Annotated in this window: 111 protein-coding genes, 4 tRNA genes, 1 pseudogene and 1 riboswitch (1 of these 117 cut by a window edge); of the genes and pseudogenes, 24 read left to right on the top strand and 92 right to left on the bottom strand. The window is 60.2% G+C overall.

Annotated elements, in window-relative coordinates; all coding sequences use genetic code 11:
• A protein-coding gene (locus LK493_RS00580; protein WP_227789767.1) for a transglycosylase domain-containing protein crosses the window boundary here: on the top strand, window positions 1-864 show its final stretch. 1,335 nt of this gene lie to the left of the window's left edge; the window shows 864 of its 2,199 coding nt (coding positions 1,336-2,199); the start codon falls outside the window, past its left edge; the stop codon is at window positions 862-864.
• A 189-nt stretch (window positions 865-1,053) separates the two neighbouring features.
• Here LK493_RS00580 and LK493_RS00575 read toward each other — a convergent pair whose 3' ends face one another.
• The 23 genes from LK493_RS00575 to yqeB form a co-directional block, all read right to left on the bottom strand.
• Window positions 1,054-1,491 carry an arginine repressor gene (locus LK493_RS00575; RefSeq protein ID WP_006235280.1) on the bottom strand — a complete coding sequence of 146 codons (438 nt, stop codon included), beginning with the start codon at window positions 1,489-1,491 and terminating at the stop codon, window positions 1,054-1,056.
• 132 nt (window positions 1,492-1,623) lie between these two features.
• Window positions 1,624-2,622, bottom strand: coding sequence for a glycosyltransferase family 2 protein (locus LK493_RS00570; protein ID WP_227789766.1), 999 nt, complete (start codon window positions 2,620-2,622; stop codon window positions 1,624-1,626).
• 203 nt (window positions 2,623-2,825) lie between these two features.
• Complete coding sequence (gene truA / locus LK493_RS00565) at window positions 2,826-3,650, bottom strand: tRNA pseudouridine(38-40) synthase TruA (protein ID WP_055287449.1); 825 nt, start codon at window positions 3,648-3,650, stop codon at window positions 2,826-2,828.
• 92 nt (window positions 3,651-3,742) lie between these two features.
• Window positions 3,743-4,210 carry a 50S ribosomal protein L17 gene (gene rplQ, locus LK493_RS00560; protein WP_055287451.1) on the bottom strand — a complete coding sequence of 156 codons (468 nt, stop codon included), beginning with the start codon at window positions 4,208-4,210 and terminating at the stop codon, window positions 3,743-3,745.
• Between the two features lie 30 nt (window positions 4,211-4,240).
• On the bottom strand, window positions 4,241-5,182 hold the full coding sequence (locus tag LK493_RS00555) for a DNA-directed RNA polymerase subunit alpha (protein ID WP_006235276.1): 942 nt from the start codon (window positions 5,180-5,182) through the stop codon (window positions 4,241-4,243).
• Window positions 5,183-5,214: 32 nt separating this feature from the next.
• Window positions 5,215-5,811 carry a 30S ribosomal protein S4 gene (gene rpsD / locus LK493_RS00550; protein ID WP_006235275.1) on the bottom strand — a complete coding sequence of 199 codons (597 nt, stop codon included), beginning with the start codon at window positions 5,809-5,811 and terminating at the stop codon, window positions 5,215-5,217.
• 19 nt (window positions 5,812-5,830) lie between these two features.
• On the bottom strand, window positions 5,831-6,235 hold the full coding sequence (gene rpsK / locus LK493_RS00545) for a 30S ribosomal protein S11 (protein WP_006235274.1): 405 nt from the start codon (window positions 6,233-6,235) through the stop codon (window positions 5,831-5,833).
• Between the two features lie 14 nt (window positions 6,236-6,249).
• A complete protein-coding gene (gene rpsM, locus LK493_RS00540) occupies window positions 6,250-6,624 on the bottom strand; it encodes a 30S ribosomal protein S13 (protein ID WP_022094275.1) in 375 nt (124 codons plus the stop codon).
• A 14-nt stretch (window positions 6,625-6,638) separates the two neighbouring features.
• Entirely contained in the window at window positions 6,639-6,752 is a 114-nt protein-coding gene (gene rpmJ, locus LK493_RS00535) for a 50S ribosomal protein L36 (protein WP_006363204.1), read from the bottom strand.
• 150 nt (window positions 6,753-6,902) lie between these two features.
• Complete coding sequence (gene infA, locus LK493_RS00530) at window positions 6,903-7,121, bottom strand: translation initiation factor IF-1 (RefSeq protein ID WP_035137443.1); 219 nt, start codon at window positions 7,119-7,121, stop codon at window positions 6,903-6,905.
• 104 nt (window positions 7,122-7,225) lie between these two features.
• A complete protein-coding gene (gene map, locus LK493_RS00525; RefSeq protein WP_006235270.1) occupies window positions 7,226-8,014 on the bottom strand; it encodes a type I methionyl aminopeptidase in 789 nt (262 codons plus the stop codon).
• Complete coding sequence (locus LK493_RS00520) at window positions 8,011-8,637, bottom strand: adenylate kinase (protein ID WP_227789765.1); 627 nt, start codon at window positions 8,635-8,637, stop codon at window positions 8,011-8,013. The genes map and LK493_RS00520 overlap by 4 nt, the downstream gene beginning before the upstream one ends.
• A gap of 18 nt (window positions 8,638-8,655) precedes the next feature.
• Window positions 8,656-9,942 (bottom strand): preprotein translocase subunit SecY, encoded by a 1,287-nt coding sequence (secY, locus tag LK493_RS00515; RefSeq protein ID WP_035137447.1) that lies wholly within the window; start codon window positions 9,940-9,942, stop codon window positions 8,656-8,658.
• Window positions 9,936-10,385, bottom strand: a complete 450-nt coding sequence (rplO, locus tag LK493_RS00510) for a 50S ribosomal protein L15 (RefSeq protein ID WP_006235267.1) — start codon at window positions 10,383-10,385, stop codon at window positions 9,936-9,938. Before rplO ends, secY begins: the two co-directional genes overlap by 7 nt.
• 3 nt (window positions 10,386-10,388) lie before the next feature.
• Window positions 10,389-10,571: a 50S ribosomal protein L30 gene (rpmD, locus tag LK493_RS00505; RefSeq protein ID WP_006235266.1), complete on the bottom strand. Its 183-nt coding sequence runs from the start codon at window positions 10,569-10,571 to the stop codon at window positions 10,389-10,391.
• 2 nt (window positions 10,572-10,573) lie between these two features.
• A complete protein-coding gene (rpsE, locus tag LK493_RS00500) occupies window positions 10,574-11,098 on the bottom strand; it encodes a 30S ribosomal protein S5 (RefSeq protein ID WP_006235265.1) in 525 nt (174 codons plus the stop codon).
• A 14-nt stretch (window positions 11,099-11,112) separates the two neighbouring features.
• On the bottom strand, window positions 11,113-11,481 hold the full coding sequence (gene rplR / locus LK493_RS00495; protein WP_006235264.1) for a 50S ribosomal protein L18: 369 nt from the start codon (window positions 11,479-11,481) through the stop codon (window positions 11,113-11,115).
• A gap of 75 nt (window positions 11,482-11,556) precedes the next feature.
• Window positions 11,557-12,093, bottom strand: coding sequence for a 50S ribosomal protein L6 (gene rplF / locus LK493_RS00490; protein WP_006235263.1), 537 nt, complete (start codon window positions 12,091-12,093; stop codon window positions 11,557-11,559).
• A 33-nt stretch (window positions 12,094-12,126) separates the two neighbouring features.
• On the bottom strand, window positions 12,127-12,525 hold the full coding sequence (gene rpsH / locus LK493_RS00485) for a 30S ribosomal protein S8 (RefSeq protein WP_006235262.1): 399 nt from the start codon (window positions 12,523-12,525) through the stop codon (window positions 12,127-12,129).
• A 119-nt stretch (window positions 12,526-12,644) separates the two neighbouring features.
• Window positions 12,645-12,830: a type Z 30S ribosomal protein S14 gene (locus LK493_RS00480; protein WP_022094280.1), complete on the bottom strand. Its 186-nt coding sequence runs from the start codon at window positions 12,828-12,830 to the stop codon at window positions 12,645-12,647.
• Window positions 12,831-12,909: 79 nt separating this feature from the next.
• Window positions 12,910-13,467, bottom strand: a complete 558-nt coding sequence (gene rplE, locus LK493_RS00475; protein WP_006235260.1) for a 50S ribosomal protein L5 — start codon at window positions 13,465-13,467, stop codon at window positions 12,910-12,912.
• Between the two features lie 311 nt (window positions 13,468-13,778).
• The gene (locus tag LK493_RS00470; protein WP_227789764.1) at window positions 13,779-14,822 is read right to left on the bottom strand and encodes an XdhC family protein; all 1,044 of its coding nucleotides are present in this window, start codon (window positions 14,820-14,822) and stop codon (window positions 13,779-13,781) included.
• Between the two features lie 9 nt (window positions 14,823-14,831).
• Entirely contained in the window at window positions 14,832-15,626 is a 795-nt protein-coding gene (yqeB, locus tag LK493_RS00465; RefSeq protein ID WP_227789763.1) for a selenium-dependent molybdenum cofactor biosynthesis protein YqeB, read from the bottom strand.
• Window positions 15,627-15,728: 102 nt separating this feature from the next.
• Here yqeB and yqeC point away from each other — a divergent pair, with 102 nt between their 5' ends.
• Window positions 15,729-16,466 (top strand): selenium cofactor biosynthesis protein YqeC, encoded by a 738-nt coding sequence (gene yqeC, locus LK493_RS00460; protein WP_227789762.1) that lies wholly within the window; start codon window positions 15,729-15,731, stop codon window positions 16,464-16,466.
• A gap of 113 nt (window positions 16,467-16,579) precedes the next feature.
• Here yqeC and hydA read toward each other — a convergent pair whose 3' ends face one another.
• The 6 genes from hydA to dpaL all read right to left on the bottom strand — a co-directional run bounded on the left by hydA (window position 16,580) and on the right by dpaL (window position 23,958).
• Window positions 16,580-17,947 (bottom strand): dihydropyrimidinase, encoded by a 1,368-nt coding sequence (gene hydA, locus LK493_RS00455; protein ID WP_227789761.1) that lies wholly within the window; start codon window positions 17,945-17,947, stop codon window positions 16,580-16,582.
• Between the two features lie 9 nt (window positions 17,948-17,956).
• Window positions 17,957-18,571 (bottom strand): nucleotidyltransferase family protein, encoded by a 615-nt coding sequence (locus tag LK493_RS00450; protein WP_227789760.1) that lies wholly within the window; start codon window positions 18,569-18,571, stop codon window positions 17,957-17,959.
• 177 nt (window positions 18,572-18,748) lie between these two features.
• A complete protein-coding gene (arcC, locus tag LK493_RS00445) occupies window positions 18,749-19,699 on the bottom strand; it encodes a carbamate kinase (RefSeq protein ID WP_227789759.1) in 951 nt (316 codons plus the stop codon).
• A 14-nt stretch (window positions 19,700-19,713) separates the two neighbouring features.
• On the bottom strand, window positions 19,714-20,916 hold the full coding sequence (ygeW, locus tag LK493_RS00440) for a knotted carbamoyltransferase YgeW (protein ID WP_055252229.1): 1,203 nt from the start codon (window positions 20,914-20,916) through the stop codon (window positions 19,714-19,716).
• A 201-nt stretch (window positions 20,917-21,117) separates the two neighbouring features.
• A complete protein-coding gene (locus tag LK493_RS00435) occupies window positions 21,118-22,503 on the bottom strand; it encodes a YgeY family selenium metabolism-linked hydrolase (RefSeq protein ID WP_227789758.1) in 1,386 nt (461 codons plus the stop codon).
• Window positions 22,504-22,743: 240 nt separating this feature from the next.
• Complete coding sequence (gene dpaL, locus LK493_RS00430) at window positions 22,744-23,958, bottom strand: diaminopropionate ammonia-lyase (RefSeq protein ID WP_227789757.1); 1,215 nt, start codon at window positions 23,956-23,958, stop codon at window positions 22,744-22,746.
• Between the two features lie 277 nt (window positions 23,959-24,235).
• Between dpaL and LK493_RS00425 the strand changes: the two genes are divergently transcribed.
• From LK493_RS00425 to LK493_RS00415, 3 genes are all read left to right on the top strand, one after another.
• Entirely contained in the window at window positions 24,236-24,889 is a 654-nt protein-coding gene (locus LK493_RS00425; RefSeq protein WP_227789756.1) for a helix-turn-helix transcriptional regulator, read from the top strand.
• Between the two features lie 121 nt (window positions 24,890-25,010).
• Complete coding sequence (locus LK493_RS00420) at window positions 25,011-26,000, top strand: hypothetical protein (RefSeq protein ID WP_227789755.1); 990 nt, start codon at window positions 25,011-25,013, stop codon at window positions 25,998-26,000.
• Between the two features lie 266 nt (window positions 26,001-26,266).
• Window positions 26,267-26,357: riboswitch (SAM riboswitch) on the top strand.
• Between the two features lie 8 nt (window positions 26,358-26,365).
• Window positions 26,366-26,788, top strand: a complete 423-nt coding sequence (locus LK493_RS00415) for a hypothetical protein (protein WP_227789754.1) — start codon at window positions 26,366-26,368, stop codon at window positions 26,786-26,788.
• Here the strand turns inward: LK493_RS00415 and LK493_RS00410 are convergent.
• From LK493_RS00410 to LK493_RS00380, 7 genes are all read right to left on the bottom strand, one after another.
• Window positions 26,785-27,114 (bottom strand): DUF4143 domain-containing protein, encoded by a 330-nt coding sequence (locus tag LK493_RS00410; protein WP_055252223.1) that lies wholly within the window; start codon window positions 27,112-27,114, stop codon window positions 26,785-26,787. The genes LK493_RS00415 and LK493_RS00410 overlap by 4 nt on opposite strands.
• A gap of 308 nt (window positions 27,115-27,422) precedes the next feature.
• Entirely contained in the window at window positions 27,423-28,814 is a 1,392-nt protein-coding gene (locus LK493_RS00405; RefSeq protein ID WP_227789753.1) for an AAA family ATPase, read from the bottom strand.
• Window positions 28,815-29,156: 342 nt separating this feature from the next.
• Window positions 29,157-31,934 (bottom strand): selenium-dependent xanthine dehydrogenase, encoded by a 2,778-nt coding sequence (gene xdh / locus LK493_RS00400; RefSeq protein ID WP_055285179.1) that lies wholly within the window; start codon window positions 31,932-31,934, stop codon window positions 29,157-29,159.
• 12 nt (window positions 31,935-31,946) lie between these two features.
• Window positions 31,947-32,426, bottom strand: a complete 480-nt coding sequence (locus tag LK493_RS00395) for a 4Fe-4S binding protein (protein WP_055285180.1) — start codon at window positions 32,424-32,426, stop codon at window positions 31,947-31,949.
• Between the two features lie 11 nt (window positions 32,427-32,437).
• Entirely contained in the window at window positions 32,438-35,437 is a 3,000-nt protein-coding gene (ygfK, locus tag LK493_RS00390) for a putative selenate reductase subunit YgfK (protein WP_227789752.1), read from the bottom strand.
• Window positions 35,438-35,585: 148 nt separating this feature from the next.
• Complete coding sequence (gene ssnA / locus LK493_RS00385; RefSeq protein WP_227789751.1) at window positions 35,586-36,941, bottom strand: putative aminohydrolase SsnA; 1,356 nt, start codon at window positions 36,939-36,941, stop codon at window positions 35,586-35,588.
• A gap of 196 nt (window positions 36,942-37,137) precedes the next feature.
• Window positions 37,138-38,532, bottom strand: coding sequence for a uracil-xanthine permease family protein (locus tag LK493_RS00380; protein ID WP_035137475.1), 1,395 nt, complete (start codon window positions 38,530-38,532; stop codon window positions 37,138-37,140).
• A gap of 352 nt (window positions 38,533-38,884) precedes the next feature.
• Between LK493_RS00380 and LK493_RS00375 the strand changes: the two genes are divergently transcribed.
• Window positions 38,885-39,541, top strand: coding sequence for a helix-turn-helix transcriptional regulator (locus LK493_RS00375; protein ID WP_227789750.1), 657 nt, complete (start codon window positions 38,885-38,887; stop codon window positions 39,539-39,541).
• Between the two features lie 108 nt (window positions 39,542-39,649).
• On the opposite strand, the gene LK493_RS00370 is transcribed toward LK493_RS00375, so the two are convergent.
• Entirely contained in the window at window positions 39,650-40,027 is a 378-nt protein-coding gene (locus LK493_RS00370) for a RidA family protein (protein WP_089572469.1), read from the bottom strand.
• A 378-nt stretch (window positions 40,028-40,405) separates the two neighbouring features.
• Here LK493_RS00370 and LK493_RS00365 point away from each other — a divergent pair, with 378 nt between their 5' ends.
• Together LK493_RS00365 and LK493_RS00360 are read left to right on the top strand one after the other, a co-directional pair.
• Window positions 40,406-42,898 carry a U32 family peptidase gene (locus tag LK493_RS00365; RefSeq protein WP_161144904.1) on the top strand — a complete coding sequence of 831 codons (2,493 nt, stop codon included), beginning with the start codon at window positions 40,406-40,408 and terminating at the stop codon, window positions 42,896-42,898.
• A gap of 15 nt (window positions 42,899-42,913) precedes the next feature.
• The gene (locus tag LK493_RS00360; protein ID WP_227789749.1) at window positions 42,914-43,573 is read left to right on the top strand and encodes an RluA family pseudouridine synthase; all 660 of its coding nucleotides are present in this window, start codon (window positions 42,914-42,916) and stop codon (window positions 43,571-43,573) included.
• A 60-nt stretch (window positions 43,574-43,633) separates the two neighbouring features.
• On the opposite strand, the gene LK493_RS00355 is transcribed toward LK493_RS00360, so the two are convergent.
• The 27 genes and pseudogenes from LK493_RS00355 to LK493_RS00225 form a co-directional block, all read right to left on the bottom strand.
• Complete coding sequence (locus LK493_RS00355; protein WP_196022160.1) at window positions 43,634-44,380, bottom strand: DeoR/GlpR family DNA-binding transcription regulator; 747 nt, start codon at window positions 44,378-44,380, stop codon at window positions 43,634-43,636.
• Between the two features lie 3 nt (window positions 44,381-44,383).
• Window positions 44,384-45,463 carry a Gfo/Idh/MocA family protein gene (locus tag LK493_RS00350; RefSeq protein ID WP_196022161.1) on the bottom strand — a complete coding sequence of 360 codons (1,080 nt, stop codon included), beginning with the start codon at window positions 45,461-45,463 and terminating at the stop codon, window positions 44,384-44,386.
• Window positions 45,464-45,947: 484 nt separating this feature from the next.
• Window positions 45,948-46,253 (bottom strand): 50S ribosomal protein L24, encoded by a 306-nt coding sequence (gene rplX, locus LK493_RS00345; protein ID WP_006235043.1) that lies wholly within the window; start codon window positions 46,251-46,253, stop codon window positions 45,948-45,950.
• 13 nt (window positions 46,254-46,266) lie between these two features.
• Window positions 46,267-46,635, bottom strand: coding sequence for a 50S ribosomal protein L14 (gene rplN, locus LK493_RS00340; protein ID WP_006235041.1), 369 nt, complete (start codon window positions 46,633-46,635; stop codon window positions 46,267-46,269).
• 118 nt (window positions 46,636-46,753) lie between these two features.
• Complete coding sequence (gene rpsQ, locus LK493_RS00335; RefSeq protein ID WP_006235040.1) at window positions 46,754-47,014, bottom strand: 30S ribosomal protein S17; 261 nt, start codon at window positions 47,012-47,014, stop codon at window positions 46,754-46,756.
• Between the two features lie 16 nt (window positions 47,015-47,030).
• The gene (gene rpmC, locus LK493_RS00330) at window positions 47,031-47,246 is read right to left on the bottom strand and encodes a 50S ribosomal protein L29 (RefSeq protein WP_006235039.1); all 216 of its coding nucleotides are present in this window, start codon (window positions 47,244-47,246) and stop codon (window positions 47,031-47,033) included.
• 86 nt (window positions 47,247-47,332) lie between these two features.
• A pseudogene (gene rplP, locus LK493_RS00325) lies at window positions 47,333-47,749 on the bottom strand (50S ribosomal protein L16); the annotation flags it as partial.
• Entirely contained in the window at window positions 47,749-48,459 is a 711-nt protein-coding gene (gene rpsC / locus LK493_RS00320) for a 30S ribosomal protein S3 (protein WP_006235037.1), read from the bottom strand. The pseudogene rplP and the gene rpsC, both read right to left, overlap by 1 nt.
• Before the next feature lie 6 nt (window positions 48,460-48,465).
• Window positions 48,466-48,837 (bottom strand): 50S ribosomal protein L22, encoded by a 372-nt coding sequence (gene rplV, locus LK493_RS00315; RefSeq protein ID WP_006235036.1) that lies wholly within the window; start codon window positions 48,835-48,837, stop codon window positions 48,466-48,468.
• A gap of 14 nt (window positions 48,838-48,851) precedes the next feature.
• A complete protein-coding gene (rpsS, locus tag LK493_RS00310) occupies window positions 48,852-49,112 on the bottom strand; it encodes a 30S ribosomal protein S19 (RefSeq protein WP_006235035.1) in 261 nt (86 codons plus the stop codon).
• Window positions 49,113-49,144: 32 nt separating this feature from the next.
• Window positions 49,145-49,975: a 50S ribosomal protein L2 gene (gene rplB, locus LK493_RS00305; protein WP_022094198.1), complete on the bottom strand. Its 831-nt coding sequence runs from the start codon at window positions 49,973-49,975 to the stop codon at window positions 49,145-49,147.
• A gap of 179 nt (window positions 49,976-50,154) precedes the next feature.
• Window positions 50,155-50,442: a 50S ribosomal protein L23 gene (rplW, locus tag LK493_RS00300; RefSeq protein WP_022094197.1), complete on the bottom strand. Its 288-nt coding sequence runs from the start codon at window positions 50,440-50,442 to the stop codon at window positions 50,155-50,157.
• Window positions 50,443-51,069, bottom strand: a complete 627-nt coding sequence (rplD, locus tag LK493_RS00295; RefSeq protein WP_006235032.1) for a 50S ribosomal protein L4 — start codon at window positions 51,067-51,069, stop codon at window positions 50,443-50,445.
• A 46-nt stretch (window positions 51,070-51,115) separates the two neighbouring features.
• On the bottom strand, window positions 51,116-51,736 hold the full coding sequence (rplC, locus tag LK493_RS00290) for a 50S ribosomal protein L3 (protein WP_035137484.1): 621 nt from the start codon (window positions 51,734-51,736) through the stop codon (window positions 51,116-51,118).
• Between the two features lie 449 nt (window positions 51,737-52,185).
• A complete protein-coding gene (locus LK493_RS00285) occupies window positions 52,186-52,812 on the bottom strand; it encodes a histidine phosphatase family protein (protein ID WP_227789748.1) in 627 nt (208 codons plus the stop codon).
• Between the two features lie 39 nt (window positions 52,813-52,851).
• A complete protein-coding gene (locus tag LK493_RS00280) occupies window positions 52,852-54,006 on the bottom strand; it encodes a cation diffusion facilitator family transporter (RefSeq protein WP_227789883.1) in 1,155 nt (384 codons plus the stop codon).
• 152 nt (window positions 54,007-54,158) lie between these two features.
• Window positions 54,159-55,373, bottom strand: a complete 1,215-nt coding sequence (locus tag LK493_RS00275; RefSeq protein WP_227789747.1) for a hypothetical protein — start codon at window positions 55,371-55,373, stop codon at window positions 54,159-54,161.
• Window positions 55,374-55,413: 40 nt separating this feature from the next.
• The gene (accD, locus tag LK493_RS00270) at window positions 55,414-57,132 is read right to left on the bottom strand and encodes an acetyl-CoA carboxylase, carboxyltransferase subunit beta (RefSeq protein ID WP_227789746.1); all 1,719 of its coding nucleotides are present in this window, start codon (window positions 57,130-57,132) and stop codon (window positions 55,414-55,416) included.
• A complete protein-coding gene (locus LK493_RS00265) occupies window positions 57,125-58,468 on the bottom strand; it encodes an acetyl-CoA carboxylase biotin carboxylase subunit (RefSeq protein WP_195232309.1) in 1,344 nt (447 codons plus the stop codon). The genes accD and LK493_RS00265 overlap by 8 nt, the downstream gene beginning before the upstream one ends.
• A 10-nt stretch (window positions 58,469-58,478) precedes the next feature.
• On the bottom strand, window positions 58,479-58,901 hold the full coding sequence (gene fabZ / locus LK493_RS00260) for a 3-hydroxyacyl-ACP dehydratase FabZ (protein ID WP_099432064.1): 423 nt from the start codon (window positions 58,899-58,901) through the stop codon (window positions 58,479-58,481).
• A gap of 9 nt (window positions 58,902-58,910) precedes the next feature.
• On the bottom strand, window positions 58,911-59,387 hold the full coding sequence (gene accB / locus LK493_RS00255) for an acetyl-CoA carboxylase biotin carboxyl carrier protein (RefSeq protein WP_227789745.1): 477 nt from the start codon (window positions 59,385-59,387) through the stop codon (window positions 58,911-58,913).
• A 3-nt stretch (window positions 59,388-59,390) separates the two neighbouring features.
• The gene (gene fabF, locus LK493_RS00250) at window positions 59,391-60,638 is read right to left on the bottom strand and encodes a beta-ketoacyl-ACP synthase II (RefSeq protein WP_227789744.1); all 1,248 of its coding nucleotides are present in this window, start codon (window positions 60,636-60,638) and stop codon (window positions 59,391-59,393) included.
• Window positions 60,639-60,677: 39 nt separating this feature from the next.
• On the bottom strand, window positions 60,678-61,451 hold the full coding sequence (fabG, locus tag LK493_RS00245) for a 3-oxoacyl-[acyl-carrier-protein] reductase (RefSeq protein ID WP_227789743.1): 774 nt from the start codon (window positions 61,449-61,451) through the stop codon (window positions 60,678-60,680).
• Between the two features lie 30 nt (window positions 61,452-61,481).
• Window positions 61,482-62,408, bottom strand: a complete 927-nt coding sequence (locus LK493_RS00240; RefSeq protein WP_138113093.1) for an ACP S-malonyltransferase — start codon at window positions 62,406-62,408, stop codon at window positions 61,482-61,484.
• On the bottom strand, window positions 62,396-63,340 hold the full coding sequence (gene fabK / locus LK493_RS00235; protein ID WP_006235020.1) for an enoyl-[acyl-carrier-protein] reductase FabK: 945 nt from the start codon (window positions 63,338-63,340) through the stop codon (window positions 62,396-62,398). The genes LK493_RS00240 and fabK overlap by 13 nt, the downstream gene beginning before the upstream one ends.
• A 2-nt stretch (window positions 63,341-63,342) precedes the next feature.
• A complete protein-coding gene (locus LK493_RS00230; protein ID WP_006235019.1) occupies window positions 63,343-63,579 on the bottom strand; it encodes an acyl carrier protein in 237 nt (78 codons plus the stop codon).
• A gap of 49 nt (window positions 63,580-63,628) precedes the next feature.
• Window positions 63,629-64,588, bottom strand: coding sequence for a 3-oxoacyl-ACP synthase III family protein (locus tag LK493_RS00225; RefSeq protein WP_227789742.1), 960 nt, complete (start codon window positions 64,586-64,588; stop codon window positions 63,629-63,631).
• Window positions 64,589-64,764: 176 nt separating this feature from the next.
• Between LK493_RS00225 and LK493_RS00220 the strand changes: the two genes are divergently transcribed.
• Window positions 64,765-65,541 (top strand): biotin--[acetyl-CoA-carboxylase] ligase, encoded by a 777-nt coding sequence (locus LK493_RS00220; RefSeq protein WP_227789741.1) that lies wholly within the window; start codon window positions 64,765-64,767, stop codon window positions 65,539-65,541.
• 116 nt (window positions 65,542-65,657) lie between these two features.
• On the opposite strand, the gene rpsJ is transcribed toward LK493_RS00220, so the two are convergent.
• The 12 genes from rpsJ to LK493_RS00160 all read right to left on the bottom strand — a co-directional run bounded on the left by rpsJ (window position 65,658) and on the right by LK493_RS00160 (window position 83,566).
• Entirely contained in the window at window positions 65,658-65,966 is a 309-nt protein-coding gene (gene rpsJ / locus LK493_RS00215; protein WP_022094184.1) for a 30S ribosomal protein S10, read from the bottom strand.
• Between the two features lie 60 nt (window positions 65,967-66,026).
• Window positions 66,027-68,126 (bottom strand): elongation factor G, encoded by a 2,100-nt coding sequence (fusA, locus tag LK493_RS00210; protein ID WP_022094183.1) that lies wholly within the window; start codon window positions 68,124-68,126, stop codon window positions 66,027-66,029.
• Between the two features lie 19 nt (window positions 68,127-68,145).
• Window positions 68,146-68,619, bottom strand: coding sequence for a 30S ribosomal protein S7 (gene rpsG / locus LK493_RS00205; protein ID WP_006235013.1), 474 nt, complete (start codon window positions 68,617-68,619; stop codon window positions 68,146-68,148).
• 72 nt (window positions 68,620-68,691) lie between these two features.
• Window positions 68,692-69,069, bottom strand: a complete 378-nt coding sequence (gene rpsL, locus LK493_RS00200; protein WP_006235012.1) for a 30S ribosomal protein S12 — start codon at window positions 69,067-69,069, stop codon at window positions 68,692-68,694.
• A 680-nt stretch (window positions 69,070-69,749) separates the two neighbouring features.
• The gene (locus tag LK493_RS00195) at window positions 69,750-70,826 is read right to left on the bottom strand and encodes a DUF4179 domain-containing protein (protein WP_195569127.1); all 1,077 of its coding nucleotides are present in this window, start codon (window positions 70,824-70,826) and stop codon (window positions 69,750-69,752) included.
• Window positions 70,777-71,295, bottom strand: a complete 519-nt coding sequence (locus LK493_RS00190) for an RNA polymerase sigma factor (RefSeq protein WP_195364297.1) — start codon at window positions 71,293-71,295, stop codon at window positions 70,777-70,779. Before LK493_RS00190 ends, LK493_RS00195 begins: the two co-directional genes overlap by 50 nt.
• A gap of 248 nt (window positions 71,296-71,543) precedes the next feature.
• Window positions 71,544-76,022, bottom strand: coding sequence for a DNA-directed RNA polymerase subunit beta' (locus tag LK493_RS00185; protein WP_227789740.1), 4,479 nt, complete (start codon window positions 76,020-76,022; stop codon window positions 71,544-71,546).
• A gap of 6 nt (window positions 76,023-76,028) precedes the next feature.
• Entirely contained in the window at window positions 76,029-79,520 is a 3,492-nt protein-coding gene (gene rpoB, locus LK493_RS00180) for a DNA-directed RNA polymerase subunit beta (protein WP_227789739.1), read from the bottom strand.
• A gap of 287 nt (window positions 79,521-79,807) precedes the next feature.
• Window positions 79,808-80,716: a UTP--glucose-1-phosphate uridylyltransferase gene (locus LK493_RS00175; RefSeq protein ID WP_117775861.1), complete on the bottom strand. Its 909-nt coding sequence runs from the start codon at window positions 80,714-80,716 to the stop codon at window positions 79,808-79,810.
• Between the two features lie 314 nt (window positions 80,717-81,030).
• Window positions 81,031-81,408 carry a 50S ribosomal protein L7/L12 gene (rplL, locus tag LK493_RS00170; RefSeq protein ID WP_006235005.1) on the bottom strand — a complete coding sequence of 126 codons (378 nt, stop codon included), beginning with the start codon at window positions 81,406-81,408 and terminating at the stop codon, window positions 81,031-81,033.
• Between the two features lie 102 nt (window positions 81,409-81,510).
• Window positions 81,511-82,032: a 50S ribosomal protein L10 gene (gene rplJ / locus LK493_RS00165; RefSeq protein WP_055250258.1), complete on the bottom strand. Its 522-nt coding sequence runs from the start codon at window positions 82,030-82,032 to the stop codon at window positions 81,511-81,513.
• 397 nt (window positions 82,033-82,429) lie between these two features.
• Window positions 82,430-83,566 (bottom strand): pyridoxal phosphate-dependent aminotransferase, encoded by a 1,137-nt coding sequence (locus LK493_RS00160; protein ID WP_227789738.1) that lies wholly within the window; start codon window positions 83,564-83,566, stop codon window positions 82,430-82,432.
• Window positions 83,567-83,659: 93 nt separating this feature from the next.
• Between LK493_RS00160 and LK493_RS00155 the strand changes: the two genes are divergently transcribed.
• A complete protein-coding gene (locus LK493_RS00155) occupies window positions 83,660-84,322 on the top strand; it encodes a hypothetical protein (protein WP_195232349.1) in 663 nt (220 codons plus the stop codon).
• Window position 84,323: 1 nt separating this feature from the next.
• Here the strand turns inward: LK493_RS00155 and LK493_RS00150 are convergent, their stop codons facing one another.
• The 5 genes from LK493_RS00150 to LK493_RS00130 all read right to left on the bottom strand — a co-directional run bounded on the left by LK493_RS00150 (window position 84,324) and on the right by LK493_RS00130 (window position 91,366).
• Window positions 84,324-84,887: a uracil-DNA glycosylase family protein gene (locus tag LK493_RS00150; protein ID WP_195232351.1), complete on the bottom strand. Its 564-nt coding sequence runs from the start codon at window positions 84,885-84,887 to the stop codon at window positions 84,324-84,326.
• Window positions 84,888-84,890: 3 nt separating this feature from the next.
• Window positions 84,891-86,267 carry an alpha-amylase family glycosyl hydrolase gene (locus LK493_RS00145; protein ID WP_161144888.1) on the bottom strand — a complete coding sequence of 459 codons (1,377 nt, stop codon included), beginning with the start codon at window positions 86,265-86,267 and terminating at the stop codon, window positions 84,891-84,893.
• A gap of 153 nt (window positions 86,268-86,420) precedes the next feature.
• Window positions 86,421-87,617 carry an MFS transporter gene (locus LK493_RS00140; protein ID WP_227789737.1) on the bottom strand — a complete coding sequence of 399 codons (1,197 nt, stop codon included), beginning with the start codon at window positions 87,615-87,617 and terminating at the stop codon, window positions 86,421-86,423.
• A 121-nt stretch (window positions 87,618-87,738) separates the two neighbouring features.
• Window positions 87,739-90,099, bottom strand: a complete 2,361-nt coding sequence (gene feoB / locus LK493_RS00135; RefSeq protein WP_227789736.1) for a ferrous iron transport protein B — start codon at window positions 90,097-90,099, stop codon at window positions 87,739-87,741.
• Between the two features lie 364 nt (window positions 90,100-90,463).
• Complete coding sequence (locus tag LK493_RS00130; RefSeq protein WP_227789735.1) at window positions 90,464-91,366, bottom strand: alpha/beta hydrolase; 903 nt, start codon at window positions 91,364-91,366, stop codon at window positions 90,464-90,466.
• Window positions 91,367-91,609: 243 nt separating this feature from the next.
• Here LK493_RS00130 and LK493_RS00125 point away from each other — a divergent pair, with 243 nt between their 5' ends.
• From LK493_RS00125 to LK493_RS00080, 10 genes are all read left to right on the top strand, one after another.
• The gene (locus tag LK493_RS00125) at window positions 91,610-92,173 is read left to right on the top strand and encodes a PTS sugar transporter subunit IIA (protein ID WP_040359007.1); all 564 of its coding nucleotides are present in this window, start codon (window positions 91,610-91,612) and stop codon (window positions 92,171-92,173) included.
• Window positions 92,174-92,354: 181 nt separating this feature from the next.
• On the top strand, window positions 92,355-93,758 hold the full coding sequence (gene asnS, locus LK493_RS00120; RefSeq protein WP_227789734.1) for an asparagine--tRNA ligase: 1,404 nt from the start codon (window positions 92,355-92,357) through the stop codon (window positions 93,756-93,758).
• Window positions 93,759-94,016: 258 nt separating this feature from the next.
• Complete coding sequence (locus tag LK493_RS00115) at window positions 94,017-94,802, top strand: hypothetical protein (protein ID WP_227789733.1); 786 nt, start codon at window positions 94,017-94,019, stop codon at window positions 94,800-94,802.
• A gap of 160 nt (window positions 94,803-94,962) precedes the next feature.
• On the top strand, window positions 94,963-95,943 hold the full coding sequence (locus LK493_RS00110) for an ABC transporter substrate-binding protein (protein ID WP_227789732.1): 981 nt from the start codon (window positions 94,963-94,965) through the stop codon (window positions 95,941-95,943).
• A gap of 203 nt (window positions 95,944-96,146) precedes the next feature.
• Window positions 96,147-97,070, top strand: coding sequence for an ABC transporter permease (locus LK493_RS00105; protein ID WP_006234992.1), 924 nt, complete (start codon window positions 96,147-96,149; stop codon window positions 97,068-97,070).
• Window positions 97,063-97,857, top strand: a complete 795-nt coding sequence (locus LK493_RS00100; RefSeq protein ID WP_055250279.1) for an ABC transporter ATP-binding protein — start codon at window positions 97,063-97,065, stop codon at window positions 97,855-97,857. Before LK493_RS00105 ends, LK493_RS00100 begins: the two co-directional genes overlap by 8 nt.
• Before the next feature lie 158 nt (window positions 97,858-98,015).
• The gene (locus LK493_RS00095) at window positions 98,016-100,040 is read left to right on the top strand and encodes a bifunctional metallophosphatase/5'-nucleotidase (protein ID WP_227789731.1); all 2,025 of its coding nucleotides are present in this window, start codon (window positions 98,016-98,018) and stop codon (window positions 100,038-100,040) included.
• Between the two features lie 129 nt (window positions 100,041-100,169).
• Window positions 100,170-100,937 (top strand): mechanosensitive ion channel family protein, encoded by a 768-nt coding sequence (locus tag LK493_RS00090; protein ID WP_138374754.1) that lies wholly within the window; start codon window positions 100,170-100,172, stop codon window positions 100,935-100,937.
• Window positions 100,938-101,029: 92 nt separating this feature from the next.
• Entirely contained in the window at window positions 101,030-102,946 is a 1,917-nt protein-coding gene (locus LK493_RS00085; RefSeq protein ID WP_227789730.1) for a BMP family ABC transporter substrate-binding protein, read from the top strand.
• Window positions 102,943-103,653, top strand: coding sequence for a metallophosphoesterase family protein (locus LK493_RS00080; protein ID WP_117799696.1), 711 nt, complete (start codon window positions 102,943-102,945; stop codon window positions 103,651-103,653). The genes LK493_RS00085 and LK493_RS00080 overlap by 4 nt, the downstream gene beginning before the upstream one ends.
• A gap of 125 nt (window positions 103,654-103,778) precedes the next feature.
• Here LK493_RS00080 and rplA read toward each other — a convergent pair whose 3' ends face one another.
• From rplA to LK493_RS00025, 11 genes are all read right to left on the bottom strand, one after another.
• Window positions 103,779-104,486, bottom strand: a complete 708-nt coding sequence (gene rplA / locus LK493_RS00075) for a 50S ribosomal protein L1 (RefSeq protein ID WP_022093892.1) — start codon at window positions 104,484-104,486, stop codon at window positions 103,779-103,781.
• A gap of 117 nt (window positions 104,487-104,603) precedes the next feature.
• Complete coding sequence (gene rplK / locus LK493_RS00070; RefSeq protein ID WP_022093893.1) at window positions 104,604-105,032, bottom strand: 50S ribosomal protein L11; 429 nt, start codon at window positions 105,030-105,032, stop codon at window positions 104,604-104,606.
• A gap of 120 nt (window positions 105,033-105,152) precedes the next feature.
• Window positions 105,153-105,689, bottom strand: coding sequence for a transcription termination/antitermination protein NusG (nusG, locus tag LK493_RS00065; RefSeq protein ID WP_099432095.1), 537 nt, complete (start codon window positions 105,687-105,689; stop codon window positions 105,153-105,155).
• Window positions 105,690-105,692: 3 nt separating this feature from the next.
• On the bottom strand, window positions 105,693-106,031 hold the full coding sequence (secE, locus tag LK493_RS00060; protein ID WP_035137537.1) for a preprotein translocase subunit SecE: 339 nt from the start codon (window positions 106,029-106,031) through the stop codon (window positions 105,693-105,695).
• A 76-nt stretch (window positions 106,032-106,107) separates the two neighbouring features.
• Window positions 106,108-106,183: transfer RNA gene (locus tag LK493_RS00055), tRNA-Trp, on the bottom strand.
• A gap of 13 nt (window positions 106,184-106,196) precedes the next feature.
• Window positions 106,197-106,346 (bottom strand): 50S ribosomal protein L33, encoded by a 150-nt coding sequence (gene rpmG / locus LK493_RS00050; protein WP_022093895.1) that lies wholly within the window; start codon window positions 106,344-106,346, stop codon window positions 106,197-106,199.
• 279 nt (window positions 106,347-106,625) lie between these two features.
• Window positions 106,626-107,816 carry an elongation factor Tu gene (gene tuf, locus LK493_RS00045; protein ID WP_035137538.1) on the bottom strand — a complete coding sequence of 397 codons (1,191 nt, stop codon included), beginning with the start codon at window positions 107,814-107,816 and terminating at the stop codon, window positions 106,626-106,628.
• Between the two features lie 96 nt (window positions 107,817-107,912).
• Window positions 107,913-107,989, bottom strand: a tRNA-Met gene (locus LK493_RS00040).
• A gap of 3 nt (window positions 107,990-107,992) precedes the next feature.
• Window positions 107,993-108,068, bottom strand: a tRNA-Thr gene (locus LK493_RS00035).
• A 10-nt stretch (window positions 108,069-108,078) separates the two neighbouring features.
• Window positions 108,079-108,160 (bottom strand) — tRNA-Tyr (locus tag LK493_RS00030).
• A gap of 403 nt (window positions 108,161-108,563) precedes the next feature.
• Window positions 108,564-109,397 (bottom strand): MurR/RpiR family transcriptional regulator, encoded by an 834-nt coding sequence (locus tag LK493_RS00025; RefSeq protein ID WP_070100711.1) that lies wholly within the window; start codon window positions 109,395-109,397, stop codon window positions 108,564-108,566.
• 151 nt (window positions 109,398-109,548) lie between these two features.
• On the opposite strand from LK493_RS00025, the gene LK493_RS00020 reads away from it, so the two are divergent.
• The 4 genes from LK493_RS00020 to LK493_RS00005 all read left to right on the top strand — a co-directional run bounded on the left by LK493_RS00020 (window position 109,549) and on the right by LK493_RS00005 (window position 114,752).
• Window positions 109,549-110,967, top strand: coding sequence for a glycoside hydrolase family 1 protein (locus LK493_RS00020; protein ID WP_227789729.1), 1,419 nt, complete (start codon window positions 109,549-109,551; stop codon window positions 110,965-110,967).
• Window positions 110,968-110,976: 9 nt separating this feature from the next.
• The gene (locus LK493_RS00015; protein WP_227789728.1) at window positions 110,977-112,377 is read left to right on the top strand and encodes a PTS transporter subunit EIIC; all 1,401 of its coding nucleotides are present in this window, start codon (window positions 110,977-110,979) and stop codon (window positions 112,375-112,377) included.
• A 730-nt stretch (window positions 112,378-113,107) separates the two neighbouring features.
• Window positions 113,108-114,307, top strand: a complete 1,200-nt coding sequence (locus tag LK493_RS00010) for a tyrosine-type recombinase/integrase (RefSeq protein ID WP_227789727.1) — start codon at window positions 113,108-113,110, stop codon at window positions 114,305-114,307.
• Between the two features lie 202 nt (window positions 114,308-114,509).
• Window positions 114,510-114,752 (top strand): helix-turn-helix domain-containing protein, encoded by a 243-nt coding sequence (locus LK493_RS00005; RefSeq protein ID WP_227789726.1) that lies wholly within the window; start codon window positions 114,510-114,512, stop codon window positions 114,750-114,752.
• Window positions 114,753-114,928: the final 176 nt, after the last annotated feature.

Genomic DNA, 114,928 nt, shown 5'->3' with positions numbered 1-114,928 from the left:
GCCGTCGGCAATAGCAAGATCATCTCACTCGTCAAAAAGCTCGGCATCGATCCCGCCAAGGACAACATCGAGGACGTTCCCGTCATGACCCTCGGCACCGGCTCGATCTCGCCGCTCGAGATGGCCGCCGCCTACGCGACGTTTGCCAACGGCGGCTACTATCGCCAGCCGATCGCCATCACCGAGATTGACTCTCGTACCGGTTCGGTGCTGTACCAGCACACCGACAATCCCTCACAGGTGCTTACCGAGGGCGAGGCCGCCGCGGTCACCGATGTTCTGTCCGGCGTCATGCAGGGCGGCGGTACGGGTGCTGCCGGTGCCCTGAGCGTCAACCAGCCCTATGCCGGCAAGACGGGCACCACCGACAACACCACCAACCTGTGGTTCTGCGGCTATACCCCGCAGCTGGCGTGCGCCCTGTGGACCGGCTATTCCGCGGGCGAGATCCCCATCCAAAAATACGGCACAGACCTGCTGGGCGACAGCACCAACCTGCCTGTCTTTAAGCGGTTTATGAACACCGTTCTGACCGGTACCGAGCGCGAGGAGTTTGCGACCGGAACGGCGCCCACCTACAAGAACAACAGCGTCTGGAAGTTCTACGGCACCAACAACACCAAGAAGACGGAGAACGACGACAAGGACGAGAACGAGGACGAAGAGGAAACCACCACAACGACTACCACGACGACCACGACCACCGAGACCACGGGCGGCGACACCACCGGCGGCACCGGTACGACCGGTGGCTCGACGGGCGGCTCCACTGGTGGTTCGACCGGCGGCGATGGCGGCACGCCTACGCCTACGCCTACACCCACTCCCGACCCCTCGCCCACGCCTGACGATACGGTTGGCTAGAAATTCATCCGGCCATTAGCAACAAGGCCCCCGAGCAGCTTATTAAAGTGCTCGGGGGCCTTTTAGTTTAAAGCGACCTGGTGGACGGCCTTTATACCGGCAAACAATATAGGGGGTACCGACCAACGTCGATACCCCCTTACAAGCCACCATGTCACGCACACAGTGCCGAGCGCACGACCCGCACGCCTACTTGCGAGAATTGCTCAGCTTATTGATCAGCGCCTCGAGACGCTCGCCGTCCTCGGCCGTCTGGGCAATAACCAAAATCGTATCGTTGCCGGCAAGCGAGCCAAGCACATCGGGCAACTCTGCCGCATCAACGGCGGCGGCGATGCCGGAAGCCGTACCAGGCTGAGCCTTGATCATAACCAGATTATCGGTGCGCAGAACGCCCGTTACGAGCTCGGAAACCATACGCTGCAGGTGCAGGTCCTCTGCCAGAACATAGATACCCTCGGGGAGCTTACGCAGCCCCATATCGGCAATATCGCGAGAGACAGTCGCCTGCGTGCAATCAAAGCCCATAGCGCGGAGCTCATCGACCAGCACGCGCTGCGTGCGGACGTCCTTATTGCGCACAATATCTCTAATGGCATCCTGGCGCCCATTGCGTTTTTTAGCCATACAAACCCTCTCTCCAAAAGATGGCGGAGACAATCAATCAGTGACTGAATAGTTTAACGCTATTTGAAGGCTTTTGTGTATAAGAACGCATTTCGAAACAATTCTATGCAAATTTGTTTCGAAATGAGCCGTTTAGGCGGTTTTTGCGCCCGTCCGGTTAAGAAAAGCTGCCAGATGCGTACACATCACGCAGCGCGCGGGCTTGGCGCTGGCGATCGGCCCAAACAACAAACCGAGTCCCCGATGGTTATCCTTGAGCGCGGCGACCATCTGACGGGTTCGAGGCGCCTCGAGCATATCACGCATGCGGGCGGAACGCTCGATTGACGACACTCCATGCGGGCTAAGACACAAATTCTCGATGCAGGCGACCAGTCCGGCAAAGTAGAACTTTTGGCTTGCCAGCTTGAGCCGACCACCGCTATCTGCTTCCGAGAGTGAGTCCGCAAGCTCGTCGAGCGCTCGAGTGTCATCGGATATCCTGGCATACATGGTGGGATCAAAGGCATCTGTAAGCTTAGGTGCCACCGCGTGGAAACAAGCGTCGCCGCAGCCGGACACGAATCGTGCCTGCGAGAGCGCATAAGCCATAAACTCAACCGTACGGTACGCCTTGCCGCGCGACAGGCGTGCCTCAAACAGCGGACGGCTATACATCACGCCAGAGGTCTGAGCGACTAGGCCGCCCAAAATCAACTGGGGCAGCCCAGTCACCATAGAAGACTCGTCTTCTATGGCAATAGAGGCAGCATCCAAGACGCGCGAATGGCGTTCTCGATGTGCATCATAGCGGTCGAGCGACACCGTGGGGAACACTATGTCTGCCGCAGTATCGCACGCGATATCGACCATCTTGGAAAGGGACTGCGGAGCAAACCACTCATCGGCGTTCATAGCGATGATTTGAGAGCCGCGCGAGACAGCAAAACCGGCACGAAGGCAAGCGCCGCGCTTCGCGTCCTCGACGTCAATCAAATCAATATGGATGTCCCTGTCGGCAGCAACTTGAAGCGAATGGCGCACACCGGGCGCAGCATCGCGGCAAACAACGACAATCTGCAAATCGTAGAGGTCTTGGTTCTGGATACTCTCGAGCGCACGCATCGCATAGCTGGGCGAACCTTCTACCACAAGGATCACCGAAAGTCGCGGATGCGAGCCACGTCGAACCAAGTTATCCGTCCTCTCGACAGCAATGAATCAAACCGTGGTTCATGGTACACCCCGGCAATAAAAGCAATGAGACACCGGTTGTATTGCACGCCAAGAACAGATGTTGCACACGCGCAGCCCACAGATAATGGGTGTCGACGCACGACGCGTCGAGCCCTCCCCTAGTCGAGCACGACGAGCTCGGCGGGATCGTAATCCACGCCCATAAACGTAAGGCCGCAGGCAGGAGCCGTGGGGCCCGCAGCGGTACGGTCGCAAGCATCGATGACCTCGCGCATCCACTCGGGTTCACGGCGATGCATGCCAATCGCGACAAGCGTGCCAACGATCGTACGGACCATCGAATGCAGAAACGCATTGCCCTCGATGGTAAACGTCAGGATGTCCTCGCCAAACGCAACCTCATGGCCAAACTCGGCGCGCATTACGCAGCGGTGCGTAGGTTTGCCCACGGCAGAAGCAACCTTGCAAAAGCTTTTAAAGTCCTGCTCGCCCAGCAGCGCGGGGCAGGCAGCAGACATAGCCTCAACATCCAAGGGATAGCGATGCCACCACACCGCACCGCGGGACAGCACGGGGCGCGCATCTCGATCGGCAATACGGTACGTATACGTACGGGAACGCGCGTCAAAACGTGCAGAAAAGCCTTTACGGGCCTTGTAGACCTCGTTGATGGCGATATCTTTGGGCAGCAGGGCATCCATAGCCCGCAGCCACCTACGGCGCGTTAGGGCGAGCTCAGCGTCCGTTACGGGCACGCTGATGTACTGAGCCACGGCATGCACGCCGGCATCGGTGCGACCCGCGCACGTCAGATCGATCGGACGGCGAAGCAGCGTCTCGATGGCTCGACGCAGCTCACCCGCAACCGTCGTCTGTCCCGGCTGCTCGGCAAAGCCGCTATAGGACGAGCCATCGTATGCCACGCGGAAAACGAGCGTGGCATCGAGCTCTGGAATCGAATTGAAATCAGACGGCGCGGTCATGGGCGCTCCCAACAAACAGGCAATGGCATTTCGACAAAAAAAGAGGGGTACGCGAACGTACCCCTCGAATATAGCCTATGCAGACGGATTGTCTACTCAGCGGTCTCCTCAGCAGGAGCCTCCTCGGCAGCCTCGACCTTCTTGGGAGCAGCGGCCTTCTTGGGGGCCGGAGCAGCCTTCTTGGCCTTAGGCGTGCAAGGCTCGGTGACGAGCTCCATGATAACGATGGGAGCGTTGTCGCCCTTGCGGTTACCGAGCTTCATGATGCGGGTATAACCGCCGTTGCGATCCTGCCACATACCCTGGGCAGCCTTGTCGAAGATCTCGGCAACGAGCTGCTTATCGCCGAGCTTGGCGATAGCCAGACGACGAGAGTGCAGGTCGCCCTTCTTGGCCCAAGTGATGATCGGATCGACGACCGAACGCAGCGCCTTAGCGCGGGTCTCGGTGGTCTTGATGCGGTCGTTCTCGAAGAGGGCCTTAGCAAGGCTCTTCTTCATGGCCTTGGTGTGGCTCGCATCGGTGCCGAGCTTCAGGCCCTTCTTAACGTTGTGACGCATGGTCTAGTTTCTCCTCAAATATGCGAAGCATTAAGCCTTCAGGCTCAGGCCCATGGACTCAAGCTTGTCCTTCACTTCCTCGATCGACTTAACACCGAAGTTACGGATGTTGAGCAGATCGTTCTCCGAGAACTCAACGAGCTGACGGACCGAGTGAATGCTGGCGCGCTTAAGGCAGTTGTAGGAACGGACGGAAAGGTCCAGATCCTCGATCTGCTTGTCCAGCTCGGCGTTGTCGTTGGTGACCTCGGGAGCGAAGATCGAAGCCTCCTCCTCGACCTCGGGGGTCTCGGCAAGGTTCATAAAGGCGGCCATATGCTGGTTGATGATATTGGCAGCCTGGACCACGGCGTCGCGCGGGGCGATGGAGCCGTTGGTCTCGATCTCGAGGACAAGGCGGTCGTAGTCGGTGTGCTGACCGACACGGCAAGCCTCAACGAGCTTGGCGCAACGGGAAACCGGCGAGTACAGCGAGTCGACGTGGATCACACCGATGGGATCGTTGTCGCGCTTGTTGGCCTCGCCAGAAACATAGCCGCGGCCATAGCCGATGCGCATGCTCATGGTGAGATGGCCACCCTCGGTGAGCGTAGCAATGTGCTGCTCGGGGTTGACCAGCTCAAACTCGGACGGAATAAAGAAGTCCGCACCGGTGACCTCGCAGGGGCCGTCAACCGAGATGGTGGCGGTCGCCTCGTCGGTCGTGCCGAGAGCCCTGAAGACAAGACCCTTGACATTCAGGACGATGTCGGTGACATCCTCGACCATGTTAGGGATGGTCATGAACTCGTGCTGCGCACCATCGATCTGAATAGCCTCGACGGCGGCACCCTCGAGCGAGGACAGAAGAACGCGACGAAGGGAGTTACCCAGCGTATCGCCGTAACCACGCTCGAGCGGCTCGACGGAGACACGAGCAGACGTCTCGTTGATCTCTTCGACCTGAACCTGAGGCCTAATGAATTCTGACATGTATTACCTCCAGCCTCAGCAGCCCGGATGGACTACTTAGAGTAGAGCTCGACGATGAGCTGCTCGTTGATATCACCGCTGATCTGCTCACGCGTCGGCAGAGCGAGCACGTTACCAGACAGCTTCTCGATATCGACCTCGAGCCAGCCAGGGACCTCAAAGCGCTCGGAGGAAATCAGGGCCTCCTTGATGGGGAGGAGGTCACGGAACTTCTCGCCGACAGCGACGACGTCGCCGGCCTTGACGCGGTAGGACGGGATGTCCACGCGCTTGCCGTTCACGGTGAAGTGACCGTGACGGACGGACTGACGAGCCTCTTTGCGGGTGCGGGCGAAGCCAAGACGGAAGACGACGTTGTCGAGGCGAGACTCAAGAATGATCATGAGGTTCTCACCGGTGACGCCGTTCATCTTACGGGCCTTGTTGAAGTAGCCGTGGAACTGCTTCTCCAGAACGCCATAGATGAACTTGACCTTCTGCTTCTCGCGCAGCTGCATGCCGTACTCAGATTCCTTGCGACGGCGCTTGGGCTGACGGATAGATTCCTTCTTGCTGCTGTAACCGAGCTCAGCGGGATCGATCCCGAGCTGACGGCAGCGCTTAAGAACAGGAGTCCTGTCGATTGCCATATTGATACGATCCTTTCAGTTACACGCGGCGACGCTTCTTGGGGCGGCAGCCGTTGTGCGGAATGGGGGTCTTGTCCTGGATGCTCGAGACCTCGAGGCCAGCAGCCTGGAGGGAGCGGATGGCGGTCTCACGACCGGAGCCGGGGCCCTTGACGAAGACGGAAACCTTCTTCATACCGTGCTCCATGGCCTGCTTGGCAGCAGCCTCGGCAGCCATCTGGGCAGCGAACGGCGTGGACTTACGGGAGCCCTTGAAGCCCACCTGGCCAGCCGACTTCCAGGAAATGACGTTGCCCTGGGGATCGGTGATCGAAACGATCGTGTTGTTGAACGTAGAACGAATGTGAGCCTGGCCCACGGAAATGTTCTTACGGTCCGCGCGCTTCAGACGGGCAGCGCGAACGTTCTTCTTAGCAGTAGCCATCTATCTAGCGCTCCTTATTTCTTCTTCTTAGCACCGATCTGACGCTTCGGGCCCTTGCGGGTACGAGCGTTAGTGTGGGTGCGCTGGCCGCGGACCGGGAGGCCCTTGCGGTGACGAAGGCCGCGGTTGCAGCCGATGTCCATAAGGCGCTTGACGTTCTGGTTGCGCTCACGGCGGAGGTCGCCCTCAACCATGATCTGGTTCTTATCGATATAATCGCGGATGGCGTTAACCTCATCCTCGGTGAGGTCCTTAACGCGCGTATCCACGTTAACGTTGCACTCGACGCAAATCTTCGTCGCAGTGGTGCGGCCGATGCCGTAAATGTAGGTCAGACCGATCTCAACGCGCTTCTCACGCGGGAGGTCGACACCATTAATACGGGCCAACGTAGTCTCCTCTCTTAACCCTGACGCTGCTTATGACGGGGGTTCTCGCAAATGACGAGGACCTTGCCATGGCGCCTAATGATTTTGCACTTATCGCACATCTTCTTGACCGAAGGACGTACCTTCATCGTTCTTCCTTTCGGTAGCGCTCAAACTACTTCCCTACTATCTACTCGCCCAGCCGCAGGCGTTTAAAACTATGGCTGGTCTTCACACACAATCCGACCGTAGGTTGAGCTAAGCCTGCAGTCGGAAATGGAGTGCGTGTATGCGTGCCGCTATTTGTAGCGATAGGTGATGCGGCCGCGGGTCAGGTCGTACGGGGAAAGCTCCACGACAACCCTGTCACCGGGGAGAATACGGATGTAATTCATTCGGATCTTGCCAGAAATGTTGCACAGAACCGAATGACCGTTCTCGAGCTCGACCTTAAACATGGCGTTGGGCAACGGTTCCTTTACCGTACCCTCGAGCTCAATTGCGTCTTCCTTCTTCACAAGCAATCATCTTTCTCTAGAAAACGACAGCGATTGAGTATTCTACAACACGTATGCACGCATCGTAATAACTTCGTAATGGCTCCACAACTAAGTGGAACTTGTTACATTTCTCCGCCTTGGAGCGAACACCAAGCACCTTGCGCATCCGTGGTGAGAATCACCGGGCCGTCATTGGTAATGGCGACGGTGTTCTCGTAGTGCGCGGCGGGCAGGTGGTCGTTGGTCGTGACGATCCAACCGTCGGAACCCGTGCTCACATGGTTGGAACCCATCGTAACCATCGGCTCAATGGCAATGACCATGCCGGCCTGGAGGCGAACGCCCCTCCCCTTCTTTCCATAGTTAGGAACGTTGGGGTCCTCGTGCATCACGCGGCCAATGCCATGGCCCACATAATCACGAAGCACGCCGTAACCGTGAGACTCGGCGAGGGACTGAACGGCATAACCGACGTCCCCGATATGGTTACCGGGAACAGCCTGCTCGATGGCAGCCTTAAGGCAATCGCGCGTGACCTCGCACAAAGCCTTGGCTTCGGGCGTGGGGGTGCCGACGAAAAACGTCCAAGCGTTATCGCCGACCCAACCGTCGACAACGGCTCCCGTATCAATGGAGATGATATCGCCATCGCGCAGGATCATGTCGGGGTTGGGAATACCGTGAACCACGGCATCGTTGATCGATGCGCAGATGGTTCCCGGGAACCCGCCGTAGCCCTTAAAGGCCGGGGTGCCGCCATGCATGCGGATAATCTGCTCCGCGAGCTGATCGAGCTCAAAAGTCGAAACGCCGGGGCGCACCATGGCTCCAACGTGGCGGAGCGCCATCTTAGATAGCGCTCCTGCCTTCTTCATCTGCTCGATTTGCGTTGCAGACTTAATCTTGATCATAGACCGAGAGCCTCTTTGACATCCCCGTACACGGTCTCGCGAGCCTGGTTACCGTTGACCGACTTGAGCAGACCCTGGCCACGATAGTAGTCAACGAGCGGGCTCGTGGACTTCTCGTAGACGTCGAGACGGTTCTTGATGGTCTCGGGCTTGTCGTCGTCGCGCTGATACATCTCGCCACCGCACTTGGGGCAGGTGGCATCGGCAGCGGTGCCGGTGTAACCGCAGGCGCGGCAGGTGCGACGCGAAGACAGACGATCGATAATGACCTCGGGGGCCACATCGACCAGAAGGGCGCAATCGATCTCGCGACCCATGGCGGAGAGCTCGGAATCGAGCGTCACAGCCTGGGCGGTGTTGCGCGGGAAGCCGTCGAGGATGAAGCCCTGCTGGGCGTCATCGGCGGCAAGGCGCTCCTTGACAAGGTCGATCACGAGCTGGTCGGGAACGAGCTCGCCAGCGTCCATGTACTTCTTAGCCTGAATACCAAGCTCGGTGCCACCCTTGACGGCAGCACGCAGCAGGTCGCCCGTGGAAATATGGGCGACGCCAAACTCGGCGACGAGCTCCTGTGCGACGGTGCCCTTACCGGCACCCGGAGCTCCGAGCAATACGAGGTTCATGAGCAATCCTCCTCTAGCCTATTTAAAGAATCCATCGTAATCATACATCTTGATCTGGCCTTCGAGCTTATCGACCGTGTCGAGCACGACGCCGACCATGATGAGGATGGACGTGCCGCCAAATGCCTGGATCAGATGGTTACCCGTGAAGGAGAAGATGATCGAAGGCACGATGGCGATGAGCGCCAAAAAGACAGCGCTGGGAAGCGTGATCTTGTTGAGCGCGTTCTTGATGTAGGCCGCGGTAGCCCTACCCGGACGGACGCCCGGAATAAAGCCGCCCTGCTTCTTAAGGTTATCGGCCGTGTCATCGGGGTTGAACACCATGGAGGTGTAGAAGTACGCGAAGAACACGATGAGGACAACGTTAAGCACCCAGTTGAGCCAACCGGTCGAAAGCGCGGAGGCAACTGCCTGAATCCAGCCGATGCCGGGGAAGAACACGGCAATCTGAGCCGGGAAGTACAGCAGCGCCGAAGCGAAGATGATCGGCACGACACCCGCGGTGTTGACCTTGATGGGCAGGTAGGTGGTCTGGCCACCCATCATGCGACGGCCCACGACGCGCTTAGCGTAGGAGACCGGGATGCGGCGCTGGCCGCGCTCAAGGAAAACAATCAGCGGGATAACCAGCAGGATGATGGCGCAGATGATCACCATGGTGATGATGCCACCGGCGTTGCCCTCGGTGCTGGAGAAGATAGCCTGCGGCAGACCGGCCATGATGTTCGCGAAGATGATCAGCGACATGCCATTGCCGATACCGCGCTGGGTGATGAGCTCACCAATCCACATGATCAGCATGGCGCCCGCGGTGAGCGTACCGACGATCATGAGGTCGAAGATGATCTCGGGAGCGCCGGCGCCATTGAAGCTGATGCCGAAGCTCTTAAAGAGGAAGAGGTAACCCACGGAGTTGAGGATTGCCAGAGCCAGGGTGAGGTAACGCGAATACTGCGTAATCTTGGTCTGACCGACCTCGCCCTCGCGGGCAAGCTCATGCAGGGAAGGCACGACGGCCTGGAGCATCTGGAGGATGATCGAGCTGGTGATGTAAGGCATGATGCCCAGCGAAAACACCGACACATAGCTCAACGCGCCGCCAGAGAAAAGATTCAGGAGGGCCATAGCACCTGCGGCGACCGAATTGTTATCGGTCGAGAAAAGGCCCAGCATCCCCTGGAAGGGAATGCCGGGCACAGGAACGTGCGCACCAATGCGGTACACGACGAGCATAGCTATGGTAAAAAGAATCTTTTCGCGCAATTCTTTGATGCGGAAAGCATTCTTAAGACCATTTAGCACGGCAGCTCGACCTTTCCGCCGGCGGCCTCGATCTTGGCCTGCGCAGAAGCGCTGACCTTGTCGACCTTGACCGTGAACTTCTTGGTGAGCTCACCATTGCCGAGCACCTTGACGGGCTCGAACTCGCTCTTGGTGATGCGAGCGGCCTTAAGAGCGGCACCGTCGATCACAGCGCCGTCCTCGAACTTACGCTCGAGACGCTCAACGTTAACGGCGGTGTACTCGATACGACGGGGGTTGCGGAAGCCCGGAAGCTTGGGCAGGCGCATGGCCAGCGGAGTCTGGCCACCCTCGAAGCCGGCACCCTTGGTGCCGCCAGAGCGGGAACCCTGGCCCTTCTGGCCGCGGCCAGAAGTGGTGCCGTGACCCGAAGAATTGCCACGGCCGACGCGCTTGCGGTTCTTGGTGGAACCGGGCGCGGGAGTAAGATCGTGAAGCTGCATTTGCTACTCCTCTACAATCTCGACAAGGTGCTTGACCTTGAAGATCATGCCGCGGACGGACTCGTTGTCAGCAATCTCGCGAACCTCGCGGATCCTGTGGAGACCGAGGGCACGGACAGTACGGACCTGGTCCTGCTTGCAACCGTTGGTGCTGCGGACCTGCTTGATCTTGATGGTGTCAGCCATGCTTAGTTCTCCTTACCGACGAACATCTCGGAGACCGTCAGGCCACGGCGAGCCGCGACGTCCTCAGGGCTGGAGAGCTCCTTGAGGCCCTCGACGGCAGCCTTGATGATGTTGAGGCCGTTATCGGTACCGAGGGACTTGGACAGGACGTTCTTGATGCCAGCAAGCTCGAAGAGGGGACGCACAGCGCCGCCGGCGATAACGCCGGTACCCTCGACAGCGGGCTTGATGATGATGCGGCCGGCACCAAAGTGGCCGAGAACCTCGTGCGGGATGGTGCCCTGCTCGGTCACCGGCACGTGGAACATGTTCTTCTTGGCATCGAGAGATGCCTTGGAGATGGCCATGGGCACCTCAGCGGACTTGCCCATGCCAACGCCGACGTTGCCCTTGCCGTCGCCAACGACGACGAGAGCGACGAGGCTCATGCGACGACCACCCTTGACGGTCTTCGACACGCGGTTGATGTAAACGACGCGCTCCTCGAACTCGGAGGCCTCGCGCTGCTGCTTCTGATTACGAGCCATGTGCTACATACCTCCTAGAACTCGAGACCGGCGGCACGAGCACCGTCGGCGAGGGCCTTGACGCGGCCATGGTAGATACGGCCACCGCGATCGAAGGCGACCTTGGTGATGCCGGCCTCGATGGCGCGCTTGCCAACGAGCTGACCGACCTTCTCCGCAGCCTCCTTGTTCGAGGTGTGGGTGCCCTTGAACTCGGCCTCGAGGGTCGAGGCAGAGACGAGCGTCAGGCTGGAGCCCTTGCTGTCGTCGATGATCTGGGCATAGATGTTGGCGTTAGTACGGGTCACGCGAAGACGCGGACGCTCGGAGGTACCCGAGACCTTGCCGCGAACACGACGCTGACGACGCTTGAGGCCTTCCAGCTTCGCCTTATGCTTGTTCATACGTAAACTCCTAAAAAGGTTGATCTTGCCAGCACCTGACGGGGTGCTGGTCTTATGCGAGTGAGTCGGTTACGACTACTTGGCGGCCTTACCCAGCTTGCGGCGGATGTGCTCGCCAACGTAGTGGATACCCTTGCCCTTGTAAGGCTCGGGAGGACGATGGCCGCGGATCTCAGCGGCAATCTGACCGACCTGCTGCTTGTTGATACCCTTGACGTTCACGTGGGTGTTGTCGGGAACCTCGAAGGTGATGCCCTCGGGAGCCTCGACGATCACGGGGTGCGAGAAGCCCAGGGAGAACTCGAGGTTCTTGCCCTTCTGCTGCACGCGGTAACCGACGCCGGCGAGCTCGAGCTTCTTCTCGAAGCCCTCGGAAACGCCAACAACCATGTTGTGGATGAGGGCGCGGGTGAGGCCGTGGCGGGCACGGGTCTCACGCTCGTCGTCGGGACGGGAAACGGTGAGGACGTTGTCCTCGACGTTGATAGCGAGCTTCTCAAAGACATCGAGCTCGAGCTGGCCCTTGGGGCCCTTGACGACAACGTTGTTGCCGTTGACTGCCACTTCGACTCCGGCGGGAATCTGGACAGGCTTATTACCGATACGAGACACGGTGATCTCCTTTCCTTCTACCTACCGAGCGAATTACCAGACGTAAGCGATGATCTCGCCGCCGACGTTGTGCTTGCGAGCATCGCGGTCGGTCATGACGCCATGGCTGGTGGAAATAATGGCGGTACCAAGGCCACCGCGGACGCGGGGCATGTCGGCAACGCCGGTGTACTTACGCAGGCCCGGCTTGGAAATGCGGCGGATGCCGTTGATGACCTTAGCCTTCTTGGGACCATACTTAAGCGTGATGTGCAGAGTCTTCTGGGGAACGGTGTCCTCGACATCGTAGCCCTCGATGTAGCCCTCCTCGTGCAGAACACGAGCGATCTCGACGAGCTTCTTGCTGCTCGGCATGGAGACCGTGGCCTTGTTCACAGAGTTAGCGTTACGGATGCGCGTAAGCATATCTGCGATCGGGTCTGTAAGGTTCATACAGATTCTCCTTCGTTCTTGATGAACACGTGCTCTTGGTTCTTCGCCGCCCTTAACGGCAAAGCCTTTTTAGCGCGTTTTCCCTGTTCCAAACTGATGCTTGAAACGCTGGTAGTGACTTACCAGCTGGCCTTCTTAACGCCGGGAAGCTCGCCCTTGAGTGCAAGCTCGCGGAAGCAGACACGGCACAGGCCGAACTTGCGGTACACAGAGTGCGGACGGCCGCAGCGCTGGCAGCGCGTGTACTCACGAGTAGAGAACTTCTGCTTGCGATTGCACTTGACGATCATCGATGTCTTAGCCACTTATATCCTCCTCACATAGAGTATTGTTCGCCCCAAGCGCCGCCCCCTTGTGGGAACGGCGCTTATAGGGCAGGTGAACCTATTTCTTGAACGGGAAACCGAAGGCGTCCAGAAGGGCCTTGGCCTCCTCATCGGTGTTGGCGGTGGTCACGAAAGTGATGTCCATACCACGCTGGTGATCGACGGAATCGAAGTCGATCTCGGGGAAGATGAGCTGCTCGGTGACGCCCATGGAGAAGTTACCACGGCCGTCGAAGCTCTTGGCGGAAATGCCGCGGAAGTCGCGGATACGGGGGATCGCGACGGAGGTCAGACGATCGAAGAACTCCCACATACGGTCGCCACGCAGGGTAACCTTGCAGCCGATCGGCATACCAGCGCGCAGGCGGAAGGTAGCGATGGACTTACGGGCACGGGTGATCATCGGCTGCTGTCCGGTGATGGCGCGCAGGTCGCGCACGGCACCGTCGATGGCCTTGGAATCGGTAGCGGCCTCGCCGACACCCATGTTCACGACGATCTTCTCAAACTTGGGGATCATCATGACGTTCTCGTACTGGAACTTGTCCTGAAGCTGCTGCTTGACCTCGTTGTTGTACTTGGTCTTCAGACGCGGCACATACTTCTCTTCTGCCATTGTTCACTCCTTCTTGGGGTTTTAAGCACGGGGCGTGGCCACGATGGGTTGTCCTCGTGCCTCCTGGCTGCATCCGCGCCGCTCATGGCATTTTGCGGTTTGGACTCGACGCAGCAGGAGCCGACAAAACAATCGGTACTATACGCGCATCGTGAGCGTATTTCCAGAAAAACCTCGTCTGCCTGCACAACTCCACAACTCCCCCGCACAAATGGGTCCCAACAAGCAGTTGCGGTGAAATAGGGACTGTTGGGCGGCCTAACAGGCTTAAACAATCCGTATTTCACCGCAACTTATTGGTGGGGATGCGATTAGCGCTTGCGGGGGACGAGTTTGGTGCGTCGCAGGTGGATCATCTCGGCGGCGATGGAGATGGCGATCTCCTCGGGGTCCTCGGCCTCGATGGCGACGCCGATCGGAAGGTGCAGCTCGTCGATCTGGTCCTGCGTAAAGCCTTCCTGCTCCAGGCGGGCACGCACAAAGGCCGTCTTGCGGCGCGAACCCAGACAGCCCAGGTAGGCAGGCTTGGCGCGCATGGCCTGAATCACCACGTCGATATCGGACTTGTGACCCGCCGTGGCGACGACCACCAGGTCGCGCGGGCCGATGGGGCACTGCTTGCTCAGGCTCTTGTAGTCGACCAGACGACGGTCGTAGACACCGGGCACCCAATCGGGGGTCAGCGTTCCGGGGCGGTCGTCGCACGCCACGACGGCAAAGCCCGCCGCCATGAGCACCCGCGCCGTCGCGGCGCCCACGTGGCCGCAGCCAAAGATATAGGTCAGGCCCTCGGGGCAGAGCGTCTCGATGTGCGCGGGAGGAATCTCGGAGGCGGCGTTAGTGTAGGTGACGTTACTCCCCTCCTCCACCAGTGAAAGCCCGGGGCAGCCCGCAATGGTATGGCGCGATGCCTCGCCATGGTACTCGGCCACATCGCCCTCGAGCGCGCTCGCGATAAACGGCTCAAAGTCGATGACGAAGTCGCCGATGCGCCGATAGACCAAGACGTCGGCAATTTCCTGGAACAACGGTGCCTGGGTCGCATCCAGATGCAGATAGCACAGGCAGATGGCTCCGCCGCAGATCATGCCGGTATCGGAGTTCTCGCCGCCCATGGTGTAGCGGACCAGACGCGACTGTCCCGCGCTCAGGAGTTCGCGCGCCTCATCCAGCGCAAAGAGCTCAATCTTGCCGCCGCCGATAGTGCCCGCCTGGCTGCCGTCGGCAAAGACGGCCATCCAGGCGCCCACGCCGCGCGGCGACGACCCCGCCGTGCCGGCCACGACCACGAGCTCGCACGTCTCGCCAGCACGCAGGGCGGCAAGCGCCGCATTCACAACATCGAGCTTTTCCATTGCCGCCTTCTATCCTCTAAAGATATCGGTGAGCATAGCGAGTGCCTCGAGCACGCCGCCGCCGACCGACGCCGCCTTGTCCGAAATGTAGTTGATATAGCTGGCATCGCCGCGCGGATCGACATCGGCGCATTTAAAGCCCTCAGTCACCTGCACGCCGTTCGCCAAAAGGCCGCGCAAGCAGCCGTCAATCTGCGTGATCATGGGCGTATCGTCCGCGTAGCCAATCACGTCTCCGGCGCTCACGATGTCGCCGATTGCGCGGTCGGACCGAAACACGCCGGCGGCGGGGCTGTGGATAACACGCTCCTTGCCGTATCCGCCGATCATGCCTGGCACACCCGTGTTGGGCTGGGGGGAGCCCTGGGTAATCACGCGGCCCAAAAAATGCCCGCGCATGGTCTCGACCACGGCGTCGCAATCGACCGGCGCGGTAAAGCCCGGCCCCACGGCGATGACGACAGGCGCCATATCGCGCGTGGTGCCCAAGTTGCGCTTGGCCAAAATCGCATCGACCACGGCAGCGGGTTTCAGTTCGTCGAGCATCCTGGCCCGGGGGTCCACCACCACGGCGACGTCTCCGGCCTCGGTAATTGCAAGCGCCTCTGCCGGCGTCTGCGCCAAGCGAGCGCGGATGCCCTCGACCTGGACCTCGCCCAAGCGAATGGCCTCGCAAAAACTGATTGTGCGACGGATGCACGTGGGAACCGCGATATCGGCCATGACAACCGACACGCCGGCGCGCACCAAGCGAGCGGCGACGCCCGTGGCGATATCGCCGGCGCCGCGAACATAAACGAGCATTCCCGGGACACCTCCCTGTGCTACGGTTTGAGCAGAGCAAAAGCGGTTCGACCGCTACTCTGATGATTATTTATTATCACAGTATTATACGGCGGTGAACAGATGGAAACGGTTAGCGGCAATCTTGCCTCGGCGCTCAGGATCGAGCCGGGCATTACCGCGATTATCGGCAGCGGTGGCAAGTCGACCTTGCTAAAGACGCTCGGCCTTGAGCTTATGCGCGCTGGCGGCCGCGTGCTCCTCTGCACCACCACGCGCATGCTCCCCGTCGCCGGCGTGCCATGGGACGGGTCGAGCCGTCGCCTGGACGCCGCGCCCTGGAAGCCAGGTGCCCCACACGCCCCAGGCTGCACCTGCGAGGCCTGCGCGGGGCTTGTGCGGGGAAGCATCTGCCAGGCAGGCGTCTTGGACCCCCAGACGGGCAAGCTCTCCTCCCCTGCCGAGCCGCTCGACCAGCTGGCGCAGCGCTTTGACTACGTCCTGGCCGAGGCGGACGGCAGCAAGCGGCTCCCGCTCAAGGCCCACGCCGCCTGGGAGCCGGTGATTCCCTCTGGCACGGCCAACATCGTCTGGATCGTCGGCGCCTCAGGGCTCGGCAAGCCCATCCACGAAGCCGTCCACCGCCCCGAGCTCTTTTGCGAGCGTTGCGGCTGCGAGCTCACCGACATCGCCACGCCCGAGCGCGTCGCACAGGTGCTCAATGCCGAGATACGGGTGATGGAACTCAGCACCGCACGCGTCATGCTCAACCAAGTCGACACGCTCAGCGACCCCACGATGGCCGACCGCTTCGAGGCAGCCCTCGGCCGCCCCCTCATCGCCACCAGCCTCAAGGGGTAGCTAATTTGGGACGGGGCTCTTTTAGCTACCCCATGTTGAGAGAAAAATCATCAGGCAGGCAAGGGTAGCTAAAAGAGCCCCGTCCCAAATTAGCTACCCTGGCGGCCTTCCTGTTAGCGGGGGACGTAGCGGCCGGGTTGGGCTCCGGTGGGCTCGCCGTCGCACGCGGCCAGCACGCCGTTCACAAACACTGCCTTGGCGCGGCCGTGCGCCTCAAAGCCCTCGAGCGGCGTGTAGTCCACGGCCTGATGCTGCGTCGCGGCGCTGATCGTCCAGCGCGCCTTGGGATCCCACACGCACACATCGGCATCGGAGCCCTCGGCAAGACATCCCTTGCGCGGATACATGCCAAAGACGCGCGCCGGGTTCTCGCTCATCAAGCGGCACAGATCCTCGGGACCCAGCTGTCCCTCAAAGCTCGTAGCGATCGCGACGGGGCGATGCTCCACACCGGGCCCGCCGTTGGGAATCGCGCGGAAGTCGTCGCGCCCGCGGTCCTTTTGCCCGTGCAGGTTAAAGCTGCAGTGGTCGGTCGCGATCGTATCGATCTCGCCGGCCACAAGCGCCTCGCGCAGTGCCGCACGGTCGCCCGCATGGCGCAGCGGCGGGCTCATCACATATTTGGCGCCCGCAAAGCCGTCCTCGCCCTGCTCCAAATAGCACGTATCGTCGAGCATCAGATACTGAGGGCAGGTCTCGACATAGATATTCTTCTGCCCGCGCGCCTTGGCGGCACGGATGGCCTCGAGCCCCAGCTTGGTCGAAAGGTGAACCACGTTGACCGGTACGTCGCCGGCCAGGTGCGCCAGATATAGCAGGCGGCTCACTGCCTCGGCCTCGCACACGTCCGGACGGCTGAGCGCGTGGCCCTCGGGCCCGTGGATACCTTGCTCAAACACGCGCTTCTGCAGCTTGTTCACCAGCGTGCCGTTCTCGCAGTGCACGCACAGGATGCCACCCACGCGCTTGAGCTCCTCAAGCACCTCGAGCGTCTCGGCATCGTCCAAGCGCAGGTGATCATAGGCAAAGTAGGTCTTGAACGACGACACGCCCGCCTCGCGCATGGCCGAAAGGTCGGCACGGTTGCGGTCGTTCCACTCGGCAAGCGCCATATGAAAGGCGTAGTTGGACGTGCAGGTTCCGTCGGCGCGATGATGCCACTCGGCCAAGGCATCGGGCATGGTCACACCGCGGTCGGCCGTCGCATAATCCACGATTGTCGTGGTACCGCCACAGGCAGCCGCACGTGTGCCGGTCTCAAAGCTATCAGCCGTCCAATCCATACCGGTCCAGCACTGCATATGGGTATGTCCATCGATAAAGCCGGGGAATACCCAGCAGCCCGTGGCATCCTGCACGGTGTCGTCCTCGCCCGGCTTAATCTCCGCGGCAATCCGCACGATTTTGTCGCCATCCATGGCAAGGTCGGCGCGACGAAGCCCCTGGGGCGTCACGAGTGCGCCGTTTTTGATGATGATCATAATTGCTCCTTATTGATTGATGCAGTTGGCCACGCGATCAAAATACGAGCAGGCGGCGATGTGCTCCGTTATACGACGCTGCCCCTTTGCAGTATCGACATCCCAAAGCTCGTAGGCACGCGCCTCGACCAGCGCAATGTCGGTGCGACCCCCGAGAATCGAGCCTCCGCCGTCTTTGCCTTCGAGAAGCATAAGCGCGTCGAACAGCTGCGCCGGAAAGAGCACCGGACTCGAGGGCTCGCCATTGCACGCCAAGCGCACCGGATGTTTGCAGTCGCGCTCGTCAAATGCACGAACCATGGCCTTAAAAGAATCCGAGCTCACGAGTGGCTGGTCGCCCGGCAAAAAGAGGCAGCCTTTCCAGTTGCGCCCGGCTCCCCAGGAAAGACCCGCACGAATGCTCTCGCTCCTGAGCGAACCGTCATGCAGCACGCACGGGCAATGCTTGTCCTCGCAAATCTGAGCGACCTCGGGCCAACGCGTCGAAACCACGACGTCAAAGCCTCTGGGAACCGAGTCGATGGTCCAGGCAATCAGCGGCTTGCCATAGATATCGGCGAGCATCTTGTTGGAACCAAACCGCTTGCCCTCGCCCGAGGCCATAATCACGCAACCGAGCTTCATCTCCGCAAACCTCCCCTGGCCGCCTTGGACACCATAGTTGCTATACCCACCATTCCAAGCTCACACTCCGTCGGAACAGGCACGCGCCAGTTTTCCAGCAAGCGCTCCCCAGCTCTCCATAGCACAAAGGAGGGCACCCCGCGACGCAGGGCACCCTCCTCAATGGTGCAGATATGCCTACTCAGCGTCGCCGGTAAACGTGGTACCGGTCTTGCCGGCAAGACCGTCACGCGCCTTCTCGAGCAGCGTGATGAGCGCCGTACGGCCCGGCTTGCTCTCGGCAAACGTCGAGGCAGCCTGAACCTTGGGCAGCATGGAGCCGCGACCGAACTCGTTGGCCTCGGACAGACGCTTTACGTCAGCCGCGGTCAGCGTGTCGAGCCACTGCTCGTGGTCGGTGCCAAAGCCAATGGCAACCTTCTCCACGGCCGTCAGGATAATCAGGGCATCGGCATCGAGCTGCTCGGCGAGCTTCTCGGCCGCAAAGTCCTTATCGATGACGGCGGCAGCGCCCTTAAGGTGGTTGCCCTGGGCCTTGGTGACGGGGATACCGCCACCGCCGCAGGAGATCACCACGTGGTTGGTCTCGACGAGCGACTTGATGGTGTCGAGCTCGACAATGTTCACGGGCTTGGGCGAGGCCACCACGCGACGGAAGCCCTGCTTCTCGTCGTGGATGAACTGGTAGCCGCGGTCGGCTTCCAGCTCCTTGGCCTCGGCCTCGCTCATCCACGGGCCAATCGGCTTAACGGGATCGGCGAAGGCCGGGTCGTCCGCCGCAACCTCGACCTGGGTGAGCACGGTGGCGACACCCTTGTCGATATTGCGGTCGAGCATTTCCTCGCGCAGGCCGTTCTGCAGGTCATAGCCAATGTAGCCCTGGCTCATGGCACCGCAGACGGACAGCGGGCAGGGAATGTACTTCTCGGGGTTAGAGCGCGTGAGCTCGGCCATCGCGTTGGCGATCATACCCACCTGGGGACCGTTGCCATGCACGATGACGACCTCGTTGCCCTCCTCGATCAGGTCGACGATGGCCTTGGAAGTCGTCTTGACGGCCTCCATCTGCTCGGGAAGGTTGGCACCGAGGGCGTTTCCGCCCAGGGCGACAACGATACGCTTAGCCATTTCTCAGCCCAGCTTTAGGCCTGGAACCAACGGGCGGTGTTGCGCTCGTCGAGGGCCTTGAGGGTAGCGGCCGGATCGGCAACCTTCTGCAGGAACATCATGGCTGCGATGGCGTACGGCTTGTAGCTGGCCTCCTTGTACATGCCCACGCGGTGCATGTCGAAGACGTCGGCGTTGACCTCGCCGTGCTCGCAGGAGACACCGGAGATGTCGGCGGGCAGCGGGTGCATAAAGATGGTGTCCTGGCCGTTGGCGGTCTTCTCCATGAGCTCGGTCGTGGAGCACCAATCCTGATGCGTAGCGTTCTGAGCGAGCAGTTCCTTCTCGAGCGCAGCGATGCCGGCGTCGTCGCCCTCGGCGTACAGGTTGGTGCGCTTCTCCATGGCGGCAAACGGAGCCCAGCTCTTGGGGATCACGATGTCGGCGCCCTCGAAGGCCTCGGCCATGGTGTTGACCTGCTTAAAGGTGGTGCCGGACTCGGCGGCGTAGCCCTTGGCGCGCTCGACGACCTCGGGCATGAGGTCGTAGCCCTCGGGGTGAGCCAGGGTGACGTCCATGCCAAAGCGGGGCAGCAGGCTGATCAGCGACTGCGGGCAGGACAGCGGCTTGCCGTAAGAGGGCGAATAGGCCCAGGTAACAGCGACCTTCTTGCCCTTGAGGTTCTCAAGGCCGCCAAACTCGTTGATGAGGTAGAGCATGTCGGCAGAGGACTGCGTGGGGTGATCGGAGTCGGACTGCAGGGAGATGAGCGTGGGACGGTGATCCAGAACGCCGTCCTCGTAGGCCTGCTGGACAGACTCGGAGACCTCGGCCATGTAGGCGTCGCCCTTGCCGATGTACATGTCGTCACGGATGCCGATGACGTCGGCCATGAAGGAGATCATGGTAGCGGTCTCGCGGACGGTCTCGCCGTGGGCGATCTGGGACTTCTTCTCGTCCAGGTCCTGCAGCTCAAGGCCGAGCAGGTTGGCGGCCTTAGAGAAGGAGAAGCGCGTACGGGTGGAGTTGTCACGGAACAGGGAGACGGCCAGACCCGAATCGAAGATCTTGGACGAGACGTTGTTCTCGCGCAGCTCGCGCAGGGCGTCGGCGACGATGTAGAGCGCCTTGAGCTCATCGGTGGTCTTATCCCAGGTGTGCAGGAAGTCGCTGCCGTACATGCCCTTAAAATCGAGGCCGTTCAGCTGCTCGACGAGCTCGGTAAACTTGGCGTCCATGTAAATATCCTTTCGAAAGATGAAACGATCGCAATGAGTAGATGCGCTCCGGCATGCGCGTGCGGCTAGAACATGCCGAGCACCATGACGAGGACCCGCCACCGTCGAGGAAGCATGGGAGATAACGGCCGCGGGCCCCAAGTCAACAGGGGATGCCGGGGGCACGAGCGGCCCCCGGCTCAACAAGATCAAGGAATGGGACTAGTCGATCTTGTTGTTGGTCAGACCGGCGCGGAACACGGTGGCATCGCCATCGGCCTGGCTCGGATCGTAGAGGTTCAGGGCAGCCACATACATAGCGGCAGCGGTGACCAGGTCGTCCTTGTAGGTGACCTCGTTGGGAGCGTGAGCCTGAGACTCGGCACCCGGGCCAAAGCCCACGCAGGGGATGCCGTAGCGGCCCTGGATGGAGACGCAGTTCGTGGAGAAGGTCCACTTATCGCACAGCGGACGACCGATGCGCTTGTCCATGCTGGGCTCGCAGCCGATGCGCTCGTCACCGAACATGGCCTTGTGGGCGTCGACGAGGGCCTTGACGTGCGGAGCGGTCTCCTTGTTGATCCACGTGGGGAAGTAAGCCTCGGTCTCGTAGACCTCGCCGGTCCAGGACGGACGGTCGTACATGTACATGGAGACCTTCACGTCGTCGCCGTACTTCTTGGCGGCCGGCAGGTTGCGGATCTCGTCCAGGCAGGACTCCCAGGTCTCACCGGCGGTCATGCGACGGTCGATGGAGATGGCGCAGGAGTCAGCGACAGCGCAGCGGCTGGGGCTGGTGTAGAAGATCTGGCTGACGGTGCAGGTGCCGCGGCCCAGGAAGCGGGCATCCTCGAAGTGCTCGGGGTTGTACTTGGGGTCGAGCATCTTGACGAGACCCTTGATGTCGGTCGACTCGTCGCAGCCGTTGTTGTTGAGGGCGCGGACGTCGGCGATGATGTCGGCCATCTTGTAGATGGCGTTGTCGCCGCGGTCGGGAGCGGAGCCGTGGCAGGAGGTGCCGTGAACGTCGACGCGGATCTCCATGCGGCCGCGGTGACCGCGATAGATGCCGCCGTCGGTGGGCTCGGTGGAAATGACGAACTCGGGCTTAATGCCGTCCTTGTTGTAGATGTACTGCCAGCACATGCCGTCGCAGTCCTCTTCCTGGACGGTGCCGACGACCATGATCTTGTAGCCCTCGGGGATGAGGCCCATGTCCTTCATCATCTTGGCAGCGTAGGTAGCGGAAGCCATGCCACCCTCCTGGTCAGAGCCGCCGCGACCGTAGATGATCTCGTCGGTCTCGTAGCCCTCGTAGGGATCGGCATCCCAGTTCTCGATGTTGCCGATGCCGACGGTGTCGATGTGGGAGTCGATGGCGATGATCTTGTCGCCCTCGCCCATAAAGCCCATGACGTTGCCCAGGCCGTCGACCTTGACCTCGTCATAGCCAAGGCTCTCCATCTCGGCCTTGATGCAAGCGACAACCTCACCCTCCTCGCAGGACTCAGAGGGGTGCGAGATCATGGCGCGCAGGAAGCGAGTCATGTCAGCACGGTGAGACTCAGCAGCAGCCTTAATGGCATCAAAATCGAGTTCTTTAGTCATAACAGTCAACCTTTCTACAAGGGTTTACCTACAGGTGAATTTCTTTCAGATAGATCACTTGTGCCAAGCAGCGTGAGGTCGAGCACCCGGCAAGCAAGTTAACGTAGGGCAGTGGAGCATATGTTTGCTCCGTCGCGAGTTCCGCACGAGCCGGAGAGCACTTAATGTGCTCTCCGTGCGAGCAGGACTGTCCGAGCAGGGAGCAAACATATGCTCCACTGCCCGGCCAGGTTAGACCTGCTAGCAGGTCGGGTACTCGCCCTCCCAGACGATGCGACGGTACTGATCCGGATCGGTATCTCCCTCGGTGGAGAAGCAGAGCACGGAGCTCGTCTTGTCCAGGCCGATGAGCTCCTTGAGCTCGGCGTACTCGGGATCGAGCATGAGGGTCTCGACCAGGCCGGTGGTCACCGCGCCGGACTCGCCGGAGATGACGCGCGAGTCGCCCTTCTCGGGAGCGCCCAGGGTGCGCATGCCGCGAGCGGTGACCCAGTCGGGGCAGGACACGAAGGCGGTGGTGTGGTTGCGCAGGATATCCCAGCCCAGGATGTTGGGCTCGCCGCAGCACAGACCAGCCATGATGGAGGGCATGTCGCCGTCCACGATGCGCGGGTCGCCGTCGCCGGCGGCAGCGCCCTTGTACAGGCAGGCGGCAGGAGCGCACTCAACCACGACAAAGGTGGGCGGGTTATCGGGATACAGGTTGGTAAAGTAACCCACCACGGCGCCGGCGAGCGAACCCACGCCAGCCTGGACAAAGACGTGCGTCGGGCGGTTGATGGCCATCTCGCGCAGCTGCTCGGCAGCCTCGGAAGCCATGGTGCCATAGCCCTCCATGATCCAAGACGGGATCTTCTCGTAGCCCTCCCAAGCGGTGTCCTGAACGATGACGCCGCGCTCGCAGGCGTCGGCCTCGGCGGCGGCCATGCGCACGCACTCGTCGTAGTTGACCTCTTCGATGGTCACCGTGGCGCCCTCGGCGGCGATGTTATCAAAGCGGGGCTTGGTGGAACCCTTGGGCATGTGCACGACGGCCTTCTGGCCCAGCTTGTTGGCAGCCCATGCCACGCCGCGGCCGTGATTGCCGTCGGTGGCGGTAAAGAAGGTAGCCTGGCCAAAGTCCTCGGCCAGCTGATCGGAGGTCAGGTAATCGAAGGTGCAGTCGGCAACGTCCTTGCCGGTCTCGTCGGCAATGTAGTTGGCCATGGCAAACGAGCCGCCCAGAACCTTAAAGGCGTTGAGGCCAAAGCGATAGCTCTCGTCCTTAACGCACAGGTTGGACAGGCCCAGGCGCGCGGCCTGGCCGTCCAGGCGGGCAAGCGGAGTGACGGTGTACTGGGGGAACGACTGGTGGAAGGCGCGGGCCTTCTTCACGTGGTCGAGACTCATGATTCCCAAGTGCTTGTCATCGCTCTTGGGCATCGTGTTGCTCGCCCACTGGATCTTATCGGCCATACGGTGAACTCCTTAAGTCCTCTCTTGCCGGCCCCCGCATACGCGTTCCAGCCCATTCCCATTCATGCGGCTGAACTTTTATGTGGATGCCAAACAAAAAGTTTGTTAGCACTGTTCTATCACACTTTTTGATTGGAAAATCTAACAAATTGTTTGTTGTCGTAATCGGTACCTTTTCGCCGCCGAACGGTCACATAACGCAGCGACGCTTTCGCTATTTGCGAACAAGTGGGGTTTATGGCAAAGTGTGCCCAAACTAATTTTTAGGAAGGCACCCATGACCCCCGCACAGATTGAGTTTTACAAGCGCCTCGCACACGGTTTGGCGCTGCAATTTGGCCCCAACTGCGAAGTTGTCGTCCACGACCTGGAGACCGAGGACGTTGACCACTCCATCGTAGTGATCGAAAACGGCCACGTAAGCGGGCGCAAGCTGGGCGACGGTCCCAGCCACATTGTGTTTGAGTCCATGCACGAGGGTGCCACCGACGTACGCGACCGCGAGCCGTACCTCACCAAAACCACCGACGGCAAGCTGCTCAAGTCCTCGACGATCTTTATCCGCAACGACGAGGGCAAGCCCGTCGGCATTTTGGGCATCAACTTTGACATTACGCTCATGAAGGCATTTGAGCGCTCGCTCGATGCCTTTACCGGCACTGGCGGCTCGGGCTACACCGAGCCCGAGCCCATTACCAAAAACATCGGCGACCTGCTCGAAGACCTGCTGCGCGAGTGCGAACAGTTTGTGGGCAAGCCCGCGGCGCTCATGACCAAAGACGAGCGCATCCGCGCCATTGGCTACCTCGACCGTCGCGGCGCCTTCCTCATCTCCAAGTCGAGCGAGCGCGCCTGCGAGTTCTTTGGCATCTCCAAATACAGCTTCTACAGCTACCTCAACGAGGCAAAGGCTGCCGCCGGCGACAAATAGTCAGCGCGCCTGCGCCCCTCCCCTTTTGGGCGCGAGTTCTGGAATGCACGAATCCAAGACCGAGCAGCTTGGGAAGTTCCATATAATCGATGTCATTAGTATTTCGAAAGGATGGAACAGAATGGCGTTGAGCAAGGCATCATGCACCGGTCGCGGATTGATTCCGGCAATTGGTGGACATGTGCACCGCATGTTCGATGAGGGTGAAGACGACCTGTTTTCACTGAGCCTTGACGATGTGATGGATGATCGCCCGTGGACCGCCGACGAACTCATGGGCGGCGGCGGGGCTCGCCCGTCAAGCCCCAATCCCGCACTTGCGCCTAAGTCCGCACCTGCGCCGACTCCTGCGCAGTCGCCTGTTTCGACGCCCGCGCCTACGCCCGCACCCACTTCGGCGCCCACGACCGCTCCCCGCCCCGCAAGCGACCCGTCCGAGACCGCGGCATTTCTCGCTGCAGCGACGCAGGGCAAATCGGCCGACAGCACCGTTATGTACAGCGCCCAGCAGTTGCCTGTTCCTGCGGCACGCAAGCCTCCGATCGCAAGGCTCGACGAGCCCGTTGCCCATCAGGTTGCCTACGATTCCTGGGCTGCAACCGATCTGGATGAGACCTCTACCGGCATGCCGGCGCTCGACGTTCCAGTTAACCCGCTTTTTGCCGCCAACACGAGCGCCGTGGACTATGAGGGCGGTGCAGCATATTCCGATTATTCCGATGACTATGCTGGCAATGGTCGCATCGAGACCGAGGGTTATGGCACCGCATCGAGCGATTATCTCAACGATCCGTACGCTGCCACGCCTGCACCGGAATATGACCCGGAGGCCGCGTCCGCGCCGGCGTATACCAAAAGCACGGGCGAAGAGCGCTTCGCCGATTATTACGCCAAGGAAAAGGCGCTGCGTTTCTCGGAATTTCCGCAGGCAGTCAAGGTTGCCTTTATCGCCATTGTCATTGCCCTGCTCGGTGTCATTGCGTTTGAGGGATTCCAGCTGTTCCGCGGCCCCACCCAAGCGGAGTCGGAAACCCAGCAAAAAGAGGACGATAACCAGTACCTGGACATCAACACCCTCAAGGGCGACCCCAACGACGAGGACGACGAGTAGCGAGGGCTGAAGGCGACCACAGGATCCCGCATCCAGCACCGGCTTCTAAGTGCTGTTTTGGCATCCAGCTACACTTTTCCGGATAATTTGCCTATCGAATTTGACACTTTTCCGAAGTTTTAAGGTGCCTATTTCGACACTTTTCCGGATGAAAGCCGAATAATCACTTGGGAAACTAACGCCGTTCACGCGTCATTTCGCAGGCGGCGTTTGATTTCCGTCCGTACACGCTGATAGACTTCCTCTTGCCCGCAAGCAGCGGGCGCGTTTTATCCAGAGTCGGGGTAGAGAGTTGGCTCCACGATCCCGACGCCAACCGGCCAAGAGGCACGGTGGCCCTGCCAACATCGATGAAAGGAGTCCGTATGGACAATTTCTCCGTGCGCAGTGAGCGCAACTTCCACAACCTGGCAGCCAAGCCAAAACGAATGCATCTTCTGGACGAGCCGAGCGGCTATGCCTCGGCCATGGTCAAGAACAGCCTCTCCCACCAGATGCGCTTTACCGTGCAGGTGCTCGAGGAAGAGCTCTGCGCCGCCGGCGACCCGCACGTGCTGCAGATCAAGCTGCTCGGAGATGACCCTCGTGAGCCGTCCAGATGGATGCTCTTCGCCGACAGCGTGTGCGTTGCGGACGGATCCGGCGCCTTTGCCCGCGAGTGCTTCTGCGAGGGCGCCGAGGTGTTTTTGGATCTGTGCCACGACGCCGTCGAGGCTGCCGAGCTGCGCCAGTGGAGTCAAAGGGAGTACGAGCTGCTGAGTGCCGTGCGCGGGATTGCAATGATTTAGAAACAGAGCGGTGGCGTTATCGAACTGTCGACGCCGCCGCCTCCCCAACGCCCGTCGTGCTCAACGATCAGATCGACCTCAAGGCCCTTCTCATCTCGGAAATAATGAACACTGTTGTCGACACCGCCGTAGGTGGAAAGGAACACGCGCACGTCGCGCAGGATGAGATTCTCAAAGAGCATCCCCAGCGTTTGCATATCGCCAAGCAGCCGCTCAGGGGTAGCCCCCAGCAACGCCGCCGCAAGTGACGGGTCACAGAAGTAGCGCTTGGGGCGCACGCGAACGCGGGCCTTCGAGCGCACATACTGGCCTGCTCTCTCGCGCAAGCTCGTCCGAAAACCCAAGGTTTGCAGGTCACCGCTCCTGCAGCACCAGCGGGCGACGTCATCCTGCGAAATTACGCCATTCTCAATGCAGTTTTTACGCCGTTTTCATTGTAGGTTTTACGCTCGGCATCCTTGGCGCGGCGCTTGCTCAACCACCGGACCAGCGAATTGCCCGGATTCTGGGACGTGCTTTCCGCTCCAGGCCTCTACCGGAAAATGCGTCCCACTCTGAGGCCGAAATCTGGGACGCGCTTTCCGCCAAAGGGAAAGCGCGTCCCATTCCGAGCATCACATCAGAGCGCGCTTGGTTATCTCCGCTCGCACATCTCGGCAAACGAGATCAGCTTGACGTCTCCCCTGCTCTCCGCGGCATCCCGACATCCCTGCGTAAAGCCGCTTTTTGAGAATAGTGCATAGCTTTTTCGTTGCCGTCTAAAGAGCTCGCTTCGGTGCACGAGCTTTTGCAGCACGTCTTCGCCCACCGGTTCATTGCGCCATTTGCACTCCGCAAACAGAGCAGTGCCCTCGCCATCGTCAACAATTAAGTCGATTTCTTCCTGCGTATGCGTGCGATTATCCGTCCCCCACCAGCGCCCGACGCTCGCCGGAACCACGTCGAGCCGGCCCGCGCGCGCGAGTTCGTACACGTATTGTCTGCATATAAGCTCAAAGACCGTACCCATGTAATCCGATACGTGCGGCTCAATGCGCTTATACGCCATCTCGGCCATGTCGTTTTGAATCAGCCCGATGTTCTGCGGAACAAACTTGTACCAGAACCTAAACATCTGGTCGCTCAGCAGATACACGGCTCGCTTATTGCTCGTCTCGTTTAGGGGCAGCTCGCGCTCGACAATCCCAAGCGACGCCAGCTTATCCACATAGCTCTTTACGTTGCTCGCAGGGATTCCCGTAGAGCTCGCAATCTCCGAGATCCTCGAGCGCCCCTGAGCAATTGCTTGCACAATCGCATCATATTGCTCGGGATTGCGGCACTCTTGCAACAGCAGGTTACTCGGCTCCTCAAAGAGATAGCCCGTAGGAGTAAGAAAAAGACGTTTGATGTTGTCCTTGAGCGATACGGCAGGATCGACTTTCTCGATATATGCAGGAATGCCGCCCGTCATGCCATAGCAAACTGCAGCGTCTTCGCGACCCATGCTCTGCCACAACCCGAGGGTCGTCGTAAAATCGAGCGGCATAATCTTAAACTGGGCCGTACGCCTACCGTATAGTGGGCTCTCGTAGCCCAACACCTGTTCCTCCATAAACGAAAGAGACGAGCCGCATAGGATCAGCATTAGCCTGGTCTCTTTGTATAAGTGGTCGATCTTGTCTTGCAGCAACGAGCTGATTTCGGAATTCGATTGGGCGAGATAGGGATACTCGTCAATCACGACAACCAAACGTTCCGTGCGAGCCATGGTGGCCAATGCATCGAACGCTTCGTCAAAACTACGAAACGACACGCCTGCAGCACCAACCGAGCCTGCAAGTATCGCCTGGCTAAAGCCGTGCAGGTTTGCCTCCGCATTGGTACGACGAGCTTGAAAGTAAATAGCCTTCTTGCCTTGGATGAACTCTGTGATAAGGCGCGTTTTACCCACACGACGGCGGCCGTAAATCACAGGCATCTCAAAGGAGTCCGTGCCATACAGTCGATTGAGCTCGGACATTTCCGCTGTTCTTCCGACAAACATAGACCATCCTTCCTTTACGTTATAGCTAGCTATATTATACCTTCCTATAATATAGCTAGCTATAACTTAATTCGACAAGCGGAGCACGAAAAGGGGCGGTACACCCCCGCACGTGGACCGTTCCGGAAACTGTATCCCGTTCTGGAGCCAAAAACTGGGCCGTAGTTTCCGCCAAGCATGCCATCCGGAAAGCACGTCCCATTCCGAGTGGCAATTCCGGGTCACAGTTTCCGCTCCAAACAAAAGGCTCCGGCTCGCGATGGGGCCGGGGCCAAAGGCGCAGCATATACAGTTGATGTTGAGCGCGAACAGCCCATCAGCAATGGTCGTCCGCGCCCCACCCTACCCGCGGTTGCGAACGCGGCTGTAGGGCGTATCCACCATGGGCAGATCGGGACGCAGCTTGCCGTCAAATGCGCGATAGGCGTTCTGTACGGCGGGCGCCGTGGGAATCGTTGCGATCTCGCCGATGCCCTTGCCGCCGTATGCCACGGGCAGCAGCTCGTCCTTCTCCACGTAGATGGCATGGATATCCGGGATCTCGGGTGCACGGAACAACCCGAGCGTACCGTACCTTGCCTGGGGCACGCAGTCCTTGAGCGGCCAGTCCTCAGTAAGCGCATAGCCCATACCCATGAGCACGCCGCCTTCGATCTGACCCTGGATGGAGATGGGGTTGACCACCTTGCCGGAATCGTGCGCGGCATAGACCTCGCTCACGCGGCCGTCATCATCCAAAATGACCACATGCGTGGCAAAGCCGTAGCAGATGTGGCTCTTGGGGTTGGGAACATCCGCACCCAGCTTGTCGGTCGGCTCCAGGTACACGTAGCCAAACTCGCATCCCTCGAGTGCCTTGATGGCGGCCGCGGGATCCTGAGGATGCATACCCTGGCCGGCGACGAGTTCCTGTGTACGCAGCTGATAGGCGTGACCGTCGTCGTACTCGATCTTGACGCCGTCGCCATGCGCACTCACGGGAGCATCGGGCGCGGGCTTGCCGGCCTCGATGTCAAGCATGGCATCGCGCAGCAGGAAGGCGGCGCCGCGCACGGCCTCGCCGGTCACGACCGTCTGACGCGAACCAGACGTGGTGCCGGAGTCGGGAGCGTTCTCGGTGGAGCACTCGCCGTTGGCGATGCAGCTCAGCGGCAGGCCGCATGCCTCGGCAACGTCCTGCAAAAAGACGGTGTTGCAGCCCTGGCCGATGTCGGACGTGGCGGCATAGACCACGGCCACGCCGTTCTCGATGCGGATCTTGCAGCGGCCGGCATCGGGCAGGCCCACGCCCACGCCGGCGTTCTTCATGGCGCAGGCGATACCGGCGTGTCCGGGATGCGCATAGTAGGCATCCTTGACCTCGAGCAGCGTCTCCTTCAGCGCCGTGGAGCAATCGGCGATCTGGCCGTTGGGCAAAACCTCACCCGGCTCGATGGCATTACGGTAACGAATCTCCCACGGATCCAGGCCGACCTTCTCTGCCAGCAGGTCGATCAGGCTCTCGAGCGCAAACTCGGACTGGCAAACGCCAAAGCCGCGGTACGCGCCGGCGGGCGGGTTGTTGGTGTAGTAGCCAAAACCGCGAATGTCGGTGTTCTGGTACTTGTAGGGGCCGACGGCATGCGTGCAGGCGCGCTCGAGCACCGGGCCGCACAGCGACGCGTAGGCGCCGGTGTCAAAGTTGATCTCGCAGTCCAGACCGGTAAAGTTGCCCTCGGCGTCGCAGCCCAGCGTAAAGGTGCCGTCCATGGCGTGGCGCTTGGGATGGAACGCGAGCGACTCGGCACGTGTGAGCTTGCACTTAACAGGACGCTGGAGCTTATAGGCAGCAAGCGCGGCCAGGTGCTGGATCGAAACGTCCTCCTTGCCGCCAAAACCGCCGCCCACAAGCATGGTCTCGACAACCACACGCTCGGGCTCGTTGTCCCAGCCAAACATGTGGGCGCACTCTTTGCGCGTATCGTAGGCACCCTGGTCGGTCGACTGCACCTTGACGCCGTTCTTGTACGGGAAGGCGACGGCGCACTCGGGCTCCAAGAAGGCATGCTCGGTAAAGGGCGTGGTAAAGCGCTGCGTCACGGTGAACGCGCTCTCCGCTAGCGCCTTGGCGGCGTCGCCGCGCGTCACGTGACGGCTCTGGCACACGTTGTCCTTGAGTTCCACCGTGTTGCCAAAGGCAAAGAAACTGTCATGCAGGCGCGGGGCGTCGGCAGCCCTAGCCTCGACAATGTTGCGCACGGGCTCCAGCGGCTCGTAATCAATCTTTACGAGCTTCTTAGCCTTCTCGAGCGTCGCCTCGTCCTCGGCAACCACCAGCACGATGGCGTCACCCACGCAGCGGGTGATATCGCCCTGGGCGATCATGACATCCCAGTCCTGGATAAGGTGGCCGACCTGGTTGACCGGCACGTCCTCGGCGCGCAGGATGCCCACCACACCGGGCAGGGCCTCGGCCTTGGAGGTATCAATGGAGAGCACGCGGGCGCGCGGATACTTGGAGCGCACGGCGCTAGCATAGGTCAGGCCCGGCTGATCGAGCTCGTCGATGTCGTCGGGATACTTGCCCTCGCCGAGCACCTTCTTGCGCACGTCGATGCGGAAGGCGCGCTTGCCCACACCGTAGTCGTCGCCGCGCTCCAGGTCCTCGTCGATCTGCTTTTCGCCGCGGAGCACCGCAGCTGCCAGCGAAATGCCCTCGATGATCTTCTTGTAGCCGGTGCAGCGGCAGACGTTACCGCGAATGGCGTACTTGATCTGCTCCTCGGTGGGCTCGGGGTCCTCAGCGATGAGCGCCGCGCCCGCCATGACCATGCCGGGGATGCAAAAACCGCACTGCACGGCGCCCACGGCACCAAAGGCGTACACAAAGGCCTCGCGCACGTCCTCGGGCAGGCCCTCGACGGTCACGATGTTGCGACCGGCGGCAAGAGCGGTGGTCAGTACGCACGCCTTGACGGCCGCACCGTCCACATGGATGGTGCAGGTGCCGCAAGCGCCTTCGGAGCAGCCATCCTTGGCGGAATGGATATGCAGGTCGTCGCGCAGGTAGCGCAGCAGCGGTTTATTCTCCGTCGTCGTGCGCTCGACGCCGTTAACGGTAAAAGTGAATTCCTGTGCCATGGTGATTCCCTTCTACACGCCGGCGGCGATGCCGGTGCGGTCGTGGATGGCGCCATGCGGGCAGACGACGGCGCACATGCCGCACGACAGGCAGTCCACGCCGTCGATATGGGCGCAGTTGTCCTCGATGCGGATAGCGCCGGCAGGGCACTTTTTAGCGCACATGCCGCAACCGATGCAGCTCGTGTCGCAGATCTTGCGAGCGATGGCGCCCTTATCGGTGTTGTTGCAGCGCACCAGAATGTTCTGGTAGCCGGGAACGAAGGCAATCACGCGCTGCGGGCACGCCATGCCGCACAGGCCACAGCCCGTGCACTTGGAGCGATCCACGCGGGCGATGCCATCGACCAGCGCAATGGCGCCGTAGGGGCAGGCCGTGACGCAGGCGCCACAGCCAATGCAGCCTTCGCTGCAGCGGGCGTCGCCGCCTGCGGAAGCGCAACCACTTCCGCAGGCAACGTAGGCCACGTTATGTTGAATGGATTTGGCCATAAGAGACTCGCCTATTTCTTAAGAAGGTACGAATAGTTGTCGCGCACGGCCCTGATGGTCAGGCGGACGGCCTCGGGAAGACCGGTGTTGACGGCATCGACCGAGACGGTGCGGACCGTGCCGGCGACGCGAACCTTAAAGTGGTCCTCGTCCACGGCCAGGAAGCCCTCGTTCTCGGAGTTCTCCATGTCCTGCTCGCTCCAGAACAGGGTGAGCTTGTCCTTGTAGGGACGACCCTCCTGGTAGGGGCAGAACACGGCGCAGTTACCGCATTCGTTGCACATGCCGTCGACATGGACGACCTGATGCTTGGCCAGGCCCGGCACCTTAATTGCCACGTTGGCGCGGTTGGGGCACACATCGCAGCAGACCTCGCACACCGAGCCGCAGCCCAGGCAGCGGGTCTTGGTGCAGTTGCGCTTGTCGCGGCACAGCGACCCCTTGCGCTCGTAGCAGGTGTCCTCGCGGCCGGCCTGCTCGTTGCAGTCGGCGTACTTGTTAAAGTCCACGCCGGCGATGGCGCGGGCGACCTCGGCGGCGTCGGCGATAGCCTCGACCACGGTGGCCGGACCGCGACGGCAGTCACCGGCAGCCCAAACGCCCTCGACGCCGGTGGAGGTGGCGGCAAGGCGGCCGCGACGGTCGTGCTCGACGCCCGCGGCGTCGTACAGGCTGGCATCGATGCCCTCGCCCACGGCGCAGATCACCGTGGTGGCGGGAAGCTCGACGGTCTCGCCCGTGGCGACGGGGCTGCGGCGGCCGCTTGCATCCGGCTCGCCAAGCCCCATAACGTCGCAGGTCAGCACGGCGCCGTTGAGTGCCTTGGGCGCCAGCAGCTCGCAGAACTCAACGCCGTCGGCAAGAGCAAGATCAAGCTCTTCCTCGTCGGCGGGCATCTGCTTCTTGGTGCGACGATACACCAGACGCACGTTCTTCACACCAGCCAGGCGCTTGGCCACGCGAGCCGCATCCATAGCGGTGTTACCGGCACCAATGACTACGACATCCTCGCCCAGCTCGAGCTTCTCGCCCTTCTTGGCGGCCTCGAGGAACTCCAGCACGTCGAGCTCGGCACCCTCGCCCAAGCCCGCAGAGCCGGGCATCCAGGCACCGGTGGCCACGACCACGTTGGTAAAGCCCTGGGCCTTGAGCTCTTCAATGGAATCCACGCGAGCATTGAGCTGTACCTTGGCGCCAAAGGCCAAGCAGAGCTCGGCATCGTGAGAGATATCGTCACTGGCGATACGGAACTCGGGGATCACGTGACGGACCACGCCGCCGAGCGAATCGCGGGCCTCGAAGATGGTGACGGGCACGCCGGCACGCGTCAGGAAGAACGCCGTCGCCAGGCCGGCCGGGCCGCCGCCGATAACGGCAACGCTGCGCTCGCCGTCGTTGGCGATGGCCTGGGCGCGCAGCTTGGGCAGCACGGCCGTCATGGCCTCGCGGGCGGCCTTGAGCTTGCTGGCGCGGATCTGGGCGCCCTCGGGCTCGTAGAACGCACGCTCGCAGGCACGGCCGCAGGGATGCGGGCAGATGGTACCGGTGATGAACGGCAGGGCGTTGCGCTCGATGATGATGTTGAGTGCGTCCTCGTAGCGGCCCTCGTCAACAGCCGCCAGATAGGCGGGAATATCCTGCTGGATGGGGCAGCTCGTGCGGCACGGCGTGGTAAAGCAGTCGGAAAGCGGGCTCTTGCCGGCGACCTTGCGGTCGGGCAGCGGGCGCAGCGGCTTCTTGTAGAGCGGGTTGGTGAGCGAGTCGGTCTGGATCGCAGTCACGGCCTCGAGAGAGACGCCCGCGAACGGCTTGCCATCCAGGTCGGTAAACTCGCCAGCCATCTGGCTAAAGCGCTCGTAGCCACCAGGCTTGAGTACGTCGGTCGCCAGGGTGACGGGCCAAATGCCGGCATCGTACAGGGCGCGGATGTTGTAGACCGTAGCACCGCCAGAGTAGCTAATGCGCAGCTTGCCATCGAACTGCTCGGTAATGCGACGGGCGGCCTCGATGGTCAGCGAGAACAGCGAACGGCCGGACATGTACATCTCGGTGGAGGGCAGCTCGTTCCTCGTCACGTCGACGGGGAACGTGTTGGTCAGCTTGACGCCAAACTCCAGGCCGCGCTCGGCACACAGGGCAATCAGACGCTCAAACATGGGCACAGCGTCGACCCACTGCAGATCCTCGCGGAAGTGCGTGTCATCGAAGACGATGTAGTCGAAGCCCAGCTCGTTGAGGCGCTGGCGAGCAAACTCATAGCCCAGCAGCGTGGGGTTGCACTTGATGTAGGTGTTGAGACCCTTCTCGGTAATCAGATAGGTCGCGATGCGCTCGATCTCCGCCGGCGGGCAGCCATGCAGCGTGGACTCGGTAATGGAGTTGGAGACGCGCGCCGGGATGGACTCGACAAACGCGGCATCGACATTCTCAAACTTGTCCAGGTTAGCGAGCGCCCACGTGCGGCACTCGTTCCAAACCTCGGAGCCGCTGGCGTCCTTCATGCCCTCAATGTATGCATCGACCTTGGGGCTCTTGATGCCCTCGAGGTCATAACCCACGGACATGTTGAAGACAAAGCCGTCCGGGCTGCCCAGGCCGTACTCGCGAGCGATCAGGTGGCAGGCAAACCATGCCTTCACGTACTCGGCAAAGGCCTGCGGAACCTCGAGCTCGGTCGACCACTCGCAGTTGTAGCACTCGTCCTGCGCCACGATGCAGGGCTTGTTCACACACTTGGAGAGCTCCTCGCCGTCCATAACCTGAACGGTCTTAAGCTCAAAGAAGCGGGAACCGGCCACATAAGAGGCCACGATGTTCTGGGCAAGCTGCGTGTTGGGACCGGCGGCCGGGCCAAACGGAGTCTCGATGCGCTCGTCAAAAATGGGAAGCGCGCCCTCCTGGTTGGTCGTGACCATCTTACGCACGCCAAAGATGGCGTCCTGGGACTTGTGCTCCTCGATGATCCAGTTCATCAGCTGCGAAAACGGGATCGGCCTCATGATGTCGCTCATAGTGAGCTCCTCTCTGTAACGCCCGGCGAGACCGCGCGACGGGCGCAAATACGGTGTAGCGCTAGCACAGCGCCGGCGACCCCGCGGAGGCCGCCTATGCGCGCGCCGGATGCGGCGAAACATCCGACGCGCGTGAATCTACTTGTAATTAGTAGGCGCGATCGTTGAGCGTGCTCCAGAGCTTCTTGGACTCAGCCATGGTCCACGCGTTGATCTTTTCCTCATCAATGCCAACGAACTCGCGATCCTTGTACAGGACGCGGCCGTTGATGATGGTGGTGCGGCAGTTTTTGCCCATCATGCCAAAGAGCATGTGGCCGTCGATGTTCTCCTCGCTCAGCGGCGTAAAGGGCTTGTAGTCCATGACGATGACGTCGGCGGCAGCGCCGGCCTCGAGCACACCGAGCTTGCGATCGAAGTACTTGCTCGCCATCTTGGCGTTGTTCTCGAACAGCATCGTCATGGCCTCGCACCAGCCCACGTTGGGCATGGCGGCGTTGTGACGCTGAATGATCAGGAAGACCTTGAGGCTCTCGAGCATATCGTGGGTGTAGGCGTCGGTGCCCATGCACACGGGAATGCCGCGGCGGAAGAACTCGAGCACGGGGGCGCAGCCTACGGCGTTGCCCATATTGGATTCGGGGTTGTTGACGAGCCAGGTGCCGGACTCCTTGACGATATCCATCTCGGCAGGCGTCACGTGGATGCAGTGGCCCAGCATGGTGTCGGGACCCAGCAGGTTGTGCTGCAGCAGGCGCTCGACGGGACTGATGCCGCCGCGGTTGAGGCGGGAATCCCACACGTCGTTCATGCCCTCGCACACATGGATGTGGAAGCCGGTCAGGCCGTTGTTGGCCTCGGCCATCTTGTCCATGGTCTCGTCCGACAGCGTAAAGGTGGCGTGACCGCCAAACATGGCGGCGATCATATGGTTGTCGTTATCGCGACGCTCCTTGGCGGCCCACTGGGCAAACTCAGCGTTCTCGGCAATGGCCTGGTCGCACTTTTCCCGGCCGCGGCGATCGGAGACCTCGTAGCACAGGCACGAACGCATGCCCAGCTCCTGAGCTGCGTCCTTAATGGTAAAGAGGCTACCCGGGATCTCACAGAAGCTCGCATGGTGATCGAAGATCGTGGTGACGCCATCGCGAATGGAGTCCAAAATCGTGGCATAGGCGCTTGCCTTGGTGCCGTCGAGCGTCAGGTTGTCGTCGATCTTCCACCACTGCTGCTCAAGATTCTCCAGGAAGTTGGTGGGATTGCAGCCCTTAATGGCAAGGCCGCGCGCCAGACCCGAGTAGATGTGGGTGTGGCAGTTGATAAGTCCGGGCATGATGAGGTTGCCCTGGGCGTCGACGTACTCGGCATCCGGGTACTTGGCCTTGAGCTCGCACTCGGGGCCCACTTCGACGATCGTATCTCCGTCAATGGCGACCGCACCGTTGGGAATAAACGGAGTCTGAGCGTTGCGGGTAAAGACGGAACCGTTAGCGACCAGAAGCATAAATGCTCCCTTCAACATCAGGGGCGGGGTTTGACACCTCTGACATGGCGGAAGTGCGAAGCGCCGGCCTACACCGGAAACGGGCCCTCTCCCGTCAACGCTTCACCAAAGGGACAAACCCTTTGAAGTGCGGCTTGGCGCCGCATGGCGCCGGCGGACGAGGCGATGCGTCCGCCAGCGAATAGCACCGAATTGGTTACTTCTTGCTCTCGGGCAGGACCAGATCCACAGCGGCATCCTTGGCGGCATCGATGTGCTGAGCCACGACCGGCGTCTGCGGAAGGATCAGGTTAAGGACAATGGCCATGATGGCGGTGGGGGTCACGGCGTTGGAGCCGATGACGGTGGACACCCAGGTGGGCATACCCTCGCCGGCGAGGCAGCCGCTGGCCATCCAAATACCCAGGCCAAAGACGACCGAGGTGCCGACGATGGTGGTGGTGCGCTGCGTGAGGCCCTCGCGGGTGAACATGCGCACACCGTTCATGGTGATGGTGCCAAAGACGCCGACGGTCGCGCCGCCGATGACGGGCTGCGGGATAGCGGAAAGGACGGCAGAGAGCTGCGGGAACAGACCGGCGATGGCAAAGACGGCCGCAATGATCACAAAGACCCACTTGTTGACGACCTTGTTGGAGCAGATGATGCCCACGTTCTGGCCAAGGGCGCTGGTGGGAAGACCGCCCAGCAGACCGCCGACCATAGAGGTGAGGCCCTGGGACACGATAGCGCCGGAGAGCTCGCGCTCGGTGGGCATACGGTCGATGGAGCCCAGGCAGGCGGCGGAGACGTCACCGATAACCTGGATGGCAACCATGGGGAACACGACGGCGAGGGTAATGCAGACCTCGGGATCAAACTCGAGCGCGTAGGGCATGAGCTTGGGAAGGGCGAAGACCTGAGCGGTGGCGACGCTGGAGAAGTCGATCATGCCAAAGGGGATGGAGACGATCATGCCAACGATCATGCCAAAGAACACGGATCCCAGCTTGAGCGTGCCCTTGCCAAAGTTGGCGAGCGCAAAGACCACGGCGAAGGTGATAAGAGCGACGCACCAGGCCTGCGGGGTGCCCCACAGCGGCGTACCCATACCGCCGGCCATATACTTGACGGCCGTGGGATACAGCGAAACGCCGATGGAGAAGATGACCGTACCGGTCACGACGGGCGGGAACAGCCACTTGATCTTGCTGTAGGCCAGACCAAAGAGGACCGCGACGGCGCCGCCGACGATCTCGCCACCCAGCAGCGCACCAAAGCTAAAGCCCGAGGCACCCATGGCCTGCAGGGCCGGCAGGAACGCGAACGAAACGCCCATGACGATGGGCAGGCCGCCGCCGATGCGACGGAAGGGAGCGAAGGCCTGAAGGGCCGTGTCGATCGCCGAAAGAATGAGCGCGACCTGGATGATGTCGGTACTCTGCTGGCTATTAAAGCCGTAGACGCCGGCCATGATGACCGCCGGGGTAATGATGCCGGCAAACGATGCCAGTACGTGCTGAAGGGCACACGGGATCATTTCCTTAACGGGAGGCATGCCTTCGCGAGTGAACAGGGCTTCAGTGCCGTTCGTAACCGTCTCCTGGGTCATTTGACCACCAATCCTCGAAGTAGTTGTTTTCGCATCTAACGCTCTATTGTGACGCAGTGCGGGGTTGAGGTTGTGCCTTCATTGCATATCGTATTAAAGATGATTCTCATTCTCAATAATAATTTTTTGTTATCAGACTATTCTTCAGCTGAAATAACGCATTTCCGCAGGTCAGGAAAGTGTCTGGTCAAAATAACATCTAACTTTTCTTTTGGTCAACCGTTTACCGCTAAATTCCTACCGTTCGTCTGCATTACGCAATGTACCTGCGGATATACGAGATGATGGGCAGCGTGTTACCATGAGAAAAAATTGTTATGAACATTTCCGATTTCACCCAAAGGAGTTGCCCGTGAACGAGACCGTACGTCGCTTTTTGCCGATGGTCGATTTCCTGGAGCAGATACTCGGCAAAAACAGCGAAATCGTGCTGCACGATTTCTCGGATCCCGACCACGCCATCGTCGATATTCGCAACGGCATCGTGAGCGGTCGCAAGGTCGGCGGTCCCGCCACCGACCTGGCGCTCAAGATCATGCACGACGCCAAGTATCGCGACCTGCCGTTTATTACGGGCTACGAGGGCCGCGGTGCCGGTGGCAAGACGCTGGAGTCGGCGACGTACTTTATCCGTGAGGGTGACGAGATCGTCGGTATGCTCTGCGTCAACACCGACCTCTCGACCGTGCGCTCCATCAACGCCATGGCACAGCAGCTCATGGCGTGCTTCGACGCGGCGCCGACGCGCACGGAGCCCGCCTCTATCGAGGTCGAAAGCCTTTCGGAGTCCACACAGGAGCTCATCGACCGCAGCATTGCCGAGCTGCTGAGCGCTCGCGGGCTGGATGTGGCGTCGCTTGGTCAAAGCGACCGCGTGGACGTCATTCGCCACCTCAACGGCAACGGAGTGTTCATGCTCAAGGGCGCCGTAGCCTGCGCCGCCACCGCGCTGGGCATCTCGGAGCCCAGCGTCTACCGCTACCTGCAAAAAGTCCGCAAGGAGGGCTAACGAGCAAAATGGAGCGCGGCTCCACAAGCGATCCGTCACTTAACAAAAGACCCTGCAGCTCGCACTGCAGGGTCTTTTTGCATGTCATGTTTAGTTGTTGCCAACGCCTTAGAGAGCGGCGACGACCTCGATCTCAACCAGACCGCCGGCCGGAAGGGCGGCAACCTGGAAAGCGCTGCGCGCGGGGAACGGGGCCTCGAACTTGGAGGCGTAGATCTCGTTCACGGCAGCGAAGTCGGCGATGTCGGCCAGGTAGACCGTGGTCTTGACGACATCGGCAAAGGTGGCGCCGGCAGCGGTCAGCAGAGCCTCGACGTTAGCAAGGGACTGCTTGGCCTGGGCCTCGACGCCCTCGGGCAGCTTGCCGGTTGCGGGGTCGATGCCCAGCTGGCCGGACAGGAACACCATGTTGCCGGTCTGGATACCGGGGGAATACGGGCCGATGGCTGCGGGTGCGTTATCGGAAGACACGACGGTCTTGCTCATGTTTTTCTCCTTACGATCAGATAGAGAGCGTGAGCGCGGCGTTCGCACCGGGAGGCACAATTCGGTCTGAACACCGCGCTTGATTTGGGATAGTACTCAAGGTTTCCGCGCGATGCAAGATTATTATCACGTTGCGAGAATAATTTATCGCCCAACGGCACCTGTCGGCCGCTGAACGGCACGACCGGACGGTGAAGCTCAAAATGATCCGTTTCCCTCCGTCCCCATCGGATCAGGTAATCCATAGGGGACGGAGGGAAACGGGTCATTTTTGCTGCAAGGACTGCTGAAGACTTTATCCCGCTTGGAGCACGGGCATCGCCCGCCGCAACAGCACCACTATACTTTTGAGTATCTGAGCATTTTGAAAGGCAGGATATGACCGCAACCGCCAGTCGAACCACCAACCGCAGACCCGAGCTTTTGGCGCCCGCCGGAGGGCCCGAGCCCTTTGCCGCCGCACTCGCCGCCGGGGCAGACGCCATCTACTGCGGCATGGGCAGCTTCAACGCCCGCCGCAAGGCCACCAACTTTACCGACGAGGCCTTTGAGCAAGCCTGCCGCGCCGCACATCTAGCCGGGTCGCGCGTCTACGTCACGGTCAACATCGTCATCAAGCAGTCCGAGATGAGCGATGCGCTGCAACTCATCCATCGCTGCTCCACGCTGGGCGCCGATGCCTTCATCATCCAGGACTGGGGCCTGTTCTTTGAGGTCAAGCGCACGATGCCCGGCATCGAGACGCACATCTCAACCCAAGCAAACATCCACGACGACCGCGGAACCCTTTGGTGCCGCGAGCAGGGCGCCGACCGTGTGACCCTCTCGCGCGAGCTTTCCATCGACGAGATTGCCGCCATTCACGATGCCGCGCCCGATGTGGACCTTGAGGTCTTTAGCCATGGTGCCATCTGCTTTTGCTACTCGGGCCTGTGCCTGCTTTCGAGCTTTGCCATGGCGGGACGATCGGCCAACCGTGGCATGTGCGCCCAGCCCTGCCGCCTGCCCTACAAGCTGATCGACGAGAACGGTCGCGCACTCTCCCCCGCCGGCCGCGAGCGTGCGCTATGCCCGCGTGACACCAACACTTCACAGCTTGTTCGCCGTCTGTATGACGCCGGCGCCGCGTCGCTCAAGCTCGAGGGCCGCATGAAGGCGCCCGATTACGTGTACTCCATCGTTGATGTATATCGTCACGAAATTGACGACATGCTATCCGGAGCCACCGTTGCCAAGGACGAGGAAGCCGCCCGCCAGCGCCAGCTCAAGCGCTGCTTCAACCGCGACTTTACGCACGCCTACCAAGACGGTACCTCGGGTGACGAGATGATGAGCTACGAGCGCTCCAACAACCGCGGCCAGATCGTGGGCACGGTGCTGGGCAGCCGCCCGGCCAACCGCGATGTGCGCGGCCTCAAGCCCGACGACCGCCGTCGGCGCGCCGCCATCGCCCGCATTGAGTTGTTTGAGCCCGTGGGCAAGGGCGACCTGCTGGAGCTTCGCCACGATAACGAGTTTGACCAGTTCCTGACCACCATTGCCGCCGATGATGCCGCCGCCGGTGACATCATCGAGTGCCGCGTGCCTCGCAGCATGCCCGAGGGCTGCCGCGTGCGCGTGATTCGAAGCCAGCGCGCCATTGACGCTGCCGGCGCCGCGCTCAAGCGCGATGTGCTGCGCCGCCGCGCCGTTGATGTAACCGTTGTGGCGCGTTTGGGCGAACCGTTTGCCGTCACGCTTACTTGCTGCGACGCCCCTTCGCTTACGGCCACGGCCACGGGCTTTACCGTCGAGGCCGCCAAGACCCGCGCGGTCGAGGCGTCCGATCTGGTAGAGCATGTGGGCCGCATGGGGTCCTCGCCCTTTGAGTCCGCGAGCTTTGATGTGGCGCTCGATAAGGGCTGCGGCATGGGCTTCTCCGCTGTGCACAAGGTGCGCGCCGCCGCCTGCAAGGCGCTGGAGGAGGCCATTCTGGCACCGTATGACGAGCGTGCCCGCACGCTCGAGCTGCCGGTGCTCGACAAATGTACGCGGCCCATGCCCGAGCACTACCGCGACGAGCCGCAGATCTGCGCCACCGTCACCTCGCTCGAGGCCGCCGAGGCAGCGCGAGCGGAGGGTGCAACGCGCATCTACATGACCACCGACGCGCTCGATGCGGCCGAGCTCTCCCCCGCCGATGCGTTTGAGCAGGGCATCGTGCCCGTGCTCGACGAGGTCTGCCGTGCCGTTGACCACGAGCGCGTCGACCCGTGGGTTGTTGCCGGCGCCACGGTCGCTATTGGCAACATCTCTGAGCTTGCCCTGGCCGCCCAGGTTGGCGCCACGGCCGAGATTCGCTCTTGCCTGCCGGTGCACAACACGCCCTGCATGGAGGCGCTTGCCGAGCGCGGGGCCGGTGCGTTTTGGCTCTCGCCCGAGATCACGCTCGACGAGATTGTCTCGTTCGGCGCCGCCGCGCCCGCGACTCTGGGCATCACCGTCTTTGGCCGCCCACGCGTCATGACAAGCGAGCATTGCATTCTGCAGGTTGCCAACGGCTGCATCCACGATTGCGCCAACTGCCGCCTGCGTGCCCGCAAGCTCTCGCTCAAGAATATCGACGGCAAGGTCATGCCCGTACGCACCGACATCCATGGCCGCTCTCGCTTGTACGATGCTTACCCCATCGACCTCACGCCGCAGGTACCGCAGTTGCTCGACGCCGGCGTCCGTCGTCTTATGGTCGACGGAACCTTGCTCGAGGCCGATGAGATTGGCCGTGCCGTCGCTCGCGTCCGTCGCGCCGTCGAGGCGGCTCAAGCCGGCCGCAAGCCCGCCGCCCGCCTGCGCGGCGCCACCTCGGGCTGCATGTTTGTGGGAATTAGCTAATCGAAAGGCTTACACGTGAACGAAGAACCTCAAGTCCTCTACTGCGACGCCTGGCTCATGGCTATCGATAAGCCTGCCGGCATGATCGTCCACGGTGACGGCACCGGCGAGCGCACACTTACCGACTACGCCAGCGACCTGCTGCTGGCGATGGGCGACGGCTTTGCCGCGACCGACATGCAACCGCTCAACCGCTTGGACCGCGACACCACCGGCGTGGTGTTGTTCTCGCTCGACAAGCGGACGCAGCCCGCTTTTGACCAGATGGTCATCGACCACGCATTCGAAAAGCACTATCTGGCGCTCGCCGAGGGCAAGATCGACTGGAACGAAAAGCTCATCGACAAGCCCATCGCCCGCGATCGCCACGACAGCCGCAAGATGCGCGTCGGCGCCAGCGGCAAGCCGTCTCAGACGCGCGTCAAGGTACTCAAGCGCCTTAAGAGCCGCCGAGGCCTGCCCGCGCGTTCGTATATCGATGTTGAGCTGCTCACCGGCCGCAAGCATCAGATTCGCGTGCACCTGGCCAGCGAGCGTCACCCCCTGGTTGGCGACGACCTGTACGGAACGCCGCGCCCCTGCGGCCTGATGCTCCACGCCCACAGCGTGTCCTTCACGCATCCCGTAACCGGCGAGCACATCCACATCGAAGCCCCCTGCCCCTGGGAGCCCTAAACCACCACAATGGGGACAGGCACCTTCGCGGTGGTTTTGGCCTTAGCCCGTCCCCTGCTGCTAGACCGTGATGACGTTGTCCATTGCCCGGTACTTGGCGGGGACCTCGCCTGCGGTAATAATCGTTGCGTCGCGGAAGTCCGCGAACTTGACGGGCGCCACCATGCCAAATTTACTGGCGTCCGAGATTACGAAGCGTTTGGCGGTATGGCGCATCGAGATACGCTTGACCTGTGCTTCCTCGATATCCGGTGTGGTGAGACCTTGCTCGGCCGCGATGCCGTTGGATCCCCAAAAGCCGCAGTTGAAGTTATAGCGGTCCAGGGTTGCCAAGGCATCGGGGCCAACGAGCGCCTCGGTCTCGGGTTTGAGCTCGCCGCCCAGCACCACGGTACGCATGCCGCGCAAAGCAAGGTGCTGAGCATGGAGCACGGAATCGGTCACATAGGTGACGCCGTCGAGACGCGGAAGATGCTCGATGAGCTTGAGGGTCGTTGAGCCCGAATCGATATACACAAAGCTATCGGGCTCCACCAGGGCCGCGGCACGAGCACAGATGCGCTCCTTGTCATCGTTATGGAGATCACTGCGTTCGCTGATCGTCAAGTCGCGCGTCACGTGCGCGCGCTCCAGACTCGTCGCACCTCCGTGCACCTTGGCGATACGGTGCGCGCGGTCGAGCGTTTGCAAGTCACGGCGAATGGTGGACGGTGTCACGCCCAGGGCCTCGGCAAGTTCCGGCACGGTAACCGAGCCGGCCTGCTGCACCATCGACACGATCGCATTGAGCCTATCTTCCGCAAGCATCGCTTACTCCTCCTCGGGGTAGACGACTCCCCAATCGGCGCGGAGCTTGGTCATGAGCTCCATCACATCAGAAGCATAATCCAGAAGCTCACGCTTGGAATCGTCGCCGGCGACGGCCTGCTCGAGGTCAGCCATCTCGTAGCACAGGGCATAAGCCTCGGTGCCAGCGTGGACCTCCTCACGGCGACCGTCCGCAGTCCACACGATGGTCGCATGGTCGGCGCGCGGATACTCGTTGACCTCGATATAGCACTTGTCGAAGCTAATGACCGAACGCTTGGGCTGCTTGGAGTGGAGCGTGAGGCTCACCACGCCCAGCTGCTGTTCGGCATTACGGCAGACGATGCCGCCTGCAACGTCAACACCGGTCTCGCAGGTGTTGCCCAGCGAAACGACCTCAGCGGGCTGGCTTGCCATAAAGAGACGCATGACGGACAGGGCATACACGCCAATATCGAGCATGGCACCGCCAGCAAGGTTGCGGTTGTAGAAGCGATTGGTCAGATCGCCGTACTCCTTATAGCTACCAAAGTTGAGCTGAGCAAGGTTCATACGGCCAAAGTCGCCCGCATCCATGCGACGGCGCAGCTCCTGATACAGCGGCATGTGGAGCACCGTGGTGGCATCCATAAGAACCACGTTGTGCTCGTCGGCGATGGCACGGGCCTCGTCAAGCTCGGCGGAATTGAGGGTAATGGCCTTCTCGCAGAGCACGTGCTTGCCGGCGGCCAGCGCAGCACGCAGATAGGTGATATGCGTGTTGTGCGGCGTGGTGATATAGACGGCGTCGATGTCCGGATCGGCGTAGAGGTCCTCGACCGTCTCGTACACCTTCTCGACGCCATACTGCTCGGCAAAAGCCTGGGCTTTGGAAAGCGTACGGTTGGCGACACCCGCGAGCTTGCGGCCGGCCAGCGCGAGGGACTGGGCCATTTGGTTGGCGATAACACCGCACCCGATCACTGCCCAACGAAGCTCGGGAGCCGTAAAGATGTCGTTTGGGAACGGCTGATTCTGGACCGAGGCAAACGCCGCCTTTGCGGCTGCCTCGGCGTCGAGCGGAGCCTGTTTGGAATCTGCCATGATGTGCCTCCTGAGTCATCGGAAGTCCTTCATTTCTAACAACCCTATAGTCGCTCAATTGCGCGCGTATCTGCTCGTGTTTGCGTATTTATTTGTTTATCGGTCATTATTTAGCCATATTTTGCACATTTTTACGCGGTCATACGCATTAACACGCAATGCTATGCGCGATAATGCGCATGCGAGGATCCTTGTAAAGGATAAAGAAGCGGAACACCAAAGCCCAAAAAGGCAGAGCAGGCTGTCTTGCTCTTCCCCTCTAGGGGCATCAGGCATCAATGGACCGTCCCAAACTGCCGACACATGGGGACTGTCCCCAACTGCCGGGACTACTCATTTAAGTCTGTCCCCAATGAGCACAATCACTCATGTAAGTCTGTCCCCAATGAGTATTTAAGTCTGTCCCCAATGAGTGGGGATAGAAAAAGGCCCGGGTGCCGTGGGGCATCCGGGCCTTTGCTAGCAACTTGATGTTGCGGGCAGCTTAGAACTTGTGGCCGCACTTCTTGCAGACGCGCAGCTTGTTCTTGCCGTCCTTCTCGTGACCGACGCGGGTAACCTTACCGCACTCGGGGCAAACGAGATTGACGTTGGAGGCGTCGATAGGAGCCTCCTGCGAAACGATGCCGCCCTGCTGGTTGGCAGCGTTGGGCTTGACGGCCTTCTTGACGACCGAAACGCCCTCGACAACGACCTTGTTCTCGGCGGGGAGAGCACGCAGGACAACGCCCTGCTTGCCGCGATCCTTACCAGAGAGAACCTGGACCTTATCGCCCTTCTTGATATACATATATCTCCCCTAACTACAGGGTCTCGGGAGCGAGCGAGACGATCTTCATGTACTTCTTGTCACGAAGCTCGCGAGCGACGGGCCCGAAGATACGGGTGCCGACGGGCGAACCATCGTTGTTGATGACAACGCAGGCGTTCTCATCAAAGCGAATGTAGGAGCCATCCTTGCGGCGGATCTCCTTAACGGTGCGAACGACGACGCAACGGACAACGTCCTTCTTCTTGACGTTGGCGCCAGGGGTAGCCTCCTGGACAGCACCGATGAACACATCGCCGATGCCTGCATAACGACGCTTGGAACCGCCAAGCACCTTGATGCAGCGAATCTTGCGAGCGCCGGAGTTGTCGGCGACGTTCAGCATGGTTTGCATCTGAATCATGGTAGATGTTCCTCCGAACTAAGAACCGAAGAGAGGTGCGCTGCCTTTATACGGCCTGTGGTATGCAAGCCAGGCATACGCACATCTTCGGAAACGTACAAGTCGTAAGAGCGACTGCTTATTTAGCGCGCTCGACGACCTCGATGAGGCGCCAACGCTTCATCTTGGACATAGGACGGGTCTCCATAACGCGGACGGTGTCGCCCACGCCAGCCGTGCACTCCTCGTCGTGAGCGTGCAGCTTCTTGGAGCTGGTCATCATCTTGCCGTACTTGGGGTGACGCTTGCGCTCGGTGATGGTGACAACAATGGTCTTGGCACCGGAGACGGAGGTAACGACACCCGTACGGACCTTACGCGAGTTACGCGAATCAGTCATGTTCTCTCCTTAGGTCCTACTCGGCGACAGCGGACTTCTCCGCTGCGATCTCGCGGGCGCGCTGCTCCGTGAGGACGCGAGCGATGTCCTTCTTCACGGTGTTGACGCGAGCGGTGTTGTCCAGCTGGCTGGTAGCCATCTGGAAACGAAGGTTAAAGAGCTCGGCGCGCATTTCCTTCAGCTTCTCAACGAGCTGAGCGTCCGAGAGCTCACGAATCTCTGCGGGCTTCATTAGTTCTCCTCCTTGGCGGCGGCGGCGTCCTCAGCAGCCCACTTGGCCTCGAGAGCGGCCTCCTCAGCCATCTCCTTCTCGATGCGCTGCTCAGCGTTCTTGGCAGCAACAATCTTGGTCTTGATGGGGAGCTTGTGCTGCGCAAGACGCAGAGCCTCGCGAGCGACCTCCTCGGGAACACCCTTGACCTCGAACATGATGCGGCCGGGCTTGACGACGGCCACCCACTCCTCGGGGTTACCCTTACCAGAACCCATGCGAGTCTCGGCAGGCTTCTTGGTGATGGGCTTATCGGGGAAGATCGTGATGTAGACACGACCGCCACGCTTCATGTAGCGGGTCATGGCAATACGAGCGGCCTCGATCTGACGGTTGGTGATCCAATGGGCCTCGAGAGCCTGGATACCAAACTCGCCGAAATGCAGCTCGGTATTACCCTTGGCCTGGCCCTTCATGGAGCCACGCTGCACCTTGCGGTGAAGAATACGCTTAGGGGCAAGCACTACTGACCCCTCCTCTCGGAGTTACGACGACGAGGACGGGAAGAGCCCTCGAGTGCAGGGTTGGGAACAGGCTGGCCCGGGAGCTTCTCGCCCAGGTAAATCCAGACCTTCACGCCGCAAGCGCCCATGGTGGTGCTGGCGACAGCCGTGCCGTAGTCGATCTTGGCACGGAGGGTGTGCAGAGGCACGCGACCCTCGCGGTACCACTCACGACGGCCCATCTCGGCACCGCCGAGACGACCGGAGCACTGGATACGGATGCCCTTAGCGCCGGCCTTGCGGGCGGACTGGACAGCCTTGCGCATAGCGCGACGGAAGGCAACGCGGCCCTCGAGCTGCTCGGCGATAGACTGAGCAACGAGGTTGGCGTCGAGCTCGGGGCGCTTGATCTCGACAACGTCGACGGAGAGCTGGCCCTTGGAGACGCCAGCGACCTTCTCGAGCTCGGTGCGGAGGGTATCGATCTCGGCACCCTTCTTACCGATGACAACGCCGGGGCGAGCGGTGAGGATAATGACCTTCACCTTGTCGCCAGCGCGCTCGATCTCGACGCGGGAGACAGCTGCGCGGGAAAGACGCTTCTCGAGGTACTTGCGGATCTCGAGATCGTTACCGAGGGTCTTAGCGTAATCCTTCTCTGCGAACCAGCGGGAGCGCCAGTTCTCGGTGATGCCAAGACGGAAGCCGGTGGGGTAGACTTTCTGACCCATACAGCTTTACGCCTCCTTTCGAGGAGCAACGACGACGGTGATGTGGGAAGTACGCTTCAGAATGCGAGAAGCGGAACCCTTGGCGCGGGGACGGATGCGCTTAAGCGTCGGACCCTCGTCAACATAGGCAGCGGCGACAACCAGGTTGTCGGCACGCAGACCGTTGTTGTTCTCGGCGTTCGCAACGGCGGAACGGAGAACCTTCTCGACATCCACGGCGACGGCGCGGTCGCAGAAGTGGAGGATGTCGAAGGCCTGAGCGACAGGCTTGCGGCGGATCAGATCGACCACCAGGCGGGCCTTGCTGGGGGAAACACGCACGTACTTAGCGACGGCGCGAACCTCGGTGGCCTCAGTTTCAATAGACTTAGTTGCCATTTACGGTTAACCCCCTATTTGGCCTTGTGGCCACGGAACGTACGAGTCGGCGCGAACTCGCCGAGCTTGTGACCAACCATGGACTCGGTAACATACACGGGCACATGCTTGCGGCCGTCGTGGACGGCGATGGTGTGACCAACCATCTCGGGGAAGATGGTGGACGCGCGGGACCAGGTCTTCACGACGTCCTTCTTGCCAGCCTCGTTCATCGCGGTGATACGCGAGAGAAGGCGAGTCTCCACGAACGGGCCCTTTTTGAGACTTCTGCTCATAAGTGCTTTCTCCTAAAACTCGGTATCCGAAATTACTTCTTACGGCGACGAATGATGTGCTGGTTCGAGACCTTCTTCTTCTTGCGCGTACGAAGGCCCTTCGTCGGCTTACCCCAGGGGGTAACAGAGGGACGACCAGAGGTGTGGTTCTTGCCCTCGCCACCGCCGTGCGGGTGGTCGACAGGGTTCATGACGGTACCGCGGACGGTCGGGCGCACGTTCATGTGACGCTTACGGCCGGCCTTGCCGATGACGATGTTGGAGTGATCGGCGTTGCCGACCTCACCGACGGTGGCGCGGCAGGTAACGAGGATGCGGCGCATCTCGGAGGAAGGCATACGGACGATGGCGTACTTGCCCTCCTTACCCATCAGCTGGCAGGAGTTACCGGCGGAACGGGCGATAGCGGCGCCCTTGCCCGGCTGGAACTCGACGGCGTGGATGAGCGTACCGACGGGGATGTCGGCGAGGGGCAGAGCGTTGCCCGGCTTGATGTCGGCGTCAGAACCGGACATGATGGTCTGACCGACCTCGAGGCCCTTGGGGGCCAGGATGTAGCGCTTCTCACCGTCAGCGTAGTGCAGCAGAGCGATGCGAGCGGAACGGTTCGGATCGTACTCGATCGTGGCAACCTTGGCGGGCACGCCGTCCTTGTTGCGCTTGAAGTCGATCACGCGGTAACGACGCTTCACGCCGCCGCCCTGGTGGCGGGTGGTGATGCGGCCGTTGTTGTTACGACCGGCCTTCTTGGGCAGGGGCTCGAGAAGAGACTTCTCGGGCTTGGTGCAGGTGATCTCGGAGAAGTCGGAGATCGTCTGCCAACGCCTACCAGCGGAGGTCGGCTTAAGGTGCTTTACAGCCATTACAATCCCTTTCAATAGGAATCCGTTAGCCATCGCAGACAGGGATTCGAGGTTCTGCCTCGGGTGCGATGACACCGGACGTATACACGGTTCCGGGCGTGTCCATTTTATACGCCCAAAACCTTGAGCTCCCGCCTCCCCTATTTGGGAGGCATGAGCTCACTCAACAGCAGCGAGTCTTAGGCCTGGTTGCCAAAGACCTCGATGGTGTCGCCCTCGGCCAGCGTGACGATGGCCTTCTTCCAAGAACGGGTCTTGCCGGCGACATAGCGCACGCGCTTGGTCTTGGGCTTGACCGTCAGGGTGTTCACGCGAACGACCTTGACGCCGAAGATCTCCTCGACAGCGTCCTTGATCTGATACTTGTTAGCATCCTTGGCGACCTCGAACGTGTACTTGTTCAGCTCCATGCCGGAGAAGGAACGCTCGGACACGATCGGACGGATGATGATCTCGTGGGCGGTCATTTATGCAAGCACCTCCCCGAAGTGAGCGGCGATGTCGGCGGGCATCAGCACAGCGTTGTTGTTGACGAGATCGTAGGTGTTGGCCTCGTCAGCGGTGATGATGAACGTCTTGGGAATGTTGCGGAACGACAGGTAGGCGTTGACGTCCTCATCGCGAACGATGATGGTCAGACGCTTGCCCTCAAGACCGAGGGCCTTGAGCATGGCGACGGCAGCCTTGGTGGAAGGCTTCTCGAAGCCGTAGTCGTCGACGAGCACGAGCTCGCCATCGGCCAGCTTGGCGGACAGCGCGGAGCGCATAGCCAGCTTGACCTCCTTGTTGTTCATACGCTTAGCGTAGGAACGGGGCTTGGGGGCGAAGACAACGCCACCGTGACGCCACTGGGCAGCACGGATGGAACCCTGGCGGGCACGGCCGGTGCCCTTCTGACGCCAAGGCTTCTTGCCGCCACCGGAAACCTCAGAGCGACCCTTAGCAGACTGGGTGCCCTGACGCCAAGAGGCCATCTGGCACTTGACGATGTGGTGCATAACGTGGATGTTCGGCTCGATGCCGTACACCTCAGCGGCGAGCTCGGCCTCGGCGACCTTCTTGCCCTCGCTGTTCTTTACTTCAAACTTTGCCATTTAAGTGTTCTCCTTGGTATGACGCTGGGCTAAATGGGCTGGGCCCTTAGGCCATACGGATGGCGACGAGACCATTCTTGGCACCCGGGACAGCGCCCTTGACCAAGATGAGGTTCTGCTCGGCATCGATGCGGACAACGGAAAGGTTCTTGACGGTAACGCGCTCGTTACCCATGTGACCGGCCATCTTGACGCCCTTGAGGACGCGCGCAGGATAGGCGCACTGACCGATAGAACCGGGGTGACGCTGGAAGTGAGAACCATGCGTCATAGGACCGCGGCGCTGACCCCAGCGCTTGATGCGACCCTGGAAGCCCTTACCCTTGGAGGTACCGATGACGTCGACCTTCTCGACATCAGCGAAATCAGCGACGGTGACGACCTCGCCGACCTTGTGCTCCTCGCCGTTCTCGACGCGGACCTCACGAAGGAAGCGGACAGGCTCGACGCCAGCCTTGGCGAAGTGACCAGCCATGGGCTTGTTCACGTTCTTGGCCTTGATGTCGCCGAAACCGATCTGGACGGCGTCATAGCCGTCGGTTGCCTGAGTTTTAACCTGCGAGACAGCGCAGGGGCCAGCCTGGATGACCGTGACGGGAACGACGTTGTCGTCCTCGTCCCAAACCTGGGTCATGCCAATCTTGCGGCCGAGAATCATGCTGATCAAGATATGATCCCAACTCTCGCGTGGTCTTGGGACAATGCGTACACCACCGAGCGTACGCCCCTAGAGGACCACTACTTACACGACGTGCTCCCCAGCCTTGTATTTCGCCCGGACTACCTGACAACCCTATTAAGCAGGCATTTTGTCCAGCCAGAATACTCCCCTGGTTTCACACAGCTGTTTAGTATACACGGCTGCGGGCGTATCCATCGAGATTCATATTTCACTCACATTGTTTACGCAGGTAAAGTGCGTGGCACGTCTCCCGAGCACGGCGAGGGCCGGAGAAATATATTAAGGTCCCTGCTCTACAGTCCTGCGCAAGACGGAGAGCACATTAAGTGCTCTCCTTTGCGTGCGGAACTCGCGATGACCTTAATATATTTCTCCGGCCCTCGCCGTGCTCGGGAGACGACACGCTGATGTCTGCTTAACTCTGCTCGCTCAGGCTAATGACTTTGCTGGGGATCGATGATTTGCCGCAAGGTAAACTTGGATTGAGGCGTATCGCCCTCTTCTCCCGACTTTTCCTCATCGAAATCGAAGATCATGATGGCGCAGTTGGGGAGTTTTGTTGGGAGCTCAAAGTCCTCTGGGACGGCAGCCTTGATGAATTGGCGGCTGGCGCTGCCGTGGCTTACTGCTAGAAGGGTTTCGATACCATCGGCGTCCATGATATTGGTGAGGGTGTCTACCATGCGCTCTTGCAGCGCCTGGCTTCCTTCTCCTCCGAATGGGATTAAGTCCTCGCCTGGATCCCAGACGTCGGTGGGTAGCGCGTCGTGCGGGCCCTCTTCGAAGGTGCCGTAGCAGCGCTCGATAATGCCTTCGCAGGGCTCAACGTCAGCGTCTGCGCCGAGAAGCTCGGTTGCGACGAGGCTTGCCGTGGCCATGGCTCGGCCCGAAGGGGAGGAGACCACTTTATCGGGGACGACGCCGTGGGCTTTGAGCCATGCGGCTGCCATCCCGGCTTGCTGACGGCCTAAGTCGGTGAGCGGTGAATCGCAGCGACCCTGGACCAGCTTTTTGACGTTGAACTCCGTCTGACCGTGGCGGAGTAGATACAGTTTCTTCATGCTCTCCCCTTCTGCATCAGTTGCTTTATCGGCGTGGCCTTACTCGTGGGTATGGCCTACGTAGTCTTCGTCGATCGTAATCTTGGCAATCGACTTGGGATATTCCGATTCGACCCGTTGTGCCAGCGCGTGCTTTAAGTCTTCGGCACTCATCTGCAGATCCGAGGGACGCACGCAGTCAAAGATCACGTTGGTGTGCGTAGGACCCGGCACACAGCGTAGGTCATGAATCGAGAGGCGGTTATCGATCTCCTGAGCCATGGCGTGAATGCGCAAGCGCATGCTCGCCACCTTGGGGTCATCGGTCACGATGGGATCGTAGTGAAGCGTGACGATCATGCCGTCTTCGTCCCTAAACGACTGCTCGATGTTATCGAGCGTGTCGTGGCTTTCCAGCGGGCTGGCCTCGGCCGCCATCTCGGCGTGCGCACTTGCAAACTTCCTGCCCGGACCATAATCGTGAACCATAAGGTCGTGAACGCCCAAAACGCCGGGGTAGCTCATGATCTTGTCTCGAATGTGCTTGACCAGCTTAGGATCGGGTGACTGGCCCAAAAGCGGGCTCACCGTATCTTGAATAAGTTCAAGGCCGCTCCAGCCAATATAGGCGCCAACGGCAAGGCCAACCCATGCGTCAAGATTGATGTGCGTCACCTGCGAAACAATCGCACATGCCAGCACGGCGCCTGTGGCAAGGACATCGTTCTTGGAATCCTGCGCGGTCGCATGCAGCGTCTCGGACTCAATGTGATCGCCGAGCTTTTGGTTGAGGGCCGCCATCCACAGCTTTACAACCATCGAAAGCACTAGAACTGCCACCAGGGCAAGCGAGAACTCGACAGGTTCGGGGTGGATGATGCGCTCAACCGAGGACTTCACCAGCTCAACGCCGATCAGCAGCACGAGCGCCGCCACGACCAGACCCGAGAGATACTCGTAGCGGCCATGTCCGTAAGGATGCTCGGGGTCCGCCGGCTTGCTCGCCAGCTTAAAGCCCAGCACGCTCACGATATTCGAGCTGGCATCGGACAGGTTGTTCATGGCATCCGCCACAATCGAAACCGATCCCGACAGCACACCAATTGCGCCCTTCGCAGCACAAAGCGCAACATTAGCGAGAATACACACCATGCCCGTCAACGTGCCCACGCGCGCACGGTCGCCCTGCGCACGACGAACGATCCACTCGACCATCTTCATCAGCCCCCACGGTACTGCCTATATATATCTATTGCTCAAACGGATTGTAGTGTAGCCACTTTGTCCTTCAGATACAAAAAGGCCGCGACCCACACGGGCCACGGCCTTGGAGCATGGCAAAGGAATCGTCCTTGTGTCGCACAGGTTTACGCGCTTACTTCGGCCACGCTCTTCGAGGTTTCGGGTGAATCGGCTCCGTCCCCCATCGTCTGTCCCTTCGCCGGCACCACGCCAAAGCAGTAGCTCAGCGCCGCAGACACCGCAAATGCCACACCGCCGGCAGCGCAGCACCACAGCAGGTTCGAGATGCCGCCCGTGGCAAAGCCAATGACCATGAGGACATTCGTCATGCCGATGGTATAGGCCGTAACGTGGCCCACGGCTGCAACAAGGCCTCCGACGGCGCCGCCAATGGCCATGCACGTCAGGCACCTGCCATATTTAAAGCCGCAACCGTACAGCGCCGGCTCGCTTACGCCGCCAAGAACACCCGAGATTGAGTAGCCCAGCATGAGCGCCTTCTCGTCCTTATCCGCAACGCGAAGCGACGCGCCAAAGGGCATGCCCCAAACGGCGAACGTTGCCATCGTCGCGGCGATGAGGATGCACGAATCCGTTCCCACACTCATAAACTGTGCATAGGCGAGCGATAGGACAACGTTGCTGACGCCCGCGATCTTAAGGAACTCCCAGCCCGCGGCAAGCCCCATGAGCGTGAGCAGCGACACGATGCCACCGGAATTGCCAAGCATAAACATAAGCTGGCCCAACAGCATGCCCAGATAGCTGCCCGCCGGTGCCGTGATACACAGCGAAACCGGAACCATGACAAGCATGGTCGCAAACGGAACAAACGAAAACGCCACGGCCCTAGGGATAACGCGCTTAAAGAAACACTCCACTCGCCATAGCACAGGCACCGAAAGGAGAACTGGAATAACAGTCGTCGTGTAATCGTTGACCGGCGCGGGAAGCAGACCATACACGGAAGTCATCGATGCCCCCGTCGTCGATGCGGCATCGACGAGCTTGAGCAGATCGGGCGCAATCAATACGCCGCCCAGCATCATACCCAGCTGCTCCGAGCAACCGAGCTGGCGGGCGGCCGCCCAACCAAGATAGATGGGCAAAAAGTAGTAGCCGGCGTTATAGAGCCAACTGTAGAACAGGCGATAGATATCGGAATCGGCAGACCACAGGCCCAGCATGCCTTCGCCCATAATGACAGCGACGGTGCGGAACAACGCCGCGCAGACAATAAACGGCAGCGCCGACATCATGCTTTTGGACAGATAATCGACCACGGCCATGGCGTTTGATGAAACCGACGTTGTAAACGAGGTGTTAGAAACTTGTAGCATGGAACGCCTTTCCCAATATGACATGCGGGCTGTCCCTTTGTCACATCGTGCGGTATCGACCGATTGCGCGGTACTTTTCGTAGCGGAGGTTTGTGAGGGTCGCGTCGTCGAGCTGCCCAAGCGTATCGAAGGCATCCAATGCCGAGGACATGACGGCACCGGCGATCTCCTCATGCGACAGGCCCTTATCGTCAACAATGCCGTCGATGATGCCGAGCGCCAGCAGATCGGGGGCCGTGAGCTTAAGCGCCTCGGCGGCCTCATCCGCACGCTCGGTATCCTTCCACAGGATCGACGCACAGGCCTCGGGGCTCACGACTGAATAGGCCGAGCTCGAGAGCATCAGGATGCGGTCGGCCACGGACAGCGCCAGCGCGCCACCAGAGCCGCCCTCGCCTGTCACCACCGAGACAATCGGCGTCTTAAGGCCGCTCATCTCCATGAGGTTCTGGGCAATCGCCTCGCCCTGGCCGCGCTCCTCGGCACCGATGCCGCAAAACGCGCCCGAAGTATCGACCAGGCACAGAACCGGTCGACCAAACTTTTCGGCCTGGCGCATAAGGCGACGCGCTTTGCGGTAGCCCTCGGGATGTGCCATGCCAAAGTTGCGACGCATGCGCTCTTTGGTCGTGGTGCCGCGCTCGATGGCGATGACCGTTACGGGGCGCCCGTCTTTCCAGCCAATGCCAGCCACCACAGCGGCGTCGTCGCCAAAGTAGCGGTCGCCGTGCAGCTCCACAAATCCATCCAGGCCCAGCGAGATCATCTCGCCTGCCGTGGCGCGATCTGCCGAGCGGGTCTGCTTGACAATCTCGAGCGCGGTTTTTGGTGCGGCCGAGCGCTTGAACAAGTGTCCCAGCTTTTTGCCACGGCGACCCGTATGCACGATCTCATGCGGTGCCCCCAGGCCGGGCGCGTGCCCTTCGTGCAGCGCCAGCAGCTCGCCTACCGTGAGCGCAATCTCGCCACGCGGAACAACGGCATCGCAAAAGCCGTGCTCCAGCAAAAACTCGGAGCGCTGGAATCCCTTGGGCAGGCGCTTGTGCATGTTCTGCTCGATCACGCGCGGGCCGGCAAATGCCGTCAGGGCATCGGGCTCGGCCAGGATAATATCGCCCTCCATGGCAAAGCTCGCGGTTACGCCTCCGGTCGTGGGGTCAGTGAGCACCGTGATATACAGGCCGCCCGCCTCGCTATGGCGCCTAACCGCCGCAGAAATCTTGGCCATCTGCATGAGCGAGGTCACGCCCTCCTGCATGCGGGCGCCACCCGATACGGTAAAGCCAACGACCGGCAGTCCCAGCTCGGTCGCACGCTCAAATGTGCGGCAGATCTTCTCGCCCACCACGGAACCCATCGAGCCCATCATAAAGTTGGCGTCCATAAAGAAGAGCGCCGTATCGCAACCGCAGATTTTGCCCTTGCCGCACACAACGGCATCGCGCTCGCCCGAACGTTCGCTCACGCTCTTGAGCTTGTCGGCATAGCCGGGAAACGAAAGGAAGTCCTCCGGCGCCAGACTGGCATCCCATTCCTCAAACGTGCCCTCGTCAATCGTCATGTGCATGCGGTCGCGCCCGCTCACGCGAAAGTGTTTGCCGCAACGAGGGCAGACCTCGAGGTTGTCGTGCAGGCGTGCCTCATCGATCACGCGGCGGCACTCCGGGCACTTGATAAACACGTGGCGCGCGGGAAACTCGGCGCACGACTCGGTCATCGGTCCCTCGAGGACGTTGACCGTCTTCGCTTTTCTATTCATCAGCATAGAGATGCCCCATTAGATCGGTGTGATACATGCCCGACAAGAACTCGTCGTTTGCCAGCACGTCGAGCTGAAGCTCGCTGTTTTCGCTCACGCCCTCAATCACGAGCTCGCCCAGGGCCGAGCGCATCTTGCGAATGGCGCCGTCACGCGTGGGCGCACACACGATGAGCTTGCCGAGCATGGAGTCGTAGTACGGCGGAACTTTCGCACCGGCAAACATGGCGGAATCCCAGCGCACGCGCGGACCACCCGGCACACGCAACGCGGTGACCGTTCCGCATGACGGCAGAAAGTCCGGCGTTTCGGCATTGATGCGGCACTCCATGGCGTGGTTGCGGACCGGCATATCCTCCTGCTCAAAGGGCAGAGGCTGGCCGGCTGCCACGCGCAGCTGCCACTTGACCAAGTCGGTATCGGTCACAAACTCCGTAACCGGATGCTCCACCTGCAAGCGCGTGTTCATTTCCATAAAGTAGAAATTGCCGTCGTCCGAATACAGGAACTCGATGGTACCGGCTCCTTCGTAGCCGACGGCACGAGCCAGGTCACGCGCTGCCTTGTGCATGCGAGCACGAATGTCGTCGTGTCCGTCGAGGCACGGCGCGGGGCTCTCCTCGATCAGCTTTTGGTTGCGACGCTGCACCGAGCACTCGCGCTCGCCAAGCGAAAACACATGGCCCTGCTTATCGGCCATAATCTGCACCTCGACATGGTGCGCCGGCGCGACGAACTTCTCCATGTAGCACTCGCCGTCGCCAAAGACGGCCTCGCCCTCGGCACGCGCCTCGATGAACGCCTTTGCCGCATCTTCCACGCGCTCGACCTTGCGAATACCGCGACCGCCGCCACCTGCACGCGCCTTAATGAGCACGGGACAGCCAATGCGCTCGGCCTCGGCCGTTGCCTCCTCGGGGCTTTTGAGCAAATCGCAGCCCGGCACGATGGGCACGCCCGCCGCGGCAGCCGTTCGACGTGCGGCGTCCTTGTCGCCCATGCTGTCGATCACCTTGGCCGAAGGACCAACAAACGCCAGGCCATACTTGTCGCAGTCGCGCACGAAGCTTGCCTTCTCGGAAAAGAAGCCATAGCCGGGATGAATTGCCTTAGCTCCCGACTTTACGGCACAGGTGAGCACGGCATCGTCGTTGAGGTAGCTCTCGGCAAGACGCGGGCCACCGATGCAATACGCCTCGTCGGCAAGCTGCACGTGCAGCGCGTCCGCATCGGCCGTGGAATAAACGGCGACGGTCTTGATGCCCATATCGCGGCACGCGCGGATAACACGGACCGCGACTTCACCGCGGTTGGCGATGAGCACTTTGTCGAACATGAAGCCTTCCTTAACTTTCGTGCATGAGTGCAAAAGACATATCGGCGCGGCAGCAAACCTCACCGTTGACGCTCGCAGTACCCGTCGCAAAGCGGAACGGCCCGCGCGCACGCGTGATGGAGCACACCAGATCCACCGTGTCGCCCGGGCGCACCGGACGCTTAAAGCGCACCTTATCGAGGCTCGTATAGAACGGCGTCGCGCCGCGCGCCTCCTCATCGCCCATCAGCAGCACGCAACAGTTTTGGGCGAGCATCTCGCACTGAATCACGCCGGGGACTACCGGGTTTCCCGGAAAATGCCCCTGCAAAAAGTACTCGTCACCCGTAATCGTGATCTTGCCGTGGGCCTCGTCGCCCACCAGCTCGGCCTCGTCGAGCAAAAGCATCGGTTCGCGATGCGGTAACAGCTTCTTGAGCTCTTCTTTGTTCATGGACATCACCTATCCGATCCTCATAAGGCAACTGCCGAACTCCACGAGGTCGCCGTCGGCCACGCAGATCTCGAGCACCTCGCCGTCTGCCTCGGCCGTCACCTCGTTGAGAACCTTCATGGCCTCGATGATGCAGAGGGTCTCACCGGCCTTGACCTTGGAGCCCACGTGCACAAACGGCTCGTCGCCCGGCGCCGGGGCAGCATAGAACACGCCGACCATGGGAGCGGTCACCTCGATGCCCTTGGGCTCCGGTGCGGCGGCAGGCGTCTGCGCGGCGGGCTCCGGTGCGGCGGCAGGCATGGCGACAGGAGCCACCGCCGGAGCAGTCACGGCACCCGGCATAGGCATGGGCACGGCAACCGGCTGTGCGGCGCTCGCGCGCTCGAGTTCGACCGCGGTGCCATCGGGCTCCTCAACGCGTACGCGCGTGAGGCCGCGGTCCTCCATAACATCGGCTATCTCGGCAAGTCTTTTGGAATCCATGCTCTAGCTCCTCGTATATCTACGCAGCGCGATGGCGGCGTTGTGCCCGCCAAAGCCTAGGTTGGTCGAAAGCGCCCAGGTAAGGTCGGCGCGAACTGCGCGATTGGGCGTGTAGTCAAGATCGCAGGCGGGATCGGGCGTGCGGTAGTTAATGGTCGGCGGCACCACGCCCTGCTCGAGCGCCATGGCGCAGGCCATGACCTCGATGGCGCCCGTGGCACCGATCATGTGGCCGGTCATCGACTTAGTCGACGAGACGTGCGCGGCGCGCGCCGCGTTCTCGCCGAGCGCACGCTTAATGCCCGCCGTCTCGGACGAATCGTTGAGCTTGGTCGATGTGCCGTGGGCATTGATGTAGAGACCCTCGGAAGGCTTGACGTCGCCCTCGGTCACCGCCAGCGATATCGCGCGGGCAATGCCGGCAGCCTCGGGATCAGGACTCGTGATGTGATAGGCATCATCGGTGTTGCCGTAGCCCACGACCTCGGCATAAATGTGCGCACCGCGCGCCTGCGCATGTTCCATGCTCTCGAGCACGAGCACGCAGGCGCCCTCGCCCATCACAAAGCCGTCGCGGTCTGCATCGAACGGACGGCAGGCCGTCGCGGGATCGGGGTTGGTGGTCAATGCGCGGCAGGACGTAAAGCCCGCAACGGCATCGGGGATAATGGCCGCCTCGGCGCCGCCCGCGAGGATCGCGTCGGCATAGCCGTGCTTGATGGCGCGGAACGCCTCGCCCACCGCATGGGCCGAGGTTGCGCACGCGGTCACCACGGGCAGGGTCGGGCCCTTTGCCTTGTGGCGGATTGCGATATTGCCCGATGCCATGTTGGGGATCATCATCGCGATCATATAGGGCGATGCGCGGCGGGGCCCACGTTCGGCAATCGTATGGACGTTGTCGACGAGCGTCGTCATGCCGCCCACGCCTGAGCCCACGTAGACGCCCAGGCGCTCGCGATCGATGGCGCCTTCGACATCAAAGCCCGCATCGTGCATGGCTTCGTCCGAAGCCGCCATCGCAAACTGAACGCAGGGGTCCAGATGCTTGGCGTCACGCTTGCCAAAGTACTCGTTGCCGTCAAAGCCCTTGACCTCGGCCGCCACCTTGACGGCAAATGCATCGGTATCGAAGTGCGTAATCGGGCCGATGCCGCACGTGCCAGCGCACATTGCCGCCCAGGTGGCAAGCGCGGTGTTGCCGAGCGGCGATACGGCACCTATGCCGGTGATTGCAACTCTCTGTTCCATCATGGTCTCCTCATCCAAGCCGTTCTTCGGCCCTGATTTCTACATCGCCATTCCGCCGTCAACGCGTACAACCTCGCCCGTAATGTAGGAAGCCGCATCGCTCGCCAAAAAGCGCACCACGCCGGCCACTTCCTCGGGGCGCGCCATGCGCTTAAGGGGAATCTGCTCCTCGGTTGCCGCACGAACCTTTTCCGAAAGCTTTGCCGTCATATCTGTCTCGACAAACCCGGGGGCGACCGCGTTCACTCGTACACCGCGGGGCGCAAGCTCGCGCGCCACCGCCTTGGTCAGGCCGATCACGCCCGCCTTGGAGGCAGCGTAGTTGGCCTGCCCGGCATTGCCCATCAGGCCCACAACCGAGCTCATGTTGACGACGCAGCCGCCGCGCTGGCGCATAAAGGTCTTGGTGAGCGCGCGCGTCGTGTTAAACGTTCCTTTAAGGTTGACATCGAGCACGCGATCGAAGGCGTCATCGCCCATGCGCATGAGCAGGCCATCGCGGGTGATGCCAGCGTTGTTGACGAGCGCCCAAATGGAGTCAAAGTCGTTGAGGACCGCTTCCACGCACGCGTTGACGGCAGCGGGGTCGGCCACGTCGCATTGATATGAGCGCGCCGTGGCGCCAGCCGCCTCGCAGGCGTCGCACGTCTCGCGCGCCGCATCGACGCTGCCGGCATAGACGACGGCGATATCGTAGCCATCCTCCGCCAGACCGATAGCGCAGGCGCGGCCGATACCCCGCGAGCCACCCGTGACCAGTGCCACGCGACGTGAGTCGTTGCGCTCGAGCGCGCCATTGTTCAAGTTGCCCATGTCATTCCTTTCGGGTTACAGCCCTGTGGACTATGCGAGCTCGTCGGCAATAGCTGCGACCTGCTCGGCCGTCTCGCACGAATACACGCGAACGTCGCTCAGCGTACGCTTGACCAGGCCGGACAGCGTTTTGCCGGGGCCGACCTCAATAAATGTGTCGATGCCTTGATCCTGCAGAGCATGCAGCGTATCGACCCAGCGTACGGCATGGCTCACCTGATTGGCCAAGACATCCGATGCCGTCTGGGGATCCGCCGGATAGGGCGCCGCTGTCATATTTGCCAAAACAGGAATGAGCAACGGGGACGGCGCGTGACCGGCCTCAATATATGCGGCAAGGCCACAGGTCGCCTCGGCCATATAGGGGCTATGAAATGCACCCGACACCGCGACCTTCATGGCGCGGCCGCCAGCCTCTTTTACTAGGACGTCGAGCTCCTGCAGCGCCTCGGGCGCTCCGGCCACAACCGTCTGCTGTGGGCTGTTGTAGTTGACTGGCCAGCAGTCCTCGCCGGCCTGTTTTGCCAGGCCCTCGACTTGCGCCGCATCGAGCTTGATGACGGCGCGCATGCCGCCCGGATGGCGCTCGGCAGCCGCGGCCATCAGCGCCGCGCGCTCGCACACGAGCTCAAAGCCCGCTCGCGTATCGAACGCCCCCGCAAAGGTGAGCGCGGCGACCTCGCCCAGCGAGAATCCCGCACAGGCGGCAGGTACCACGCCGCGCTCACGCAGGGCGGCAGCCGCTGCCAGGTCGTGCACGAACACGCAAGGCTGCGTGTTCTCGGTCTGCGAGAGCTCCTCCTTGGAGGCGCTCCGGCACTGCTCGCTCGTCCCCGGGCGCACCTCATCGGCAATGGCGAACACCTCGGCAGCCGCCGGCGATGTCTCGATCAAGTCAACGCCCATCGCGGGGTGCTGGGCACCCTGGCCGGCAAACAAAAACGCTACGCCACCCATGCGCACGCACCCTTCAGGACGTGCTCGGCGCCATCGACCAGGTCGTCAACGATTTCGCGTGCGCTCTGGCGCTCGTTGACCATGCCGGCAATCTGTCCACACAAAAACGAACCCTCTTCGTAGTTGCCGTCCTTGGCGGCCTTACGCAGCGCACCGGTTCCCATAGCACCGAGCTCCTCGGCACTCGCGCCGGAACCCTCGCTCTTGGCATAGGCGTTGGTGAAGGGGCTCTTGAGGGCGCGCACTGGATGTCCCGTCGAGCGACCGGTCGCACGCGTCGAAGTGTCGTTGGCCTTCAGGACCATCTCTTTGTACTGCTCCGAGACGGTGCACTCGTCTGCGACCAGAAAGCGCGTACCCACTTGCACGCCTTCGGCGCCCAGCATAAAGGCGGCCGCCACGCCGCGGCCGTCGGCAATACCGCCGGCGGCCACAACGGGAATGTCGACCGCATCGACGACCTGCGGCACCAGTGCCATCGTCGAGGTCTCGCCAATATGGCCGCCCGATTCGGTACCCTCGGCAACAACCGCCGTGGCCCCGCGACGCGCCACGAGACGCGCCAGCGCCACCGAGGCAACGACCGGGATGACCTTGATGCCCGCCTCGTTCCACGCCTTCATGTACTTGGCGGGATTGCCGGCGCCCGTCACGACGACCGGCACTCGCTCGTCAATCACGACCTGCGCGACCTCGTCGGCAAACGGGCTCATGAGCATGACGTTCACGCCAAAGGGCTTATCCGTCTTGGCGCGCAGCTCATGAATCTGGTCGCGAAGCCAGTTGGCGTCGGCGTTCATGGCCGCGATGATGCCTAAGCCACCCGCCTCGGACACTGCGGACGCCAGCGAGGCATCGGCAATCCAGGCCATACCGCCCTGGAACACGGGCTTTTCGATGCCGAGCAGATCGCAGAGAGGAGTCTTGAGCATCTCTACTTCTCCAATGCCGCCTCGACCGTATCGGCGAACTCGCCGACCGTCTTGGGGTTCTCCTCGGTATCGAGCTGGATGCCAAACTCGTCCTCGACGGCGACGAGGATCTCGACGGTGCCCAGGCTGTCGAGACCAATCTCCTCGAGCGTGGACTCGGGCTTCATCTCGACATCGTCAAGACCGGCGGTCTCGCGGATAACGTCGCAAACGCGCTCGAAGGTCTTCTGATCTGCCATGGTAGTTCTCCTTTGTTTGTGCCCTAGGGGCGTTTTTTCCTATGTGCAACTACTTCCAACGAAGCAGATAGCCACCTATATCCAGGCCGGCGCCAAATCCAACGAGGGCGATGGTGTCGCCCGCATTCAGTGCGTCGGTGCGTGCCAGACGGTCAAGCGCAAAGGGAATGCAGGCGCTCGAAATGTTGCCGGTCTCGCGCAGCGTTCGAACCACGCGCTCATCTGGCACGCCGAGGCGCTTGACCGCCTGACTCAGGATTCGTTCGTTAGCCTGATGGAATACAAAATGGTCGATGTCTTCGACCGAAATGCCCGCATCGCCCGCAAGCTTATGGACCGTGTCGCAGATGGCGTTGACGCCGAACTTGAACACGCGGCGGCCATTCATGGACAGCACGCTCTTGCTATCTGCGGAAGCCTTAAACGGCGAGGTGCCGACCAGACCGGGAACGTGTAACGTCTCGACGTCGGGCGCCGTCGAAAGCTCAACGGCAAGGGGGCTGTCTCCCCCAGCCCCAATCACTGCGGCGCCTGCCCCATCGCCAAAGAGCACGCAGGTGGCGCGGTCGGTCCAGTCGAGCGCGCGCGTCATCTGCTCAGCAGCAACGATAAGCACGCGCTCGGCACGACCGCGCTCGATATAGCCCTCGGCGACATCGAGCGCAAACACGAAGCCGGCACAGGCCGCCGAGACATCGAAGGCAGGGCACGCCGCTCCTAGTCGCTCAGCAACGGCACACGCCTCAGCGGGAACAAGGTGGTCACCCGTCGTCGTCGAGCAGACGATCAGATCCAGCTGGCTCGCGTCGATTCCGGACACCTGGAGTGCCCGCTCGCTCGCCGCTACGGCAAGGTCGTCAAGTGACTCGGTGGTACAGACGTGGCGGCTCTTGATACCTGTGCGGGTAAAAATCCACTCATCCGAGGTATCGAGGAACTCAGACAGCTCGTCATTGGAAACACTGCGCTCAGGAAGCGCCGAGCCTGTTCCAAGAATCGTGAAACCCATCACTAGCCTCCTTTGAGTTGTTGACGTGTTTACATCGACCAAGAGAGGATAGCGCATTTTAGTCGTTGTTGACGTGTTAACATTAAATTGTCCAAATGCGACAAAGGCTTCACATTGTGTCTATCTCTCGACACCATTACGCGATTGCCTTATTAACTTAGGAGGTAGCAACCGTTATGGATGCCAAATTAACGATAGTCGACGTAACCGGATCGACCAACGATGACCTGCTCGAAGCAGGAAAACAGGGAGCGCCGCACGGCACAGGACTTGCCGCCCGGGCTCAAACAGCAGGACGCGGCCGGCGCGGGCACAAGTGGGACTCAACCGTCGGCAACTTATTGCTTTCGATTGTCCTGCGCCCATGCGTTAATCCTGCAAAGTTCTCTGGTCTTGCCGCCGTCAGCGGCCTAGCGGTGCTTGAAGCGCTCGAAAAGCAGGGTCTTGCAAACGAGATTCGCCTTAAATGGCCCAACGACCTTGTCGCGCGAGGACGCAAGCTCGGCGGCATTCTGGTCGAGGCCGCACGCGATAACGAAGGCAAGCCCTTCGCCGTCTGCGGCATTGGCGTCAACGTAAACTACACGCCCCAAGAGGTACCCGATGGCGGTCTGGCGGCAATTGGCCTCTCGGACCTTAACGAGAGCGTTCCCACCGTCAACATGCTCCTCGATGAGGTCTATCACGCAGTTATAGACGCTGTAGATGCGTGGGCAGAGCGTCTTAACGCCAAGGAAGAAGACGCCGGTCCGCTCGCGCCCGTCCACGACGAATATATCGCTCACCTCAATTGGATCGGGAAGCACGTTATCGCCCGCTCCCCCGCTGGAGACGAGCTGGCACGAGGCATATTTAGAACGGTCGACGATTGCGGCCGCGCATGCATTGAGACCGAGAGCGGCTTGTGCGTCTTCCACTTCGAAGAAGCATCCTTGCGCCCCCTGAGCGAATAGGGCGCCGCAGCCGCCGGCTCGGCAGACGAATTCGCTATCCCAAAATCTAAACTCAAAACAAAAGGGCCCCGCTACCGTAACGGCAGCGGGGCCCTTTAAGCTATGAGCGATATCGCTTAGAGCTTGATGTCAATGTCGACGCCAGCGGGGAGGTCGAGACGCATGAGCGAATCAACGGTGCCCGAGGTGGGGTCGAGGATGTCGATGAGGCGCTTGTGAGTGCGCATCTCGAACTGCTCACGCGAGTCCTTGTTCACGTGCGGCGAGCGGATAACCGTGTACAGGTTGCGCTCGGTGGGCAGGGGGACAGGACCGGAAACGCGAGCGCCGGTCTTCTGAGCGGTCTCGACGATGAGCTTCGCGGACTGATCGACGACCTCGTGATCATAGCCCTTGAGGCGAATGCGGATCTTCTGGGTAGCCAACTTAAACCTCCAAAGAGTGCGAGAGATGTTCTCGCGGATTACGTAACAGGGAGCTCGAACTTAGGCGTTCTTGCTCATGACCTCGTCCACGATGGACTTGGGCGCGGGCTCATAAGAGTCGAACTGCATCGTGTAGGATGCACGGCCCTGGGTCTGGGAGCGAAGGTCGGTAGCGTAACCGAACATCTCGCCCAGCGGCACCTTGGCACGGATGAGCTTGCTGTTCTTGCGATCCTCCATGCCCTCGATCTTGCCGCGGCGACCGGAGAGGTTGCCCATAACGTCGCCCATGTACTGCTCAGGGGTCTCGACCTCGACAGCCATGATCGGCTCGAGCAGCTGCGGATCGGACTTCTTGAGGGCGTCCTTGATAGCCATGGAACCGGCGATCTTGAAGGCGGCCTCGGAGGAGTCGACCTCGTGGTAAGAACCGTCGAACAGGGTGACCTTAACGTCGAGGACCGGGAAGCCGGCGATAACACCGGTGTTCAGGGCCTCCTGGATGCCCTTGTCGATGGACGGGATGTACTCCTTGGGCACGACGCCGCCGACGATAGCGTTGACGAACTCGTAGCCGAAGCCCTCCTCCATCTTCTCGAGCTTGATGACGGCGTGGCCGTACTGACCGCGACCGCCGGACTGACGGACGAACTTGCCCTCAGCCTTCTCGACGTCGTGACCAGCGGTCTCGCGGTAGGCAACCTGAGGCTTACCAACGTTAGCGTCAACCTTGAACTCGCGGAGCAGACGGTCGACGATGATCTCGAGGTGCAGCTCGCCCATGCCGGCGATGATGGTCTGGCCGGTCTCGTGGTTGGTGGACACCTGGAAGGTCGGGTCCTCCTCGGCGAGCTTGGTCAGAGCCAGGGACATCTTGTCCTGCTCGGCCTTGGTCTTGGGCTCGATGGCAACGTCGATAACGGGCTTAGCGAACTCGATCTTCTCGAGGACGATCTCCTTGCCCTCGGCGCACAGGGTGTCACCGGTGGTGGAGTTCTTGAAGCCGACGCAAGCAACGATGTCGCCGGCGGCAGCGTCGTCACGGTCGATACGCTCGGCGGCGTTCATCTCGAGGATGCGGCCGAGGCGCTCGCGCTGACCGTTGGAAGCGTTGACCACGTAGGAGCCGGACTCGGCACGGCCGGAGTAAACGCGGACGTAGGTGAGCTTACCGACGAACGGGTCGGTCATGATCTTGAAGACCAGGCCGGAGAAGGGCTCGTCGAAGGAAGGATGACGCTGGATCTCCTCGCCGGTGTCCGGATCGGTACCGGTGACAGCCTCAACGTCGAGCGGGCTGGGCAGGTAGTCGACGACAGCGTCGAGCAGCTCCTGAACGCCCTTGTTCTTGTAGGCGGAGCCCACGAAGACGAGGTTGAGCTCGTTGGCCAGAACGCCCTTACGCAGAGCCGCCTTGAGCTCCTCGACGGTGAAGTCCTCCTCCATGAGGATCTTCTCCATGAGCTCGTCGTCAAAGCTGGCAGCAGCGTCAAGGAGCTCCTCGCGCTTGGTGGCAGCGATGTCGGCAAACTCAGCCGGGATCTCGTCCATCGGCTCGGGGTAGGTCATACCCTTCTCGTCGGCCTTGAAGTCCCATGCAGTCATGGTGACCAGGTCGATGACGCCCCAGAAGTTGTCCTCGGCGCCCATCGGGACCTGAGCGGCCACGGCGTTAGCGTCGAGACGATCCTTCATGGTCTCGATAGCGTTGAAGAAGTCAGCGCCCACGCGGTCATACTTGTTGATGAAGGCGATGCGGGGGACGTTGAAGGTAGAAGCCTGACGCCAAACGGTCTCAGACTGGGGCTGAACACCGGCAACGGCGTCGAAGACGGCGACAGCACCATCGAGGACGCGCAGGCAGCGCTCGACCTCGGCGGTGAAGTCAACGTGGCCCGGGGTGTCGATGATCTGGATGCGGTAGTCCTTACCGTCCTTGTTCCAGAAGCACGTGGTAGCAGCGGAGGTAATGGTTACGCCGCGCTCCTGCTCCTGAACCATCCAGTCCATGGTGGCAGCGCCCTCATGGACCTCACCGATCTTGTGGGTCTTACCGGTGTAGTAAAGAATACGCTCAGTCGTGGTGGTCTTACCGGCATCGATGTGGGCCATGATGCCGATGTTACGGGTATCGGAAAGCTTGTACTTAGGCTTAGCCATGTTAGTTCCTTACCTTAACTTACCAACGATAGTGAGAGAACGCGCGGTTGGCCTCGGCCATCTTGAAGACGTCCTCACGCTTCTTGACGGAAGCGCCCAGGCCGTTGGAAGCGTCGAGGATCTCGTTGGCGAGACGCTCGGCCATGGTCTTCTCCTTGCGAGCGCGGGAGAAGTTGACGATCCAGCGGATGCCCAGAGCGGTGGAACGACGGGAGTTGACCTCCATCGGGACCTGATAGGTAGCGCCACCGACACGCTTGGGCTTAACCTCGAGCGTGGGCTTGACGTTGTCCATAGCCTTCTTGAAGGTAGCGAGAGCGTCGCCACCCTCGGACTTCTCGGCAACGATCTCGAAAGCGGTGTAAACGATGCGCTCAGCGGTGGCCTTCTTGCCGTCAAGAAGGACCTTGTTGATGAGCTGAGTCACCAGGCGGTTGTTGTAAACGGCGTCAGGCTGAACCTCACGACGATTAGCTGCTGCACGACGCGGCATGTGAAATCTCCTTTAGTGTCTGCCGTTGTGCCCTATGAGGCGCACGGCGAAAGTATCAAAACGTTATCTGGCTTATTTAGCCTTGGGGCGCTTAGCACCGTACTTGGAACGGGCCTGCATGCGGTTCTGGACCGGAGCAGCGTCGTAGGCGCCACGGATGACGTGATAACGGACACCAGGGAGGTCACGGACACGACCGCCGCGGACGAGCACGATGGAGTGCTCCTGCAGGTTGTGGCCCTCACCCGGGATGTAAGCGGTAACTTCGATGCCGTTGACGAGGCGAACACGGGCAACCTTACGAAGAGCCGAGTTCGGCTTCTTGGGGCTCGTGGTGAAGACGCGGGTGCACACGCCGCGCTTCTGGGAGTTGTGCTGCAGAGCAGCGTTCTTGGACTTCTTGGGCACGGAACGACGGCCCTGGCGAACCAGCTGGTTAATAGTAGGCAAAGCGTACTCCTTCTCGAATGATTCCAGCTTTCTGTAAAGTGCAACGGCTTGAATCGAGGGGTCAGCATCCCCCTACGAAACACGCAGTTCGATAGGATACGTGCCGTTAGCTGTGCCGTCAACAGACCACGCCGCCGGGCGTATCCCAAATTCGGCACATTTCCGCAAAGCCTACACAAAAGGAATCCCCTCCTGTGCGCGGTGGTGGATCCCCGGGCCGGGCGGCACAGGGGTTAAGTTTGCTGCTCTACAGTCCTGCGCAAGACGGAAAGCACATTAAGTGCTTTCCTTTGCGTGCGGAACTCGCGACAAACTTAAAACCTGGGCCGCCCGGGCCGGGGATCCGACGTGCTCGTCGGGGCAACGTTCCCTGCCAAAAAGGGACAGGTTAATTTTGGTCGGTTTTATCTGGGAAACGTGGCCGATTACGGTAGTCAGTATCTTTTTGCAGCATCTAGATCGACGACGTTTTCGGAAGTGCGGAGAAAATTCGCAAACCTCCAAGCAGACCGGCATATTTAACGACAAAACCGCAGCTCAGCAGTGGGTCAAATTTTAGGTGTGCTTAACGGTTCTGAGTTTTTCACCGCACTTCCGATGACCAGATGAATAGCGCCCGATCCAACCATCCATGTTTCGCAAAATAGGCCGCTTCCCCTAGTAGGAAGCGGCCCCAAATCTTACGAATAGACGATGGTAAAGGGCTCTTTCGTTTCGGTCTCCCCTGTTGATGTATACCTCACAATTTCAAGGGTTACCGAGACAACTTGATCGACATCAATCAACTTCGTTGGCACCCAGATGTTCTCTCCGCTATTGCGCCCATAAGAAAAATATAAGTTGAACACCCCTGCGTCGTCATCTTCGATAATCTGCTCCGATCCATCCTTGTAGCTGACGGTCAGCTTATTATCAACTGCTTCATAGCCCAAATCATCGATGTGCGTCTGGATGGAAAACGGGCTAATCTCAAGAGGCGAGTCACCGGAGCGGAGTTCCTTTGTATCGACGTACGCTCCAATATTGAACTCGGGTGTCGACGCCTCAAACCGCCTCGCACTCTCACCTTCACCCTCGGTCCAGTGGATATTCCAGGTGACAGCATGTTGCAAATCTCGCTCGCGATCCATAGCGGCAAAGTACATCGTGCCATTAATGACAGTATCGCTTGATGTGTCCTTATCAATTGTGCTGCGTGTGTCAGGCCATTCCTCGCCGAACTTCATATCGGGCGTGCCGATGCCCTGCTCTTCTTCACCATAGAGAACAAGTTCGCCAATCTCTGCTGCTGGCTTGTAGTAGTTAACTCCATTTGGATTGGACAACGTAAACGTCACGGCTCCGCAGCCGTTTTGGTCGATTGCCATCTCATGGATATCAAGCGTATAGCCGTTGCCCTCGACGGACAGATTAACCTCCTGGACTGCGCCTTCCAGGCTTTGGGGCGCGATGCCATCGCCAAACTCTCTGGTGTAGGTATATTTAGTTCCCGATGAGCCGCCGTTGGTCCAGGTAATGGAATCCCCGTTGCCGTGGTTTCCCCAGGCAGAGGCAAAATAGCTGGAATTGACGACGGCGTAGGCGACCCCTCCGGTCGCCAGCACTCCGGCAAGGCATCCGATCACGGCAACATACAGAGGCTTCGCGTGACCCTTTCGGCGAAGCGGCTCGCCAGCAGCGGCATAAAGAACACGGTCAGCAAGATCGCTATCGGCTTGGACGGACTCGAAGGCCTGCTTGATTTGATTGGATTTCACGGTCGCCCTCCTCTAGGATGAACTTGAGCTTCGATCTGCCGCGAGCCAAACGCGTTCGAACAGTCGCGGCTGGCACATGCAATAACTCGGCAATCTCTGAGGTCGAAAAGCCCAGATAGTAATAGAGCATGATGGGAACACGGAATCGTTCCGGAAGTCGCATAACGTCTGACAGGACCGCCTTGGTCTCCTCCTGCGCCGTCGAAAGCGAATCGGCCAGGTTCTCAATATCCTCCACACGCCTCCATGGCTTTCGAAAGAGAGATTTGCATTCATTGATCGTGACCCGGATAAGCCATCGACGAAGATGTTCCCAGCTTTCAAATTGCGCATCGCTTTTGAGTAACTTCAGAAAGACGTCTTGAGCGACATCGTCGGCATCGGCACGATCGCGCAGATACGTCAATGCGATTCGAAACACGACATCTCTGTGATCTTCAACCGCCTGTCTAAATGCTTGTTCTTCCATAATCACCTCCCGGTGACGTTAATAATTCTTGGTGAGGCCCTCACCTTAGATACGCTCTTGTCGGGCGAAATGTTTCAAATTCAAGCATGAAAAACCGACCAAAATAAACCTGTCCCTTTTTGGCATAAAGGAATCCCCTCCCGTCCCGGGAATCCGACGTACTCGTCGGGGCAACGTTCCTCATCAAAAAAGGCCCGCCCCCCTGTTGGGAAGCGAGCCTTTATAAGGGCGGTTAACGTACTAGGAAATTACTCCTCGTCGTTGTCCTTGGCCTCTTCGGCGTCGTCGGTGTCCACGAGCTGGTTGAGCAGCTCGTCGAGGGAAGCCATGTCCTCGTTGATGGCACCGTTGGCGGGAGCCTTCTTATCGTCGATCGGGGCGCCCAGGAGCTCCTCGTCGGCGTCGGCGTGATGCGTCGGCGCAGCGGAGGTGCCCAGCAGGATGTCGTCCGGACCGTCGGGGCTAAAGACCATCTGCAGCAGCTGCGAGAGGTCTTCCTCGTCGGCAACGTCGTCGTTGTTCTCGAGGATGTAGAGCAGGTCGTGGGACTCCAGGCCGTCACGGAGCTCCTCGATCGCCTTGGCACCGATGCCGTCGATGCGCAGCAGATCCTCCTCGGACTTGCCGACCAGGTCGCCGACCGTCTCGATGCCGACCTCGCTGAACTTGTTGGTCCAGCGCTGCGACACGCCCAGGTCATCGAACAGGTACAGGCGAGCCTTCTCGGCGGAGATGGTGTGGCCGTTGCGGGTGAACGAACCGTCAGCACCACCGAACTCGTCGTAGCCGGCCCAGTCGAGCTGCTGCGGGAGCTGCTCGTCCAGGTCCTTGAGCTCAACCGGAGCCCACTCGGGCAGCGACTTGGCATTGGGCGAAGCCGGGCCGTCGATGTCCACGTAGCCATCGGCCGTGCGATACGTCAGCTTGGCGTTAGCGTACGGCTTGAGGCCAGTACCAGCCGGGATCTTCTTACCGACGATGACGTTGGACTTAAGGTCGAGCAGGTGGTCGACCTTGCCCTCAATGGCAGCCTCGGTAAGGACGCCGGCGGTGCGGATGAACGAAGCGCTCGACAGCCAGGAGTCGATGTTGGACGCGACCTTGAGCGTACCCAGGATGACGGGCTCGGCCACAGGAGCCTGACCGCCCAGACGGGCAACGCGCTCGACCTCGTCAGCGAACTCGTAGCGGTCAACGTACTGACCAAGCAGGTACTTGGAGTCGCCGGGGTTGGTGATCTGAACGCGACGCAGCATCTGACGTGCGAGCACCTCGATGTGCTTGTCGTTCAGGTCGACGCCCTGGCTGGTGTAGACGTCCTTGACGCTCTCGACGAAGGTGTGCATCGTCGACTCGATGTCGGTCAGCTTGCGCAGGTTGCGGAAGTTGACGAAGCCCTTGGTGATCTGGTCGCCGGCGCGAACCTCGCAGCCGTCCTCGATCTCGGGCATAAAGCGCACCGATGCGGGAACGCGACGCTCGTCGAGGACACGGGTGTGATCCTCGGAGTCGGTGAGCGTCAGCACGTACTCGGACTTCTCGGGCTTAATCGAGAGGTGGCCGGAGTACGGAGCCAGCTCGGCCTCGCGACCCAGGATCTTCTCGTTGACGTTGCCGACGATATCGAACATACGGCTGACCGTAGGCAGACCCTGCGTAATATCGTCGACGCCAGCGACGCCGCCGGAGTGAATGGTACGCATCGTAAGCTGCGTACCGGGCTCGCCGATGGACTGGGCGGCAATAATGCCGACCGCGGTACCGATAGCGACCGGACGACGGGTGGAAAGATCCCAGCCATAGCACTTCTGGCACACGCCGTACTTGGAGCGGCAGGTGAGCAGCGCGCGGAGCTTGACCTTCTTGAGACCGGCATCGACCATCTTCTGGATGTCGGCGACCTTCTCGATGTAGCCGTCCTGCTCAAAGAGCACGGTGCCATCGGGAGCCACGACGTCCTCGATGAAGCAACGGCCGACGAGGTCGGTGTTGAGGTCGGTGGTGCCGGGGATGATGAGGTTGTAGGTGACGCCCTCGTGCGTACCGCAGTCCTCCTCGCGGACGATGACGTCCTGGGCCACGTCGACCAGACGACGGGTCAGGTAACCAGAGTCCGAGGTGTGGGATGCGGTATCGACCAGGCCCTTACGGGCGCCGTAGGTCGAAATGAAGTACTCGAGCGGCAGCAGGCCCTCGCGGAAGTTCGCCTTAATGGGAAGGTCGATCGTCTCGCCGGACATGTCTGCCATCAGGCCACGCATGCCGCCGAGCTGACGCAGCTGGGTCTTAGAACCACGGGCGCCGGAGTCGGCCATCATGTAGAGCGGGTTCTCCTCGTCGAACATGTCGAGCATGAGCGCTGCAACCTTATCGGTACAAGCGGTCCACTCGTTAACGACTTCGATGTGGCGCTCCGTCTCGTTGATGAAGCCCTCCTCGAAGTACTCGTTGATCTGGTCGACGTTGGCCTGGGCGCGGTCGAGCAGCTCCTGCTTCTCGGCAGGGATAAGAGCGTCCCACACCGAGATGGTGAGGCCGGCGCGGGTAGCGTAGTGGAAGCCGGAGTACTTGATGGCGTCGAGGATCGGGCCGACCTTGGCCTCGGGGTAACGATCGCAGCAGTCCGCAACCAGCTTGGCCACATCGCCCTTGACCATCTTGTAGTTCATGAACTCATAGTCTTCGGGCAGGCACTGGCGGTTGAAGATGATGCGGCCGATAGAGGTCTCGAAGCGCGCAGTCTTGTTGCCGGTGACGTCGTAGTCGACGAACTCGTTCTTGCCGTTCTTGACGCGGAAGATACGGGTGCCGTCCTCGTTGATGACGTTGGCATCGGCAGCGGACACGCGGACCTGGATCTTGGCCTGCATGTCGACCTCGGAGCGGCAGTCATAGGCGTGCAGCGCGTCGTCGAAGCTCGAGAACACGTGGTTCTCGCCCGGCAGACCCTCGCGAACCTGGGTGAGGTAGTACACACCGATGATCATGTCCTGCGAAGGGATGTTGACCGGCTTGCCGGATGCCGGCGAGCGCAGGTTGTTCGCAGAGAGCATGAGCACGCGGGCCTCGGCCTGAGCCTGGCTGGACAGCGGCACGTGGACAGACATCTGGTCGCCGTCGAAGTCGGCGTTGAAGGGCGAGCAGACCAGCGGATGCAGGTGGATAGCCTTGCCCTCGACCAGCACCGGCTCAAAGGCCTGGATGGACAGACGGTGCAGGGTCGGTGCACGGTTGAGCAGCACGACGCGGCCGTCGATGACCTCTTCGAGGATATCCCACACAAAGGTGGCACCGCGGTCGATAGCGCGCTTGGCGCCCTTGATGTTCTCGACCTTGCCAAGCTCGACCAGGCGCTTCATGACGAAGGGCTTGAAGAGCTCCAGCGCCATGGTCTTGGGCAGACCGCACTGGTGCAGCAGCAGCTTGGGGTCGGTAACGATTACCGAACGGCCGGAGTAGTCGACACGCTTGCCCAGCAGGTTCTGACGGAAACGACCCTGCTTGCCCTTGAGGGCCTCGGCGAGCGACTTGAGCGGGCGACCGCCACGGCCAGAGACCGGGCGACCACGACGGCCGTTGTCGAACAGGGCGTCCACGGACTCCTGGAGCATGCGCTTCTCGTTGTTCACGATAATCGCAGGGGCGTCCAGGTCGAGCAGGCGCTTGAGTCGGTTGTTACGGTTGATCACGCGACGATACAGGTCGTTGAGGTCGGACGCGGCGAAGCGGCCGCCGTCGAGCTGGACCATCGGGCGCAGATCGGGCGGAATGACCGGGATGACGTCCAGGATCATGTTCGCGGGGCTGTTGCCGCCCTTCAGGAAGGCGTCAACGACCTCAAGGCGCTTGACGGCCTTCTCGCGCTTCTGCTTCTGGGAATCCTCGTCGGCGATGATGGCCTTGAGCTTCTCGGCCTCGGAGGGGAGGTCGATGGCAGCGAGCAGGTCGCGGACAGCCTCGGCACCCATACCACCCTTGAAGTACATGGAGTAGTAACGGGTCATCTCACGGAACAGCGGCTCATCGGAGATGAGGTCGCGCTCAGTGAGCTTCATGAAGGCGTTGAAGGCGTCCGTGCGGAGCTGCTTCTCGTCCTTGCACTCTTCCTCGATGTCGACGATGCCGGAGGCGATCTCCTCGGGGGTCAGCGGCTCCTCGTCGGAGAACTCGTCAAAGTTCTCGGGGTTGCCCTGCTCCTTGAGGGACTCGATCTGGCGGGCGCACTCGGCATCGATCTCTTCCAGATCGGCGGCGAGCTCCTCGCGCAGGTCGTCAGCGTCGGCCTCGCGAGCCTCGTAGTCGACCTCGGTGATGATGTAGCTGGCAAAGTACAGAACCTTCTCGAGGTCCTTGGACTTGATGTCGAGCATACGGCTCATCGGGAAGCTCGTGGGGCTCTTGAAGTACCAGATGTGGGACACGGGAGCGGCGAGCTCGATGTGACCCATGCGGTCGCGACGCACCTTGGCCGAGGTGACCTCGACGCCGCAGCGCTCGCAGACGATGCCCTTAAAGCGGATGCCCTTGTACTTGCCGCAGGAGCACTCCCAGTCCTTGGCGGGACCGAAGATCTTCTCGCAGAACAGGCCGTCCTTCTCGGGCTTGAGGGTACGGTAATTGATGGTCTCCGGCTTCTTGACCTCACCGTGCGACCAGGAACGGATCTGGTCGGCGGAGGCAAGGGAGATCTTTACCGAGTCAAAATCAGTAGCTTCGAAATCTGCCACAGTCAACTACTCCTTATCAGTGGTCGTGGCGGCGACAGCCTCGGGTGTCTCGGCGGTCTCGGCATCCTGGGCCTCGACGTCGGCGTCAACGCCGGCGAGCGCAGCCAGGTCGTCGAGAGCGGAGGTCTCCTCGGCGGTCACAGGGGCGGAGGCGTCCTCGTCGGCATCGTGCATGGGCTCGATGTCCAGTGCGAGGGAGCGAATCTCCTTGACGAGAACCTTGAAGGACTCGGGGATACCCGGGACCGGGACGTTCTCGCCCTTGACGATGGACTCGTAGGTCTTGACGCGGCCCACGGTATCGTCGGACTTGACGGTCAGGATCTCCTGCAGGACGTTGGAAGCACCGTAAGCGTACAGTGCCCAAACTTCCATCTCGCCGAAGCGCTGGCCGCCGAACTGAGCCTTGCCGCCCAGAGGCTGCTGGGTAACCAGGCTGTAGGGGCCGGTCGAACGGGCGTGGATCTTGTCGTCGACCATGTGGCCGAGCTTGAGGATGTAGGACGTACCCACGGTAATGGGCTCACGGAACTCCTCGCCGGTGCGGCCGTCGAACAGACGGGTCTTGCCGCGCTCGTCAAGCTGGGTGACGAACTCGGGGCGCATGTGATCGCCAAAGGCAGCGGTGGCCTTGTTGAGCATGTTCTTGTTAGCACGACGGATGACCTCGGCGATCTCGTCCTCCTTGGCGCCGTCGAAGACGGGCGTCGCGGTGAAGAACGGACCGGGGACGTACTTGTCGGAGTCGGCCTGCTCGGTATCCCAACCGCACGCAGCAGCCCAGCCAAGATGGCACTCGAGCAGCTGGCCGACGTTCATACGCGAAGGAACGCCCAGCGGGTTGAGGATAACGTCGATCGGGGTACCGTCAGCCATGTAGGGCATGTCCTCGACCGGCAGAACGTTACAAATAACACCCTTGTTGCCGTGGCGGCCGGCGATCTTATCGCCCTGCTGAATCTTACGACGCTGGGCGACGTAGACGCGCACCTGCTCGTTGACGCCGGGAGCCAGGTCGTCGCCGTTCTCGCGGCTAAAGCGGACGACGTCGATGACGCGGCCATAAGCGCCGTGAGGCATCTTAAGGGAGGTGTCGCGGACGTCGTGGGCCTTGGCACCGAAGATGGCGCGCAGCAGGCGCTCCTCGGCGGTCAGAGCGCTCTCGCCCTTAGGCGTGACCTTGCCGACCAGAATGTCGCCAGGGCCGACCTCGGCGCCGATGCGGATGATGCCGTCCTCGTCGAGGTTGGCAAGCATGTCCTCGGAGAGGTTCGGGATCTCGCGGGTGATCTCCTCGGGGCCAAGCTTGGTGTCGCGGGCATCGATCTCGTGACGGGTGATGTTGATGGTCGTCAGCAGGTCCTCGGCCACCAGGCGCTCGGACACGACGATACCGTCCTCGTAGTTAAAGCCTTCCCACGGCATGTAGGCCACGGTGAGGTTCTGACCCAGTGCGAGCTCGCCGTGATCGGTCGAAGGACCGTCGGCCAGAGGCTCGCCCTGCTCAACGGTGTCACCGACGCGCACGAGCGGACGGTGGTTGATGCAGGTGGACTGGTTGGAGCGCTGGTACTTGGCCAGGTGATACTCGTCCATGCCGCCGGCATGCTTGACGATGATCTTGGCGGCGTCGGCAAAGATGACCTCGCCGGCGTTCTTGGCCAGGGTGACCTCGCCGGAGTCCAGAGCGGCGCGACGCTCCATGCCGGTACCGACATAGGGAGCGGCGGGGTGAACCAGCGGCACGGCCTGACGCTGCATGTTAGCGCCCATCAGCGTACGCTTGGCGTCGTCGTGCTCCAGGAACGGGATCAGCGTGGCTGCGACGGAGAGCATCTGACGCGGCGAGACGTCCATGTAGTCGACGTCCTCGACGGGCACGTCGGCGGGAGCGCCGAAGGAGCCGTCGAAGTCGCGGGTACGGGCGATCACGGTGTGCGGACGGACGATCTTACCCTCGGCATCGGTCGTGATGAACTCGTTGGTCTTGGGATCGAGCGGCGTGTTGGCCGGCGCGATGACGTGCTTCTCTTCCTCGTCAGCGGTCATCCAGTCGATCTGATCGGTGGCAACGCCGTTCTCGACACGACGGAACGGGGCCTCGATGAAGCCGTACTCGTTGACGCGGGCGTAGAGGGCGAGCGAGCCGATCAGGCCGATGTTGGGGCCTTCGGGGGTCTCGATCGGGCACATGCGGCTGTAGTGCGAGTTGTGAACGTCGCGGACGGCCGTCGGCACGTTGGTGCGGCGGCTGGAGCCGGACTTGTGGCCGGCAAGACCACCAGGGCCGAGTGCGGACAGACGGCGCTTGTGGGTCAGACCGGTCAGGGGGTTCGCCTGGTCCATGAACTGCGAGAGCTGCGAGGAACCGAAGAACTCCTTGATGGAGGCCACGATCGGGCGGATGTTGATGAGCGACTGCGGGGTGATCTCGTCGATGTCCTGAGAGCTCATGCGCTCACGGACGACGCGCTCCATACGGCTCATGCCGATACGGAACTGGTTGGCGACGAGCTCGCCGACGGTACGGATGCGGCGGTTGCCGAAGTGGTCGATGTCGTCGACCTTGAAGCCCTGCTCGCCGGCAGCGAGGGACAGGAGGTAGCGCAGCGTCGCGACGATATCCTCGTCGGTGAGCACCGTGACCTCTTCCTCGGTGGTGAGGTTGAGCTTCTTGTTGACCTTGTAACGACCGACGCGGGCCAGATCGTAGCGCTGCGGGTTGAAGAGCAGGCCCTCAAGCAGGCTGCGGGAAGCGTCCACGGTGGGGGGCTCGCCCGGGCGCAGGCGACGGTAGATCTCGATGAGGGCGTCCTCGCGGGTGAGGGCGGTGTCGCGCTCCAGGGTGCGCCTGATCACATCGGAGTTGCCGAGCAGCTCGATGATGTCGTCGTTGGTGACGGCGATGCCAAGGGCGCGCAGGAACATCGTGGCGCTCTGCTTGCGCTTACGGTCGATGGAGACCATGAGCTGGTCGCGCTTGTCGACCTCAAACTCAAGCCAGGCACCGCGGGACGGGATGATCTGGGCCTTGTAGATCTGCTTGCCCGAATCCATCTCGGAGCTGTAGTACACGCCCGGGGAGCGGACGAGCTGAGAGACGACGATACGCTCGGTACCGTTGATGATGAAGGTGCCCTGATCAGTCATCATGGGGAAGTCACCCATAAAGACGAGCTGCTCCTTGATCTCGCCGGTCTCCTTGTTGGTGAGACGGACGTCGGTCAGAAGCGGAGCCTGATAGGTCATATCCTTCTCGCGGCACTCCTCAACGGTGTGCGCGGGGTCGCCGAACTGATGCTCGCCGAAGGTAACCTCGAGAACATGGTTCTGGCTCTGGATGGGGCTGGATTCCTTGAACGCCTCACGAAGGCCCTCGTCCTTAAAACGCTCAAAGGATTCCCTTTGAACAGAGATAAGGTTGGGGAGCTCCATGGCCTCCGGGATTTTCCCGAAGCTGACGCGCTTGCGCTCAGTGGCAGTGTATGCGTAGGTCACCAGGTTTTTCCTCCTTCACGGAAATGCTCGGTGGGTTGGCGAGGCATAGCTTCGCCAGTTATCGCAACCTAATAGTTTATCAGGTACCGACCGTTGGGCAAGAAAAGCCTTGACGCGATTGAGTTTTTGGAGTAGCAAAGTTTTTCGACAGAAAATGTGCAGGTAAATAGGTATGTATCGAACACCTGTTCATATATTTTCTGTGAACAGAGAGCCGACAATCGCAACTCTTATAAAAAACGGGCGCGAACCGAGGTCCGCACCCGTAAATGTCGATGAACGAAGGCCTACTTGCGCATCAAGCCGCCGCGCTCGTCGATGGCGTCCCAGAAGGCGCCGGCAAAGCGAGGGTCGCTTGCAGCCATGAGGGCGTTGGTGGCCATCCAGCCAGACGGGGTGCCGGTGTCGTAGCCCGACAGCGGGTCGATAACGACAGCGTACATGGCCTCGCGGTCGAGCGAGCGGGCCATGGCGTCGGTGAGCTGAATCTCGCCGCCCTTGCCGGCCTGCTGATCGGCGAGCAGGTCCATGACCAGCGGGCTCAGCAGGTAGCGACCGACGATGTACAGGTTGGAAGGAGCCGCCTCGGGAGCAGGCTTCTCGACCAGACCGCCGATGCGCCAGACAGCGCCCGGCTCGGCATCGGCAACGCCCTCGGCGCCCTCGAGCGAACCGACGCGCTCGCCGGCGATAACGCCGTAGCGGCTGACTTCCTCGGGCGAGCAAGCAGCGACGGCGATAACCGAAGCGCCACCGTGCTCCTTGGAGACAGCAAGCATCTTGTCGCAGATGTCACGGTTGGGCACAACGTAGTCGCCCAGAAGAACCAGGAAGTTCTCCCCTGCCACAGCATCGGCGGCAGAGCGAATGGCGTGACCGAGGCCCTTGGGCTCGTACTGATAGCGGAAATCGACCGGCATACCGCCAGCGTGGGCGACGGCATCGGCGTAAGCATCCTTACCGCGCTCGCGCAGCAGGTTCTCGAGCGAACGGTCGGGCTGGAAGTAGCTCAGCAGCTCGGGCTTACCGGGAGAGGTAACGATGATGGCGTCGTCGACCTCCTCGGGGTCGAGTGCCTCCTCAACGACATACTGAATGACCGGCTTGTCGAGCACCGGCAGCATCTCTTTGGGCGTGCACTTGGTGCCAGGCAGAAAACGCGTGCCAAGACCGGCGGCGGGGATGATTGCCTTCATGTTATTCAAAGATCCTTTCGCAGGCGCAAAAGCGCCCCGTGCGTGCGGCGCACAGCCGCAGACCAAATTGCGATACCCAAGCATCTTACCGCTGGAACTATATGTCGCTACAAGGCAGAGACAATTCTTCAGCAGGTCAACGCAAATTATTGCTCGAATGGTGCAATTTTATTGCCCAACGGCAGGGCACGCGATACGACGCAAATCACAGAACATGGCAGTTTGAGCAACCGATGTCGAGGGACCGAAAAACAAAAAAGACGGGGCTCGCAATGCGAACCCCGTCTGCAAAGAAATCTGGCGAGAAAGCCTGATTACTTGAGGGTGACAGCAGCGCCAGCAGCCTCGAGCTTCTCCTTGGCAGCCTCGGCGTCCTCCTTCTTGGCACCCTCGAGAACAGCCTTGGGAGCGCCCTCGACGACCTCCTTGGCCTCCTTCAGGCCAAGGTTGGTGAGCTCACGGACGGCCTTGATGACCTGGATCTTGTTGTCGCCGAAGCCCTCGAGCACGACGTCAAACTCGGTCTTCTCCTCGGCCTCAGCAGCGCCAGCAGCGGGAGCGGCGACAACAGCGGCAGGAGCAGCGGCGGAAACGCCGAAGGTGTCCTCGATAGCCTTAACGAGCTCGGAAGCCTCGAGAAGGGTCATTTCCTTAAGAGCATCGATGATCTCATCGGTGGTAAGCTTAGCCATTTCTAAGTCCTTTCGGTTTCCGTGCGGATGCACGGAGATCAGTTAAAACACGGCGCGAATGCGCCAGGGGTGCGGCGTTGCCGCCGCGGGTGAAAACAGCGACTAGGCTGCCTTCTGCTCGGAGACCTGCTGGATCGAACGAGCGAGACCAGAGGAAACGCCGTTGACGCAGACAGCGATGTCGCGAGCGAAACCGGAGATGAGACCGGCGATCTGGCCGAGAAGCTGATCCTTGGTGGGCAGCTCGGCGATAGCCTTAACATCATCAGCGGAAACGGCCTTGCCGTCGGAGATACCGCCCTTGATCTCAAGGACGCCCTTGGACTTAGCGGAGAAGTCCTTAAGGGCCTTAGCGGCCTCGACCGGCTCGGTCTCGTAGAACACATAAGCGACGGGGCCGGCGAGAATCTCGTCGATCTCGGGCTGCTCCTGGTTCTTGAGGGCGATCTTGACCAGGTTGTTCTTGTAGACCTTCATCTCGGCGCCGCACTCGCGAAGCTGATGACGCAGCTCCTGAGCCTGCTTAACCGTCAGACCGTTGTAGTTGACGACGAACAGACCGGCGTTCTCGGCGATACGGGACTCGATCTCTGCAACCTTGTCGATTTTGTACTGCTGGGGCATGAATTACACCTCCTCGAATTCTTTCCGGGCACGGTCCGCCACAAGGACGTGACGGGGGCATGTCCAAAAAGAAAGCCCCCGCGCTGCATGAGCGACGGGGGCGAGAAGACATATCTACTCGACCACCTCGGCTGGCGGGAAGTCCCATTAAGCTCGCGGGTAAGACCCGTTTGCGCCGGCTGTCTCTGGCAGCGGATTCGTGCGTGAACCGAAAGTATTATGGCGGGGACCCCGGCGTCGGTCAACGGGCGCGAGGATTCGTACACAAACCCTGCATACGCTCCGGTCCGAGGGGCCGGAGCTGCGGTAACTTTGCTGCGAATCCTCGTGTCCGTTGAGCGACGCGCCCCACTCATAATGCTTGGGTCGGTGGGCTGATGTGTTGCGTCCCGTTGGGCTATAAGGTTGAAATGAAGGTGGACAGGCGATTTAGGCCTTCGTCCAAATCTTGGTCGGAAACACAATAGCTTAGGCGGATGTGGCCTTCGGTTCCGAAACAGTCGCCCGGGACTAGGGCTACGTTGGCCTCTTTGATGGCTTTGATGCAGAAGCCCTCGCTGGTTAGGCCGAACTTTTTGATGCTCGGGAAAGTGTAGAAGGCTCCTGCGGGCTCTACTACGTCGAGGCCCATGGCGTCTAAGGCTGCGAGTACGCGTTCGCGGCGGGCTCGATAGACTTCGAGCATGGGGGTTGGGTCGACGGTCAGGGCTCGCGTTGCGGCATCCATCTCGAAGGAGACGGCGCTCGATACTAGGTATTGGTGGGCTTTTGCGATCTCGGCGATGACGGGGGTTGCCGCTGCGAGCCAGCCCAAGCGCCAGCCGGTCATGGCCCAGGGCTTGGAGAAGCTCTCGATGACTACCGTCTGCTCACGCAGCTCCGGGTGACGCTGGGCAAAGCGCTCGTAGCCATCCACATAAACCAGGCGGTTGTATACGTCGTCGCAGATTACGTAGATGCCCGCCTGGTCTGCCACGCGTGCCACGGCGTCGAGCGATGCCGCGTCAAGGATGCAGCCCGTAGGATTGTTGGGCGAGCAGATGACGATGGCTTTGGTCGCCGGCGTCACGCAAGCACGAAGTGCGTCCTCGTCAATCTGAAATTGTGCAGGCTCCGTATCCAAAAAGACAGCTTTGGCGTGGTTGGCCACGACGATGCTCTCGTACAGGCCAAAGGCCGGTGTGGGGATGATGACCTCGTCGCCGGGGTTGAGCATAGCCATGAATGTTGCCGACAGTGCCTCGGTCGCGCCGTCGGTCAGGATGACCTCGTCCGCCGAAAACGTAAGGCCCGCATCCCCCATGTAGGCAGATAACGCCTCACGCAGGGCGGGGCGACCGTTGTTGGGCGGATAGTGCGTGTCACCGCGGTCCAGTGCGGCGGTCACCTCGGCGCTAATCACATCGGGCGTGGGAAAATCGGGCTCGCCAAGCGCAAGCGCGATGCACCCCGGGTGCTGGGCGGCGAGCGCGTTGATCCGGCGGATACCGGAGGGCTTGAGCGTGGCAAGCGAGGTATTCATGGGCAGTCGCATGGCGTTCCTTTCGTAAGGGTTGCACTAGGATAGCGCGGCAGGGCGCCGCCAGACGGTGTAACCTAAACGGAAACGAGCCGGAAAGGAGATGGCATGGAGACGACCGCGCGTGGCGACGTACCAAAGACACTGCAAACCATTGCGTATATCAGTATTCCCAATAGCGCCGATCTTGATTTTTTGCTCTGGGACCTGCAGGATGCCATCGCCGCCTATGCCCGGTTTTCCGGCACCGTACTCCCCCACCCGGTTGACTTGAAGGCGGATAATGCCGACGGCGTTGCCGATGGCATCGTGCTGGCCATTGAAGATATGGCTGACGATGAGACGTTGACTGCTATCGAGCAGGCGCTTGAGCGCTTTGGCAGTACGGGAACGCGTGTCTATGCCGTGATCCGAGCCGCACGACAGGGCGCTGAGCAGGCGCGTGGGGCCGCCGTTCGCCTGCACAAGGCATGTGAGCGCCATGACCAATTGTGGTGTGGCGGCGTTGCCATTTGCGCTGGCAGCGGCATTGCGGCGCTTCGCCATTCCCCACGCATGGGCCTCTTGCGCCGACCATTTTCGGAAGCGATGGATAAGCTTGTGGGCGCTGTGCGCATGGGCTGCTCCGTCGAGCATGCACAGCGACTTGGCGGCGGCAATGCCGGTAGCGTCGATGCCGACGGCATGGTGCGCGCCAGGCCCGCGCTGCCCACACCGATCTGGCATGCCATCATGAAACGCCTCGGCACCCATGCTCAATCAAGGATCTAGACTACCGTGCGATCCAGTCAACGGCTTCGCGCCAACGCTCAACAAGACGTTCCAGACGCCAAGCCGCGTTAGCGGGACTAGTTGACGGCAATACGACAGCGGGCAGGCCTGTCCGCTCCTTTAGATAGCGCTTATAGAGGCGCCCCGCCGTACCTCCGTTACACACCACCAGCTCAATAGGCGCATTGCCCGTAATGCGCTCAATATGTGCCGGAACGACGTTTTTGATGCTGGCGTCGCTCGAGCCCTTAATGTCGCAGCTCTCGACCACATCCCACAGGGCCACGCCGCCGTTCAGCAGCATGGCCCGCTTGGCGGCAATGGAGGCATCGAGCGTCGCGGGCTCACCGCTTGCCAAAGGATCGCCCTCGTTGGGCGGCACAGGCATACCGAGGCACGTGGCCATCACACGCCAAAAGCGATTCTGAGGGTTGCCGTAATAAAAGGCATTGGCGCGCGAAAGCACCGAGGGAAACGACCCGAGCACCAAAACGCGCGAGTGCTCGTCAAACACGGGCTCAAACCCATGCTCAATATGTTGATAGCCCTCGTCAGACACGGCCATGGGCTAGGCTCTCAACAGATAGCGCACCTCGTAGGGTGCAAGCTCAAGGGTACCCGTCAGCTCGACCGTGGGCGCATCGTCGGCAAGCAGGTCGACGAAGGAGCCGTTGAGTTCGCCGGCGCCAAAGGTGTAAGGCTCACCCACGGCATTCACCGCCACGAGCACCGCCGCGTCGTCGCAGGCGCGCTCGAACAGCAGCTGCTTGTTCTGGATCACCACGTTGCGATAGGCACCGTAGTTGAGAGCACGGGCAGCCGCGTCGTCGGCCGAACGAAGGTGTGCGAGCTGCGTGATGAACGCCGTCAGCTCGTTGGGCGCAGGCTCATCGAGCGCAGGTCGCAGAGCCCAGTCACCATCGGGGCCGCCCTTTTCGCCAGGAATCCCCCACTCGCTGCCATAGTAGACGCACGGAATGCCCGGCATACCAAAGAGCATGCCGTAGGCGGGACGCAGGCAGGATTTGTCGGTGAGGATACTTGCCAGGCGCGGCACATCGTGGTTGTCGACAAACGAAAGCAGATGTTTGCCGCGGTAGATGCACCAAGGGTCGCCGCCAAACTGACGGTGCAGCGAATGGGCGATCTCGAACATGTTGACCGAGTTAAAGCTGGAATACAGGCCCTTGTAGCACTCGTAATTAGTGCACGAGTCGAGCATCTCGTCGTTGACGATCTGATTGTAGTCGCCGTGGAGCGTCTCGCCGATGAGCACAAAGCCGGGCTTGAGCTCACGGGTAAAGGAGTGTAGGCGGCGCATAAAGTCGCGGTCGAGCATGTAGGCGACGTCCAGGCGCAGGCCGTCGACGCCAAAGACGTCGGCCCAACGGCGCACAGACTCGAGCAGGTAATCGACCACAGCGGGATTTTGCAGGTTGAGCTTCACAAGCTCAAAATGACCCTCCCAGCCCTCGTACCAAAAGCCGTCGCCATAGCAGGAGTCGCCGTCAAAACTGATGTGAAACCAATCCTTGTACGGCGAATCCCACTTGCGCTCCTGCACATCGCGGAAGGCCCAAAAGCCGCGACCGACGTGGTTGAAGACGGCATCGAGCACCACGCGGATGCCATGGGCGTGCAGCGTGTCGCATACGGCGGCAAAGTCGGCATCCCCGCCCAGGCGACGGTCTATATGGCGCAGGCTGCGCGTGTCGTAGCCGTGACTATCGGACTCGAGCGGCGGGTTGATGAGCACAGCGCCAACGCCGAGTTTTTGCAGGCAGTCGGCCCATTGGGCAATCTTCATGATAGGAGCATCGGGGTTGGGTTCGACATCGGCGGCCTGGGCGAGCTCATCCTCGGCAACGGGGGCGGCGTTTTCGCGCGGAGCTCCGCAAAAGCCCAGCGGATAGATCTGATAGAACGTCGTCTCGTATGCCCACATAGCAACCTCCCGGTAAGCTCAACACAACGACATCCATTGTATGCCCAGCTTGTATCCCCTCCCCCAAAATAAGTTGCGGTGGAATAGTTCCTGCTTGGGCCTTCAAAGGCCTTAAACAGGAACTATTCCACCGCAACTGATGAGGGGACGTGGCTAGGCGACGGGCTTGGCGCGGCGGATGGCTGGGAACATCACCGTGATGGCGAGGATAACGCCCACGACGGCAATCGCCCCGCCCACAAAGCCGATCCAGGCGATACCGGGACCCGAAACCACGGCTCCGCCGATCGCGGTACCCGTGCCGATACCGAGGTTGAACAGGCCCGAGAAGATCGACATGGCGACGGCCGACGAATCTGCCGGCGTGTGCTTGATGAGCTCGGCCTGAAACGCCACGTTAAAGGCCGTGGCGCAGCAACCCCACAGTGCGCACACAGCGAGAACCGCAGCGAGTGACGATGCGGCCGGACCCATGAGCAGCAGAGCCACCGGCACGCCGGAGAGCGTGATAGCCAAGAACGGGAAGCGATGCCCATCGAACAGGCGGCCAAACAGCCAGCTTCCGAGCAAACCAGAGCAGCCAAACGCCGTCAACGTCATGGTAATGGCGCCCGCATCGACGTGCGCGACCTGCGCCAGGAAGGGCTCGATATAGCTGTAGCTTGCGTAATAGCCGGTCGCCATGAAGACCGTGACTGCGTAGAACGCGATGAGGAACGGGTTCTTGAGCAGCTCGGGCAGCTGCTTGAGCGTAAAACGCTCGCCCGCTGGCATGGCAGGGAACACCGTGGCCTGGTAGACGACCGCGACAGCAGACAGCGCTCCGACCACGGCAAACGTCATGCGCCAGCCCACGGCCAAGCCAATGGCGCGACCGAGCGGCAGGCCAAAGATCTGTGCGATGGAAGAGCCCGTGGCGATCATGCTGATAGCGAGCGCCCCGTGGCGTGTGTCAACCAGGCGCGACGCCATGATCGAGGCGACCGACCAGAACACGGCGTGCGCGCAGGCAACCACCAGGCGCGCGCAGACTAAGATGGGATAGGTCGGTGCCAAGGCGGACAGGAACTGGCCCAGCGAGAACACGGCGAGCACGCCCAGCAGCATCCGCTTGAACTCGAAACGCGAAGCGAACACCATGAGCGGCAACGACAGCAGCATGACGCCCCAGGCATAGACCGAGATCATGATGCCCGCCTGGGCCTCGGTGAGCGAGAACGACGCGGCGATATCAGTCAAAAGGCCGATGGGCATAAACTCCGACGTGTTGAACACGAACGCACAGCAGGTGAGCCCGACGAGCGGGAGCCACTGCCTGAGCGTGATGCCGTCTTGCCTTGCCTGACTCATATATAACGTCTCCAATCATTTTGAGCGGAGGCGATTATATAGCAACGGCCCCGCATCCGTCAGCAACAGATGCGGGGCCGAAAACAATTCGATACACAGAGGTTGCGCCGTCAATTCATAACTAAGCCAACCCCAGCAACATGCCCGCCGAATGCACGACAAACGCCACGACCCAGGCGACCGTCACCTGAAACGCGAATACGGCCACGGCATAGCGTGCGCCCAACTCGCTCTTGACGGCGCCGATGGACGCCACGCAAGGCGGGTACAGCAGCGTAAAGACCAGGAACACGTAGGCGGTAAACGGCGAAAACATGGCTGACAGTGCCGCGGGCGACGTTGCGCCCAAAAGCACCGTGAGCGTCGAGATGACGCTCTCCTTGGCAATGAGCCCCGTGACGAGCGCCGTCGAGGCGCGCCAGTCGCCAAAGCCGAGCGGGGCCAACACCGGCGCGATGATGCTACCCAGACCGGCAAGCAGGCTTTGCGACTGGTCGGCGACCACGTTAAAGCGGATGTCGAACGTCTGAAGGAACCAGATGACCACGGTCGCGGCAAAGATAATGGTAAAGGCCTTGGTGATGAAGTCCTTGGCCTTATCCCATGCCAGCATCACCGTCGTCTTGACGCTCGGCAGGCGGTAATTGGGGAGCTCCATGATAAACGGCACCGGGTCGCCCTTAAATGCCGTGCGGTTGAGCACCAAAGCCGCGACGCAGCCGACCACGATACCGATCAGATAGAGCGAGACCATGGCGGGAACCGTCGCCTGCGGGAAAAACGCCCCGCACAGCAAGCCGTAAACCGGCAGCTTGGCTGAGCAGCTCATAAACGGCGTGAGCATGACCGTCATCTTGCGGTCGTGCTCGGATGGGAGCGTACGGGTCGACATGATAGCCGGCACGGTGCAGCCAAAGCCGACGAGCATGGGCACGAAGCTGCGGCCCGACAGACCAAAGCGACGCAACACCTTATCCATGACAAAGGCCACGCGCGCCATGTATCCGGAGTCTTCCAGAATGGAGAGGAACAAAAAGAGCACGACGATAATCGGCAGGAAGGTCAGCACACTGCCCACGCCCGTAAGCACGCCGTCGACAGCCAGCGAGCGCACCACGTCGTTGGTACCGAACGCCTTGAGGCCCGCATCGGCCGAGGCGATGATGGCAGCGATACCGTCCTCCATGAGTCCCTGCAACGCCGCGCCGATCACGCCAAACGTCAGCCAAAAGACGAGGCCCATGATCAACAGAAACGCCGGAATGGCCGTATAGCGACCCGTCAGAATGCGGTCGATTTTGACAGAGCGCACGTGTTCGCGACTTTCGTGCGGCTTGACGACGCAGCGCCCGCACACATCGCCGATAAAGCTAAAGCGCATGTCCGCCAGCGCAGACAGGCGGTCAGTGCCGGCCTCGCCCTCCATCTGGGTGATGATGTGCTCGATAGCGTCGAGCTCGTTGCGATCCAGGTGAAGCGCCTCGGTTACCAGCTCATCGCCCTCGACCAGCTTGGTCGCCGCAAAGCGCACCGGGATGTGCGCCGTCACGGCATGGTCCTCGATCAGGTTAGCAATGCCGTGAATGCAGCGATGCAGTGCACCGCCGTCCGGACCGTCGGGCGCGCAAAAGTCCAGGCGACCGGGGCGCTCGCGGAACCGTGCCACGTGCAGGGCGTGGTCCACCAGCTCGCCGATGCCCTCGTTGCGGGCAGCGCTAATGGGGACAACGGGCACGCCCAACAGGCTCTCGAGCAAGTTGACGTCTACGGCGCCGCCGTTGGCGGTCACCTCGTCCATCATGTTGAGCGCGATGACCATAGGACGGTCAAGCTCCATGAGCTGCAGTGTCAGGTACAGGTTGCGCTCGATGTTGGTGGCGTCAATGATATCGATGATGGCGTCGGGATGCTCATCCAGGATAAACTGGCGGCTCACGATCTCCTCACCCGTGTACGGCGACAGAGAGTAAATGCCGGGCAGGTCGGTAACGCTCGCCTCGGGGTGGTTACGAATGGTACCGTCTTTGCGGTCGACCGTTACGCCGGGAAAGTTGCCGACGTGCTGGTTGGAGCCCGTAAGCTGGTTGAACAGCGTGGTCTTACCGCAGTTTTGGTTGCCGGCGAGGGCAAAATGCAGCGGCGCGCCCTCAGGCACGGCCGTCTTCGCGGCGCGGGGCGAATACGTCCCCTCGCCCAGGGCCGGATGCTCCGTCGTGCCGATTGCGGCGTTAGCGCGCGGACCCGCATCGGTGTCGTGAACACCCACGAGCTCGATGCGAGCGGCATCGTCCTTGCGCAGCGTCAACTCGTAGCCACGCAGGCGGATCTCGAGCGGATCGCCCATGGGGGCGTACTTCATCATGGTGACTTCGGTGCCCGGCGTTAGGCCCATGTCCAAAATATGCTGTCGGAGTGCCTGATCGTCCGATGCCACCGATGCGACAACGGCGTCTTTTCCGATCTCGAGCGTATCGAGCTTCACGTCCGTGTTCCTCCCCCGACGCCCACAGGGCGTTGCATTTAGTTTACCTTGGCTAACCGTTTGCCACGGCTAACCAATTGTAACCATGCATGATAGCGCGAACACACAACGACGTTCAATCGACAGATTGCTGCAAGGACCGTCCCCAAGTGCCGGCACAAAAGGAACGTCCCCAAGTGCCGCATCTGGGCCATGGCAACGCCGATGTTTTGGCGCGAACAGCGAAAGCCCGCCAGGGCGAGCAAGGTGCCCTGAAACGAGGCGGCATTGACCTTCTGGTCATGCCGCCGAAGTTGAAAGGCAGATTGCCGCCCTGGCGGGCTTGCAGCGTCAAGTGGTTACGGCGTTTGGTAAAACGCCGTAACTAAAACCCGTGGCGCTCCAGGAAGCGGAAGGCTAGGCGAATCCAGGGACGGACCGCCACCTGCTTGTCCTCGTTGTCGACCGCGGTGTTGGCGTTGCCGAGCGAAAGGCCGTGACCACCCTGGTCGAAGACGTGCATCTCGCATGCAACGCCCTCCTCGGCCATGCGCTGCGCAAACGGATAGACCTGCGCGATCGGCGCCGTCTTGTCGTCGGACACGCCCCACACAAAGGTCGGTGGCATCTGACGCGAAACATGCGTGGTGGGGCAGATGTCGGCCAGATGCTCGTCAGTTGCCTCGCCGCCCGTCACCATCGACAGGTAGTCGTTGAGCAAATCGCGCCCCGTCTTGCCGCCCGTCTTGGGCACACGCAAGTCAATGCGCGGATCGCGCGTCTGCATGTCGCGCACATAGGCAAAGTCGAGCAATGGATAACCCAGCACCACGGCATCGGGACGAATGTCGTCCGCGCGCGCCCCGGCAAGTGCCGCGAAGGGACCGGTCTTCCACTGCGTTGCCAGCGAGGCACAGATCATGCCGCCCGCCGAGAATCCCACGACGCACACGCGCTTAGGATCGACATGCCACTCGTCGGCGTTGGCGCGCACCGTGGCGACCATCTTGGCAAGATCTGCCTGGGGGTGCGGAAAGCTCACGTCACCCGTAGAACTCGTGACATAGTTGAGCACAAAGGCCTGGTAGCCGCGATCCAAAAATGCAAACGCCACCGGGTCCTGCTCGTGCGGAGCGATATGCGTAAACCCGCCTCCGCCGCAGATGATCACCGCGGGGCGGCGGCCATTCGGTTTATCGGGCAACGGCTCGGCACCCAAATACGTAAAGGTCGCCGGATATTCCTCGGTCGGCTCCTCGCCCCACAGCGCATGGTTCTCGACAATCATATGTGCTCCCTTCGCGCAAATTAAGCGCCCTTGTTTTTTGCCTTCAAGCGTACCCCACTTGAACCCGTGGCGCAGAAACACTCCGGCAATAAGTTTCCCTTCAACTGATATATCACATAATCCCAGTTCAGAGGTATCTTTGAGCAGCGTAGAATAGGGGCGTTGACCAAGCCGCGAAACACATATGAAACGTTTCCGGCAAACCAAACGCGCGATATGCGCCTATTTAAGTTGGAGGCAACTATGGGTCTGCTCGATTCGCTTAAGTCCACCTTCACCTCGACCGGCGAGGCGTCCGTTCCGCCCGCAGCAAGCTTCGCTACCCGCGAAGGCGTCATCTATGCCCCCGTCAACGGCGTGCTCGTCAACCTGAACGAGGTTCCCGACGAGACGATCGCCTCGGGCATGCTTGGCCAGGGCTATGGCATCGAGCCCATTACCGGCACCATCTATGCGCCCGCCAACGGCCGCATCGGTGCCACCACTGTCACCAACCACTCCATCGGCATGATTACCGAGGACGGCCTGCGCGTGTTCATCCATGTTGGCCTGGGCACCGTGGAAATGAACGGCAAGGGTTTTGCCCGCTTTGTCGAGATGGGCGATGTGGTCAAGGCAGGCCAGCCGCTCATCAGCTTCGACCGCGAGGCCATTAAGGCCGCTGGTCACGAGGACATCGTGACCGTCATCGTCTCCGAGCTCGATCGTCTTAAGAGCATCGACCATGTCGGCGAGTCTGGAACGCTTATCGGCGGCAACCCGCTCGTCAAGCTTGGCGACCCGCTGCTGGTTGCCAAGACCAAGTAGCCAGGCCCCGCGCCACACAGCCAAAAGGCACCTCGTCAAGCGCCCACGACCATTTGGCCGCGGGCGCTTTTCGTTTGAAAAACCATCCCGCCAATGCCTTATCTGTATAGCCCAAATGAGCCGAGCTGCTAGAATATCGAACTGTATGGATAACTATCATTCAACCGTTATGGGAGGATACGTGAACCGCACCAAAATCGCGCAGCTCTATGCCGATGCCGAGTCGCTCGGCGGCCAGACCGTCACCGTCGCCGGCTGGGTCAAGTCCGTCCGCGACATGAAGAACTTTGGCTTCGTTACGCTCAACGACGGCAGCTGCTTCCGCGACCTGCAGGTCGTCATGAACCGCGAGGCACTCGACAACTACGACGAGATCGCCCATCAAAACGTCTCGGCCGCACTCATTTGCACCGGCACCGTCAAGCTGACCCCCGATGCGCCCCAGCCTTTCGAGCTTTCTGCCACCTCCATCGAGGTCGAGGGCGTCAGCGCCCCGGATTACCCGCTGCAGAAGAAGCGCGCAACCGTCGAGTTCCTGCGCACCCAGCAGCACCTGCGCCCGCGCACCAACCTGTTCCGCGCCGTGTTCCGCATCCGCTCTGTCGCGGCTGCCGCCATCCACCGCTTCTTCCAGGAGCAGGGCTTTGTCTACGTCAACACCCCCATCATCACCACGAGTGACTGCGAGGGCGCCGGCGAGATGTTCCGCGTGACCACGCTCGACCCCAAAAATCCGCCCCTCACCGAGTCCGGCGAGGTCGACTGGAGCCAGGACTTCTTTGGCAAGCATGCAAGCCTCACCGTGTCCGGCCAGCTCAATGCCGAGAACTTTGCCATGGCCTTTGGCGACGTGTACACCTTTGGTCCCACCTTCCGTGCCGAAAACTCCAACACCACGCGCCACGCCGCCGAGTTTTGGATGATCGAGCCCGAGATGGCCTTTGCCGACCTTAACGACTACATGGATAACGCCGAGGCCATGCTCAAGTACGTCCTTAAGGACGTCATGGCAACCTGCCCCGACGAGCTCAATATGCTCAACAAGTTTGTGGACAAGGGTCTGCTCGAGCGCCTGGACCATGTCGCCAACTCCGACTTTGCCCGCGTTACCTACACCGAGGCCGTCGAGATCCTGGAGCAGGCAGTCGCTGCTGGCCACCAGTTTGATTACCCCGTCAGCTGGGGCATCGACCTGCAGACCGAGCACGAGCGCTTCCTGACCGAGGAGCACTTTAAGCGCCCGACCTTCGTAACCGACTACCCGGCAGAGATCAAGGCCTTCTACATGCGCATGAACGACGACGGCAAGACCGTCGCCGCCGCCGACTGCCTGGTGCCGGGCATCGGCGAGATTATCGGTGGCTCCCAGCGCGAGGAGCGCCTGGACCTGCTCGAGGCCCGCATCAAGGACCTGGGCATGAATCCCGAGCAGTACAAGTACTACCTTGACCTGCGCCGCTACGGTTCCTGCAAGCACGCCGGCTACGGTCTGGGCTTCGAGCGCTTGGTCATGTATCTGACCGGCGTGGGCAACATCCGCGACGTCCTGCCGCACCCGCGCACCGTGGGCAACGCCGACTTCTAATCGTCGGACGCTAGCTCGCGTCGCCACACGCCAACGCTCATCGCATAAGCGTCTCTCGACATCGGTCGAGAGACGCTTTTTTCAACAGCATCCGTCAAGCTTTTGGCAAGTTTTTGGTCAGTTGAGCAGGGCTGTTGAAAACTCGGCCCGCCGTTTGCCGACGACTACCGACCGCCCAGAGCGCCCTGCGCCCCTGGGAAAGCCCCACGTCCTAGGCTCCATACCGTCGCCACCAAAAACGGAAAGGACGTGGGCACGATGACCGAAGCCGCTGTTGAAACCTACGACACCACGACTAGAGGCGCCGCCTCGATGGCGGCCTATCGCGCCGTTCGCATCCTGCAACTATTAAGCGAAAACACCGGCGAGGACAAGGCCATGCTTTCCGATGAGTTGATCCGGCGCCTCGCCCATCCCGACGACCCCGCCCGCATGCCCATCTCGGCGGCGCGGCGCAGCATCTACACCGCCATCTCCGCGCTTCGCCATGCCGGATACGAAATTGAGTACAAACGCGGCGTGGGCTACAAACTTCTTACCCGCCCGCTCACCGATGAAGAGATCATCCGGCTCCACGGTATGGTCATGCGCAACCGCTCCACGCCTATCGCTATCCGCAAGAGCATGGCGCAGCACTTAGTTGCCATGGCGAGCGCCGACGTTCGCGGCTACCTCGATACACCCGAACCCGTTCCAAGCGCAGGCAGCAAGGCCACCAAGGCAACACGCACGCCCATCAAGCGCATCGACACGTGCGAGCTCGTCGAGCAGGCCATCGACCACGGAACCACGGTGAGTTTTGATATTTCGAGCGTCACGACACGTGGCGAAACCGAAGCAGCACGGATGACACTCCGTCCCTTTGCCATCAAGCAACGAGACGGCATCTCGTATCTGCTGGGAACGGTCTACGACGCCCGAGGCACCGACGATACGCTGCGCACCGTCGAGATCGCCCGTATGAGAAACGTCAGCACGCGCCTGCTCGACGGCAAGAAGCTCTTCGCCGCCCTGGACGAGGACGACGCCTCCTCCGCCGCATAAGACCCTCCGCCGCCCATTCGACTACCCGTACCGCCCATCCGATTCTGTATTAAAAAACCCGCCAGGCTGTTGTAAAAATGGACATCAGCGCTACTATAGTTCCACTTGCACTTTGTCCCAGTGCAGTGTTTCCAGCCATTTTTATACTGGGGGTAATGATATGAAGGACATCACCATCAGCCGCAGGAGCCTTCTGGTCTCCGCCGGCCTGCTCGCGCTCGCCCCGCTCGCCGGATGCGGCGGCAGCTCTGGTTCCGGCTCCGCTGCCGCCGGTTCCGACTACACCATCGGCGTTCTGCAGCTCACCGAGCACTCCGCGCTCGATGCCGCCAACGACGGCTTCGTCAAGGCCATCAAGAAGAGCAGCCTTAAGGTCAAGATCGACCAGAAGAACGCCCAGAACGACCAGTCCACGTGTAAGTCCATTGCCGACAAGTTTGTGGGCGACAACGTCAACCTGATTTATGCCATCGCCACGCCCGCCGCGCAGGCTGCCGCCGGCGCCACGGCCGATATCCCCATCGTGGGCTGCGCCATCACCGACTACGCCGCCTCCGGCCTGGTCCAGGACAACGACAAGCCCGGCACCAACGTCACGGGCGCTTCCGACCTCACCCCGGTCGCCGAGCAGCTCGAGATGATGCAGAAGGTCCTGCCCGACGTTAAAAAGGTCGGCCTGCTCTACTGCACCGCCGAGTCCAACTCCGACGTCCAGATCAAGGCCGCCAAGAAGGAGCTCGACAAGCTGGGCCTCGAGTACACTGACTTCACCGTCTCGAGCTCCAACGAGATTCAGTCCGTCGTCGAGTCTGCCGTGGGCAAGGTCGACGCGCTGTACTCCCCCACCGACAACACCATCGCCGCGGGTGCCTCGCAGGTCGGCCAGATCTGCAAGGAAAACAAGCTTCCCTTCGTGACCGGCGAGGAGGGCATGTGCATGGCCGGCGGCCTGTTCACCCTCTCCATCAACTATGAGGACCTGGGCTACGCCGCGGGCGAAATGGCCGTTAAGATCCTGAAGGGCGAGGCCAAGCCCGAAGACATGCCTATCAAGCACCTCTCGAGCAAGGACCTGGTCGTCGTCAAGAACGACGAGATGGCCGAGGCCCTGGGCATCGACCTTTCCGCTCTGGACGCGTAATGCTATACGCGGCATGCGTCTAGAGCCCGTGCTCGCGCTTTAGCTGCGTTATTCAATATCTGAGCCACAGGGGCGGGCGCTGTAGACCGGCGTCCGCCCTGCTTGTTTCAGGTAAAACAAAACGTCTGTCCGCAGCTCTTCTATGCATTGTTACCGCTATTATGGTGAATCACGTGTCCACCCTATCCTAGGAGGTATGAAGCATGCTCATTGCATTGCAGGGCGCCGTTTCGCAGGGCGTCCTCTGGGGCATTATGGTGCTTGGCGTGTTTATCACGTTCCGCCTGCTCGACATTCCCGATATGACCTGCGACGGCAGCTTTGCCCTCGGCGGCTGCGTCTGCGCTGTGCTCATCGTCAATAACAACGTCGACCCGCTGCTCGCCGTGCTGGCCGGTATGTGCGCCGGCGCCATCGCGGGTGCCGTCACGGGCATTTTGACCACCGTCTTCGAGATTCCCGCGATCCTCGCCGGAATCCTCACCCAGATCAGCCTGTGGTCCATCAACCTGCGCATCATGGGCAAGTCCAATACGCCAATTCTTGCCAAGGGCACCGTGTTCTCGGCCGTCAGCAATATGACCGGTCTGCCGCAGTCCACCGTTGCCATCATCTTGGGCATCCTGCTCGCCGTGGCTATCGTTGCCATCCTGTATTGGTTCTTTGGCACCGAGATCGGCTCGGCGCTGCGCGCCACCGGCAACAACGAGTACATGATCCGCGCTCTGGGCGTCAACACCAACTCCACCAAGATGATCGCCCTCGTGCTCTCCAACGCCCTCATCGGCCTTTCGGGCGCGCTTATCTGCCAGAGCCAGAAGTATGCCGACATTGGTATGGGCACCGGTGCCATCGTTATCGGTCTTGCCGCCATTGTTATCGGTGAGGTGCTCGGCCGTCTGCTGCCCGGCGGCCTCACGCAGTTTAGCGTCCGTCTTGCCTCCGCCGTCTTTGGCTCCGTGGTGTACTTCCTTATCCGCGCCATCGTGCTGCAGTTGGGCATGGACGCCAACGACATGAAGTTGCTCTCCGCCGTGATCGTCGCCGTGGCCCTGTGCGTGCCCGTGGTTTGGGAGCGCTATAAGCTCCGCAGCTCCTACACGAAGGGGGATGAGGCAGATGCTTAAGCTCTCGCACGTCAAGAAGACCTTTAACAAGGGCACCGTCACCGAGAAGCGCGCGCTCACCGGCGTCGACCTCACCCTGAATGACGGCGACTTTGTAACCGTGATCGGCGGCAATGGCGCCGGCAAGTCCACGCTGCTCAACATGATCGCCGGCGTGTACCCGCTCGATTCGGGCGTTATTGAGCTCGACGGCACCGACATCTCGCGCCTGAGCGAGTCGCAGCGCGCCAAGTACCTGGGCCGCGTGTTTCAGGACCCCATGCGCGGCACCGCTGCCGACATGCAGATTGCCGAGAACTTGGCCCTCGCCAAGCGTCGCGGCCAGCGTCGCGGCCTTTCGTGGGGCGTCACCAAGGCCGAGAAAGATGAGTACGTTGAGCTGCTCAAGCGCCTGGACCTTGGTCTGGACACGCGTCTCAACGCCAAGGTCGGCCTGCTCTCGGGTGGCCAGCGCCAGGCACTCACCCTGCTGATGGCCACGCTCACCAGGCCGCGCCTGCTGCTGCTCGACGAGCACACCGCGGCCCTCGACCCCAAGACGGCCTCTAAGGTGCTTAACCTGACCGAGGAGATCGTCGACGAGAACCACCTGACCACGCTCATGGTCACGCACAACATGAACGACGCCATCCGTCTGGGCAACCGTCTGATCATGATGCACGAAGGCCACGTGATCTACGACGTGGCGGGCGATGAGAAGAAGTCGCTCACCGTAGCCGACCTGCTGCAGAAGTTCGAGGAGGTCTCGGGAGGCGAGCTCGCCAACGACCGCATGCTGCTGAGCTAAAACCTGCCAAAAAGGGACAGGTTTATTTTGGTAGGTTTTATCTGCGCAAACGTCAAAACCGCCGCAAAGGGACAGACGCCCTTGCGGCGGTTTTCGCATATTATGTCGATAATCCGATATTCAACCAGACATTCTGGCTAAGGACTAAGGAAACTGCCATGAAAAGACTCCCCCGCTTTGCGTTGGCCGCCGCGTTGTTTGCCGGCGCGCTCGCAGGCACCCCAAGCCTCGCTTTCGCGGGAAACCTGCCCGCCGCTATTGACGGCTCCGTGGCCGTCATGCACACCAACGATATCCACGGCAGCTACAAGTACAGCTACAACGCAAGCAAGGGCACCGGCACTGTGGGCTTTGACGGACTGGCGGTTCTCTATAGCGCCCAAAGCAGCGTCCCCGATCTTTTGCTCGATGCGGGCGACACCTTCCACGGACAGTCCTTCGCCACCATGAGCGAGGGCAAGAGCATCGCCGAGCTCATGGACACCTTCTACGCCGACGGCTACGACGCGACCACGCCAGGCAACCACGACTGGAGCTACGGTGCGGACAAACTCCGCACCATGACCGGCTACAGCACCACCGGCACGCCCTTCGCCATGCTCTGCGCGAACGCGAAGTCTACGAGCGGCGTATGGAGCTCGAGCATCACGAAGACGCTCGATCGCACCTGGGAGGATAGCGAAGATCACTCCACATTCGACTACAAAATCAAGGTCGGCGTCGTGGGTGCCATGGATGAGTCGCTAGGTTCCTCGCTGCGCGCGGACCTGGTCGCGGGTACGTCGTTCTCGGGTGCCGCGAACGCCATCAATGCCGAGGCAGAGCAGCTGCGCAAGGAGGGCTGCGATGTTGTTGCGTGTATCGCGCACACGCTCGACGCCAAGACCTTTGCCACGCGACTCCGTGGCGTCGATGCCCTTATCGCAGGCCACGAGCACATCAACCTTAACGAGAAGGTGACGGGAGCCGACGGCAAGACGATCCACGTTGTTGAGGCAGGCAGCGCCTTTGCCGAGGTGGGGCTGCTTTCCATTCCGTACAAGTACGACACGAATGGCACCGAGACGACCGACGATGACACGGTCACGGTCCCTGCAGACGGCAGCGACGAGAAGCTCTACACCGCCAAGAACGTCAACGACCTTTTGGCAGACCCCGACAAGGGCTCCGACTACCAAAGCCACCTTGAAGCCGTCCGCAATAAGATCAAGCCGCTCGACGAGGCCTTTGAAAACGAATCGAACAAGGTGCTCGGCACATCCACCACCAACTATTTCTACGGCGAGGACGTCGCAGGCACGCATGGTTGGGAAATGGTGCGCACCACCGATTTCCGCCCCAGCAAGGAGGGCGACACCACCAAGGCCCAGACCATCGGCCACGTGATTTGCGGCTCCTATCTTGCCCTGACGGGCGCGGACTTCGCTATCGAAAACGCTGGCGGCATCCGCGGCGGCATCGCGGCGGGCAACGTGACCGCCGGCAACGTCATCGCCATCTCGCCCTACGGCAACACCGTGGAGACCTGGACCATGACCGGCGCGGACTTCCTCGCAGCGCTCGAGCACTCGCTACAAATCAGCGACGAGTGCAATCACAGCTACGAGCTTCAGCAAGCCTACGTGGCGGCCGGTCACACCGAGCAGGAGGCGCAAGACAAGTACAAGTGGCGCGATGACTCTGGCAGCGTTCTCTCCTTTGGCGGCATCAACGTGACGATTGATTGGACGCAGCCCGAAGGCAAGCGCATTGTGAGTGCCACACTCACCAAAGACGGCAGCACGCTCGACCCCGCCAAGACCTATACCGTCGCCACCAACAACTACATCATTACCAACACGACCGACTTCCCCACCTTCGCAAACGCCACCAAACACACCGAGTGGGGTGCCTGCGAGTCAGCCCTAAGGGCGCTGATCGGGCAGAACAGCTGGGAGAGCAAGATGGCCTCGCTCGCGGGCACCATCAGCTTTGGCTCCGCTGCCGTGGACCCCACGCCCACACCGGCCCCGACGCCTAAGCCCTCGCCTAAGACGGACACGACGACCACGAAGGTCATCACCAAGAAGACGACCGGTAAGCTCGCCGCAACGGGAGACCGCACGCTGGCAGTAGTTGGCGCGTGCCTTATCGGCGGCATCATCGTCATCATTCTCGGCATTATCTGGAAGCGTCGACGCTAAGCTACACCGCCGGGCCTTGCAGCCCCACCGCGTAAACCTTATATCGAGCACAGAAGCCCGTCCGAATTTGATCGGACGGGCTTCTTGGTGGGTATCATGGTTGGACGATCATTAGGAGGTTTTCCCTACATGGAATTGTTTGAGCCGATTCTTCATTTCTTTGAGCAACGGTGGGTCCACAACATCATCTGGGCCGTCATCTTGGCGATAGGCACCGCCGTCGCCGCCGAGGTCGTATCCAAGACCCTGAACCATCTGCTTAACCGTGACGATAACCCGCTTCCGGCATCAAGTATCTTCATCAACATCGCGCGCGCCGTCATCTGGATGATTGGCGGCAGCTTTATCCTCGACAACTGCTTTGGCATTAACGCAAACGCGCTCGTCGCCGCTCTTGGCGTCGGCGGCATCGCCATCTCGCTCGGCTTTCAGGACACGCTGTCAAACCTTATTGGCGGCATGCAGGTTACGTTTATGGGCATCATTAAGCCTGGCGACAATATCGAGGTCGGCGGCGTGTCGGGCGTGGTCCAGGACATCACCTGGCGCCACACGACCATCGAAGATGCCTGCGGGCAGACCATCATCGTCCCCAACTCCAACATCTCCAAGAACACGCTCGTGCATTTGATGCCCTTTGGGCGCGTGGCTGTGCCCGTTGCCGTAAAGGACACGTCCAAGTGGGCCTCGCTCGACGCGCTGGCAGACGAGCTGACCAGCGCCACCAAGGCCGCCGTGCTTCCCATCTCGGGCTTTGACAAGGAGCCGTATGTGCTCTTTAGCGAGATCGGCGACTTTGGCATTAAGGGCAAGATCATCTTTATCGTCAGCGACGACAGCACCACTTTCACCGCTGCCGACGCCTGCATCCGCGCCATCGCCCCCATCATTGCCTAAACCACCACAAAGGGGACAGGCACCTTTGTTGTGGTTTTCATTCGTGGTACCATGGTTCATATAGTTGTTTAAACGACTAAGGGAGCAACATCATGGAAGAGGCCTACCGTCAAGCACGCAAGCGCGGCGAGCAAGGACGTCGACGCGCCATTAGTCAAAGCGAGTATCCGTACCTCACGGACCTCGATAGCTTGGTTGCCCAGCTCCCCTTAGGCCAGCGAGAGAATGTCGGCCTGAGAGACATTCCGCTCGAAATGGTCGTCGGTACGGTTACCAAGGGCCGTCAGTCCGCCTTTTCATGCAACTTTATGCCCCTACTGCCGTTTGGCACCGAGTTCGCCCGCAAGTGGTCCAACCTCTACGACATCCAGGTAACCGAGGGTTATCGCGACCCCATCATCGTCACCGAGTTCATGCATCGGTTCTATGTCCAGGAAGGCAACAAACGCGTCAGTGTCCTCAAATTCCTGGACGCCCCGACGGTTTCGGCCAAGGTCACCCGTCTCTACCCCGGCACATGGGATTCCGTCGAAAGCCGCCTGTACGGCGAGTTCTGCGCGTTTTGGCGCGTCTGCCCCCTATACGAGATCGAGTTCTCGCGTGAGGGAAGCTACGAGACGCTCGCCAAGATGCTCGGTCAGAACCTTATCGAAAAATGGCCGCAGAAAAAGGTCGACTACCTGCGCCACACCTTCCTGCTCTTTAAGCGCGCCTACCTTCGCGCAGGCGGCGACCACCTGGACATTACGCCTGCCGACGCCATGCTCGTGTACCTCAATGTGTACAACCAGGACCGCCTGCTGGATACGCCGACGGATATCGTTGTAAACCGCCTGTGCAAGATTTGGCGCGAGCTGGTCATCGCCGGCAAAAATGACGAGGACAAGGTCGATCTTGTCGAAGCACCGAGCGTCGACGAGGAAGAGTCGCCCGCCAAGTCCACCTCCGGTGTGCTCAACTTCTTTATGGGCAAGACCGTCTACTCGGTGGCCAACCCCCTGCGCATCGCCTTTATCCATGAGTTCCCCTGTGCGACGTCGAGCTGGGACAGCCTGCACGACCAAGGGCGCCAGTATCTCGATGAGCACTTTGGCGGTATCGTGCGCACTGAGGCGTTCGAGGACTGTCACGATCCGGATGTGTTCTACGCCGCCGTGGAAACGGCTGTCAAACATGGAGCAAACGTCATCTTCTCGACCTCGCACCGCCTGATGGAATACACGCTCAGGGCTGCCGTTGAGTATCCCCAGGTTCGGTTCCTCAACTGCTCTATCGGCCTTCCCCATCAAAGCGTCCGTTCGTACTTTGGCAAGATGTACGAGGCCAAGTTTCTCCTGGGCGCCCTTGCCGCCAGCATGGCGGACAACCACCGCATCGGTTACCACGCGTCGGTATTCGCCTCGGGCGCACTCAGCGAGATCAACGCCTTTGCGATTGGCGCCTCGCTGCTCGACCCACGCGCGCAGGTAATCCTCACCTGGGGCGATGTGCCTGCAGGTGGTCTTGTCGAGGCCATGTACCGCGAAGGCGTGAGCGTCATGACCGGCGCTGACATGTCAAAGTCGCTCGAAGACCCAACGGCCTACGGACTCCACCGCCTGGTCGATGGCAAGGTTTCCGGCATCGCCATGCCGGTATGGAACTGGGGCCGTTACTACGAGCTCATCGTTCGCAGCCTTCTGCACGGTACGTGGGACGAGACCAGCGATGACAACCAAGTGCGCGCCGTCAACTACTGGTACGGCATGAGCTCAGGCGTTATCGACATTCGCTACGCTCCGGGCCTGCCTTATCAGACGCGCAAGCTTGTTCAGCTCCTCCGCAATGGCATTGTTGAGGGATCCATCAACCCCTTTGGCGGCGAGCTCCACAGCCAGAACGGCGTGGTACAGATCGAAGGCTTTCCTCCGCTGCCGAGCACGCAGATTGTCGAGATGAATTGGCTGGCGGACAACGTGGTGGGCACCATTCCGCAGCTCGACGATGAGCCGAAAGTCCCTGCCCTATGAAAATCCTTGCCATAGCCGATACCGAAGAACGATGCCTTTGGGAGTGCTTTCGCAAGGAACGCTTTGAGGGAGTCGACCTGATTTTGTCCGCCGGCGATCTGGACCCGGACTATCTTGAGTTTTTGGTTACGGTCATCAACAAACCGCTCATCTACGTGCGCGGCAATCACGATGACCGCTACGCACGTCATGCACCGGGCGGATGTATCTGCGTGGAAGACAGCGTGTACACGTACCGAGGGATTCGCATTGCGGGCCTTGGCGGGTCCATGCGTTATCGCGACGGCGCCAACATGTACACCGAACGCGAGATGTCCAAGCGCATGCGTAAGCTGTCGCGTAAGGTTAGGATGGTCGGCGGGTGCGACATTCTGCTTACCCATGCACCCGCCGCCGGTATGGGTGATCTGGACGATCTGCCGCATCGAGGGTTCGAGTGCTTTAACACAGCACTCGAATCCTGGAATCCCGACTACATGGTGCACGGGCATGTGCACCAAAGCTACGGTTGCGATTTTCAGCGCGAGCGTCAGCATGTGTGTGGAACGACGATCATCAACGCCTGCGGCTATACGCAGTTTGAGCTCGACCAGACGCACTACCCCATCCGCGGCTGGCAAGCAGCTTGGCTCAACTCACAAACCATGCGCCGCGAGCTCAAACGCCACGAAGCCATCGAGTCTTCAACAGCCAGAACACCCTGGTAACCACCATAAAGGGGACACTGTCCCCTTTATGGTGCTTTTGACGCGATAGCAAGAAACCCGGTCCTGCACAAGGCAGAACCGGGTTTCTTTAGCAATGCTTGCTGTACTCAGGCAGTAACTAGCAGTTACTCAGCCAGGAAGTCACGCTGGACAGCGGGATCGACCTTGACGCCAGGGCCCATGGTGGAAGACACGGAGATGGACTTGACGTACTTGCCCTTAGCAGAAGAGGGCTTGACGCGCAGAATCTCGGTGTACAGGGCAGCGTAGTTCTCGACGAGCTGCTGCTCAGAGAAGGACTTCTTGCCCAGGGGCACGTGGCAGATGCCGTAGCGGTCGGCGCGGTACTCAACGCGGCCAGCCTTGAGCTCGGAGACCATCTTGGCGACGTCCATGGTCACGGTGCCGAGCTTGGGGTTCGGCATGAGGCCACGGGGACCAAGGATCTTACCGATGCGGCCAACCTTGGCCATCATGTTCGGCGTAGCGATAGCGGCGTCGAAGTTGATCTCGCCCTTCTGAATCTGGGCGACGAGCTCGTCGGAACCGATGATGTCGGCGCCGGCAGCCTCAGCCTCACGGGCCTTCTCGCCCTCGGCGAAGACGGCAACACGAACGGTCTTGCCGGTGCCGTGGGGCAGGGAGATGGAACCACGGATGTTCTGGTCAGCCTTACGAGTATCGATGCCCAGACGGAAGTGAGCCTCGACGGTCTCGTCGAACTTGGCGGTGTCGAGCTCCTTGATGAGCTTGGCAGCCTGAAGGGGGGTGTAGAGCGTGGCGCGGTCGATCTTCTCGGCAGCGGCGTTATAGCTCTTACCATGCTTAGCCATGTGCATTACCTCCTGTGGTTAAACGGGCGTGAGCCCTCCCACATCGTATCGTGTGCCCTATTGCACACATTTAACGGGCGCCCCGGTCGGAGCACCCGCCGTTACCATAAGAAATCGCTACTCAGCGATGGTGACGCCCATGGAACGGGCGGTACCGGCGATGATCTTCTTGGCGGCGTCAATGTCGTTGGCATTGAGGTCCGGCATCTTGATCTCGGCGATCTTGGTGAGCTGCTCCTGGGAGAGCTGACCAACCTTGTCAGCCTGGGGCTTAGCGGAACCAGACTTGAGGTTCAGCTCCTTCTTGATAAGGTGAGCCGCCGGCGGGGTCTTGGTGATGAAGGAGAAGGACTTGTCCTCGTAGACAGAGATCTCAACGGGGATGATGTCACCCTTCTTGTCCTGCGTCTCGGCGTTAAAGGCCTGGCAGAACTGCATGATGTTCACGCCAGCAGCGCCCAGGGCGGGGCCGACGGGAGGAGCGGGGTTTGCTGCACCAGCAGGAATCTGGAGCTTAATGACGTTGGCAACCTTCTTCTCAGCCATGGTCATTCCTTTCGAATCACGAGTGTGAAGTACTTGCTATATCGTAAGCACGCACGTGTTAGAAGCACTCCTGAGATGAGCAGTCACAGAAGAAGCACGCTCGCGCGAACGGACGAAAACTTAAGCGATGACAGCGACCTGGTTAAAGTCGAGCTCGACCGGCGTCTCGCGGCCAAAGATCATCAGCGTGACCTTGAGCTTGCCAGCCTCGGTGTTAACCTCGGAGACCTTGCCATCAAAGTCGGTAAGCGGGCCATCGGTAACGCGGACGGACGTACCGACCTCAATATCAACCGAGGTGCGCTTGGGCGAATCGCCCTTACCGGGACGACGAGTCATCTTGTTGTACTCGTCGCGGGAAAGCGGAGCGGGCTTGCCGTTGCCGCCTAGGAAACCGGTGACGCCAGGCGTGTTACGAACACACGTCCAAGCATCGTCATCCATCTCCATGCGGACCAGGACATAACCCGGGAAGATCTTGGAATCCTTGGTCTCGCGCTTGCCACCCTCTTTGATCTCGGTGACGCGCTCCATAGGAATCTCGATATCAAAGATACGGTCCTGCATGCCCATAGTCTCGATGCGATGCTCGAGATCGGACTTAACGCGGTTCTCGTATCCAGAGTAAGTGTGAACGACGTACCAACGCTTAGACATGGTTTAGCCCCTCAATCCGGAGAACAGAGCAAGAGCCTCGCCAAAGCCAGCATCGAGCAGAGCGATGACGACGCCGACGACGATCAGAGAAGCGCAAACAACAACCGAGTAGTTCACGAGCTCCTTCTTATCGGGCCACGTGACACGCTTCATCTCGGACTTGACCGAAGCGAAATACTTCTTGGTGCGGGCGAAGAAACCAGGCTTCTCGTTCTTCTTGGACTTCGCAGCCTTCTCGTTCTTCTTGGCAACGGCCTTCTTGGCCTCAACCTTGGAGTTGGCGGCAGCTTTGTTGGCAGGTGCCGGCTGCTGAGCCTTCTTCTTGTTCTTCTTGTTGGCCATTTGGGTTACCTCCGCGCAATGCGCTTATACATGAGTAAACCGTAAGCTCCCAAGTGGGAGCTTACGGAATAATGACTGGCACGCCAGGAAGGACTCGAACCCTCAACACTCGGTTTTGGAGACCGATGCTCTACCAATTGAACTACTGGCGTATGTGACTAGAGACTAGCGAGTCTCTTTGTGCAGCGTGTGGTGACGGCACCAGGGGCAATACTTCTTGATCTCCATACGATCAGGCATGGTCGACTTGTTCTTGGTGGTCGTATAGTTGCGGCGCTTGCACTCAGTGCACGCAAGAGTAACTAGAGTACGCATGTATCCTGAACCTTTCATTTCCGCCCCGTACGGGCACGAGTTGTTACTTTATCAGCTCCACGTAAGTGCTGTCAATGAAAACCTCGAGTCAATTGGTTCTCGGTGGATCCATTCATATTTGGAACACATCAATGAAGCCATCGTGAGCTAATCGACGGTGCATCCAGGACCATTATCGATCCTCTCGACACCAGCAACGGCTCAATATCCATTGCAGAAAAGAACCCGGCACCCATATAAGTGCCGGGTTCTCTAAGTCAGCTATATCAGAGAGCTAATTTACTCAATGATCGTGGAGACGATGCCCGAACCGACGGTGTGGCCACCCTCGCGGATAGCGAAGCGCAGGCCCTCCTCCATGGCGATCGGGTGAATGAGGTCGCCCTCGATGGTGATGTGGTCACCAGGCATAGCCATCTCGGTGCCCTCGGGGAGCTTGACCGTACCGGTAACATCGGTGGTACGGAAGTAGAACTGAGGACGATAACCATCGAAGAACGGAGTGTGACGGCCGCCCTCCTCCTTGGTCAGAACGTAGATCTCACCGGTGAACTTGGTGTGCGGGGTAACCGAACCGGGCTTGCAGAGAACCTGGCCGCGCTCGATGTCCTCACGCTTGATGCCGCGGAGCAGCAGACCGACGTTGTCGCCAGCCTCGCAGAAGTCCATGGACTTACGGAACATCTCGATACCAGTAACGACGGTGTTCTGGGTATCCTTGATGCCGACGATCTCGACGGGCTCGTTGAGCTTGAGCTCACCGCGCTCGACACGGCCAGTAGCAACGGTACCACGGCCGGAGATGGTCATAACGTCCTCAACGGCCATCAGGAACGGGAGGTCGTTGTTACGAGCAGGCGTCGGGATGTACTCGTCGACGGCCTTCATGAGCTCGCGAATGGCGTCCATCCACTTGGCGTCGCCCTCGAGAGCGCCCAGAGCGGAGCCACGGATGACGGGGATGTCGTCGCCGGGGAAATCGTACTCGGAGAGGAGCTCACGGGTCTCCATCTCGACGAGGTCGATGAGCTCGTCATCGTCAACCATGTCGCACTTGTTCAGGAAGACGACGATGTAGGGAACGCCGACCTGACGGGCGAGCAGGATGTGCTCGCGGGTCTGAGCCATGGGGCCGTCGGTAGCGGCGATGACCAGGATAGCGCCGTCCATCTGAGCAGCGCCGGAGATCATGTTCTTGACGTAGTCAGCGTGGCCCGGGCAGTCAACGTGAGCGTAGTGACGGGCAGCGGTCTCGTACTCAACGTGGGAGACGGAAATCGTAATGCCGCGCTCGCGCTCCTCGGGAGCCTTGTCGATGTTCTCGAACGCAGTGAAGTCAGCCTTGCAGCCCTCGGTCTCGGAGAGAACCTTGGTGATGGCAGCGGTCAGCGTGGTCTTGCCGTGGTCGACGTGACCAATGGTGCCGATGTTAACATGCGGCTTAGTGCGCTCAAACTTCTCTTTGGCCATAAAGCCCTCCTCTTAACAGGTCGTCCCCGGACGGGACTTTGCCTTTATACCATAGTGGCCTCTCAACATACTATTGAGAAGCCACCGTGTTACCTATGGTAGCGGTGACTGGATTCGAACCAGTGACGCCACGGGTATGAACCGTGTGCTCTAACCAACTGAGCTACACCGCCGGATGGAGCCTGCAACCAGACTTGAACTGGTGACCTCTTCGTTACCAACGAAGTGCTCTACCGACTGAGCTATACAGGCACTTGACGGGTGGGAGCTATAGGATTCGAACCTATGTAGGCAGAGCCAACGGGTTTACAGCCCGTCCCCATTAACCACTCGGGCAAACTCCCAATCGTTCAAGTATCCGCAGGTCCTTTGGTCTTTTGGACCGCCGCCCCCGCGAACGAAAAAGATAATACGATGCAACCTTGGGGGCTGTCAACGAAAACCTCTAGATACACGGTGCCGGGCGTATCTATATAGCTGTGACCTGCGGTTTTGTTGAGTTTGGATATGAAGGACGGTGGTTTTGGATACTGAGGTGACGTTTCCCGAGGTAACACTTTGGTGTAGTGGAGTACACCTTCAGTATCGAACTTCGATACCGGCTTATTTGCACCTATATATAGGTCGAGATCGGGCTTCCACGCCACGATCGAGCGTGGATTATCTCCCACTTTTAGCGCGGCTCTAAGGCCAAAGTGGCAGATTATCCACGTTCATTCTCCAGGCGAGAGAACTGTAAAGCCGCAACTACTCGGGCCAGGCCAAAGTAGACCCATAGAGCGGCTCCCCCTTGGTGCAGGGGTAGCGACTCAAGTAACACGACGATAGCAAGTCGAAAAAATAAGTCATGGCGTATTTCGAATAAACGCCGAGTCGGTCAATTCCGTTTCCCGCATTACCAAGACGATATACACGGTCAAAAGACCTCGATTTGTCATCGTTGCTAAACGCAGTAATTAGAATCTTCCTGCCCGAACGGCAATCAAGATACTCACGCGCCTGTGACGCAAATAGCCCGGAGACCGATACGAGAATTATCAATGACTGCGAAGCGTCTCCCATGTTTTTCAATTCCGCGACGTTAGCCCCAGCAACTATGCGAACTATCTTGCCCGCATAAAACATTTCCTGCTGAAATCGTACGAGATTGGCGCTCACATTATTGGTGCACCAGATTTCAACGTTTTTATGGCCATCAATTTCGTCGACAAGATGCTTAATAGCGATATCGGACACGCCGCTTTCAACCTCAGCGAACATCTCGATCATGCGAACGTCGAGCTCTGCCCTGTATTCCTCGTAGCCAAATTCCTCCTCTCGATGGCTTAAGTCGCTTGGAAAGACTGACTGAGTAAATGATTCTTTCAAATCGCTAAGAGACTGGTAGCCCAATCGATTGCAGAAACGACGAACAGCGGAACGGGTCACGAATGCATCGCGGGTTATTGCGGCAACATTGATTTCGCTCGAACGCCTAATGTGAGCGATGAGATATCGAGCGATGGCGGCATCGTTTGACCCAAACTCGCTGTTGATGATGGAGCTAATGCGATTGAGCACATCGAAGTCATTGATATTCACGTGATCCCTCTTTCCGCTCTCCTCGAAATCATAGTTCATTTATTGAATCAAACAGCTTTGGTCGTTCTCCTATGATTCAAATCAGTTGACGTCATCTTAATCGTAATTCCGCCACACGTATCCACCGTGTTGAATGATGGAAAGGGGATTCATGGGCAACGTGAACAACATCCCGTTTCTCTGGGGTTCCGCCACGGCGTCTTATCAGTGCGAGGGTGCCTGGAACGAAGACGGCAAAGGCCTTGGCGAGTGGGATTTCTTTAACCACACAAGCAATAAGAACATCAACCATGTTGACGGTGATGTATCTTGCGACTTCTACCATCGCTATGAAGAAGATATCCGCATGATGAAAGAAGGCGGACAAAACACCTATCGCTTCTCTCTTTCATGGAGTCGAATCATCCCCACGGGTATCGGCGAAGTGAATGAAAAGGGTATCGATTTTTATAATCGGGTCATTGATTGCTGCCTCGAAAATGGCATAGAGCCCAACGTTACGCTGTTCCATTACGATCTGCCATTCACGCTTGCTTGCAAAGGCGGATGGCTGAACAACGATATGGCAGAGTGGTTCTGCAAATACGCCAAGATTTGCTTTGAGCGCTTTGGAGACCGCGTCAAAATCTGGGCTACCGTTAACGAGCCGCATTTCTACAGCTACTGCGTAAACATGTTGGGCAACTATCCCCCCAATCGATCGCTCGACGTTCAGTCGTACATGCAGTTTCAGTACAACCTGATGCGCGCAAGCGCACTCGCAGTCCGAGCATATCGTCAAATGGGCTACGACGGCATCATCGGCGCCGTCCACGATGGCGGCGTTGTCGAACTCGACCCGGCAACCGAGCACCCCGATGACGTATTTCGATACGCAGACTTTTTCGCCAATCGCATGATTCTGGCACCAGCACTTCAGGGTCAACTGCCGCCAGAAATGGACGAAATCCTTGAAAAACTTGGCGTCTCGCTCTATCGATCCCCAAATGACGTAGAAGAATTCAGAGACGGTAAAGTCGATTTTATTGGACTCAACGTGTATTGCCGAGAGTATGTAACCGACTGGCACGGTGGAGAGCTTGCCGTTTCGGCGAACAATAAGGGCGGTTCGAGCAAAAAGGTCGAAGGAAAATGCATTGCGCCCTTGTTTGAAAGCGCCCGCGACAGCAATGTTCCCCGCAATAAATGGGGCCGCGAAATACTCCCAAGTTGCATGTATTCAACCATCATGGATGTCCACGAGCGCTATGACGCGCCCCGCATCTTTATTACGGAAAACGGACATGGCGCCTATGAGCAACCAGACGCAGACGGAATGATCCACGATGATGACCGCATCGAGCTTCTGGGCCAGTTCATCGAGCACATGATGAGGGCTAAGCGCGACGGCGCGCGCGTTGAGGGCTACTACCTCTGGTCGACGATGGATCTGTATAGCTGGATCAACGGCTACGAAAAACGATACGGACTTGTCCATATCGACTTCGAGAACAATCTGGAGCGCACCCCCAAAAAGAGCTGGTATTGGTACCGAGACCTTATCTCGAAGTATCAGGAGCAGGAAGGTTAGGAGAAAGAGATGAAGTATCAGGCAATGTCCGAAACAGTCCTAAAGGCTGTTGGCGGCAAAGAGAACATTACATCGGTAACTCATTGTGCGACGCGCCTTCGCATCGACGCACGAGACACCTCGATCATCGATCTCCAGCTCGCCAAATCGGCCGACCAGGCGCTCGGGGCAGTAGTCAGCGGTGGCCAGCTTCAGGTGATCATCGGCCCCAACGTCACCGAGGCTTACAACGACTTCCTCGACTTCGCGGGAATCGAAGTCGGCGGTGGCACGGTTGCCGACGATGCCCAAACCGCCAAAGACCTTGCAGAAGGCATTAAAAGCGGTAACACCGCCATGGGCTTGATTGAGAAATTCGGGAACGTCTCTGCACAGGTATTCATGCCCATCGTCCCGGCGCTCATCGTTGGCGGACTCATTCTTTCGATCAAGAATCTCCTGGTCAATTATTGTGGATTGAACACCGATAGCGGAACCGCCCAGGTTCTGCTGGCGATCTTCAGCGCCTCATTTAGCTTCCTGCCCGTTTACCTCGGCTATCAGCTCGCCGCCGTCATGAAGATGCAGCCTATCATGGGCGCACTGCTGGGCGCAATCATGATTAGCTCGTCTATTAGCGGTGCTGAGGGTCTCGACTTTCTTGGCATCCCCATCCCGACGAATGACTACTCGAGCACGGTGGTGCCAATCGTACTGGGCGTTGTGTTCATGTACTTTGTTGATCGCGGTCTTCAGAAAATCATCCCCGACATTACCAAACTGTTCTTGAAGCCGCTGCTCACCATGTTCATCGTCGTGCCTGTTGAGCTGATTATCCTCGGCCCCGCCGGCAGCATGATGGGCTACGCGCTGAGTGATGCCGCCACGTGGCTCATGGATAACGTGGCATTTATCGCTACTCCAGTCCTTGCAGCCCTTAACCCCTATTTTGTCATGCTCGGTCTTGATAAGGCCTACATCGCGATCGAAGTTACGAGCTTGGCGCAGCTCGGCTGGGCGCCCATCATCTTTGGCTTCATCTCAAACCTCTGCATTGGCGGCACGAGTCTCGCCTTGGCAACTGCAATGAAAAGCAACAAGGAGAAGAGAGGTATGGTCACCACGGTTGCCGTCACCGCACTCTGTGGCGTAACTGAGCCCGCATTTTACGGCTGCCTCATCGAGCGTCCCCGCCTGCTTGTCGGCACGGCAATCGGCGCCCTCTGCGCGGGACTCCCTGCAGGTATCTTCGTCCTGAAGGAGTATGTTGCGGGAGCATGCCCCGGTCTTCTTTCTGCGCTGATCTTTATCGCTCCCGATGGATCCATGGGCAACTTCGTACTGGCATGCGTTGTCGCCGTCATCGCCATCGTCGTCTCGTTCATCGCTGCACGCGTGATCATCAAGAAGAATCCCAACTATATTGAGTAGATGCCCGCTGCTTGCATTGGGGACATCCTCGGCAGACCATTAGCAAGAACCCAAGAAGTCCCTTAGGAGCTCGATTAATCCATTCGGATTCCTCAGGCACAAACGACCCCGATTCCACAATGAAATCGGGGTCGTTGTTTCTAAAGCCTTCGATAGACAATCGGTGTTTACCTTAGCTCCCTATCCAAGTTAATTATCCACGCTCGTTCTCCGGTCGGAAGATTTTCTTCGCTCGCGTGTCCAGAAATCCACGCTCGAGCAGAACATCCAGGTCCACACCCGCCCTTGTCTCGATCTGTAACAGCAAGAGGCCTATTCCGCTTCTACATGTTACAGATCAAGATATTCCTAAAACACCCTAAGTTTCATCTCAATCTGTAACAGTTAGATGCCAAATATCGGTCTTGGTGTTACAGATTTAGACAAACTGGAGGACGAGACAAACCAAAAACGGGATGGGCGCTAACCTGATGGCGCGCCACCTAAATAGAAACGGGCCCTGTCCCAATTGGAGACAGAGCCCGAAACTCTCATGGAGCCAGTGACAGGAATCGAACCTGCAACCCACTGATTACATCGCTTTTCATTCTGGTTAATAGCGTCCATCTGCGACTATAGCGACCGTAACCTCGCCTTTTTCTTTCGTTTTCCGCCTATAGTCTCACTTGAGACGTCTCCGAAACAGTCAAATTGCACACTCATTGCACACGCGATTGCACACGGAGGGACAATGGAAGAGAAATACACCACCTCGTCTATTTATAAGTTTAAGGACGATCGCTGGCGCGCACAGTTCCCCTATTTGGAGAACGGCATCTGGCATAAGAAGACTCAGCTCTTGGAACATCGCGGACGCGATAAAGGCAGGAGCCATAAACATCGCGACGCGGCGATGCTCGAAGCCGAGTCCATCCGCGCCTCTCTCAACGAGAAGGCTGCCGCAGAAGCAGCCAAACCCAAGGAACCTGGCATCACCGTTTCAGAACTCGTGACGAGCTACATCGATATCGAGTGCGCGGACGTTGCGCGCTCCACGGCGACCGGGTACCACGGCATGCTCCGTCGGAATATCGAGCCGCACCTCGGCGATGTCCCTTTGGAAGACCTCACGGAAGAGGATGTTCAGGAATGGATAACGGCAATCGCCTCAACCCACGCACGGTCTACCGCCTGCAATTCCCTACGGTTGTTACGAGGCTCGCTCAAATATGGAATGCGAAAGAAGTGGGTGAGCGAAAACGTGGCCTCCTGGGCAAAAGTCCCCAAAAACGAGAACGCGAACTACGGTCTGCCGAATTCGCTTACATCCAAAGAGCGAACCAGGGTCCTGAACACCCTGAATGCCTCCATAGATGTCCCCGCGATGCTTGCGGCCAAGATGGCGCTCTACACGGGATTGCGGCGCGGCGAGCTCTGCGCCCTGAAATGGAAAAGCGTGGACTTTAATTCCGCAACGATCCGAGTCGAGGCCGCGATTGGGCACACAGACAACGAGTTCTATATCAAAGGACCCAAGAGCATCAGCAGCCGTCGCGCTATCCCCAACTGCCCGAAAGATCTTATGAAAGATCTTGCGAAACGCGAGGTCGACATGAAGTCCGAATGCGCAAATCTGGGCGTCGAGTTCACCGACGAGCTGTTTGTCCTCGGCTTTCCGGACGGTTCCTTCCTGAAGCCGCCCAGAATCAACGACGCTTGGCGGGCCCTGGCAAAGGCTCTGAAGCTCCACGGTGTCTTGAACAAGAACACCGTTACCTTCCACGACCTCAGGCACAGCTTCGCAACATACGCCGTCTCCAACGGAATCGACCCGAGGACCCTCGCAAGCCTCATGGGACACTCGAAGGCGTCGATGACCCTCGACAGATACGCCAGTGCCGATCCAAAAGCCACCGCATCGGCCATGAGAACTCTTGGACGCTTATTATAAAGAGTGAATTGCTTCGTCGAAAGCAAGGAAAACAACATTGCCTCGGAGGCCCGGCATTAACCGGGCCTTTTCTTGTCGCCTCGACCCCTCAAAGCCTATTTGGTCCATATCGTCCGCCCTGCCCGTAGTTTGACGAATGCCGGCGGCGGCGCGTCAGACTGCGAAATGAGAGAAATCGGCAGGCACCAGAAAGGAGACAAAAGTGAAAGTTAAAGAAAAGCGTATCGGGGTCGATGACTTCCGCGGAATGCCGGATATCGTCGATCCGCTGCCAGTCGCATACCTGCTCGGCATCAGCGACCGCTCCGTCTACCGACTCTGTCAGAACGGAACGTTCAAAGCCGTGAAGTGCGGCAAGTTGTGGCGAATCAACCGCGATAGCGTTCTCAACTATATCGGGGTCTCTATCGACCGAACCGAATGCCCATCAACCCGCATCAATTAAAAATGACCATTACATGGGGTCCAAGAGGCCCCTCTTTTTATAAGGACACCCTGTGATCGAAACTAAAACAGTCAGCGTGAAGCTCGATCCAAAGCTCTACACCGCCCTCAAGACGCGGGCCGAGCTCAACGGTTCCAACGTCAGCGACGAGATCCGCTCGCTCCTGCGCTCGGCGC

This window comes from Collinsella aerofaciens (assembly GCF_020709435.1).
GTDB lineage: Bacteria > Actinomycetota > Coriobacteriia > Coriobacteriales > Coriobacteriaceae > Collinsella > Collinsella aerofaciens_AU.
The sequence above is the reverse complement of the archived record's forward strand: the minus strand, read 5'-3'. Positions and strand labels throughout refer to the sequence as shown.

Bases quoted from the DNA above. Each gene is read 5' to 3' on its own strand.
- LK493_RS00575 (WP_006235280.1), bottom strand. From the start codon at position 1,491: ATGGCTAAAAAACGCAATGGGCGCCAGGATGCCATTAGAGATATTGTG.
- truA (WP_055287449.1), bottom strand. From the start codon at position 3,650: ATGACCGCGCCGTCTGATTTCAATTCGATTCCAGAGCTCGATGCCACG.
- rplQ (WP_055287451.1), bottom strand. From the start codon at position 4,210: ATGCGTCACAACGTTAAGAAGGGCCTGAAGCTCGGCACCGATGCGAGC.
- LK493_RS00555 (WP_006235276.1), bottom strand. From the start codon at position 5,182: ATGTCAGAATTCATTAGGCCTCAGGTTCAGGTCGAAGAGATCAACGAG.
- rpsD (WP_006235275.1), bottom strand. From the start codon at position 5,811: ATGGCAATCGACAGGACTCCTGTTCTTAAGCGCTGCCGTCAGCTCGGG.
- rpsK (WP_006235274.1), bottom strand. From the start codon at position 6,235: ATGGCTACTGCTAAGAAGAACGTTCGCGCTGCCCGTCTGAAGCGCGCG.
- rpmJ (WP_006363204.1), bottom strand. From the start codon at position 6,752: ATGAAGGTACGTCCTTCGGTCAAGAAGATGTGCGATAAGTGCAAAATC.
- map (WP_006235270.1), bottom strand. From the start codon at position 8,014: ATGATCAAGATTAAGTCTGCAACGCAAATCGAGCAGATGAAGAAGGCA.
- LK493_RS00520 (WP_227789765.1), bottom strand. From the start codon at position 8,637: ATGAACCTCGTATTGCTCGGAGCTCCGGGTGCCGGTAAGGGCACCGTC.
- rplO (WP_006235267.1), bottom strand. From the start codon at position 10,385: ATGCAGCTTCACGATCTTACTCCCGCGCCCGGTTCCACCAAGAACCGC.
- rpmD (WP_006235266.1), bottom strand. From the start codon at position 10,571: ATGGCTGACACCATCAAGATCAAGCAGGTCCGCAGCACCAACGGTTGC.
- rpsE (WP_006235265.1), bottom strand. From the start codon at position 11,098: ATGGCTCGTAATCAGAAGCAGCAGCGCGAGGCCTCCGAGTTCGAGGAG.
- rplR (WP_006235264.1), bottom strand. From the start codon at position 11,481: ATGAACAAGCATAAGGCGAAGCTGGAAGGCCTCAAGCGTCGTCAGCGT.
- rpsH (WP_006235262.1), bottom strand. From the start codon at position 12,525: ATGAACCTTACAGACCCGATCGCAGATATGCTTACGCGCATCCGTAAC.
- rplE (WP_006235260.1), bottom strand. From the start codon at position 13,467: ATGGCAGAAGAGAAGTATGTGCCGCGTCTGAAGACCAAGTACAACAAC.
- LK493_RS00470 (WP_227789764.1), bottom strand. From the start codon at position 14,822: ATGGAAAAGCTCGATGTTGTGAATGCGGCGCTTGCCGCCCTGCGTGCT.
- yqeB (WP_227789763.1), bottom strand. From the start codon at position 15,626: ATGCTCGTTTATGTTCGCGGCGCCGGCGATATCGCCACGGGCGTCGCC.
- yqeC (WP_227789762.1), top strand. From the start codon at position 15,729: ATGGAAACGGTTAGCGGCAATCTTGCCTCGGCGCTCAGGATCGAGCCG.
- hydA (WP_227789761.1), bottom strand. From the start codon at position 17,947: ATGATCATCATCAAAAACGGCGCACTCGTGACGCCCCAGGGGCTTCGT.
- LK493_RS00450 (WP_227789760.1), bottom strand. From the start codon at position 18,571: ATGAAGCTCGGTTGCGTGATTATGGCCTCGGGCGAGGGCAAGCGGTTT.
- arcC (WP_227789759.1), bottom strand. From the start codon at position 19,699: ATGGCTAAGCGTATCGTTGTCGCCCTGGGCGGAAACGCCCTCGGTGCC.
- ygeW (WP_055252229.1), bottom strand. From the start codon at position 20,916: ATGGACGCCAAGTTTACCGAGCTCGTCGAGCAGCTGAACGGCCTCGAT.
- LK493_RS00435 (WP_227789758.1), bottom strand. From the start codon at position 22,503: ATGACTAAAGAACTCGATTTTGATGCCATTAAGGCTGCTGCTGAGTCT.
- dpaL (WP_227789757.1), bottom strand. From the start codon at position 23,958: ATGGCCGATAAGATCCAGTGGGCGAGCAACACGATGCCCAAGAGCGAT.
- LK493_RS00425 (WP_227789756.1), top strand. From the start codon at position 24,236: ATGACCCCCGCACAGATTGAGTTTTACAAGCGCCTCGCACACGGTTTG.
- LK493_RS00420 (WP_227789755.1), top strand. From the start codon at position 25,011: ATGGCGTTGAGCAAGGCATCATGCACCGGTCGCGGATTGATTCCGGCA.
- LK493_RS00415 (WP_227789754.1), top strand. From the start codon at position 26,366: ATGGACAATTTCTCCGTGCGCAGTGAGCGCAACTTCCACAACCTGGCA.
- LK493_RS00405 (WP_227789753.1), bottom strand. From the start codon at position 28,814: ATGTTTGTCGGAAGAACAGCGGAAATGTCCGAGCTCAATCGACTGTAT.
- xdh (WP_055285179.1), bottom strand. From the start codon at position 31,934: ATGGCACAGGAATTCACTTTTACCGTTAACGGCGTCGAGCGCACGACG.
- LK493_RS00395 (WP_055285180.1), bottom strand. From the start codon at position 32,426: ATGGCCAAATCCATTCAACATAACGTGGCCTACGTTGCCTGCGGAAGT.
- ygfK (WP_227789752.1), bottom strand. From the start codon at position 35,437: ATGAGCGACATCATGAGGCCGATCCCGTTTTCGCAGCTGATGAACTGG.
- ssnA (WP_227789751.1), bottom strand. From the start codon at position 36,941: ATGCTTCTGGTCGCTAACGGTTCCGTCTTTACCCGCAACGCTCAGACT.
- LK493_RS00380 (WP_035137475.1), bottom strand. From the start codon at position 38,532: ATGACCCAGGAGACGGTTACGAACGGCACTGAAGCCCTGTTCACTCGC.
- LK493_RS00370 (WP_089572469.1), bottom strand. From the start codon at position 40,027: ATGAGCAAGACCGTCGTGTCTTCCGATAACGCACCCGCAGCCATCGGC.
- LK493_RS00365 (WP_161144904.1), top strand. From the start codon at position 40,406: ATGACCGCAACCGCCAGTCGAACCACCAACCGCAGACCCGAGCTTTTG.
- LK493_RS00355 (WP_196022160.1), bottom strand. From the start codon at position 44,380: ATGCTTGCGGAAGATAGGCTCAATGCGATCGTGTCGATGGTGCAGCAG.
- LK493_RS00350 (WP_196022161.1), bottom strand. From the start codon at position 45,463: ATGGCAGATTCCAAACAGGCTCCGCTCGACGCCGAGGCAGCCGCAAAG.
- rplX (WP_006235043.1), bottom strand. From the start codon at position 46,253: ATGTATATCAAGAAGGGCGATAAGGTCCAGGTTCTCTCTGGTAAGGAT.
- rplN (WP_006235041.1), bottom strand. From the start codon at position 46,635: ATGATTCAGATGCAAACCATGCTGAACGTCGCCGACAACTCCGGCGCT.
- rpsQ (WP_006235040.1), bottom strand. From the start codon at position 47,014: ATGACTGATTCGCGTAACTCGCGTAAGGTCCGTACGGGTGTCGTTACC.
- rpmC (WP_006235039.1), bottom strand. From the start codon at position 47,246: ATGAAGCCCGCAGAGATTCGTGAGCTCTCGGACGCTCAGCTCGTTGAG.
- rpsC (WP_006235037.1), bottom strand. From the start codon at position 48,459: ATGGGTCAGAAAGTCTACCCCACCGGCTTCCGTCTTGGCATCACCGAG.
- rplV (WP_006235036.1), bottom strand. From the start codon at position 48,837: ATGGCAACTAAGTCTATTGAAACTGAGGCCACCGAGGTTCGCGCCGTC.
- rpsS (WP_006235035.1), bottom strand. From the start codon at position 49,112: ATGAGCAGAAGTCTCAAAAAGGGCCCGTTCGTGGAGACTCGCCTTCTC.
- rplB (WP_022094198.1), bottom strand. From the start codon at position 49,975: ATGGCTGTAAAGCACCTTAAGCCGACCTCCGCTGGTAGGCGTTGGCAG.
- rplW (WP_022094197.1), bottom strand. From the start codon at position 50,442: ATGACCGCCCACGAGATCATCATCCGTCCGATCGTGTCCGAGCGTTCC.
- rplD (WP_006235032.1), bottom strand. From the start codon at position 51,069: ATGGCAAAGTTTGAAGTAAAGAACAGCGAGGGCAAGAAGGTCGCCGAG.
- LK493_RS00285 (WP_227789748.1), bottom strand. From the start codon at position 52,812: ATGAAGAAACTGTATCTACTCCGCCACGGTCAGACGGAGTTCAACGTC.
- LK493_RS00280 (WP_227789883.1), bottom strand. From the start codon at position 54,006: ATGGTCGAGTGGATCGTTCGTCGTGCGCAGGGCGACCGTGCGCGCGTG.
- LK493_RS00275 (WP_227789747.1), bottom strand. From the start codon at position 55,373: ATGCTACAAGTTTCTAACACCTCGTTTACAACGTCGGTTTCATCAAAC.
- accD (WP_227789746.1), bottom strand. From the start codon at position 57,132: ATGAATAGAAAAGCGAAGACGGTCAACGTCCTCGAGGGACCGATGACC.
- LK493_RS00265 (WP_195232309.1), bottom strand. From the start codon at position 58,468: ATGTTCGACAAAGTGCTCATCGCCAACCGCGGTGAAGTCGCGGTCCGT.
- fabZ (WP_099432064.1), bottom strand. From the start codon at position 58,901: ATGAACAAAGAAGAGCTCAAGAAGCTGTTACCGCATCGCGAACCGATG.
- accB (WP_227789745.1), bottom strand. From the start codon at position 59,387: ATGGATTCCAAAAGACTTGCCGAGATAGCCGATGTTATGGAGGACCGC.
- fabF (WP_227789744.1), bottom strand. From the start codon at position 60,638: ATGGAACAGAGAGTTGCAATCACCGGCATAGGTGCCGTATCGCCGCTC.
- fabG (WP_227789743.1), bottom strand. From the start codon at position 61,451: ATGGGCAACTTGAACAATGGCGCGCTCGAGCGCAACGACTCACGTCGC.
- LK493_RS00240 (WP_138113093.1), bottom strand. From the start codon at position 62,408: ATGGGTGGCGTAGCGTTTTTGTTTGCCGGCCAGGGTGCCCAGCACCCC.
- fabK (WP_006235020.1), bottom strand. From the start codon at position 63,340: ATGCTCAAGACTCCTCTCTGCGATCTGCTCGGCATCGAAAAGCCCGTG.
- LK493_RS00230 (WP_006235019.1), bottom strand. From the start codon at position 63,579: ATGGCAGATCAGAAGACCTTCGAGCGCGTTTGCGACGTTATCCGCGAG.
- LK493_RS00225 (WP_227789742.1), bottom strand. From the start codon at position 64,588: ATGGGTTTCACGATTCTTGGAACAGGCTCGGCGCTTCCTGAGCGCAGT.
- LK493_RS00220 (WP_227789741.1), top strand. From the start codon at position 64,765: ATGGATGCCAAATTAACGATAGTCGACGTAACCGGATCGACCAACGAT.
- fusA (WP_022094183.1), bottom strand. From the start codon at position 68,126: ATGGCTAAGCCTAAGTACAAGCTTTCCGATACCCGTAACATCGGCATC.
- rpsG (WP_006235013.1), bottom strand. From the start codon at position 68,619: ATGCCGCGTCGTGCAGCAGCTAATCGTCGTGAGGTTCAGCCTGACGCC.
- LK493_RS00190 (WP_195364297.1), bottom strand. From the start codon at position 71,295: ATGGAAGAACAAGCATTTAGACAGGCGGTTGAAGATCACAGAGATGTC.
- LK493_RS00175 (WP_117775861.1), bottom strand. From the start codon at position 80,716: ATGAAGGCAATCATCCCCGCCGCCGGTCTTGGCACGCGTTTTCTGCCT.
- rplL (WP_006235005.1), bottom strand. From the start codon at position 81,408: ATGGCTAAGCTTACCACCGATGAGATCATCGATGCTCTTAAGGAAATG.
- rplJ (WP_055250258.1), bottom strand. From the start codon at position 82,032: ATGCCCCAGCAGTACAAAATCGACAAGGTTGCAGAGATCGAGTCCCGT.
- LK493_RS00160 (WP_227789738.1), bottom strand. From the start codon at position 83,566: ATGCGACTGCCCATGAATACCTCGCTTGCCACGCTCAAGCCCTCCGGT.
- LK493_RS00155 (WP_195232349.1), top strand. From the start codon at position 83,660: ATGGAGACGACCGCGCGTGGCGACGTACCAAAGACACTGCAAACCATT.
- LK493_RS00150 (WP_195232351.1), bottom strand. From the start codon at position 84,887: ATGGCCGTGTCTGACGAGGGCTATCAACATATTGAGCATGGGTTTGAG.
- LK493_RS00145 (WP_161144888.1), bottom strand. From the start codon at position 86,267: ATGTGGGCATACGAGACGACGTTCTATCAGATCTATCCGCTGGGCTTT.
- LK493_RS00140 (WP_227789737.1), bottom strand. From the start codon at position 87,617: ATGAGTCAGGCAAGGCAAGACGGCATCACGCTCAGGCAGTGGCTCCCG.
- LK493_RS00130 (WP_227789735.1), bottom strand. From the start codon at position 91,366: ATGATTGTCGAGAACCATGCGCTGTGGGGCGAGGAGCCGACCGAGGAA.
- LK493_RS00125 (WP_040359007.1), top strand. From the start codon at position 91,610: ATGGGTCTGCTCGATTCGCTTAAGTCCACCTTCACCTCGACCGGCGAG.
- LK493_RS00115 (WP_227789733.1), top strand. From the start codon at position 94,017: ATGACCGAAGCCGCTGTTGAAACCTACGACACCACGACTAGAGGCGCC.
- LK493_RS00110 (WP_227789732.1), top strand. From the start codon at position 94,963: ATGAAGGACATCACCATCAGCCGCAGGAGCCTTCTGGTCTCCGCCGGC.
- LK493_RS00105 (WP_006234992.1), top strand. From the start codon at position 96,147: ATGCTCATTGCATTGCAGGGCGCCGTTTCGCAGGGCGTCCTCTGGGGC.
- LK493_RS00100 (WP_055250279.1), top strand. From the start codon at position 97,063: ATGCTTAAGCTCTCGCACGTCAAGAAGACCTTTAACAAGGGCACCGTC.
- LK493_RS00095 (WP_227789731.1), top strand. From the start codon at position 98,016: ATGAAAAGACTCCCCCGCTTTGCGTTGGCCGCCGCGTTGTTTGCCGGC.
- LK493_RS00090 (WP_138374754.1), top strand. From the start codon at position 100,170: ATGGAATTGTTTGAGCCGATTCTTCATTTCTTTGAGCAACGGTGGGTC.
- LK493_RS00085 (WP_227789730.1), top strand. From the start codon at position 101,030: ATGGAAGAGGCCTACCGTCAAGCACGCAAGCGCGGCGAGCAAGGACGT.
- LK493_RS00080 (WP_117799696.1), top strand. From the start codon at position 102,943: ATGAAAATCCTTGCCATAGCCGATACCGAAGAACGATGCCTTTGGGAG.
- rplA (WP_022093892.1), bottom strand. From the start codon at position 104,486: ATGGCTAAGCATGGTAAGAGCTATAACGCCGCTGCCGAGAAGATCGAC.
- rplK (WP_022093893.1), bottom strand. From the start codon at position 105,032: ATGGCTGAGAAGAAGGTTGCCAACGTCATTAAGCTCCAGATTCCTGCT.
- nusG (WP_099432095.1), bottom strand. From the start codon at position 105,689: ATGTCTAAGCGTTGGTACGTCGTTCACACTTACTCTGGATACGAGAAC.
- secE (WP_035137537.1), bottom strand. From the start codon at position 106,031: ATGGCCAACAAGAAGAACAAGAAGAAGGCTCAGCAGCCGGCACCTGCC.
- rpmG (WP_022093895.1), bottom strand. From the start codon at position 106,346: ATGCGTACTCTAGTTACTCTTGCGTGCACTGAGTGCAAGCGCCGCAAC.
- tuf (WP_035137538.1), bottom strand. From the start codon at position 107,816: ATGGCCAAAGAGAAGTTTGAGCGCACTAAGCCGCATGTTAACATCGGC.
- LK493_RS00020 (WP_227789729.1), top strand. From the start codon at position 109,549: ATGGGCAACGTGAACAACATCCCGTTTCTCTGGGGTTCCGCCACGGCG.
- LK493_RS00015 (WP_227789728.1), top strand. From the start codon at position 110,977: ATGAAGTATCAGGCAATGTCCGAAACAGTCCTAAAGGCTGTTGGCGGC.
- LK493_RS00010 (WP_227789727.1), top strand. From the start codon at position 113,108: ATGGAAGAGAAATACACCACCTCGTCTATTTATAAGTTTAAGGACGAT.